The organism is uncultured Paraglaciecola sp., assembly GCF_937123705.1.
GTDB lineage: Bacteria > Pseudomonadota > Gammaproteobacteria > Enterobacterales > Alteromonadaceae > Paraglaciecola.
The window spans coordinates 1-115,343 of sequence record NZ_CAKZKO010000055.1; the positions used below are offsets into that span (position 1 = coordinate 1).

The following is a 115,343-nucleotide window of genomic DNA, read 5'->3' on the forward strand; positions in this document are numbered from 1 at the left end:
CGGAATACGATGAACTCAAAGAAGATATTGTCCGGCTTGGTGGCACAAAAAAAATTCGAGAAATGCTCGGCGCGGGAGAAGGCACAAACCGACAAGCCTTTGCTCAAAACAAACGCATCATGGCCACAACACCGGGTCGCATCTTAACTGATCCCCTCTTTCGAAAAGTTCCGTATGATCTCCTCATCGTGGATGACGCCCCCCGCATCCCTACCCCATTACTCCTTGCCACCAGCGGACTCATTCGGGAACGCATCATCTTAAGTGGCAATACAAATGATCTCCTCACCGAAGATGCCGCCGCGTCAGTCCGTTGGCCACATGCGTTTCTAAATACACTCCTCAGTATTGCCGCACAACCCACGAGTGCGGTCTCATAAATTACCACCTACTTCTACATCCCACAGATTGCCAAGCAGCTTTCATTACAGCTCCCCATACTCAAACAGACAAGCGCAATCAAACCCTCCCCGAAAACACCCTTAAGCCATTTCAAGCCCATATGAACAGCGTAAAACCTTGACCGTATTTCGGTAAAAGATCATAATCATTTCCACGTGCCGAAGTGGCGGAATGGCAGACGCACCAGATTCAGGTTCTGGCGCCCTCCGGGGTGTGCGGGTTCAACTCCCGCCTTCGGCACCATCTTTATTTTTCTTATCCACGAAACGCTGACACTTTCTCATTGACCCTTCCACTCTTTCGATCCTACCATGTCTACTGCGAATTGATTCCCATTGTTACCGATTCAGCGTTAGCAAAATACATAAAGTTAAGAATCCATGGATCGAAGATCAAACCCCTCTCAATACCTTTTTCTTGAGACAGGCAACACCATCAACATGCTTGACCATATGCCTCAATGCAAACCCACCAATGCACTGCATGGAGATTTCAACTCGAGCCACAAAACCTCTCCTTTCCTTGAGGCCCCCTCATTTTACCCGAATACCGACCCACTTGAAGCACAGCGCTGGAAGGTGGCCGACGCAACAGTTTCCAGCAGGAAACTTATCATATAAAAACAGACTTTCCCCCTATTTTTGACCCTTATTTCTTATTTGAATTCAAGCTACCCCCGAAGGATGTGAGGCTTTGTGTATTTAACTCATGTTGTTTTGGTTTACAACTTCACCCTCTTGCGATAGCGCCATAGTGTGATAGCTTAACAAAGCGAATAAACTAGCAAAAAGGAATAGAGTTTTTTTCATCGTTTGTTTCTTTTGTTGATTATTATTACCGTTGACCTTAGCTTAACAATTTTTATTGATAATCATAAAGCTAAATTAGCTTGGTAAGTTAGTACAGTATTTAACTTTAGTCTAAGTCGCCGACTTGGTATTATTCATTGTCACTAATTAATTATGTCGTAAATTTGAACTCTTCTTATACTTTTCCTGTCGGTATCCCATCACAGTGGGCCCATCCCGAGAAACTTTCCATCCCCAGTCCCCTTTTAAAAAACTGGTTGCTAGATACAGGATCTTTGACTGAAAGGTTACAATCACAATCCAAGTCATTCCATTTAACATTGCTAGGTCAACGGCAGGCCCCCATATCTCTTGAGGAGTTTCAGCGAGTCTGTACCCCAGATCAAAGCTTCGAGCAACAAGAATGGCAAGTAAGGGAGGTATTATTGTGGGGCGATAACCAACCTTGGGTCTTTGCTCGTTCAATTATCCCACAGCAATTGTGTGAAGGTGATTTTGTTAATCTCAATACACAACCTTTGGGACAGCTAATTTTTAACGATAAGCGTTTTAAACGTATGCCTTTTGAAGTGGCTAATATCTCCCCAAGCCAAGCGTTTCTAAATAAGCTGTATATATCCTCGAACAAGGATTTATGGGGGCGTTGTTCGGCATTTAGCTTTGAAGGGCTAAAAATGTCGGTCAGTGAGGTATTTTTACCCGATTCACCCGCTTATCAAGAGATGAATTAACGGCTTATGGAACATGTATCAAAAGCAAAATTACACGCCTATTGGCAGCTCATGCGGGCGGATAAACCTATTGGCATTTATTTGTTGTTATGGCCTTGTGTTTGGGCGTTATGGATTGCATCACAAGGTTTGCCAGAGTTTCACATTCTTATTGTGTTTGTATCTGGTGTAGTGGTGATGCGTTCGGCGGGATGTGTTATTAATGATTACGCAGACCGCAAGGTTGATGGTCAAGTTAACCGCACCTCAACACGTCCTTTGGTAACAGGGGCCGCCACAGAAAAAGAAGCATTGGGCTTATTTGTAGTACTGTTGTTGTGTGCTTTGGCTTTAGTCTTAACACTATCTTGGGCAACCATTTTGATGTCGATTGGCGGCTTAATACTTGCCACTATTTACCCCTTTATGAAACGCTATACGCATTTGCCTCAGGTCGTGCTTGGCGCTGCGTTTGGTTGGTCCATCCCTATGGTTTTTGTGGCCACAGGCCAGTCTTTAAGCTGGATAGTTTGGGCACTCTATTTTGCTAATTTGGCGTGGACAGTGGCCTACGATACTCAATATGCCATGGTCGACAAGCATGACGATATAAAGGTGGGTATTAAATCAACCGCCATATTATTTGGTCGGTTTGATAGATTGATTATTTTACTATTACAAATATTGTGTTTGTTATTGCTACTAGGCGTCGCCTTTGCGCTAACACTAAGTTGGCCGTTTTACTTGTCATTAGCCATTAGTTTGGGCTTATTTGTGTATCAACAACACTTGATAAAAAATCGTGAAACAAGCTTATGTTTCAAGGCTTTTTTGCACAACCATTATGTAGGTTTAGTGTTAGCTGCAGGCATTATTGGTCACTACAGCATGTAAGCCGAGTTACTCGGTAGGCTTTTCTAATTCCGCGAGGCGCGCCTCTAGGGCTGCGAGTTTTTCTCTAGTACGCATTAACACTTGGCTTTGAATATCAAATTCTTCGCGGCTCACAAAATCTAAACGGCTTATTTGTGACTGTAAAACTTGTTTTACTTTAGCTTCAGCGCCTTCGGCCATGGTTTTTACACCCGGTGGTACAGCATCAGTAATTTGCTTCGCGATTTCTTCTAGGGTTTTAGGGTTTAGCATGGGTTTTTGTTTACCTTTCTACTTGGACTCATCTGTGTATTCTCATACAATCATCGCCCCTTCATCATTGGTTGTTTAATTTAGCATGAAACTCAATCCCGGTCAGAACCAAGCTGTAAATTTTATTTCTGGGCCATGCTTGGTTTTAGCGGGGGCCGGTAGTGGTAAAACCCGTGTCATCACCAATAAAATTGCATATTTAGTACGAGAGTGCGAGTTACCGGCCAGATATATAGCCGCAGTGACCTTTACCAATAAAGCCGCAAGAGAAATGAAAGAGCGTGTGGCGCAAACCTTGGGCAAAAAAGAGGCGCGGGGCTTAAAAGTCTCTACTTTCCACACTCTGGGACTAAATATTATTAAGTCAGAAGTGAAAACCTTAGGCTTAAAACCTGGTTTTTCTTTGTTTGATGACAAAGACAGTATGTCATTGCTCAAAGATTTAACCGAGCTTGAGTTTGATGGCGACAAAGAATTACTTTCGGCGTTGCAGTCTTGTATTTCTAACTGGAAAAATGATCTTATTCTACCTGAGGATCTAAAAAATCAGACTTTGTCTCCCAGCGAGGTAGAACATGCTGAATTCTATCAGCGTTATTACAATCATTTACGGGCCTACAATGCGCTAGATTTTGATGATTTGATCTTACTACCCACTATATTGCTAAAAAATAATGAGACTGTCAGGCAGAAATGGCAAAACAAAATTCGTTATTTGCTGGTGGATGAGTATCAAGATACCAATACCAGCCAATATGAATTAGTAAGGCTATTGGTAGGTGAAAGAGCCAGATTTACTGTGGTAGGGGATGATGACCAGTCAATTTATTCGTGGCGTGGGGCTAGGCCGCAAAATTTAGTGTTGCTGCAAAGTGACTTTCCAAAATTAAAAGTCATTAAGTTGGAACAAAATTATCGCTCCTCAGAGCGTATCCTGCATTGCGCTAATATCCTTATTCAAAATAACCCTCATGTATTTGAAAAAAAACTGTTTTCGGAGTTGGGATATGGCGATCCATTACAAGTGATTGTTGCTAAAAACGAAGAGCATGAAGCCGAACGAGTAGTGGCTGAGTTAATGGCTCACAAATTTATGGGTGCGACTAGCTTCAAAGATTATGCGATTTTGTATCGCGGTAATTTCCAGTCGCGGGTGTTTGAAAAGGTACTCATGAGTAATCGTATTCCATACAAAATCAGTGGGGGAATGTCGTTTTTTGGGCGCACTGAAGTTAAAGACATTATGGCGTACTTACGACTACTGGTGAATCAAGATGATGATAATGCCTTGTTACGGGTGATAAACACGCCTACTCGCGGTATAGGCCGCGTAAGCTTGGAAAAACTTGGCAATTTGGCTAACCAAAATCGCACCTCCATGTTTGAAGCGGCCTTTGATCCTAATTTGCAAAATGTTCTATCGGGAAAAGCCTTAGTGTCGGTTGAGCAGTTTAGTCGCTGGATAGTTGAGTTATCTGATCGAGCCGTTAGAGGAGATGGCATAGCGACTATACGCGAGATGATCAAAGCCATGGGGTATGAAGAATGGTTGTATGAGTCAAGCACTAGCCCCAAAGCTGCGGAAATGGCCATGGCCAATATCAGTACCTTATTTGGCTGGATAAGCGACATGTTAGAAGGCAGCGAACTGGATCCTCCCATGACGTTGCAGGAGGTGGTTAATCGATTAATTCTACGAGATATGATGGAGCGAGGAGAAGACGATGAAGAGGCCGATCAAGTTCAGCTTATGACTTTACATGCGTCGAAAGGGTTGGAATTTCCCTATGTATTTATGGTGGGCATGGAAGAAGGATTACTCCCTCATCAAAGTAGTATTGACGAAGATAACATCGATGAAGAAAGGCGCTTAGCTTATGTGGGCATTACCCGAGCGCAAAAAAACTTGTTTATGACTTTAGTGAAAGAAAGGCGGCAATACGGTGAAGTGATTAATCCAGAACCAAGCCGGTTTTTACATGAGTTACCCCAGGACGACTTAGTGTGGGAGCATAAAAAGCCAAAAGTGTCGGCGCAGGAACGCCAGCAAAAATCTCAAGTGGGAATAGCTAATTTACGCAATATGATGAATAAGAATTAGGTAGCCTAGTAGTTATTTATTTGGCATGGCTCAGCTTTGTTGCTTTTTGCAATAATTCACCTTGCCCTAATACGCAGCCAACATCTAACAATGCCTGAAGCTGCTTTTCGGATTTGATGCCATCTACAATCAACTTAAATTTCAAGTGCTTTGAAATAGACAAAACAGACTGAACTAATTTCATATTTCGTTCGGATTTTGGCAGTGTTTTTACAAAATGATGGTCGATTTTTACATAATCAAAAGGGTAAGAATATAAATAGCTCAAAGAAGCTAAACCACTACCAAAGTTATCTAAAACTAAGGTGACTCCGGCTTTTTTCAAGACTTCAATGGCAGGCAAGAAAAACTGTGAACGGTGATTAAGGGCATTTTCGTCAAATTCTATCACTAACTGTTTAGGATCAACGCCCATCTCATTGACCTGTTCGATAAGTTGCTCTGCTAAAGATGTTTGCGTGAGGTGATGAATAGACAAATTAATTGCCATTTTTGGGTGATTATCAGCCTTCTTTGATTGCCTTTCTTTTATAATTTCGCAGGCGGTAGAAAGCATAAATTTATCCATCTCTACCGTAAGCCCAAATTGTTCGGCAATCTGCCAATACTGTTCTTGCTTGATTTCGCCTATGCTGGAATGTTGCCAAAGTATGAAACATTCTTCATATATTATTTCTCGATTAACTAAATCAAAAATTGGCTGTGAATATCTATCGAAAGCTTTCGCGTTAAGCGTCTTTCTAAATTCGCTCTCGATTTCTAATTCTTCAAGTAATTTTTCACGCATGGATTTGTCAAAAACAACAAATCGGCCACGGCCCAAAGATTTAGCTTGATACATAGCCGCATCAGCATCTCTCAAAACCTCTTCAGCTTTTTGGTAGCCATTTTCAATATAGGCTATACCGACACTGGCACCTGAATACACATCTTTATTTTCTATGTTAAAGGCGTTGGCAATAGAGGTGATAATACGCGCTGATATGTCTTCGACATCTTCAGGGGTGTCATAATTGTCGAACAGTACAACAAATTCATCTCCGCCTAAGCGAGCAAGTAAGTCATGCCCACGAATACAGGAGCTAATTCTACTGGCGACTTCTATTAAAAATAGATCGCCAGCCATATGTCCTAGGGAATCATTAACTTGCTTGAATCTGTCTAAATCTATAAAGATGACTGCAAAATTAGTTGTGGGATAACGTTGCTTGCTAGCTAAGGCCAATTCTAGTCGGCTATTGAATAAAACTCGATTTGCTAAACCTGTTAACGAATCGTGTTGTGCATCATGCTCCAATTGTCGTTGGGCTTGTAATCGTTCTTCAATTTGCTTTTGTAAAAATAAGTTGGTGCTATTGAGTTCTTCGGTTCGCTCTCTTACTTTTTCTTCTAGCCTTTGATTATATATTTTTATGGCATCAGACGACTGTTTGCGCTCTAAACCCACGGCTATGTGATGAGATACAAAACGTAAAAACTCTAAATCTTTAAGATTATATTGTTTAATGTTGCCATAACTTTGCACGGCAATAACACCACAGATAATGCCATCAATGATTAGCGGTGCACCAATCCATGAGTTCTTCTTCTTAGATATATTTTCAGCGACACTTTCGGATAGTTCCTTGGCTGCACTTAATTGCTCTACCCTTGAGCTATCAATTAATTCAGCGCTGCCGTGCCTTATTACATATTCTGTTGTACCTAAACTCATTGGGCGTGATTCAATGTGGGTTTGAAGTTCGTCTTTGTAATAGGGAAATGTGAGGGTTTGATTTTTTGTGTCTATCATGGCGATATAACAGTTAGGAGCGCCAATTAGTCGTGACAAAATATCATGAATAGCAGCATAAAAATCGTCCATATCTCCTTCTACAGTCGCTGAAAGTTCAGATATTTCAAATAGCGCTTGCTGTAAGGATTCTACTTTTTGTCTTTCACTGATTTCGTCTTGTAATTCGTCGTTTACCTGTCGTAATTGTTTAGTACGTTGACGAATGCTTTTTTCGGTCAACTCTCTATTTTTAACCCTATCAACACTGTTAACTATGTGCTGAGAAACAAATAGTAATATCTCTAGATCTTCTTGGCTGTAACGAATGGACTCGTTATAGCTCTGAACCACCATAGTACCTATAACCTGTGAGCCTCGCTTTAATGGAACGCCAATCCAGTCCACTGGATCTGAGCCTAAAACATTAGTAGGTATTTCGGCCGTTTGTTGTTGATAATTTTCTTTGGTAAGAAATAAGTGCTTGCCGGTGCGTAGTATATAGCCAGTAAGGCTATCTTTTAGATCCTCTGCCGACATCTGCGTGACTTTTTGTTCATCAAATTCGTCTACAAAGTAGACAAAGTCGATGATTTCCTTTTCTTCATCATAAAAGGCAACAAAGAAATTTTGCGCCGGCATAAAGCTACCGACTATGTCATGAATCGCAGGGTAAAGACTTGATAGTTCGCTGATTGAACTAGCTAATTCTGAGATCTTAAATAACGACGTCTGAATTAATTCAGAACGCTTATACTTTTGCGTTATCCGCTGCAATTGAGGAACAAGCTCGCGTAGTTCCTCTAAAGACAGTTGCTCGGCGTTATTTTTGGGGCTCATTAGCTACATCCATGGCTCTATTAATGTAAGTAATTTATTTGGCTAGAATGACCTTTTTAAAGTCAGTCAACTTTATATCAAAATTACCAACTTTTTTAGATGCCTTCAATCATATGTTCAATTGCAGCTTTTATTTCATCATCTGAACAATCACCACAAGTGCCCATTGGTGGCATACCACCTATACCATTAATAGCGTTTTGCCAAACGGTATCAAAACCTTTTTCTAAGCGTGGAGACCAATCGGCCGAATCTTGGAGTTTAGGTGCGTTTAATACACCAACGCTATGACATGCAACACAAGCTTTTGCATATACGTCTGCACCTGATCTGGGGCCAGATGAAGCGGTTGCAGCTTTAGCTCCCGCAACATGTACTTTGCCAACCGGCTGAATACGCGCCTTAATATCATCTTCACTCATATCCTGAGCTTGCACTGCCAACACACTAAAAATACCCATACAAATACATAAAAAGGCTTTAAATTTCACAAAATTCTCCAAACTAGGTCTTGCTTACCCAAAAAATCTGAAACAGATTATAACCACTAATGTTGTGTGAACAACTATTAAACACACAAATCTCGGGTAAAAAAAGATTTTTGTTTATTAAAAGGAGGGTTTTACTGTTTAATATTTGTTACGCAAGACATGGTTGATTTAATTTACCTATTCAGTGCTACTATCTCTATGAGTTAATAATGCTTATGTGGAGTTTATAATGATAAAAATAACATCTCTAGTAGGATTGGTGGTAAGTGTTGCTATGTTCACCTCTGCTTGTGCGCAACAGCCAAAAATCCCCTTATCTGAAAGTGTACAATCCTATAATTTAGAGTTAGTTACCAAAGATATTGATATTCCTTGGGGCATGGCTTGGATAGATGCAAATACTTTCTTAGTGTCTGATCGTAAAGGTGAACTTAGGTTAGTTAAAGACGGAAAATTGTTAACTCAGAAGATAGGTGGGTTACCTAAATTAAGGGCTCAAGGTCAAGGCGGGTTATTAGATGTAGCAATTGACCCTAACTTTTCGAAAAACAACCTTATATATTTTTCTTACTCTGGGTTAGAAGGTGAAAATGAAGGAGCGCATACATCTGTGATGCGAGCCAAATTACAAGATTTTGAGCTGACTGAGCAAAAAGTTGTTTTTGAAGGATCGCCCAACTCGACCAAAGGTCAGCATTATGGCAGTCGCCTTGCATTTGACAAACTAGGGTATCTATACATTTCAAGTGGAGATAGAGGCAATCGAGACGTTAATCCACAACGATTAGATCGCGATGCCGGTAAGATTCATCGTATTCACAGCGATGGTAGTATTCCCAAAGACAACCCTTTTGTTGGCCAACAAGGGGCTAATCCATCTATTTATTCATACGGACATCGTAATCCTCAAGGTATGGCGATGCATCCTCAAACCGGCGATATTTGGACGCATGAACATGGCCCCAAAGGCGGTGATGAAATTAACATCATTCAAAAAGGTGCCAATTACGGCTGGCCAGTGATTAGCTACGGCGTGAATTACAGTGGCACTTCTTTTACTGATTTAACCGAAAAACCGGGCATGCAACAACCAGCTTGGTATTGGGTACCTTCAATTGCACCCTCAGGCTTGACCTTTGTGACTAGTAGTCGCTACCCACAATGGCAAAACAAAATTATAGTAGGCTCATTAAAATTTGCTTATCTAGTGGCACTTGAATTAGACGGTGACAAAGTACTCAATCAAGAAACTTTGTTCCCCGGTGTGGGTCGAGTTCGTAATGTTAAACAAGGACTTGATGGTTATATTTATATAGCAACCGATGGTGCGGGAATATTTAAAATAGTGCCCAGCACCTAAGGTACTTAGGTACTAAAATCTTGAAATTGCGCTTTAGCATTAAGATCTGATTATTTACTGTAACTCACAGCATTGTTAGCCGCGAGTGACTCAACCACCTGCCCCTTTGAGAATTCATAAATGAAAAAAATAGATAGCAATATATCACCAAGGAATTTATCTGTACTCAGTCTTAGTCAGTGGATGTTCCTCACAATATTGCTTTGTCTGTCATTGGTGGCGAATGGTATGGAAGATTGGCGCAATCCCGAAGTTTTTAGGATCAACAAAGAGCCAGCCAAGAGCTTTTTCTATTCAGTAAACGATAAAAATGCTCAATTTATTGACGCTCCATGGCAACAGTCAAACTATCAACTGTTAAACGGAAATTGGAAGTTTAATTGGGTAGATAGCCCGGAAAAGCGCCCTGTAGATTTCTATAAAAATGACTTTGACGATTCGAAGTGGGGGAGTTTTCCGGTTCCTGCCAATTGGGAAATTAATGGCTTTGGAACGCCTTTTTATCATAGCCATGCTTGCTTTGATAACAGCTTAGAATTTTTAGATAAAAAGGTAACTTACAATCCTGTTGGCTCATATCGAAAGTCTTTTGAAATCCCCGTAGACTGGCAAGAACAAGCGGTATTTATTCACTTTGGCGCGGTAAAATCGGCGTTTTATATTTGGGTTAATGGTCAAAAGGTTGGCTATTCACAAGACTCTAAAACAGATGCAGCCTTTGATATCAGCTCCTACGTGAAAACCGGTAAAAACACCTTAGCGTTAGAAGTGTATCGTTATTCAGATGGCTCTTACTTTGAATGCCAAGATATGTGGCGATTAAGTGGTATCGAGCGAGATGTGTATCTTTACAGTACGCCAAAAACCGCCATACGTGACATTCATGCTTACACTACTTTAAGCAATGATTATCAAGATGGGGTACTCGAATTTTCTGCAAAAATTGATAATCGAGCCCTAACCAAATCTGGCAAGTTATCGGTGCAAGTGAATGTGTTTAAGGATGGCCATAAACCTATCATTTCAAAAAAGCTTACCTTAAAGGCGTTAGCACCAGGAAAAGAAACCGAGGTTTCTTTTAGGCAAGTTGTTTCTAAACCTCAATTATGGAGCGCCGAACTGCCTAACTTGTACCGTTTAAGTGTGAGTTTGACTCAAAAGGGTGAACCTGAGTCGCAATATATTGGCAGGCATATTGGCTTTCGTTCAACTGAATTAAAAAACGGTAACATTCTGGTCAACGGACAGCCGGTATTGTTCAAAGGAGTGAATCGCCATGAGCACGACCCGGTAAAGGGCCACGTTATTTCCAGAGAGTCGATGCTTGAAGACGTAAAGTTAATGAAGCAGTTCAATATAAACGCGGTAAGAATGTCTCATTATCCTAGCGACCCTTATTTCTATGATTTAGCAGACAAATATGGCCTGTACGTGATGGACGAAGCTAATCTTGAGTCCCACGGTTTAGGCGCCTCAAATCAAGGGGGCAGTTATGATCCTGAAAAACATATTGTCACTAAGCCCCAATGGCAAGCCGCCTACATAGACAGAATTTCTAATATGTATCAGCGCAGTAAAAATAACGCCTCTGTGGTGATGCGCTCTTTAGGCAATGAATCGGGAGATGGAGATAATCTTGAAGCCAGCTTTGATTGGCTGAAAGCGCAGCAGCCTGCACCAGTTGTCTCTGAGCAAGCACAGTTGCGACGCCACACCGACGCTTACGGCCAAATGTATGCGCCTATTGCCGACATCGAGCGATATGCGGCGATGCAGTTAGATGATAGGCCTGTTGTGTTGATTGAGTACGAGCATGCGATGGGCAATTCACTCGGTAATTTTCAAGAATACTGGGATGCCTTTGAAAAATATGATGCCTTGCAAGGTGGTTTTATTTGGGATTGGGTTGACCAAACATTTGCCAAAACCACCGAAGCAGGCGAGTTTTATTGGGCGTACGGCGGTGATTTAGAGCCAGAAGGTACGCCAAACAGCGATAGCTTTTGTGCTAATGGTTTGGTATTCGCTGATCGCAAACCCTACCCTTATCTATATGAAGTGAAAAAAGTGCAGCAAAATCTCGGTTTTAGTGACCTCGATTTGCTTGCGGGTACGGTAAAAGTCACCAATAAACACTTCTTTAAATCACTTGATGGATACCGTTTACATTGGTCGCTTTTAGCAGATGGTAAAGTGGTAAAAACGGGTAAAAGCGCTGATTTAAATACCGAACCACAGCAATCCCAACTGGTGAAAGTTGACCTTCCAAAACTTAATTCAACGTCAGAGTATTTTCTAAATATCGAAGTCACAGGAGTGGACCCAACAGGCTTATTAGCCAAAAATCATGTGGTGGCCCAAGAGCAATTACATATCGCTAACTCTTATCAGTCAGCTTCAGCAAAATCTGAACACACCCTAAAAGTTGCAAGCAACAGTGAAGCGTTCACTTTTAGTGGCCCTGCATTTTCGATGTCGATAGACAAAAGCAGCGGTTTAATTTCTTCCATTAAAAATAACGAGGTGGAATATTTAAAATCAGCGGCTCATCCTGAATTCTGGCGCGCGCCTGTTTACAACGATATGGAAAGTCGAAATTATGCGAAAACCTTCCCTGTTTGGCAATTTGCAGGTCGAAATATTCAATTGGTTTCTTTAGCAATTGAAAATACCACAGCTAATACGGCAGTCGTCAAAGCAGAATATTATCTTCCTGATGTAGAGAGCCGCTTTTTTAATACGTGGACGATCCACGCAAATGGACAAATTGATGCGGAAGTATGGTTTTATGCCGCGCCTCATAAGAAATTTAGTGAGCTTCCTCGAATAGGCACTTTGTTTCAGCTCGACTCGCAATTTGATCAAATTGAATACTACGGCAGAGGCCCTCACGAAAACTACGTTGACCGAAAATCCTCTGCTTTTGTTGGGTTATATAAAACAGATGTTGAAAAGATGTATGTGCCGTACATTCGCCCTTCAGAAAATGGTTATCGCAGCGATGTACGTTATGTAAACTTTTTAAATAAAAAGGGGCAGGGGATAGCCTTTATTAATCAGTCGAAAATGGGGTTTGGCGCACAGCGTTATTCAACAGACGATTACGATGCCGCTAAAAAAGACCAAGTCGAGCGCAATTTGCATCCTTATGAACTGCAAAAAACCGACAGAATTTTTGTCAACATCGACTATATGCAACGGGGAGTAGGTGGCACTGATTCTTGGGGCGCACCACCTTTAAGTAACTATATATTGCCGTGGTTAGACTATCGGTATAGCTATAGTTTTAAGGTGCTTTAAGTGAATTGAGGTGTCGGAGTAGCAATACTTCTAAAGGCACTAAAAACCAAAAAGCCTCAAAAGTTTCTGTTCAAGGCTTCTAGAATAATGGTGCCCAGACTCGGAATTGCAACTCACGGTTACCGGCAAGGACAAGAGGATTTTTATTCTTCACACTGTCAGAAACAAAAAAGCCCCGCAATTGCTTGCAGGGCTTCTAGAATAATGGTGCCCAGACTCGGAATCGAACCAAGGACACGAGGATTTTCAATCCTCTGCTCTACCGACTGAGCTATCTGGGCGTCAACTAACAAGTGTTTTTTCAAACTGCCTGCTTCGCTGTGGGTGCGTATTAAACGGATTTAGGGCATTTAAGTCAACACCTTTTTAGAGAAAAATGACTGTTTGTTCAAAATCTCTACTAAAACGCGTAAATTCAGCATAACTATCGCCGATTGACGGCTGATTTTAGCTTTTAGGCGGCACATAACCTTCGATATCCGGCTCTTTGCCTTCAAATAAATAGGCTTGCATTTGAGTTTCTAAAAATTGCCTTGCCGTGGGGTCCATCATGTTGAGCTTATTTTCGTTGATAAGCATGGTTTGTTTCTTTTGCCATTCGGCCCATGCTTCTTTACCAATATTGTCGAAAATCTTTTTACCTAGTTCGCCTGGGTAAAGTTGGAAATCTAGGCCGTCTGCTTCCTGTTGGAGGCGTTGACAAAATACTGTTCTGCTCATAATGCTCTAATTTAATGGTGAGGGCGTTATTAAGGTAAGCCCTAATTAAAATGATGTATTGATTGTACTAAATAGTTTCTTGGTTGGCGCGGCTAATCCGACATTTTGCGGTGCTGTTAAGTCGTACCACATTTGTGTGTCTTCCATAACCTGACCAACAGGTTGTTGTTTTAGGTGTAAAACAACGGGTTGAATGTCTAAGTGGAAATGGCTAAAGGTGTGACGAAATGGGCTAAGTGTTTGTTGTTGAATGTCATCAAACCCTAAGCTAGATGCCCGTTCAGCAATTTTGTCAGCATGTTCAACTTCATAAAATCCCCATAACCCGCCCCATAATCCTGCTGGTGGACGTTTGTATATTAAAAGTTGTTTCTGCCACATGGGGATGAGCATTATGGTGGATCTCACAGGGATAACCTTTTTTGGTTTTTTGTGAGGTAACTCTGTTTGTCTGCCTTGTACAAAGGCTAAGCAATCCTTATGTAGCGGGCAAATTTCGCATTTTGGTTTACTGCGCATGCACAGTGTTGCACCCATATCCATCATGGCTTGGGTGTAGTCGGCTGTTCTTTGTTTTGGGGTTAACTTATCTGCGTATTGCCATAAGTCTGTTTCAACTTTTTTATTACCTGGCCAGCCTTCAACAGCAAAATGGCGTGCTAACACCCGTTTCACATTGCCGTCTAGAATGCTGTGATGTTGACCACAAGCTAAAGACAAAATAGCCCCAGCGGTTGAGCGGCCTATACCCGGTAAGGCAATGAGCTGGTCTAACTGCTCTGGAAAATGTCCTTGATATTCATCCCTAATAAGTTGTGCCGATTTTTGCAAATTACGGGCACGAGCGTAATAGCCTAAGCCGGTCCAATGATGTAACACTTCATCTTGAGGGGCATTTGCCAAACTCAATACATCAGGGAATCGCTGCATAAACGCTTGGTAATAAGGAATAACCGTTTTTACTTGAGTTTGCTGCAACATGATTTCAGAGACCCAAACTGTGTACGGCGTTTTATCTAGCTGCCAAGGCAGGTTTTTTCTGCCATTGAGGTCAAACCAAGCTAAGACCTTGTCACTGAATGATGTATTTATGGGGTTTATATTTGTTGCCACGGAATGATGATCTGTTGTTTTTGAGGTATTTACCGGATAATACCCTATCAAACTTGAAATAGTTCACTTGAGAATCAATTGCCAAAAACAAACCCTACAACGTATCAAATTAGCCAGCCTGTGGTGTTTTTCCCCGGCACTTTATGTGATGAAAGGATATTTAGTGCCTGTTGGCAGCATGTAGATATACCCATGCGGGCTTTTGTGCCTTTGCAGTGGGCCGAAGATTTACCTCAAATGAAGATGTTAAGCGCCGATCGTCTGGCTTACTTTGACCAGCCAGTGCATTTAGTCGGGTATTCCATGGGTGGGTATATTGCCGCTTTAACAGCTTTAGACAATCCAAATAGAATTGCATCTGTCACCCTTATTGCCAGTGTATGCGACGAATTACCTGCTGAAGAGCTTCAGCAGCGCCAACATTTACTTACACTCATTAAAAAGAAACAATATAGCGGCATGCCAGAAAAGCGCTTAAAACGTTATTTTCATGACTGCCATCATCAGAATATTGACTACCTAAATACCGTTACACAAATGCAACAAGACTTAGGGACTGCTGTGTTAGTTGCACAAATTAATGCCACGCATCCCAGAAAAAATCTACTTCCTGAACTAGCTAAGTGCCGATTTCCTATTCATATTATAGGCGGCGAGCAGGATAATCTATTAAGTGCAACAAGCATGCTTGCCATGCATAAACGATTACCCAATAGTGATATGGCCCTCTTTAAAAACGCTGGGCATATGTTGCCGATTGAACAATCGCAAGGTTTAGCAGAATATTTAGCATCAAAAATGGCATAAATTGGCCACTGTGCCTTGCAATCAGTCTGTGTCGCCGGATAATGCGCCACATTATGTGTTGGTATATAAACCAGCCAAATTTTTGAGATGAGATCCCAATATGAGTCAGTTTAAATCTGAACAAGAAGCCGCCGAATCAGGTGTATATATTCGTAAAATTCAGAGCTTTGTAAAACGAGAAGGACGCCTAACCTCAGGTCAGGAAAAATCCATCGAACAATACTGGCCAACTATGGGCCTAGCGCACAAAAATGGTTTACAAAATTTCGCCGATACTTTTGGCCGCGTGGCCCCTGTTGTCTTGGAAATTGGCTTTGGCATGGGTAAATCTTTAGTAGAAATGGCGCTAAATGAGCCAGAGAAAGACTTTATAGGCATTGAAGTACATAAACCCGGAGTTGGGGCATGTTTAGGCGAAGCAGCCGAACACAAGGTAGACAACCTGCGAGTGTACGAGCACGATGCAGTGGCGGTATTCGCCGATTGTATTGCTGAAAATTCTTTGGCTAGAGTGCAGTTGTTTTTCCCCGATCCGTGGCATAAAAAACGCCATCACAAAAGGCGCATAGTGCAGCCTGATTTTGTGCAAAAACTAAGAAGTAAGCTGGCTATAGGTGGGGTATTTCATATGGCCACCGATTGGGAAAACTATGCAGAACACATGTTGGCCGTTATGTCAGTAGCTGAAGGCTTTAAAAATCAATCGGCCACAAATGATTATGTACCTAGACCCGAGCAACGCCCTTTGACTAAATTTGAACAGCGTGGCCATAAATTGGGCCACGGTGTCTGGGACTTAATGTTTGAGAGGGTATCTTAATGTTATCTGCTCCTAGTCAATTGTTAATGCGCAGTGCAGATACCTTTGCACAAGGTAAGTGGTTGTTGGTTAATCCAACCGATAGCCAGATTGCGGTGCAACTTAATAACCCTGCCATTAAAGTGTTTCATCAATATTTTGATATTTATCAGCAAAGTTGCGCGGCAGGTAATTCTGCTCAGCATAGTTTCACTGCGGCTTATCCTACTGACGAAAAATTTGATGGTGCGGTGATTTATATGCCGAAATCAAAAGATCAGGCAAAAATGTTGATGGCTAATGTAGCAGCTTGTCTTGGCGAAAATGGCAGTTTGTTGCTGGTGGGCGAAAACAAAGGTGGGGTAAAAAGCGCGGCTAAAATGCTCGAAACCATTAGTTCCCAAGTGAATAAAGTCGATTCGGCCCGTCATTGTGCGTTATTTGGCGCTCAAATAGATAAACCCGTTAAGCCCTTCGATTTGGCTAAATGGCAGAGTGAAATTAATATTTCAGTGGCGGGTTTAGATTATAAAATATGCTCGTTACCCGGTGTGTTTAACCATGGCGCCGTAGATTTAGGAACAAAGGTGTTATTGGAAAACCTGCCTGAAATCAAAACAGGCCGATTATTAGACTTTGGTTGTGGCGCTGGGGTGATCGGTTGTTATCTTGGGTTACAAAGTCCTGAAAGCGAAGTGCTGATGAGCGACGTTAGCGCATTGGCGGTGTACTGTTCAAAAGAAAGCGCCAGGCTTAATGGTGTGAATGCTAAGGTTGTTGCATCAAACGGGTTGATGGATGTGCAAGGTAAATTTTCAGCGGTGTACACTAACCCACCTTTTCACACAGGGATCCAGACTGATTATTCTGTTACTGAAGGTTTTATTGGCCAGCTTAAACAATACCTTACTAAAAGTGGCTCACTTACATTGGTGGCGAATAAATTTTTGCGTTATTCAGAGTTGCTTGAACAGCGGTTCGGTGCCGTGGGCCTTATTGCCCAAACCACTAAGTTCAGCCTTTACCAGTGTTCGCGAGTAAAGTAGAAAAAGTAAACCGCTAGAATGACAATCAAGGCTATTGTTTTTTGTCATTGACTGTATGTTGGACTGGCGGCAGTGGTTTAGGTGTTGCCATTCAAATGTGTATAGACTTCAGCAACATATTTTAATTTTTTCAAGTACTAAGCATACGAAAAAACCTAGTCAACTCAATCTACTAGTTTCAATTTGAAGGGTTTTGTATCAATATCCTAAATGGATAGTTGTTAGACCACGGAATACTTGCACGTATATGGCTTCATACACTAAATTTTTATCGATTAAACGCCTGATTATTTGGGTGGTGATGGCAATTACATCGTTGACATTAATTTTGTCTTCAGGTGTGCATTTATATAGTCAAATCAGCACGTATCAACAAACATTAGAACGTGTTGTTACCACCTTTGCAGAGATGACTGCCCTTGGTGCGCTAGAACCTATAATGCGAGATGATGGTTTGGATGAAGAGCACAACCTTGAGATGCTGGTTGCATCCAAGGTAATCGAAAATGTGCATATTTATAAGGTTATCGAGCAAAGCTCATTAGACTTTTTTGCCAGCTATAACAAAGCAGGTATCGCACCTGTTAAAGCCCAATTTGACCAAATAAATACACTGAGTCAACCTACAGTGAGCGCGAGTGCAATAGAAATTATTAGACCTATTCGCAATGGTGAGGACGTTGTAGGGTACGTATATTTACGTGCGTCAGCAGACATATTAGATAACCTCATTATTCAGTCAATTGTGTCCACTGTCAGCGTTGTGTTGATTTGTTTGCTGATATGTTTTTTCCTAACGTTAAGATTGCAAAGGGCGGTTACCGCTCCTATTAATGATTTGGTTAAATTGGTGCAACGGATTTCTCGGCAACGGGATTATTCTTCCCGCGCAGAATTGTACGGTATCAAGGAAATGGATGTTTTTGGTGCAGCGTTCAACAATATGTTGCAACGCACTCAAGCACACATGGAGCGGCAAACCGAAGCGGAAGCTCAACAAGTTCAGTTGAATTTGAGTTTGGAAGGAAAAGTACAGCAACGTACCATGGCCTTAAAAGAAGCCAATAACGAGTTGATCCAAACCCTAGAAAAACTTCATCAGTTTCAACGTCAAATGGTACAAAACGAAAAAATGGCATCATTGGGCGATATGGTTGCCGGTGTTGCCCATGAAGTTAATACCCCGATTGGTCTAGGTGTGACTGCCTCTACTATGATGCTAGATCGCTTGTCTGATGTGCGAAAATCTTTTGAAGATAAAACGCTCAAAGCCAGCTCTTTGGAAAAATTTATTGCTGAGGGCGAAGAAAATTTAAATATTATTTATCGAAATCTGAACCGTGCAGCAGAGCTGATTTCTAGCTTTAAGCAAGTCGCCGTTGACCAATCTTTGGAAAATAATCGTGTTTTCTCATTTTCTAGGTTGATGGACGAAATATTAATGTCGATGCGGCCCAAACTAAAAAAAATAAAACATCAAATCAATGTGCATTGCGCAGATAATGTAGTGATTGAATCAAAAGCTGGGCCGATTAATCAAATAATGATCAACTTAATCATGAACTCTATCATTCATGGTTTTGAATTCGTGGATAAAGGCGTAATAGATATTACGATTAAGTTTGTCGATGACGCTGAAATTTGCATTGAATTTACTGACAATGGCAAAGGCATATCAGAACAGATGCAGCCACGTATTTTTGACCCTTTTGTGACCACTAAACGTGGTCAAGGTGGTAGTGGGCTTGGTATGCATTTGGTTTATAATCTAGTGACACAAGCATTAAACGGCTCCATTTCTATTGTCAGCGAAGAGGGTAAAGGGGTGTTATTTAGAATTCTTTTCCCGATTAAAAAGGTAGATATTGATAAAGTAGATACTGATTCTTTTGGGTAAATACCTAAATTTGTTTTAGATATGCAATTTTAGTTAGATAAAACCCTGATTTTTAGATATTTTCTGATAAACTTTTACACAAATTCCTAACCAGGCGTGAAACATGCAGACTCCTAACGTATTAATTGTTGAAGATGAAGTGGTCACACGTACCACCCTTAAGAGCTTGTTTGAAGCCGAAGGCTATAATGTATTTGAAGCCGAAAAAGGCGAGCAGATGCACGACATCTTTGAAAGCAACACCATCAACCTGGTCATCATGGATATCAATTTACCCGGTAAAAATGGCTTGATATTGGCTCGTGAAGTGCGCGGCCGTAAAAATATTGGTTTGATATTTTTAACCGGCAGAGATAACGATGTAGACCGCATTTTAGGCCTAGAGATTGGTGCAGATGACTATCTTACTAAGCCTTTTAATCCTCGTGAACTGACGATACGCGCACGTAACTTATTAACACGTACCACCAATAGCAGTGAAGATGATGATTTGCCTAGTCGTGTAAGCTTTAATGGTTGGGCATTAGACAGCGATAGCCGCAGTTTGATTTCTCCTAGTACTAAAGAATTTCGTTTGCCACGCAGTGAGTTTCGAGCCTTACACTTGTTTTTAAACAATCCAGGTAAAATCTTAACCCGCGAACAGCTGATCATGGAAATGACAGGGCGTGAGTTGCGTCCTAATGACCGTACCGTTGATGTCACTATCCGTCGTATCCGTAAACACTTCGAATCAGAAGTAAACGCCGATGATTTGATTATGACTATTCACGGTGAAGGTTACCGTTTCTGTGGCTCTGTTGATTTATAAAACATTGCTTATACAATACATTTTTTAAAAAGCTCCTTCGGGGGCTTTTTTATTGCCTTAAGTTTTACTTAAGACTCAACTTCTAGAATGGCTGCATGTTATCGAACTCGGGTTATCGAGAAAACAAACATTGTTAAAAGGTAAATGTTTTGCGCCAACTCTACTTAAGTATGCTGTTTATTCTTCTTATCGGTTTTGCTCCGCTATCTTCAAGTTTTGCCCAGCAGATGGCCGCGCCAGACTTTGCTATCTCAGCTGACTCGTTGCCCAACCAACTATCTGGGTTAACTGGGCAGGTTGTGTATCTCGATTTTTGGGCAAGCTGGTGCAAACCCTGTCGTAAGTCTTTTCCGTGGATGAACCAAATGCAGCAAAAGTATGGGGCACAAGGTTTAAAAATTATTGCTGTCAATTTAGATACTGAAAGGGCTTTGGCACAAGAGTTTTTAACTAAAGTGCCAGCGAATATCCCCATCATTTATGATCCACAAGGCAATATTGCCAGTGACTATCAATTAGTGGGTATGCCCAGTAGTTATCTCATCGATAAAAGCGGAAAAATACGCTATTCACATAAGGGTTTTTTTACCCGAAGCCTACCTAAATATGAACAAGAAATAGTATTACTACTAAACGAATAGGAGCAGTAGGTTATGTTAAAAAAAGTACGTTTTACCCTTGCATTTTTAGTTGCTACTCAATTTGTTGGTTGTGCCAACCTTGGTGTAAAACCGTGGCAACGTGATCTACTTGCCAAAGAAGAAATGGCCTTAGGTTCTGAGGGCAACGACCTTGGTTTAGATGATCATATTTATTTCAGCAAAGAGGCGACGAGTGGTGGCCGTGCCTTTGCTGGTGGAGGTTGTGGATGCAATTAACAACAAAAAAACACTTAACTAACAGCGCCAAAAACGTAGCCAATGTCAACACTGCGCTTGCTGCTGCAACGTGTGCGCTGCTGGGCACAGTACCAAGCGTTCAAGCCGAAGAAGGTGTGTGGGAAATGGATGCTGCCCTGCTGTATTACGGTGAAACGGATAGGGTGACCGCCGTTGAAGGGGTCTTTTCCGCTAAAAAGGACTTAGGTGACGAACATATTTTCTCAGGAAAATTGGTGGTTGATACGCTGACAGGCGCGTCTGCTACGGGCGCGGTGGCACAGCCAAGTCCACAAACGTTTACGCGCCCATCAGGCAAAGGCCAATATGTTATTGGGGAGGGTGAAACACCTTTAGATGACACATTTAAAGATACCCGTGTACAACTTGAAGCACAGTGGACCCAACCTCTTTGGGACAATATGCGCGGCAGTACTGGGGTGCATCTTTCAAAAGAATACGATTACCTGTCAATATCAATTAATGGATCTCTGGCCAAAGACTTCAATCAAAAAAACACCACAGTTTCAGCGGGTTTATCTTTAGCTTTTGACACAATTGACCCCGAAGGTGGGCGACCTATTGCCTTTTCTGAGATGGTTATCGATCAAGGGCAATTCGCCACTGAACAAGCCTATCAAGCTGCTTTTGATGCCACAAGACAACAGGATAGCGACGACAAAAGCACCGTTGATTTGATGTTAGGTGTGACACAAATTATCAACCGTAACATGTTAATGCAGTTTAACTATGGTTATTCCATGTCTGATGGTTATCACACCGATCCTTTTAAGGTTTTGAGTGTGGTCAATGACCAAGGGCTGACTCAGTCCTTAGTACACGAAGACAGGCCAACAGAGCGCACCCGGCATAACTTCTATTGGCAAACTAAGTATGCCTTAGACACAGGTGTTGCCGATATATCCTATCGATACGCCACAGATGACTGGGATATTAATTCTCACACTATTGATTCTAGGTTGCGCTTTAATTTGAGTGACAATAGGTATATTCAGCCACACTTTAGGTATTACCAACAAAGCGCAGCTGAGTTTTACCAACCATTTTTGATAGAAGGTACAATGTTGCCTACTTTTGCCAGTGCTGATTATCGTTTAGGCGAAATGACCGCTTACACCATAGGGCTAAAATACGCCGTGAAAATGCAGAGTGGCAACGACTGGGCATTTAGATTGGAATATTATCAGCAAGATCCTACAAACACTGGTTTCGACGAGCCAGGTGCCTTGCAGCCGCTCGACCTGTATCCCAGTGTAAAGGCGGTGATTGCGCAAGTCAGTTATAGCTTTTAAAGTAGGGTTTTGATTGTAGAGGCTGTTTTTGACTACTAGTACTTTTACCTTAGAGCAAAAAAGCGACCATATAATGGGTCGCTTTTCTGCTATGGCCAGCCCTTGCGAGTTGTTGATAGAAACCCAAGACTCGATGTTGGCTAATCACCTCACATCTGTTGCCTACACAGAAACCCAACGTATTGAACAAAAATTTAGCCGCTATCAGCCGAACAACCTAATGGCTAATATCAATCACAGTCAGGGCAAACCCGTTGCCATTGATGACGAGGCTTTTCGCTTGTTGGAATTCGCCAATAGTTGTTATCAACTAAGTGACGGCATGTTTGATATTACCTCCGGTGTATTACGACAGGCATGGAAATTCGACGGTTCAGATAACTTGCCTGCATCCAACACAGTGAAAGCCTTAATGCCCTACATTGGCTGGCAAAAAGTACAGTATGACTCGTCTTCAATCATACTAGCCGAAGGTATGGAGCTAGACTTTGGTGGCATAGGTAAAGAGTATGCGGTGGATTGTGTGGCGAAACTTTGCGCCGAACATGCTGCAACCACATCAGTTGTGGTAAATTTTGGGGGTGATATTCAAGTAACACGCGCTCGACACAACCAGCAGCCATGGCATATTGGTATTGAAAGCCCTGGCGATGATAAACATTCCAGCAATATTCTCAAGATCGTCAGCGGCGGATTAGCCACCAGTGGTGATGCAAGGCGCTATTTATTAAAAGCAGGCAAACGTTACAGTCACATTCTTAATCCTGAAACGGGATACCCTATTGAAAATGCGCCCCGCTCAGTCACTATAGCCGCACCCCACTGTATTCAAGCAGGATTGTTAGCCACTTTGGCTTTGTTGCAGGGGGCTAACGCAGAAGCTTTTTTAGAACAGCAAAACGTCAAATATTGGTGTTATCGTTAGTTGCGATAAAGGGTCTTAATTAAATGAAACCCAAATTTTGTTTTGATGGGGCCGTGTACAGTGAGGATTTCCTTTTTAAACACCACATTGTCAAATGCTTTGACCATAGTGCCTGGGCTGAATTCGCCTAAATCACCGCCTTTTTTACCCGACGGGCAGGTGGAGTGTGTTTTTGCTAATTGATGAAAATTAGCCCCTTTGTCGAGTTCGACTTTGAGCTTTTCGGCTAGGTTTTTATCTTTGACTAAAATGTGGCAGGCGCAGGCTTTCATTTGTTTGACTCAATGAATTTTTAACAACTAATAAGTGGCATGAGGTTAACATTTAGCCGCGTTTATTTGAAGGTTGGTATTAGGTGCCTAAAATTCGTACTCTAGGGCGAATCTAAGGGTGTGATCTTTAGAATCGCCGTTTAAACCAGCAATAAAGGCGAGTTCCCATTTTAGTTGTTTTTGCCCGTGGTATCGATGCACCCCCATAAAACCAGGGCCAACACCTACAAAATCTTCGCCAGTGTAAATTTCAATAGAAGGTTGTAAAGACGCTAAATAGCGATAGCGATATTTAAGTCTGAACTCGGTTTCAAACTCGTTTTGGATGTCTTTACCCCACTCATAAACCAATAATGCGTTGATAGTTAGGCTGGTGTAAGTAAATTCTTTTTCAAATAACAGGCCGCTGGTAAATTCGTACCTGTCTTTTTTATGTTGTTTCTCAAGCTCAAACAATAGCCCCCAATCGGCCCATAATTCGCCTTGCTCGGTCAACATCCAGCGAGCTTCAATTTCATAGGCTTGCAGCCCAAAATCGCCGGTGTCGTCTCTTTCACCTACTATATAACCTTCAAACGTCAGGTATTGTGAAACGGCATGTCCGTACGCCAAACGTTGCGCCAACACATTGCCGTCGTCATTTTGCCTAGAAATAAAGCGCCATTCTAATTCCCGCTCATTTGCTAACACGTAAGGATGATAAACTTTGTCCACTGGGATACCGTCAGCCCAACTTATTGATATATAAACTAGTGAGTAGAAAAGCGCAGCAGATATGCGGTAAAAGGCTGTCATGGTGGATTACCTGTTTGAGGGGCTGAATTTGGCCTTAGCCAATATAAAGCAGCGATGGGGATCAATAGCGCAAAAATATACACTGTCACTTGAGCAATAGAGGGGGACGCATGATAGCCAAATAACACCCTAAATAAATGACCAAACTCCAACTCATTGCTCACGATATGTTGACTACTCCATGCTGTGGTAGATGCATCAATAACGTCGACCTGTACTAATAAAGGTAAGGCGTTGACGAGTTGCCCCGTTACGTAAATAAGGACTAATAACCAGGTTGCCAGTGGACCAAAACGTTGTTTTAACCAGTGCGCGGCTAAATACAGTAGTACCGCTAAGCTTAGGCAAATACCTAGCCCTAAAAACGTACCGAGCAACATGGGTTGCATTACATTGCTTTGGTTTAAATAACCCTCGAAATACACAATGAAATTACTCCCATTTGACACTAAGGTTAAGCTGACCATCAAGCCCGCTACGCAATACACACCATGTTTATTCGAAACGTGATAACGGCTTAATTGGTAGGCCAATATTAGGGTTAACAGGTAGACAAAAACGTGAGACATCCACAGGGATAATTCGATGCCTTTGTCATCAAACCACTGTCCAATGGCATGGATTTGATTGACGTACACCAAGCTCAAAAGCGCACCAGCAACAAAAGATAAGCCTAACCATAATTTGCTCTCTGGCAGATGCGCGTACAAATAAACCACCAACACAAAAATGGGTAGGGCATCACGCAGAAATAAAATAACCGTATTAATTAGCATGTGCCGCCTTATGTTCAACAATCACGCTGCCGCGGGCTGTATTGGGGTTATATTCGCCAAAAAAATCGTAGTCTCCAGGCTGCAATGGGCCAATAAATATACTGGCTTTGTGATTGGCAAAAATGACCTTCTCGCGGTTGAGTGAAAAACTATCAAACTCTTCCGGGGTATTGTCTTGGTTATGGATCACCAGTTTGACTTTTTGATAGGCCGGAATGTGGATCCTCGATGGAAAAAAAAGGTGATCTTTTAGCTGAACATGGTACTCAGTAACGGCTGCAGATAGTGGTTGGCAAAATAAGCTAATGAAAAATGCGCCGCAACCTAGAATTCTATTCACTGGATTGGCCTTGTAGTAATAACAGCTCCACCGACAAACCCGATAATTGTTCAGATCGGCCTAACGTTAGTGAAGCATTATGCAGTTGAGCGATATGTTTAGAGATGGCTAAACCCAGGCCACAGCCCGGTGTGTTACTGCTATGACGGTCACCGCCAATGCGGTAAAAACGTTCAAACACCCTTTGATATTCTGATTTATCAATGCCGGGACCAGAATCTTCTACGCGGATAACCGCTTGATTACCCTTGCTGCCTAATACCACTCTCACCAGTGACTCGTTAGGGGAATATTTACTGGCATTGGAGATTAAATTTTGTAGCAGTATGCCTAGAGAAAACTCATCGCCTTGAATGACTGCACCTTGGCCGAGCAACTCGATTTCTTGATTTTTGGCTTCAATTTGCGGAAACACACTGGCGATAACGGTTTGGCAAAGTGATCTAGTATGTATCGTGTTAAATTGCCCTTGGTACTGTTGGGGATTGGTGCGGTTTAGCAACAAAATTTGTTCTACCACGTGACCCATGCGTTCAATACCTTGCTGTAGGTATTGCATATTTGTGTTGTGTGCTCCGCTGCTGCTCAACTCTAAAGCTAAATTGTGGGCATTGATTTTTAACACACTTAGAGGCGTGCGCAACTCATGAGCTGCGTCTGAGGCAAAGCGCTTTTCTTGTAAAAAGGCCGCGTTTAATCGCTCAAATAGTTGATTTAACGTTTCTAATACTGGACTAAGCTCGTTACGCTGTTTTTGCGGTGTGATTGCTGTGAGATCGTCGGCTTTTTTGGCACGTAAGTTATCAGATAACAGCCGCAGTGGCCGCAATCCAGAACTGACTAATAAAAATATAATAACCGCTAACAATGGAATGCACAGTATGAGTGGTGTAACCGCAGCTAGAATCATTTGTTCTGCAAGCTCAAAACGACGGTTTACTGGTTGCGCCACTAACACCCATTTATTCTGTGATTCAAAAAAGTGCCCGTAGGTACGCCAACGTTGGGCTAAAAAATTGTGTTCGGCAAATTCATTTTTGAAGTCACTAATGGCGGTTTTAAGGGCCGGATGAGAGTTAACAATTAAGCTGTTGTGTTGCCATATTTGATAGACAAAAGCCGCATCAGGTTGTGACGCTAATGAGTGGGTACTTAGGTCGGTAATGTTGACCAGTACATGGGTTAAAGAACGTAATTCATTATCAAATACGCTGGTGGCCTTGGCCATACTGCCGCGATAACCTTGAATGGCGGCGGTAAACGTGACTAAGGTAATCACAGATAACAATATCAATGTTAAATAGCGGCGAATCGACAAATTTAGGACTCTATACTTGTGGCAGCTTTTACACTGTAGCCTACACCGCGGATTGTTTTGATAAAAGCCTTGGGAAGTTTTTTACGCAGATGGTGAATGTGTACCTCAACCGCGTTACTGGCAACCTCTTCACCCCATTCATACAATTTAGACTCAAGCTGCTCTCGCGATTGGATACGTCCAGCTTGTTCTAACAGCACCTTCAACAACATAAATTCTTTACGTGACAGTTCAACTTCCTGACCCGCCACACTTAACTGATGAGACGCGCTGTTTAGGCATACGTTACCAATCGTAATAGTTGAACTGGTGGCGGTACCTAATCGTCTTTCAATTACCCGCAAACGAGCGATCAATTCGTTCACGTCAAAAGGTTTACTGAGATAATCGTCTGCGCCTTGATCAAGCCCTTTAATTTTGTCCTCGATGGAATCTCTTGCGGTTAATATTAATACCGGAAGAGTGTTATTATTTTTTCTGATTTGTTTGAGTAACGTTAGGCCGTCCATGTCGGGTAAACCTAAATCGAGGATCAGCATGTCACATTCGTTGGTCGTAACTGTGAGCATTGCGGATTTGGCATCGGCAACATGGTTAGCTGTAAAACCCTCAGATCTCAGAGATTGATGCAAGGCTCGGGCGAGGGGTAAATCATCTTCAACTAGTAAAATACGCATAGCGGTGAGTCAGTCGTGTTGGTGTCCGGCTAGGTAATCCAAAGAAACAATAGTGAGTTTACTCAGGTTTTCTTAAGTCATCCTTAAGCGCTGGGTTTAATGGCTTATCTTTACGTTCAAATTCACCTTCGATGATATCGTCAGACTCCCCAGTTGTATGTGACTGTTGGTAACCTTGTTGCGTAAAGTTGCCATTAAAGGATGGATTGATGACCTTAAGAGATAAATGTTTCACTAACCCTTTGGCGATAAGTGGGCGAGTCACCGGTAAGCTCAATAAAAACCCAATACCGTCTGTCACAAAACCTGGGGTCACTAACAACACACCGGCAATCACTAGTAATAAGCCTTCTGCCATTTCTTGACCCGGCATAGTACCCGCTTGCATTTTTTGTTGCGCGTGCATCAAGGTGCTCAGCCCTTGTTGCCGAACTAAATGCGCGCCAGCAAAGGCGGTGAGAATAACAATAGCGACAGTATACCAACCTCCTATTTGTTCACCCACGTTGACTAATATGGAGATTTCGACGATAGGTAAAATGGCGAATAATAAAAATAATTTAAACAAAGATGCCTCGTTATTTGGTCTATACGCACTAACCGTTACGTATACCCTATTTATGCAGTTGTATTTGTTATGATACTGGGACTAAAAAATAAAAAGCCAAGTGAGCTATTGTTACAGAGTGTTGCTTGGTTTGTCTAATGAGTTGGTTATTGCGGTCTGTTTATCTTAAATTCAGATTATTTACTGAAGTGGTGAAATGTGACTGCCTAAGTTTGGGTCTCTAAACAAAGTCATGTTTGGTAAATATGCCGTCTTAATGATTTGTTAAGGTTTGTGCTTTAAAGTTTCGAAAATTTCCATGGGTGCATTGTTATAATGAACATAGTGCCAAGTAACCTTTGATATAAGAAGTGTTGTCGATGAATTTGCGTGTTAGATATTTTATTTTACTGTTTGCCGTTTGCTTTTTTCCATTTGTAAGTGTGGCGCAAACATCCGATCCTTTAGCTGATTTATTTGCAGACGAACCAGAGTTCCTACAAGTAGACGAAGCGTTTTACTTCGACTTCGTTCAGCAAGGTGACAAACTCATTTTGCGCTGGAAAATAGCAGATAACTACTACTTGTATAAAAAGCAGTTTAAAACAGTGGTTAAGCAAGCTGAATTAGGTGACCCTGTTTATCCCAAGTCCGAACAAATTGAAGATGAGTTTTTCGGATTATCAGACGTGTTTCGCGGACAACTCGATATTGCTTATCCCATAGTGTCCTCAGTACAAGATGGCATAGTCAAAATTCGTTATCAGGGCTGCGCCGATGCAGGTTTGTGTTATCCACCTACCACCAAAGAAGTGTATCTGAATCAAGTTGGGGATGTGTTAGTTACAACGTCTGAGCAAAACGTAAAAACATCCACCGCAGGATCAGCAACAGAAGTCCCTATTTCTGAACAGTTTGAGTTAGCCAGCATGTTGTCTGGCGAGCAGAGTTTACTTATTACCTTGTTACTATTTTTAGCCTTGGGCATTGGTTTAGCCTTTACTCCTTGTGTGTTTCCTATGTATCCAATTTTATCTGGCATAGTGATTGGTCAAGGCAAAACCATTAGTACCTCTCGGGCATTTACCTTGTCTTTTGTTTACGTGCAAGGCATGGCAATTACCTATTCGTTGTTAGGATTAATTGTGGCCTCTGCTGGCGTGCAGTTTCAGGCAGCGTTGCAACATCCCGCCATTCTAATTGTTTTGATTGTCATTTTTGTTTTGCTGGCCGTTGTGATGTTTGGCGCTTATGAATTGCAGCTACCTTCTTCTTGGCAAGAAAAACTCAATGCCTTAAGTAACCAACAAACCAGTGGCAGTTATATTGGTGTGCTTGCAATGGGTGCTATCTCTGGCTTAGTGGCATCGCCTTGTACTACAGCACCGCTGACCGGAATTTTGTTATATATCGCCCAAAGTGGCGATTTGGTTTTGGGTTTTAGCGCCTTGTATGTGTTGAGTTTGGGCATGGGTATCCCATTGATTTTGTTCGGCATAACCGGTGGTAAGTTATTACCTAAAGCGGGTAACTGGATGAATGTGGTGAAAGTTACCTTTGGTTTTATGATGTTAGCCGTGGCTATTATGTTTGTAGAGCGTTTAGTGACACATATGGCTACCGACATTGCTTGGGCATTGCTTGGTTTAAGCACTTTTAGCTATTTTTACGTGATGAACCAAAACAGTGCGACCACTTTTTATAAAGGTTTGCGGGCCTTGTTAATTTTTATTGGCTTGTTTGTGTCTGCGGGTTATGGCTATCAAACAATTACAGGCTTTAATCATAGTCAGGTGCAGAGTCAAGGGAATGCGCCCGCCACTGGCCATGTGGAATTTCTTAAGGTAAGTGACCTCGAAGATTTTAATCAGGCCTTAGCTACGGCTAATGCTCAAGGCCAAACAGTGATGTTAGACCTGTATGCCGATTGGTGTGTGGCCTGTAAAGAGTTTGAGAAATATACATTTTCAGATAGCCAGGTGATGGCAGCTTTAAGTGGTTCGGTGTTAATGCAAATTGATTTAACCGATAACTCTGCTAGCAATATCGCATTTCAGGAGCATTTTTCGGTGTTAGGTTTGCCGAGTATCTTGTTTTTTGATGCCCAAGGACAAGAAATCAGCAGTGCTAGAGTAACGGGCTTTATGGGCGCCGAGCCGTTTGCTAGGCACGTTAATCAGCTCTTTTCTAAGTAGCTAAAGGTCAAATAAAGCTGTGTGTTGTTTAACACACAGCCGCTGCGTTTAAGATAACTATCGAGTACCAAAAATTTTGTCGCCGGCATCACCTAAGCCCGGCAATATATAGCCCTGTTCATTAAGTCTTTCATCTATCGCCGCCGTATAAATATCAACATCTGGATGGGCTGCTTTAACTGCCGCTAACCCTTCAGGAGCCGCCACTAAAAATAGCCCCATAATATGTTTGCAGCCTTTTTGTTTGAGTAAATCAATAGTGGCTATAAGGGTGCCACCTGTTGCTAACATGGGGTCAACAATCAAAGCCGTACGCTTTTCTGCATCTTTTACGACCTTGTCGAAATAAGCCACAGGTTGCAGTGTTTCCTCATCGCGATATAAACCCACTACGCTAATTTTGGCGTTGGGGATTAATTTTAATACCCCGTCCAACATACCTAATCCAGCCCGCAAAATAGGCACTATGGTTATCTTTTTGCCTTTGATTTTTTTGGTGGTAATGGATTTGTCATTCCAAGCGGTGGTTTCTACCTCTTCAGTTTGTAACTCTCTGGTGGCCTCGTAGGTCAGTAAATTACCTACCTCACCAGCTAATTCCCGAAAGTCCTTGCTGCTGATGCCTTGCTTACGCATAAGGCCTATTTTGTGTTGGATCAAAGGGTGTTGAATTTCGTGAACGGCCATATTGTGTCTCGCTAATTTTTTGCTGAATAAGACTGTGTAAACTTCAGTCCATGATCAAGGCACTCAGGATAAAACTGTTGAAAGCTAGACTCAAGCGGTTCGGCATATTGCAGTAAAAAAGATTGGGCTTTTTTGGCAAACAGAACCTTATTTTTTAAGCGGCCCTCAATACTCAAAAATGCTCGGAAACAGGTTTCAATGTGAAGGTATTCATTTAACCATTGATGGGTTTTTAAGCGTTCGGCCTGTTGCCGAAAATGGAGATTGTCTGCTAGCGAAAAGTGCTCAAGTTGCTGATAAAATTTAGAAAATACAACATTGAAGTGGGTAGTAGAGTAACTGTCCCATGCGCGCATCAGCAGGTGGTCAAAATAGATATCGATGATCACCCCAGCCATCCTTCGAATATCACGCGGGAAACATTGCTTTAATTCAATGATGAGCGGATGTGAGTCAGTGAACACGTCAATACTGCGATGCAAGCGGATACCATGCTCAATCTCACAAGGTAAGTGCTGCAGCTGGCTGCCTTTGACAAAGTCACCAAGAAAATTCCCCAGTAAACTGGTCTGAGTATGTGAACCTATATGAATATGGGCAATATAATTCAAACTGAAAGTCGCTCCAATTGACTAAGAAAAACGTCCAACCAAAAGCAAAAAAATCGTTAACTTTGCAGCAATCTTCGCTGATAAGACCAGTATTTTGCTGCTAATTTCTATTTGCTCTCATATAATGGATGAATCATCCAAAATGTTGTGTGTTTACTGTACAACATCATTATTAATTAAAATGGCGAACCAGTGAAAGTATTAGTCATCAATGGCCCAAATCTGAATATGTTGGGCAAGCGCGAGCCCGAAACTTATGGCTCACAAAATTTACAGCAAATGGTCAGTGAGCTAAACACTTATGCTGATTCAATAGGGGTGAGCTTAACTCACGTGCAGTCAAATGCGGAGCATGAGTTGATTGATACAATCCATAATGCCTTTGAAAAAGTAGACTTTATTGTCATCAATCCCGGTGCATTTACCCATACCAGTGTGGCATTGAGAGATGCGCTGTTAAGCGTGTCTATTCCTTTTATCGAAGTGCATTTATCTAACGTACATGCCAGAGAGGCGTTTAGACAACATTCTTACCTATCCGATATTGCCCAAGGGGTCATTTGTGGACTAGGCGCACAAGGTTACGAATTCGCAATAGCAGCGGCCAAAAAGTATTTAAACAAATAACTGAATAACATCAGCAAGATTTACTTGTTGAACAACTGATTAGAGAGAAAAAATGGACATACGTAAAATTAAGAAGTTAATAGAGCTAGTGGAAGAGTCAGGTATATCTGAGCTAGAAATTACCGAAGGCGAAGAGTCTGTGCGTATCCACCGTGGTGGCGTGGCGGCTCAGATAGCTGCACCTATCCAATATGCGCCACAACCTCAATTGGCCCCAGCACCTGTTGCTCAGGCTGCGCCTGCGGCGGCAACAGAAGCGGCACCTGTTATTAGTGGTCACACTATGTGTTCACCTATGGTGGGTACTTTCTATCGTTCTGCTTCTCCAGGTAGTAAAGCTTTTGTTGAAGTCGGCCAAAAAGTCAATGTCGGCGACACGCTTTGTATCATCGAAGCGATGAAAATGATGAATCAAATTGAGTCTGATAAATCGGGTGTTGTTAAGCAAATTTTAGTTGAAAATCAAGAGCCTGTAGAATTCGACCAACCTATGTTTGTGATTGAATAAAAGGTCTATGCCCATGTTAAAAAAAGTCCTTATTGCAAATCGCGGTGAAATTGCCCTGCGTATTTTGCGTGCCTGTAAAGAGTTAGGCATTAAGACTGTGGCAGTGCATTCCACTGCCGACGAGTCACTCAAACATGTGTTATTGGCCGACGAAACCATTTGTATCGGTAAAGCATCGGCTACAGAGAGTTATCTTAATATTCCACGAATTATTGCTGCGGCTGAAGTCACAGACGCAGATGCCATTCATCCCGGTTATGGATTTTTAGCTGAAAGCGCAGACTTTGCTGAAGCCGTTGAAAAAAGTGGTTTTACCTTTATTGGGCCAACAGCCGACACCATTAATTTAATGGGCGACAAAGTATCGGCCATTAAATCCATGAAAAGTGCAGGTGTGCCTTGTGTTCCTGGATCTGACGGGCCCTTAGGTACTAACGAAGTGCGCAACAAAGAGCTGGCCAGAGGTATCGGTTATCCGATTATTGTTAAAGCAGCTGGTGGCGGCGGTGGTCGTGGTATGCGTGTGGTACGCAGTGAAGACGAACTCATTAACTCTATTGCGATGACAAAAAGTGAAGCCGGCGCGGCATTTAACAACGATGTGGTGTACATGGAGAAATTCCTCGAAAACCCTCGCCATGTAGAAATTCAAGTGCTGGCAGACGGTCAAGGTAGCGCTATACACTTAGGTGAGCGTGATTGCTCGATGCAACGCCGCCATCAAAAAGTAGTCGAAGAAGCGCCAGCACCGGGCATCACTCCAGAAATGCGCGCAGCCATTGGCGCAAGATGTTGCCAAGCCTGTATTGATATCAACTACCGCGGTGCAGGAACCTTCGAATTTTTGTTTGAAAACGGCGAGTTTTATTTTATTGAAATGAATACCCGTATTCAGGTTGAACACCCAGTTTCGGAAATGATCACAGGTGTGGATCTCATTAAAGAGCAGTTAAGAATTGCTGCGGGGCAAACTCTATCTATCACCCAACAGCATATACAGGTGAAAGGTCATGCCATTGAGTGTCGAATTAATGCAGAGGACTCAAACACCTTTATTCCAAGTCCGGGTAAAATTACGAAATTCCATTCACCGGGTGGCTTAGGGGTAAGATGGGATTCCCATATATACACCGATTATGTGGTCCCTCCGTATTATGACTCAATGATTGGCAAGTTAATTACTTATGGTGAGACCAGAGCGGTGGCTATTGCTCGTATGCGCCACGCACTAGATGAATTAGTCATTGGTGGTATCAAAACCAATGTCGACTTGCAAAAAAGTATTATGGCTGATGAAGCTTTCGCAGCGGGTGGAGCTAACATTCACTACCTAGAGAAAAAACTAGGTTTGGGCGGGCATTAGTTGCGTTACTAATCCACTCAAACGATTTAAAAAGAGCGATGTGTCGCTCTTTTTTTTGCTCTATAATGCGACAAATTTCAAGTAAGACCTGTAACCATGCCTTGGATCCAACTCAAAATTAATCATCAAGCTGAATACGCCGAACAAATCGGCGAAATGTTATCGGCTAACGGTGCGCAAGCTGTGACTTTTGTCGACGCCAAAGACACCCCTATGTACGAGCCAAAACCCGGCGAAGTGATGTTATGGCCAGATACCCAAATAATTGGACTATATGACGCACAACACGATATGTCTCGTGTGATCAGTCAACTTAGTAAGTCCAAGCTGTTAGGTAAAAACTTCAATCACAAACTAGACCAACTTGAAGATAAAGATTGGGAAAGAGAGTGGATGGAAAATTTTCATCCGATGCAGTTTGGCGAGCGCTTATGGATCTGCCCCAGCTGGCGTGATGTGCCTGACCCTAGTGCAGTCAATGTCATGCTTGACCCTGGGCTCGCTTTTGGTACTGGCACTCACCCCACTACAAGTTTGTGTCTGAGATGGTTGGACAGTTTAGAGTTATCACAGGCCACAGTGGTCGATTTTGGCTGCGGCTCAGGCGTATTGGGTATAGCAGCTCTTAAACTGGGTGCTAAGCGGGTTGTAGGCGTTGATATCGACCCTCAAGCATTGCTGGCGAGTCAAGACAATGCAAATCGAAATGAGATAGGCGATAAAATCGAGTTATACCTGCCAGAGCACCAACCAGAATTGCTTGCAGATGTCGTTTTGGCGAATATCTTAGCGGCCCCACTTCGTGAATTAAGAGCCGTGATCACCGCGTATTGCAAAACCGGAGGAAAGTTAGTGCTATCAGGTATTTTGGATACCCAAGCTCAAGAAATTAATGATTTATATAGCCGAGATTTTGAGATGGAGCCTATCGAGATAGACGGCGAGTGGGCGAGGGTGTCTGGTGTGAGAAAATAAAAAGAGTGTACGCGAATAGTGAACCAATACTCACTAAACGTATAGGTTATAAGCATGCCCTATCGAGTTCATCATCCATGATAAATACGACTTGGGTTGGTTTCTAAGTTAATCATGTTTTTTCTGAGTTCTTTGGTGTTGGTTTATTTTACAGTTTGATTTTTCTTACAATCAAATATCCTCTTAAGAGTTTGATATTTAATGGTATTTTATATTGGCATGCTTGTTGCTTTGTCGTGATTGAAATTTCTAGTATTACCCGCTAGTTTGGGATTAAAAGGAACAAGAAATGAAGTATAAATCTTTAAAAACAACACTGACTGCATTATTAATGGGCTTTATGTCGATTGGCTCGGCTACTGCTAACATCATGAGCTTTGATATTTCAATGGTCGTAGACAACGACTTTGCGGTATTTAGCGGTAATAGTACAAGTATCAACAATCTAATGTACCAAAACAATGAAGTCTGGATGGATCAGATTGATAACTTATCCACTCTAGATTTTACACTTGCTGCCGGTGATGACCGATTCTATGTATTGGCAATGGGGGGCGGTGGTCCAGAAGAGAATATTAGTGGTTTAGTAAATGGTGTGAATATTACTTCATTATCTGTTTCAATGAGCTCTGATCTTGTGCAATTTCTTTCGGGCTATAATTTAGGTGGTGTTGCAGCCGGCACATATAATGCGTCGCTAGCAGATGTTCAAACAGCATTCTCCGCCGCGACGTGGGGATCCCCTACACTTGATTCATCACAAACAGTGATTGTACGTTCCGGATTTGGCTCTGGATTTAATTTTGGAACTGGTACGGCCCACTTGTTTAGTTTCGATGCCGCAGACGTAGGGGTAGATGTAACTGATGTGCCAGAACCATCTACACTTGCTATTTTCGCATTAGGAATAATAGGCTTAACAACACGTCGATTTAAGAAATAACCTTATAATAGTTTTTTAAATACGATCCTAGAAAACATCAACTGTAATGGTTGATGTTTTTTTTATGGTTATTGGTAATTTTTTACTGTGAATGTTTCTCATAACCGCAGTCGCTTTTTGCAATTTTTAAAATGTGATCACATGATTTAACATCACATTTGACTCTAGGTTACTCAACCATCCGATTTCTACCGGATTTTTTGCCGTCGTATAATTTTTGGTCGGCTTGCTGTAAACAGGCATCAAAACTTTGGCCTTGATGGTCACAAATGCCTGCGGTTATGCTTACATTTAAGTTTTCTGAACTTAATTCCATAACAGTTTTACCTATTACTTTTTGGAATTGTTGAGCTCGCAATTTCAAGCTTTCAAAGGAAGTAATAGGATCGTCTCGGAGTAGAATTAGAAACTCTTCACCACCCCATCGAGCAATTAAATCATGATCGCCAGCCTGACTCTTTAAACGTTGTGCACAAGTCACTAATACTTCATCTCCGAGCTGGTGGCCATATTGATCATTTACTTGTTTGAAGAAGTCGATATCGGCAATCATTAGCGCCACCTTACCTTTCCATTGGGTCCAATTAGGATCGCATAAATTACGGAATCCTCGTCGATTCAATAGTCCGGTTAATGCATCCTGATTAGCGGCTTGTTGCAACATATTATTGGCTTGTTTTAATTCAGCTGTTCGCTCTTCAACTCTTTCTTTTAACCATAAGTTGCTCTGCTTAAGTCGTCTAGTTCGGGCAACAATAATTGCTAGAACACTTGCTGCCGCAGCAAATAAGGTTAGAGCTTTAGCCCACCAGGTTAAGTACCAGGGTGGTAATATCTCAATTTGAAAAGTCGCTGACGGTAACCCTTCAAAAGCTAGAGCTTTTGCTTCAAAAAGATAATTGCCAGGAGGGAGTCTGGTATAACTGGCTTTTGCTTCGTTTTCAGCTGTTTTTAGCCACTTTTTGTCGAAAGGTAATAGTCGATATTCAAAATTTTGTATGGGCTTGTGATGATAACCCGGCATCGCAAATTCAAAAGTGATCAAGTCTTGATCATAATTCAACTGCAATTGTCCCTGATAAATATCTGGACTGCTAATGGGCGGTAGCGCTTTTGATGCTGTGTGGGTTATTTCCCATGTTTTATTGAACACTCGTATTCCGCTAATCAAAGGTGCGGAAGCGGGTGTCTCGTGAACGGGAATATCTAATTTTTGGCGATACAAGCCTTGATTGGTTGCGATGACAAGTTCCTTTCCAATGACAGATGCTCGTCTAATGATGGCAGTATCTTTGATTGGAAGTCGTTGCTGTTGCCAAATTAATTGACCGTTCTTGTCGAGTGCAAACACGCTATTCTCTGACAACAGAAATAACTGTTCATTATTAAGCCCGTTCTCCTCAGATGATGGGAAAATGCTCAGTATCGGATCAGTTGTAGGCAACACAATATTTTCCCACAAACTATCTTTCAAACGCCATAAACTTTTATGCTGACACAATGCCCATAATTGCCCTGAGGGGTCAGTATTTATATGCTCTATGTCAGCGCAACTATTTTGGGGATTGTTTAAATTCGAACTGACAAATTTATCTTGTTCACTGTCGTAACGAAACAGCCCAGCTTGGTTTAATGCAAATATCTGATTTTCAGCCGTGCTTGTTATTGCTACTGATGTATTTTGTTGTAAACCATCATTGCGCGACCATTGACCAATCATTTCTCCATTTTGGTCTAATCTTGCAATACCCCCTTCCCATAGACTCAACCATAGGGTTTTATCTGGGGCTTCAGTGAGGCTATAAACATCTGCACTTGCAAACTGACTTACATGGCCAAAAACGCTCCAATCTAGGGTGTTAGGGTTTAAACGAATAACGCCATTGCTAGTTCCTAATAACAAGTCACCGCGCTGAGAGGGGGTGATTTGCCATACGGATTTGGTTGGCAAATCCAATGGTGAAGGAGAGCTTGGCGATAAATGCTGGATCTCATTGTCAAAATGCCCAATGCTATATAATCCACCAGAGCTGGTGCCAGCTATCCAGCTGCTTTTATGATAATAAAGACTGTACACATTATTGTGACTAAAGCCAGCTTGGAAGTTGTTCGCAAGGCCGATCCAGCCTTGTTGATTGTATGCTGGCAAAATGATGCTTACACCATTTTCATGTCCAACATAAAAAGTACCATTGCTACTTTTCAGCAAAGCACGCACATGTTTGCCACCAATCGATGATGTGTCGGGAGCATAAAACTGACTACTTGATATTTTGTTGCCTGATTTGGTATCAAACTGTTGCAATCCGCCTGCCCATAAACCGGCCCAAATTGACTGTTCTGTTGGCAGTAATGCCATCACTCCATTAACTGGCAATACAAAGTTTTCTGACTCATTTACCGCATTTTTATGCCAGTGACGCTGTACTTTCCCCTGATTATTTAACCAATAAAACCCATGTTTGTGTGTCCCTACGTATAAGACACTATTAAAAACTACCATTTCTCTGACACGAGTATCAACCAAATCTGGTGCAAATGCTTGAACCTTGATGCATTCTTCAGAGCATTGAAATAACCCATGACCGCGCACCGCCAGAATTAAACGCTTATCGTACATAACGAGGCGTTCTACGCGTGAACTTTCGGGTAATCCATCAAAGGACAATTTACGACAGGTTTTATTTTCAGTCAGTTGGTATACTCCAGAGTGCGCTAATGCAACTAAGCCCAATCTTGGGTGCTCAATGAGTTGGCCAAAAGACTGTTCAGATTGACAAGTTAGTGGTGTAAAGTTATTGGTTTGAGCTTGCCAATGCCACACCCCGTCATCTGTAGCTAACCAGATACTAGCTGTTCCAGATTTTAAAAAATGTTCAATAGCCGATTGAGGGCCATGACTAATTTTCTGAATTTCATTGTTATAAATGCGATACAATCCGCTATCTGCACCTACCCAGATTTGCCCTAAAGAGTCTTCATATAAGGTATTCACATTGCTAGGCGCAGGCACTTCTATATTGGTAAATTGGTATCGAGTCCACAACTCACTTGCGCTAACAGACAGGCTAAAAAAGCTAAATAAGATCAACAAACGATAATAATTTCTGAGAAAAAACCGAGTTTTGTATAAACGTTTAAGGTGCATGAACAAATAATAGGATGGTTATAACTATTTATGGTAACTGGGTTTATGCTGTAAATCCAGTTACTACGCTATAGAGATTTATTAGCTAGAGTTCTACTTAGTCAGATAGAATATGAAAAAAGTACAAAGGTGTGACTTTTTATGACGTGTAGATATACGTGGATTTTGCCACTCAAAAATATGCGTCAGATAATTAATTGAAGAGTAACTATTTACCTAAAAGTATTGTCGGCTACTGAGTTCGAACTGCTATGAGGCTTAGCTGCTGATTACAAGTCAGTTTGAATTATTTGTGTAGAAAATGGTGCCGACTACCGGAGTCGAACTGCTATGAGGCTTAGCTGTTGATTACAAGTCAGTTTGAATTATTTGTGTAGAAAATGGTGCCGACTATCGGAGTCGAACTGCTATGAGGCTTAGCTACTGATTACAAATCACGAAAGAATAGAGGATATAAAAATGGTGCCCACCACCAGAGTCGAACTGCTATGAGACTTAGCTGCTGATTACAAGTCAGTTTGGATTATTTGTGTAGAAAATGGTGCCGACTACCGGAGTCGAACTGGTGACCTACTGATTACAAGTCAGTTGCTCTACCAACTGAGCTAAGTCGGCACACTAGGGTGACGCTACTTTTGGGGTGTTGGTAAACTGTTTAGAAGCAGCTAATCCCGAAAGCGAGCGCCATTGTATGCATAATTTATTTGTTGTCAATCAAATAAAGATTATTTTGCTTTGAATGTTTAAAGTTTGAGCAATTTCGTCGCTTCATCTTTTAGCATTGGGAAATATTCGTCAGGCACATACTCAGCCAAAGCTTGCATAGTTTTTCCTAGTTCAGGGTAATTATCAGCACATAAATTAAAATGGCCCATCTTGCGTTTGTTGCGCGGTGTTTTGCCGTACCAATGTAAATGGCAGCCAGGAATACTCAGCATATCCCGTGCGAAAGCTTTGCAACCTATGATGTTGATCATGGCTGTGGGTGAGGTGACTTTGGTGGAACCTAAGGGTAATCCTCTCACTGCTCTAAGGTGGTTTTCGAACTGGCAGGTGTCTGCACCTTGCATGGTCCAGTGCCCTGAATTATGTACTCTTGGGGCAATTTCATTGACTAATAACTGCGGTCCGATTTGGAAAAATTCAACTGCTAATACGCCTACATAATCTAGCATACTTGCTAGTTTATTAAATATGGCTTGAGCTTGTTGCTCGAGTGCCTTGTCAACTTGTGGGGCAGGTGCAATAGAGACATGTAATTGCCCTTGATAGTGTAAGTTTTCAGCAAGTGGGTAATAGGCTATATCACCATCGCTACTACGTACTGCTACCAATGAAAGCTCACGGTCAAAATTCAGCATCTTTTCAGCAATAAGCGGCACTTTATGTAGGTCTAGTTGGGATAATTGTTGTTTAAGCTCGGGCAATTCGTTTTTGCTTTGTAAGCGCCATTGGCCATAGCCATCGTAGCCATCTCTGCTGGCTTTGATAATGAGTTTTTCACCCAACTTTGCCACTGCGGCATCTAATTGATCAACTTCGGTGATGATCTCAAAAGGGCAGTTGGCGATACTCAATTTTTCGAGAAGTTTTTTCTCTCGTACTCTATCTGCGCCCGTTAGAATGGCCTCAACGCTAGGTTTAAGTTTGCCACTGCTGTGGGTGAGTGCGAGTAAGTCTTCGGGAATGTGTTCAAACTCAACAGTGATGGCGTTAACTTCTTCAATCATGCTCTCGAGGGAGTTGCTGATTTTTTGCTTGCTGACAGGATCGACTACTTTATTGTCAGCTACGTCAACTGCCTGAACACTTATGCCAAGTGGCGAGCCAGCTAAAGCCATCATTCTAGCCAGTTGGCCTGATCCAAGCACTAATACACTCATTTACATACTCTCATGGTCACTGTGATTATAAAGAGGGAAGGACTAATTCGTCTTGTGCCAGCACCGTAGCGGTTTGTTCGGCGCGAAAATCTTTAATCGCTTGTTGCACATCTGGGTTTTGCAATGCGACTATTTGCGCCGCTAACAAGCCAGCATTAGCGGCTCCGGCTTCGCCAATGGCAAGGGTGCCTACAGCCACGCCTTTTGGCATTTGTACAATTGAAAGCAAAGAGTCGATACCGTTTAGCTGGCTAGAGCGAACCGGCACACCAAACACGGGTAGGTGAGTATGTGCGGCTATCATTCCAGGTAAATGTGCCGCGCCACCTGCACCACCAATAATGACTTGGTAGCCTAGATCGGCCGCTTGTTCGGCAAAATCTGTGAGTAAGTTGGGTGTACGGTGCGCAGAAACCACCTTGGCGGTATAGCTTACGCCTAGCCTTTCAAGCATGAGTGCCGCATTTTGCATGGTGGGCCAATCAGATTTTGAACCCATTACTATTGCCACTTTTGGCATATATTTCTCTCTTAAATCACATTTTCAATTGGGAGGAAATCGATTCCTCTAAATTTTAGGACGCGTATTGTAGCCTATCGCGATCCGCATAGAAACCACCCCAATTAGTGATTTTACTGACACCTAGCTTAATGTAAGTGCATGTAATCTAGGGTTAAGTGGGTAAGCAGCTTAACGCCGGTTTTCATGCCAGAGTCGTCCACATAAAACTCTGGGGTGTGATGAGCGGGTGCTTGGTCTTCGCTTACATCAAGAGGTTTTCCACCTACCCACATGTATAGTCCGGGTACTTTTTCTTGAAAAAATGAAAAATCTTCAGCGCCCGTTACCGGTTTACTATATATAACATTGTCGCGCCCCGCGCTTTTCATTAGGGTGGGTAACATCTTCTCGGTAAGTGCAATATCGTTAAAAGTGATGGGGTAGCTTTGACCTAAAGGCAAGGTAACTTCGGCTTGAGCGCGCATACTGTCGGCAATTCCATGCACCTTTCTTGGTATCGCTTCATACATATGTTTACGAGAAGCGGCATTTAAGGTGCGTATAGTGCCCACCAACTCGACTTCGCTAGGAATGATATTTGAGCGATTGCCACCATGAATAGAGCCAATTGTTACCACCGCTGCTTCATCAATTAATTTGATTTCGCGGCTGACTATGGTTTGTAGGCTCATAATAATTTGCGCTGCAGTGGTGATAGGATCAACACTCGACCAAGGGTAAGCGCCATGGGCTTGCTTGCCTTTTATGACAATTTTAAAAGGATCAACTGCTGCCATAGTGCCGCCTTCTTTGTAGCGCACTTTTCCTACGTCTGTAGAGGAGCTAATATGCAATCCAAAGATCACATCCACATCAGGATTTTTTAATACCCCTTCTTTCACCATCACTTCTGCGCCGCCTGTTTCGCCTCTTGGTGCGCCTTCTTCAGCAGGTTGAAAAATAAACTTCACTTTGCCCTTTAATTGCCCTTTTAGATCCACCAAAATTTTGGCCGCGCCCATTAGCATAGCAATATGGGTGTCGTGTCCACAGGCATGCATCACGGGTACATCATTACCGTCTAGCTCACCTCGCTGCACAGACTTCCAAGCTAACTCGCTTTGCTCTAACACAGGTAAACCGTCCATGTCTGCTCGTAAAGCAACAACAGGCCCAGCAACGCCACTATCTAAAATGGCGACTACGCCTGTTTTGGCTACCCCAGTTTGCACTTCTAAGCCTAAGCTGGTGAGGTATTTAGCAATATATTTTGCCGTTGCAAACTCGCGGTTAGACAATTCAGGGAATTGATGAAAATGATGACGCCATTCCACAACTTTAGGATGAATTTTGTCAACCTTTTTCCCTATGTTTGGCGCAGCATTGAGGGCTGAAAATTGGCTTGTTATTAATAAAGAGGCAAAAGTGAGAAGTTTCATAATGAGCTTAGAATGATGAGTCAACTTCTAATATGTTGAAAGCGATACAGCTTGTCAAATACTGCTGCTAATTTAAGCAAAAAAAATCCGCTGCAGTGAACTGAGCGGATTTTTAGGATAATCGCTTAATTAGCTTTTTTGTCTGCGCATGGCAGTAAAGAATTCATTGTTGGTTTTAGTCATAGACAATTTACCAATTAAAAATTCCATGGCGTCGATTTCAGACATCTCATGGACTATCTTGCGCAATATCCACATTTTTTGTAATTCGTCTTGGGTGGTCAGCAACTCTTCACGTCTAGTACCCGAACGGTTGTAATCAATAGCAGGGAATACACGTTTTTCAGCAATTTTACGGTTCAGGTGCAATTCCATATTACCCGTACCTTTAAACTCTTCGTATATTACTTCATCCATCTTAGAGCCGGTATCAATCAAGGCTGTAGCAATAATGGTTAAACTGCCACCTTCTTCGATGTTACGTGCAGCACCAAAGAAACGCTTAGGTTTGTGCAATGCGTTAGCATCCACACCACCGGTTAATACTTTACCTGATGAAGGGATAACGGTGTTGTAAGCACGGGCTAAACGAGTAATAGAGTCGAGCAAAATAACCACGTCTTTTTTGTGTTCAACTAAACGTTTGGCTTTTTCGATCACCATTTCTGCCACTTGTACGTGGCGGCTGGCTGGCTCGTCAAAGGTAGAGGCCACCACTTCGCCGCGTACCAAACGCTGCATTTCGGTGACTTCTTCTGGACGTTCGTCAATCAATAACACCATCAATAAACATTCTGGATGATTGGCGGCGATTGATTGAGCGATGTTTTGTAACAACAAGGTTTTACCGGCTTTAGGCGGCGCCACTATTAAACCACGTTGACCACGGCCGATAGGTGAGGCTAAATCTAATACCCTAGCAGTGATATCTTCACTACTGCCATTACCGCGCTCCATGACTAAGCGTTCGTTAGCGTGCAGTGGCGTTAAGTTTTCGAATAAAATTTTATTACGGGCGTTTTCAGGACGGTCATAATTTACTTCGCTAATTTTTAGTAATGCAAAGTAACGTTCGCTGTCTTTTGGTGGGCGAATTTTACCTGAAATAGTATCACCAGTACGCAAGTTGAAGCGCCTGATTTGACTAGGAGAAACATAAATGTCGTCTGGCCCTGCCAAGTATGAAGAGTCATTGGAACGCAAAAATCCAAAGCCATCTTGAAGAATTTCTAATACGCCATTTCCAAAAATGTCTTCTCCGCTTTTAGCGTGAGATTTTAGGATAGAAAAAATGATGTCTTGTTTGCGAGCGCGAGCCATGTTTTCTAGCTTCATTTCTTCTGCTAGTTTAACCAGTTCACTGATAGGTTTATTCTTGAGTTCCGTTAGGTTCATAATAGGTGGGTCTTTATTCTAGAAGCTTATTTTACAAGCCAGTTTGATTGAGTGGTTCAAAGGTTTTTACTTATTTACATCTCTGATTTGAGCGAAGTGTGGGCGGTTCATGTGTGAACAACACAAAAGTTAGCACCAAATAATTGCCGCGTCCAGTGAATTGTCTACTGGTTTGCTGATTTCCTTGTATAGGGTAGTGCAAATTTAAAATAACAATAGCAAAGTGGAAATACCTTAAATATCATTAGGTGCGCTACTTATGGGCGCTGCAGCCTTATTGTTGGCCCAGGTAGACATAAAAAAGCCCAGCAACAGCTGAGCCTATTTATTTTATTTTGTCATAACAAAAACTAGATGTTTTCGTTTAAAAACTCAATAAGTTGGGTTTTTGATAAAGCGCCGACTTTTGTTGCCGCTACATTGCCTTCTTTGAATAGTAACAATGTAGGGATACCTCTGATGCCATACTTAGGTGCCGTTTCGTTATTTTCATCGACATTTAGCTTGCCAACTGTTACTTTGCCGTCAAATTCGTCAGCCACTTCATGCAGTATCGGTGCGATCATTTTACATGGACCACACCATTCTGCCCAAAAATCAACTAACACAGGACCAGCAGCATTGATAACATCGGCCTCGAAACTATCATCAGATAACTGGATAATTTTGTCGCTCATTTTTTTCTCCGTAATTAATTCTGTCGCTGATATGATTCAGCGCGGTTGTGATTGTTATATAGAAACTGGTTTTTAATGCAAGCAATGATAAGCTATAAGCTATGCCAACTACACACTTAACCGAAACAAAGTTTTCAGATTTACCTATCCATCCACAGGTTGTAGAGGCGCTAACAGCGGCTAAATTCAACCATTGCACACCTATTCAGGCGCTGAGTTTTCCACCTTTACTTGATGGTAATGATCTTGCCGGACAAGCGCAAACAGGAACAGGTAAAACCATTGCATTTTTAGTGGCCACTTTCCACCATTTATTGACTAACCCGCAAAACTCAAAGCGTCAGCCTAGAGCAATCATTATGGCGCCAACCCGTGAGTTAGCAGTGCAAATTTTTAATGATGCAGAACTGCTTAGTCAACACACAGGCTTAAGCCTTGGTTTGATTTATGGGGGCGAGGGTTATCAAAGTCAACGGGAAAAGTTACAACAAGGCGTCGATATTATTATCGGTACCACAGGTCGCATCATTGATTATTATAAACAAAACATTTTTTCGCTAGCTGCTATTCAGGTGGCGGTGTTAGATGAAGCCGATCGCATGTTTGATTTGGGCTTTATTAAAGATATCCGCTTTTTGTTTAACCGCATGCCTAAACCATCTGAACGTTTGAGCATGTTGTTTTCTGCTACTTTGTCTTACCGGGTGCAAGAGTTGGCTTACGATCATATGGATAACCCCATTCATGTGCAAATTGAGCCAGAAAGAAAAACTGCAGAACGGGTAAAGGAAGAGTTGTTTTATCCATCTGACGAAGACAAACCCTACCTATTACTGACCTTAATGGAAGAGGAGTGGCCAGAGAAGGCCATTGTTTTTGCCAATACTAAACACGGATGTGAACGAGTATCAGACTGGTTAGAAGCAGATAATCATAGAGTTGGCTTATTAAGTGGCGATGTACCGCAAAATAAACGTCTCAAAATTTTAGAGCGTTTCACCTCAGGAGCTATTGATGTGTTAGTAGCCACAGATGTAGCAGCCCGTGGTTTGCATATTCCTATGGTTAGTCATGTGTTTAATTACGACTTACCAGACGACGCAGAAGATTACGTACACCGTATCGGAAGAACCGGACGTGCTGGTGAAAGCGGAATTTCTATTAGTTTTGCATGTGAAAAATACGCGTTGAATTTGCCAGCGATTGAGGAATATGTCGAACATTCTATTCCAGTAACTGAATACAATCCTAATGATTTAATGCGTGAAGTTTCGCCGCCCAAACCTCGCTTTAAAAAGCGTCTGCAAAGTGGCAAAAGTCACCAAAAACGCTCATCAGGTCCACGCCCTAATCGCAATAGATGAATAGTAACCCAGAAATCATCACGCCACTTTCTCAGCCAGAGCAGCTGTATGCCGCGGTAGATTTAGGCTCAAATAGCTTTCATATGGTGATAGTGCGCGTGGTGGCGGGCAGTGTGCAAATCATCGGCAAGATCAAACAAAAAGTGCGTCTTGCTGCTGGATTAGATGACAATATGTTACTTGATCAGGCAAGCCTTGAGAGAGGATGGGGCTGCTTAGAAACCTTCGCCGAACGTTTGCAGGATATTCCCCGTTCAAATATTAAAATTGTTGGCACAGCTACATTACGATTAGCTAGTAATGCAGAGCTGTTTATCAGTAAAGCCGAACAAATTCTCCACAATAAGCTGAATGTTATCGATGGCGAGGAAGAGGCTCGGCAAATATATTTAGGTGTGGCTTACACCTCGGCTAATCAAGGCAATTCTTTGGTTATCGATATAGGCGGTGCAAGTACAGAAGTGATAGTGGGCAATGATATGACCCCCATTCATTTAGTCAGCTTGAATATGGGGTGTGTGACTTTCAAGGAGCGTTTTTTTGCCGATGGTAATATAGCAGAGCAGCAATTTGACAACGCCATAGAAGCAGCAAAGTCCTTGTTAAACCCTATAATTGATGATTTTATTCATTTTGACTGGGCGCAATGTTTGGGAGCATCGGGTACACCTCAAGCCATTACTGAAATTTTGGTGACCCAAGGGATTAGCGACTCTATACGTATCGATTATCTGCATAATTTAAAACAGCAATGTATCGATTGTACTACCATAGATTTATTGCAAATAGAGGGATTAACCGAAGCCAGACGTGCAATTTTCCCCAGCGGTTTAGCTATATTGATTGCATTGTTTGAACAGCTAAATATTCAAGAAATGCAGATTTCGGGAGGCGCACTACGGGAAGGGCTTATCTATGGCATGTTAGATAACATGCAACAGAATGACCGCAGGCTACAAACCCTTGAACAGTGGGTTGAACGTTTTCATATAGAATCACAACACGCTAATCGCGTTAAGGATGTTGCCCTTAGTTTGCTTGGGCAGCTGCAAAATCAGAGTCTATTGCACAACATAGACAGCGAAGCGGTGTTGATGGCAGCCGCTATGTTGCATGAGATTGGCTTACACATCGAGTATAAATTACACCATCAACATGGTGCCTACATTCTCACACATTTACCTATGGTGGGATATACAGATCAACAAAGGGCTGGTATTAAAGCGTTAGTGCAAAATCATAGGCAGGAAATAAGGTTAGAGTTGTTCGTTGCATTTCATCCAGAGGTTCGCCAAGCACTTTTGATATTATTAAGAATATTACGCCTATCCTGCTTGCTTTCTATTCGTCGTAAAGACAATGTGTTAGCTGATATTACTATGGTTACACATGACGAGAAGTGGACGCTCACTTTCCCTGAAGGCTGGTTAAAATCGCACCCACTAATAGATGCAGAGCTGGCGAACGAGAAATGGCAGCAGCATAAAGTGGGCTGGATATTGGAGTGCTTTTAACTTTGCTTTAGCAGTATGGCTGCTTGTTTGGCAAAGTAAGTTAAAATACCGTCAGCCCCTGCCCGTTTAAATGCCATAAGCGACTCTAAAATAACCTCGTCTTCATTTAACCAACCTTTGGCAAAGGCCGCTTTGTGCATGGCATATTCACCACTTACTTGATAGGCAAAAGTAGGCACTTTGAACTGGTCTTTACAACGCCTCACAATATCTAAATACGGCATTCCGGGTTTGACCATCACCATGTCTGCGCCTTCTTGTAAATCTAATGCAATTTCACGCAATGCTTCATCTGAATTGGCTGGGTCCATTTGGTAGGTCTTTTTGTTACCACCTTTAATATTCCCAGCTGAGCCGACTGCGTCTCTAAACGGTCCATAATAGCTAGACGCATACTTAGCCGAATATGCCATGATACAAGTGTTACTAAATCCTTTGCTTTCAAGGGCTTGGCGTAATGTACCGACTCGGCCGTCCATCATATCTGAAGGAGCGACTATGTCGGCACCCGCTTCGGCATGGGATAATGCTTGTTTAACTAATACCGCAATAGTTTCATCATTTAAGACATAGCCTTGTTCGTCAATTAAGCCATCCTGACCGTGAGAAGTGAAAGGGTCGAGCGCAATGTCTGTAATTATTGCAATATCTGGTACTGCTTGTTTAATAGCGCGTACCGCTTTTTGTGCTAATCCGTTGGGATTAAAGGCTTCGCTTGCACACAAAGACTTGGCTTGCAGTGGCGTGACAGGAAACAGTGCTATGGCTGGAATACCTAGCGCCACTAATTCAAGGGCTTCCTTAACTATTAAGTCAACGGATAAGCGTTCAACACCAGGCATTGAGGGTACGGCTTCTCTTTGGTTCTCACCTTCTAGCACAAACATAGGATAAATTAAATCACTGGCCGTTAGGGTGTTTTCTGCCACTAAACTGCGCGTGAATGCTTGTTTGCGTAATCTACGCATTCGTGTATTGGGAAAATGTTCTGTCATGGTTAATCCTGCTGTTTAAAAACGTCTAAACTACTGCTTTGCACATTGTTGCGCCCCGCATTTTTAGCTGCATAGAGTTGCTTGTCGGCTAACGACAAAATACTATCTTCTGGTTGCTCAAAACTTAGGGTGGCGGTGCCAATCCCCGCACTAATTGTAATATTTATCGATACCTCCTCAGCCTGAATAGAAGTGTTTTCTATTTCAGCTCTAAGTTGTTCAACTAGTATTTGTGCGCCTACTAAATCGGTACTGGGAAGAATTAATGCAAATTCTTCACCACCATATCGGCAAGCAACATCACTGGGTCTTTTTAAGGCGCTTTGAAGTATCTTTGCCACTGTCTTAATACATTCATCGCCAACCAAGTGTCCATATTGATCATTAACCTTTTTAAAGTGGTCTATATCAATCATTACAATAGACAGTTGGCTTTGTTCCCTGCGACTTCGGCGTACTTCTGCAAGGTGTTTTTTGTCAAAGAAACTGCGATTACGGATCCCTGTTAAGGCGTCTAAGGTATTTTTTTCTTGCAGCTCTTGGTTGGTTTCAGATAGCTCTCTTAAGGCAATTTCTAACTCTAAGGTGCGTTCTTGAACCTTGTACTCAAGTTCTTCAGTGGCATTTTCTTGGGTAACCAATAAGTCCCTTTGTGCTTGTTGCGTCTGTCTTTCTTTATCTATTAATGCTTCTTGAGTACTCAGTAATGCCCGTCGTTGTTGATTGTGATTTATAGCTAAAATAAGCGCCAGTAACACTGTTTCAATCACAGCACCCAGCATAAATAAGTAAAAGGATGGAAAATTAACATTGATGACATCTAGTGTATCTAAGCTAACCGTAAAGCCACTCACAAACAATACTATCCAGGCGATAGTATAATAACGAGCGATTATTTGCCCCTTGAACCACAACCAAATGGACACGCTAAGGATGATTATCCCACTGGTTAAAACCACCACAAAAAAGGGTTTGATAATGGTCTGCAACGGGATAATGAAACTGGCGACAAAGCCAAATAAAAACAGAGCAGAGTTAGCATTAAGTAGCTTATTGAGGCGTTTACTGTGAGCTTTTATATTGAGCAACAGATTGCAAAATAAAATAGACATACAAAAGGCTAAATTTACAAATATTCCTACAGCGTGTTGCTGTAACCAAGGGGAATTAGGCCAGAGATAACGATAACCTAAGCCTTGCAAAGCGGCTAAAGTTAAGGTCAAAAATAGAACATAGCCGGCATAGACTAAAAAGGTTGAAGCACGAGTGGTGATATAAAAAAATAGATTACTTAATCCCATCGCTAACATAAGGCCAAAAAAACCACCCATTATTAGCACGCTTTTACTTGAATATTCTAAATAGTCTTTTTGCTGCCAGACATTAATAGGCAGGCGTTGTGCACCTTTGGAGTGTGTACTTATATACACCTGTATTTGTTGCTGGTGAAGGGGTACTGGAATGAGAAAGTTTTCGTGTTCAATCACTCTTTGGGAGAACTTCAATGAGTCACCGAGATGGTATTCCTGAATTATTTTTTTATTATGAATAAACCAAAGGCTGATATTGTCGAGTAGCGCATTGTTAATTACTAATAACATTGGCTTTGCTTGATTAATGTCATTCAAAGTAAACCTAAACCAGTGTTTTTGATTTGATGTACCTATAGATGTCTGGGTTTGAGTCCTTTGTTGCCACGTATCTGTTGTGTTAATAAGTATGCTAGCAATAGAATGTCGTTTTTTTGAGTCCACTAAGTATTCAACATCTTGTACCTCAGTATGACTAGGTAGAATATCAGTGGAAAAATTTGTGGTGGTAAAAATGGCGATGATAGAAAAAACAATGATGCTAAATAGCAACCAATCTTTTTTGGTGAAGAGATTGAATTGACTATTTGGCATCATTCACATTTATATGTGTAAACCCAAATAATGCTTGAGTATTAGCAAGGCTTGCTAGCTGCAACGAGTTGATATCAGTTGTCATTAGGCTGGCAACTTCTGCTGCTATGTAGGGAAGATAAGCAGGTTCGTTATTACCTTTATCAAGTTTTCGGTTATTGGCTAAACCCTTGGGACGTAGATAAGGGGCATCGGTTTCTAGCAAAACCCTTTCTAGGGGCAGTGATGCAACCGCATCCCGTAGTGACTGTCCCCGCTTGGGATCGCAAACCCAGCCGGTCACGCCTATATACAAGTCGAGATCAAGATAGCGATTCATTTGCTCAGTATTACCGGTAAAACAATGCACCACGCCACCTTTTAAGTGGTGCCGATATTTTGCTAATAACTCAATTTGAGCCTCAAAGGCATCGCGTTCATGCAAGAAGACCGGCAATTCCAGTTCACAGGCCAACTTAAGCTGTTGTTCGAAGGCAAAACGTTGGTTCTCGGGAGTGGAAAAATTGCGATTAAAATCAAGGCCACATTCACCAATAGCCACAACGCTTGTAGATTGGGCTAAGGTACGTAATTTATCTATTGTTTGATCAGTAAACTGGTTGGCATCGTGAGGGTGAACGCCTACCGTGGCCGATAGGTGGTCAGGGTGCTGCTTGGCCAAATCTACTGCTTGCTGGCTTTTGTCTTCACTGGTGCCGGTTATAATAAGATGCGAAACACCAGCAGCTAGAGCTCGCTCTAATACAGTTTCAAAATTCAATCGTTTATCAGTGAAGTTGACCCCAATATCACACCAAGACATGTACTTTACTCGCTTAATTTGCTCACAGATTATCCTGTTGTTCTTGCTCTACTTTTTTACGAGAATAAATACTACCTACGACTATACCAAACTCGTATAGAACCCACATTGGCACGGCCAGTAAAGTTTGCGAAATAATATCGGGTGGTGTCAGCAACATGCCTATTACAAATGCCCCAACTATGACATAAGGACGTTTTGCACGAAGGGAATCTGGGGTGGTAACGCCGGTCCAGCACATTAATACTACGGCTACTGGGATTTCAAAGGCCAAACCAAAGGCAAAAAATATTTTTAAAACAAAATTTAGATAACTGCTGATATCGGTATTAATGGCCACGCCTTCAGGGGCCACGCTAGTAAAAAATGCAAAGGCTAAAGGAAATACCACAAAATAGGCAAAGGCCATGCCCAGGTAAAATAACAAGGTGCTCGAAAACAATAAAGGGGCAACTAAGCGTTTTTCGTTTTTGTATAGCCCAGGCGCCACAAATCCCCAAATTTGATACAGCACCACAGGAATCGCAATAAAAAATGACAGCACCATAGTGAGCTTAAAGGGCGCAAAAAAAGGAGAAGCCACATCGGTGGCAATCATTTGTGCATTTTCTGGCAGGGTATCTAATAAAGGTGTCGCTAACCAGTGGTATAAATCCTGAGCAAAGTATACTAAGCACAAAAATACCACAAACACACTCACAACAGCTTTTAGTATACGGCTTCTAAGTTCAATTAAATGAGCAATTAAGCTATTGGGTTCAACCATATTTACTCTTTAGAATAAGGTTTTTGCACAGACTTGGCGGCATCGCGAAGTTCATCGACTGTTTGTTGCAACTCAGGAGATAAGTTCTCTAAATTTTGATTCTCGGCTTTTTTTAGGTTTTCATGTAACTCATGAATTTTGAACTGCTGTTCAACTTCTTGCCTAAACCCTGTGGCCATGCCTTTAACACTGCGTACAGTTTTTAGGGTCGAGCGAATGGCACCGGGTAACCTTTCTGGTCCCAGTACCACTAGGCCTACAACGCCAATGATAAGCAGTTCAAAAAAACCAATATCAAACATTATTGCTGCTCTTTTTGTTCGCTCTTGGTTTGCTTAATGGTATTTTCAGCGTCTTCTGTGGACTTATCTGTAACCTTCTCATTAGCAGCAAAATCAGCATCTTTTTCTTTGTCATCGTCGCTCATCGCTTTTTTAAAGCCTTTAAGTGCTCCACCTAAATCTCCACCTAAACCGCGTAGTTTTTTGGTACCAAAAAGTAACACCACAATAACTAAAATAATTAACAACTGCATGGGGCTTATGCCAAACATAACCTAACTCCTAGAAACGTAATAAAATCATTATACTTAGCTTATCTAAAAGGTCACTGGATTTGATCGGCAAATCTGGTCTGTTTGACTTTTTAATCTCTAATTGCGTTAATCTTAGGTATGAAAACGAGACTTGCTCGTCTACTAAATGTCGATTTAGATAGTAGGAATAGTGTGAATAGAGGCTTTTTAATATTCTTTCTCAGCATCATTTTTAGCACTCATTCCCATGCTGAAGAAAAGAAACCGGAATACCCATGGCTAGATTCCATGCACCAGAGTATTGCTTCTTCGGTAAACTCTAGTGCTTTGTGGTTTGATGATTTTTTTGATTTAGAGGAAGTCGAAACCAGTGAGCAAGCCTACGGCTCCGCAAGGATACGATTAGGTTGGGAGCCACGAAGCCGAGATTTAAATGAGTTTGAAACGCGCTTTAAAGTAAAGGTTAAGTTGCCCAAGCTGAAAAATCGCGCCGATTTGGTGTTATCTGATTATGACGACGACAGGCCAGATAACGAAATTCAAGCGTCGGGTAATAATGACTTTGTTGAACAAAATCGTTTTAGCTTGGCACTACGCTGGCGCAGTAGCCGAGCGAGTGGTTTGTCTCATCGTATTGGGGTTGGACGTCGCTTACAGGCTTTTGCAAAGAGTCGTTATCGAAATTCCCATGTGTTAAACGAAAAACTAATTCTAAGATGGGAAACCTCTGCCTACTTGTATAGCAAAGATGGCTTAGGCGCAGATTTTTCTTGGCAGTTAGGTTACAACGACACCGAGCACTCTATTTTTAGATGGAGTAATCATTTTTACTTCAGAGATAAAAGCAATGATTGGTTATGGCAACATAGCGTGCAGAAACTCAGGCAATTTGACGAAAAAAATGCCTTGATTGCGGGGTTTTATATAGAAGGACTAAGCCGTCCAAATTATCGAATAGAGGAATATTTGGTCAGTATAAGGTGGCGGAAAAACACCCTGCGTAAGTGGTTGTTTTATGAGGTAGAGCCTTTTGTTTTATGGCGTCGTGATGAAGGCTTCGCAACATCCCATGGTATCGCTTTACGAGTCGAAGGGCATTTTGGTGATAATTAGCACCGCAAACTTTATTTTATGCGCCATGCCGCCATCCAGCTGCATAAGCCTAATGTAATGCAAGCCGCACTTGGCCACCAATGTGGCTGATAAACCGGCAATATTACTGCGGTAATGACAAAAGTCGCCCCCATTATTAATAATTGCGAGCTGCGGTGTTGCCGCTGCATTTGTTGTTGCTGCAATTCAAACTGTCTTTTGTGTTGTTCGGGTAGCTTCTTAACCTGTTTTAAGGTGTCGTATACTAGGTCTGGTATTTCGGGTAATTTTTCAGACCAAAAAGGTAGATTGGCTGATATTTTTTGATACATGGCTTTAAAGCCAATTTGCTGTTTCATCCAATTCTCTAAAAATGGTTTAGCGGTTTGCCATAAGTCAAGTTGTGGGTAAAGCTGTCGACCTAAGCCTTCAATGTACAGCAAGGTTTTTTGCAGTAAAACCAATTGCGGTTGGATCACCATATTGAAACGTCTGGCGGTATTAAACAGCTGCAGCAACACATTACTAAATTCGATTTCGTCTAAAGGTTTTTGAAAAATTGGCTCGCATACCTTGCGAATGGAGGCTTCAAAATCGTCTATGTCGGTATCTGCAGGAACCCAACCAGAGTCCACATGCAATTGTGCAACCTTGCGATAATCACTATTAAAAAAGGCGATGAAATTTTCAGCTAAATACCGTTTGTCCTCACTATTGAGGGTGCCCACTATACCAAAATCGATAGTGATATATTGAGGATCGTTGGGATTTACCGTGGAGACAAAAATGTTGCCAGGATGCATATCGGCGTGAAAAAAACTATCGCGGAACACTTGGGTAAAAAATACTTCTACGCCACGTTCTGCTAATCTTTTCATATTGGTATTGCGGGCCACGAGTTGTTCTATATCTGCTATAGGTGTGCCATAAATCCGCTCCATAACCATCACATTTCTATGACTGTATTGGCTATAGATTTTTGGCACATACAAAGCGGTGGAGTGTTCAAAATTTTGTCTAAATTGGATGCCGTTCGCGGCTTCGTGGGTTAGGTCTAATTCATCTATTATGGTGCGTTCGTATTCTTCCACTACCTCAACAGGGCGTAAACGCTCGCCATCTGGCAGTAGCTTTTGCAGCGCGCCTGCCGCAGTACGCATTAATTCAATATCGGATTGTATAGTGTGTTGAATATTGGGCCTGATAACTTTAACAATCACATCTTGCTTGCCGTCTTTTAATTTTGCGGCATGTACTTGAGCGATCGAGGCCGAGGCTAAAGGTTTAGGCTCAAATTCACTAAATAAGTCGCTAAGTGCACTTAATCCAAGTGTTTTTAGAATAATTTGTTGGGCTTGTTCTGTATCAAAGGGGGCTACTTGATCTTGTAATATCGATAACTCGATGGCTACATCTGGCGGCAGTAAATCTTTGCGGGTAGACAACATCTGGCCAAATTTGATAAACACTGGCCCTAAAGTTTGCAGTGCCAATCGAATGCGCGCACCTTGGGATTTATCGGGATGCTTATTGCGCAGCCAAAACAATCCTAATCGGCCTAATTTCGCATACCAAGGTAGCCATTTGCTTGGAATTAGTTCGTCTAGTCCGTGTTGCAACATCACCTTATTAATCTGGTAAAAGCGTAAAATTCTCACCTTAGTTCTGGGATCCTGTGTTAACTTTATGGGCTTGTTCTAATAACCCTATTCTGGCGGATAAGCGTTCTGTGTCACTGCGTAGTTCACTGACACTTTGACTAAAACTTAACATTTCACTCGGTTTAACGGCAATTGAATCACTTTGAGTTAAGTGCTCGCTGAGCGCCGCAGCACCTTGTTCAATTTGGGTTTTAGCTGTATCAAACAAGGTTCGCATGCTGCTAAAGGTTTGATGAGCCACCACGTCGCCAGTGTATTGCGAAAGTAACTCTTCCCAGTCAATGTCTAGATCTTTGAGCAAGGTACTAAAGGTTTGTGCCACATAAATATCACCTATCAAACTTAGTTGTTGTTGTTGAATAAGTTGGGTGAGTTGGCTGCTGTCTTTAAGTTTAGGTAAGGTTTCGAGATTTAATTCAATTAAACAGTCTACGGACTCACTTGATGTTTCGCTAGTCGCCATAACAGCGCGCACATCCACTTGCTCTGAAAAACTAAAAAGTAGCGGCCAAGGCAATTCTTTAATTGTTACTTGCAAGGATCTACCCGATAGTTTTTTCAATCGCAATTGGCTTTCTTCATCGAGCTTAAGCAATTTATTTATGGTCAACTCAATGCCGGAGGTTACTAATTGAGCAAATGGCATATTAAAATTTAAAGCCTCGGTGCAGCGCGACTATGCCGCCGGTTAAGTTATGGTAAGTGGTTTGTTCAAATCCTGCGGTTTCCATCATGCTTTTAAGCACCTCTTGTTCGGGGTGCATACGAATAGACTCAGCTAAATATTGATAGCTGTCGGCGTCATTTGCTACCACTTGGCCAATTTTGGGTAATAAATGAAATGAATACATATCGTAAGCTTTGCTGAGCATTTCGTTAGTTGGCTTAGAAAACTCTAACACTAACAAACGGCCACCGGGTTTTAGTACGCGGTACATAGAGGCCAAGGCTTTGTCTTTATCGGTGACGTTTCTAAGGCCAAAAGCAATAGTAATAATATCAAAGCTGTTATCAGGAAACGGCAAGGCTTCGGCATTGGCTTGAACATACTCTACATTGCCCACTATGCCTTTGTTACGTAGTTTATCGCGGCCCACTTTCAACATGGCATCGTTAATATCGGCTAACACCACTTGGCCAGACTCGCCAACAATACGAGAAAACTTAGCCGTTAAATCACCTGTGCCACCGGCCAAATCCAATACTTTATGGCCTGCACGTACCCCGCTACAATCTATGGTGTAGCGCTTCCATAAACGGTGCACACCCATAGACATTAAGTCATTCATAATATCGTATTTGGCCGCAACTGATTGAAACACTTCTTTTACCATATTCACTTTTTGGCTGGACTCAACCTGCTTAAAGCCAAAATGAGTGGTGTTTTCAGTTGTTTGAGTATCATTTGTGTCAGGGGTGTTCATGGAAAATCCTAGATAGTCATATATCACTAGTTTACCGAATAAAAGCCAAGGCCAACAGATAAGAATGCAGGAATACCTGTTACGGCTAAAATGCGGCCGTTATTGATAATTATCGCCCACACTATTGGCTATAATCATACTCAATTCTTGCAAAGATAATCCGCTTTGTTGTTGCAGTTCGTTAAAACCCTGCTGTATGGCAGTAAGACTACGTTTGGACTGGGCCGAGCCTGAAATAATATCGCGTTGGGTGAAATAACCCACCACATCATTGGTCAATAAAAAGGTATCTTTACCCAAAGCGCGCAAGCCATAGGGGCCGGTATTGCCACCTAGTCTGGCTCCATGCTTTTTTAGATAGGCCCACAATCCTGTGATATCTTCGCTAGGCCAATCAGCCACAAATTTGGCAAAACTGTCATGCTCCCTTGCGACGTTATCGATCATGATGGCGTTATCACGAATGGTTTTTACCTTAGTATAATTGCGAATAATGCTAGGATCTGTGGCTTTTTGTTCGAGCATTTCATCGGGCATTAGGAGTACTTTTTCGATGTTAAAGCTAAAAAATACTCGCTCAAAATCAGGCCATTTATTGGTCACCACCCGCCATACAAAGCCCGATTGGAATACTTTTTTAGTGAATTCGGCTAAAAATCGATCCGCGCCAATCTTGCTAAGAGCTTGAACTGATAAAGGCTGGGTGAGTATTGTCTGTATTGCTTGTGGCCCACCTTTACGCTCGCAAGCCCGCTGGTAAATGGCGCTAAATTTTTCTAGATTTTGCATACATCTCTAATCATTCATTTAAAAACTGGATTTTAATAACATTTAGCAACACACTAGAATTTCTAGGGTTTACCTCATAACAAAAATTATAACAGAGGGCAGGATGAAAAAGTTTTTTACTAGAACCATCTATCTATTACTTATCATAGGTGTAGGCGTATTTGCTTATACCCAATACCAAAATTGGCAAGGTAGGATTGATTTGGCCGAGCAACAAGCCTCGCCGCAAGGGCAATTACCCCAGTGGTTAACGCCAAAACATTATCATTTAGAGTTGCGTGTTAATCCTGATGAAGAGCGTTTTAGCGGCCAAGTTAAAATTCAAGTTGCGCTATCACAAGCTAGCCAAGAGTTATGGCTGCACGGCCAAGATTTAAGCGCCAGCAAAGCTGAGTTTATCGGTGCCGATGGTAATGTGGTGGCCCTTGATTATCACGAAATGGGACATTCTGGCGTGGTTCGACTCAGCGCCGCCCAGCCCATTGCCGCGCAACAGGGCAGTATCAACATAAATTTCACTGGCAATATGGCTAAAGATTTGACTGGTTTGTATCTCGTTAAAGAAGGCGACGAAAATTATGCCTTCACCCAATTTGAGTCTATCTTTGCTCGGTTTGCTTTTCCTAGTTTTGACGAGCCACGTTTTAAGACACCCTTTGATATCACCTTAGAAGTTAAAAATCAGCACAAAGGGCTGGCCAATACCCCGCAAATTCAACATCAACAATTAGACGATGGCTTTCAGCGTTTAACCTTTCAAACCACTAAACCTTTGCCCACTTACCTTGTGGCTATTGCGGTGGGTGATTTGGATGTTGTTGAATATGCAGCTATTCCAAAATCTGCGGTAAGAGATCGCGAGATCCCTTTGCGTGGCATCGCCACCAAAGGCAAAGGCGCACAAATGAATTATGCGCTGGAAAATACCGCTGCTATTTTAGATGCCCTAGAACGCTATTTTGATATGCCATACCCTTACGAAAAATTGGATTTAGTGGCGGTCCCTGATTTTGCCGCAGGTGCCATGGAAAATGCCGGTTTAATTACCTATCGCGAGCAATTATTGCTATTGGGAGACAACCCTTCTATCGATGAAATACGCAGTTATGCCAGCACCCATGCCCATGAGTTAGCCCACCAATGGTTTGGCAATTTGGTGACTATGCCTTGGTGGAACGACATTTGGTTAAATGAGTCTTTTGCCACTTGGATGGCCGATATCACCATGAATGAATGGAACCCAGCACTAGGCTTTGAGCGGGCCATGGTGCGCAGCGGCCATAGGGTGATGGCGAGTGATATCTATTTGGATACGCGGCAAATTCGCGAGCCCATTACCGATAATGGCGAAATAAAAAATGCCTTTGATGGTATCACCTATCAAAAAGGGGGCGCCGTATTACAAATGATGGAAGACTTTGTGGGAGAAGAAGCCTTCAGAGACGGGGTTAGATACCACATGAAAAAATACGCATTTGGCCATGCCGATGCGTTGCAATTTATTGAGTCCATCGAACGCTTTGCGCAAAAAGCTAAAATTAAACCGGCCTTTGAGAGCTTTCTTAATCAAAAAGGTGTGCCTTTGGTAAGCCTCGATTACCAATGCTCAGAGCTAGGCAATACAGTGACATTAAAGCAGTCTCGCTACTTACCTTTAGGCGCCCGTTCATCATCAGAGCAGCAATGGACATTGCCGGTTTGTATGACCCTTATCAATGATGAGCAACAGCAACAAGCGTGCTTTTTGCTTGATAAGGCCCAACATGAAATGACCCTAGAGAGTGACTTTTGCCCTACTGCGGTTATGCCCAATGCGGGTGGCAAGGGCTACTATCGTTGGTCAATGGCCAAAGACAAGCAACAACGTTTAATCGCAAATTTAGATAAGTTCAGCGGCGCAGAGAAATACTCTATTGCCAGTAATTTAGCTGCCGAGTATCGCGCCGGACGTATGGAGATATCTGATTACCTGCAAAATATTCGCCCACTAGTCGCGGATAAAGATTGGGATCTGATAAGCCAACCCATCAGTGAAATTAAATTTATCGCCAACGAAATTGCTAACGAACAAGAGAATCAGCAAATATCTGAGTTTTTATCTACTTTGTATCAACCTAAGTTGGACAACCTTGGGCTACACCCTACCAGTGAGTTAGATAAATCGAATCCCGTTGAAGCCAAGATGTTACGCAAACAAATGATTAACTTATTGGCGTTAACCTTAAAGCAGCCAGAGGCACTCAATGAACTGGCCGACATGGGCGTACAACTAATAGGTTATCAAAGCGATAGTCAGCTACGGGTTGACAGTATTGAACCCGAATTAATCTTACCGGCCCTAAGCAGTGCCGTAGAAGTGCATGGTAAACCCTTTGCCGATGCCATGGTAGCCCAGCTAGAAAATACCGACGACGGCACGTTGCGCCAACAGATATTAACGGCAGTAGGGCGTTCAACCCACCCAGAAATAGGCGAGATGGTGCTAGATATGATGACCTCATTGTCTTTGCGGGTAAATGAACGGATCACCTTGCTGGTTTCACAAATGAGCGTGAAACAAAATCGTGGTCGAGTATATCAATGGTTTAAAGAAAACTTTTCGTTAATGTCTATGGTTATCCCCAAGAAATACATGGGCATGACGCCACTAATTGGAGCAGGATTTTGCAGTGAAGCCATGCATCAAGATGTGAAAACTTTCTTTACCGAAGAACTCGCTGAAATTGAAGGTGCAGAACGTCATTTGTCCACAACCTTAGAAAAGATATCAATGTGTGTCACTTTGGCTAAAGCAAAAGGCAACATTACTATCTAATTGACAAGGCTAACCAGCTAACCAAAAAAAATCGAACCCCAAGAGCCGTTAATTCTAATGCTTTTGGGGTGAACGGCAGGGTTGCAATAATCCTGCCGTGGGTCTCAGTAAATTTATGCTGCAATACCCGAATGGCGTAGCAAAGCGTTCACCTCTGGTTCGCGACCCCTAAAGGCCACAAACAGCTCCATGGGTTCTTTACTGCCACCCATTTCGAGGATGTTAGCCATAAAGTCTTGGCCAGTTTGTTGATTAAAAATACCTTCTTCTTCAAAGCGGCTAAAGGCGTCTGACGATAACACTTCTGCCCATTTGTAGCTGTAATAGCCTGCCGCATAACCACCCGCAAATATATGTCCAAAGCTATTTTGAAAACGATTAAAGCTAGGGGGAATGAGCACCGCCACTTGCGCACGCACTTCGTCTAAAAATTGCTGTACATTGGTTTGCCCTGCAACAAAATTTTGGTGCAAGCTAAAGTCGAATAGGCTGAATTCTAACTGCCTTAACATTTGCATGGCTGATTGGAAGTTACGGGCAGCGAGCATGTTGTCTAACAAGTTTTGCGGCAGCGATTCGCCTGTTTCAAAGTGCCCAGAAATAAAGCTAAGTGCCTCTGGTTGCCAGCACCAGTTTTCTAAAAATTGACTAGGTAATTCCACTGCATCCCAAGCTACACCGTTGATGCCTGATACCCCTCCAACGTTTATTTTGGTCAACATATGATGTAAACCATGGCCAAATTCGTGGAACAAGGTCACGACTTCATCGTGAGTAAACAAAGCCGGTTTGTCGCCTACTGGCCCATTAAAGTTACAGGTTAGATAAGCCACTGGGTATTGTTGGCTGTTGTCGGTTTTTTGTCTGCGTACCTGGCATTCGTCCATCCAAGCACCACCGCGTTTTTTCTCGCGGGCGTATAAATCGAGGTAAAAACTGCCACGAAGTTCGCCGGTTTGGTCGTGAATATCGTAAAAACCCACGTCTTTGTGCCAAGTATCGATATCGTCACGGGCGCTGATGCTTAAGTTGTATAAACGGGATACTACTTCAAACAGACCTGTGACCACTTTGTCTTCGGGGAAATAAGGGCGCAATTGTTCATCAGAAATTTTATAGGTTTGTTCTTTGAGTTTTTCACTGAAATAAGCAAAATCCCAGGCTTGTAACTTATCAACTTGATAATGTTCGTTGGCGAAGGCCGTTAGCGTATCAATATCTTGCTGGGCTTGTGGTTTAGAGCGTTTGGCTAGGTCTTGTAAAAAGCCATTGACCTGCTCGCCAGAGTTGGCCATTTTGCTGGCCAATGAATAATCTGCAAAATTTGCAAAGCCTAATAGTTGTGCTAATTCTTGACGCAAAGCTAAGGTTTCGTTGATGATCTCGGTGTTATCCCATTTCCCAGCGTTGGGCCCTTGGTCAGAGGCACGGGAAGTATAAGCGCGATACATTTCTTCACGTAATTGACTATTATCGGCATGGGTCATTATGGGTAAATAGCTGGGAATATCTAAAGTGAATAACCAACCTTCTAACTCTTTACTTTCAGCTAACTGTTTAGCGGCAGCTAAAGCGGACTCAGGTAAACCGGCTAATTCAGCTTGGTCGATAATATGTTTTTGCCAACCTAAAGTGGCATCCATCACATTATTACTAAAGCTTGAGCCTAAGTCAGATAAACGGCTAGATATTTCGGCATAACGGGCTTTTTTCTCGTCGTCTAAGGCCACGCCTGATAGTTTAAAATCGCGAATGGCATGGGTCACAACTTGTTGCTGTGCCTGTGACAAATTCGCAAATTCGGCACTTGCTTCGATTTGGCAATAAGCTTGGTAAAAATCAGCATTTTGACCGACCCAAGTGCCGTAATCTGATAACGCAGGTAAGCAGGCGTCGTGGGCTTCGCGTAATGCGTCATTGCTAACGACAGAGTTCATATGGGAAACCGGCGACCACTTGCGACTCAATTGGTCGTCAATTTCTTCAATAGGTGCAATAAGGTTATCCCAAGAATAGTCATCTTGACTCAGCAACTCAGTAATTTTAGTTTTGCAGGCTTCAATGGCTTGTTCGATAGCAGGTTGAATATGCTCAGGTTTAATGGCCGAAAATTGCGGTAGCCCAGCTAAATTAGAAAGTGGATTGGTCATTTTTAGTATTCTTCTCGATTAAGATACTTAAAGAAATTGGGTTGCACCCCGTAAATCTCAAGAGCTAATAGTTAATTTTACAACGGCTGTAATTTAATTGTTGTTACAAGGTTCTTTTGCAAGAACGTCATTATCGATTAGTTAGATTAGATCAATTGATAAATTGCAGTGTTATTTTTGTAAGATAAGCATTATCTTCATTCAAATTTTTTAATTAGGCAGGCTCATGGCAGATTTTGATTATATATGTATAGGTGGTGGCAGTGGTGGCATTGCATCGGCAAATCGCGCGGCTAAACACGGTAAAAAAGTAGCGATAGTAGAGGCAAACGCCATTGGTGGTACTTGCGTTAATGTGGGCTGTGTACCCAAAAAAGTCATGTGGTTTGGTGCTCACGTTGCCGAAGCCATTAACTTATATGCCCCTGATTATGGCTTTGATGTCACTGTGAATAACTTCAATTGGCAAACCTTAGTGGATAGTCGCGAAGCTTACATAAAGCGAATACACGGCAGTTATGGCAGTGGTTTTGCAAAAAATGGGGTGACCCTAATCAATGGTTTTGCAACTTTTGTGGATAAAAATACTATAGAAGTTGCTGGCCAACACTACACCGCGGATCACATATTAATTGCCACAGGTGGTCGCCCTACATTGCCTAACATTCCAGGGGCAGAGCTTGGTATCGATTCAAACGGCTTTTTTGAGTTAAGCGAACAGCCTAAACGCGCGGTGGTAGTTGGCGCTGGTTATATAGCTGTTGAACTTGCCGGTGTGATGCATGCATTAGGCACAAAAACCGATTTGGTAGTGCGTAAACATGCGCCACTGCGTAGTTTTGATACTATGTTGTCAGAAACCTTGGTTGAGCTAATGGCTCAAGATGGGCCAACTTTGCATACCCACGCCACACCAACTCAAGTGACGAAAAATGTCGATGGTTCATTAACCATTGAATTTGAAAATGGCGAGGCAATCGAGACTGACTGTGTGGTCTGGGCTATCGGCCGAGAACCTGCCAACGATAAGATTGCTATAGAAAACACCGGTGTTGAGATAAACGAACGTGGCTATATCAAAGTCGATAAGTTTCAAAATACTAACGTAGAGGGCATTTACGCAGTAGGCGATAATATTGGCTATGTTGAACTGACTCCAGTGGCGGTTAAATCAGGGCGTTTATTATCAGAGCGTTTATTTAATGGTCAAACTAATGCCCATATGGATTATTCGTTGATCCCAACAGTGGTGTTTAGCCATCCACCCATTGGCACTATTGGTTTAACCGAAGAGCAGGCCAAGCAAGAATACGGTGCCGATAACATTACAGTGTATAACTCAGGTTTTGCGGCTATGTACACAGCGGTCACTAAGCATAGGCAAATGACGCGTATGAAGTTAATTTGTGCCGGTGACACGCAAAAAGTAGTAGGTTTACACGGCATTGGCGCTGGCATGGACGAAATTCTGCAAGGTTTTGGTGTGGCCATGAAAATGGGCGCAACAAAAGCCGATTTTGATTCATGTGTGGCCATCCACCCAACCAGTGGCGAAGAGTTTGTTACCATGTAGAAATTACTGAGCCTCAACACATTTTTGTTCAAACAATAATGTGTTGAGGCTGCTATAGTCTTGATAATTAAACGTAGCAATACTCAAATTGATTAGGAATGACTATGTCAGACGAAGCAAGTACCGCACATCAAGACATTGCCACTGATTCAACCCAAACCGTTAGCCCTCCGACATTAACCCCAGTTTCCCTCGATCAAAGAATCAACGCTTTAGATATTTTGCGCGGTTTTGCCTTGATGGGCATTTTACTGATGAATATAGAATGGTTTGGCCGGCCTATAGGTGAAATTAGTACCTTCAATTTGGAATTAACTGGCCTTGACCATGCCGCTGGATGGTTAATTCGCTGCTTTGTCGAAGGCAAGTTTTATAAACTTTTTGCGCTGTTGTTTGGCATGGGCTTTGCGGTGATGTTAACCCAAGCTATGCGTAAAGACAGGCCATTTGGAGCCTGGTTTACTCGCAGAATGTTGGTGTTGTTTGTGTTTGGCTTAGCGCATATGTTTTTTCTATGGCAAGGGGATATTCTGCACGACTACGCATTAGCAGGCTTATTATTGTTGGGCTTAATTTATTTACTCCGTAAAAAACGCTTTGAAAAATACAACAATCCCAATTCGATATTAAAGTTAGCCTTGTGGTGGTTATGTGTTCCTATGCTAATGGCGACTTTAGCTGGTGTAGGATTTGGCGCTTTTGTTGACCGTCAATCGTTAACCGAACAATGGCAAAAAAGCCAAGTTGTAAGAGGATTAGTGTCGCAACTTGAGACAGACGCGGCTGAAAATAAAGCCTCTCCAGAAGGACCTCAAGATGAGCTTCTGGCAGATTCAGCTGATGTTTTATTAGAGGCAGGCGAGGCAGACGAAGCAGAAGAGGCAGAAACCACCCCAGACCTTGCCCAAGACAATACAGATGCCGCTGAACAACAAGACGAGCCCAAAGCTGAAGAAGAACAAACGCCTCAAGAGCAAGCACAAGAGATATTCGAATATGAGCAAGAGCTGGCTCAAAATTCGGCTAATGAAATAGCGGCCCTTAAAGACGGCACTTATTGGCAAGCAACTGTGTTTAGAACAAAAGCATCGATAGAGTGGTTGGCTTTTTCACCTTTTTTCGCACTGACTATGTTAATGCCAATATTTTTATTGGGCTATTGGTTGGTGATATCGGGCGCCATCAAAAATCATGTACAACACCCTAAATTATTTGGTTATATGGCCCGTATTGGGCTAGGAGTGGGTTTGTTTATCACAGTAGGCGGCTTGTCGATTATGGGGCATCCAGCGGTGAAGCAGGTTATGCCGCTGCAAGGTGTAGGTAATGTGCTGTTTATGGGCGGGCAGTTTTTTATGGCCGCCGGTTATCTTGGGATGGTGATCAGGTTACTCGACTCACCTAAGTGGTATAACTGGTTAGTGAAACTTGCCCCCATGGGGCGTATGGCGTTAACGAATTACATTATGCACTCGGTTATCGCGACCAGCATATTTTATGGCTATGCAGGCGGTTTGTACGGTGACATATCCCGTGCGCCGCAAATGCTGATTGTGCTGGCGATACTGGCAATACAAATTCCCTTGTCTAGCTGGTGGTTAACCCATTTTCAATTTGGCCCGTTGGAATGGTTATGGCGTTCTTTAACCTATAAAAAGTGGCAGGCTTTTAGAGTGGCACCCCACTAGGCGCTCAACTTTACATCGAGCTTATGTTTTAGGCGTTGCTGCATAAAGTTATTCGCGGCCCAAACATCTGTTAAAGGTTGTTGGGTTTGCGGATGCACATGAGCGTAAGGAAAGGGGCCGAATTCTGGGGTGATGGTGAAGCGCTTTTGGCCTCTCTGCGCTGCGATATCAAACACTTTTTGCCAAAGCCCTAGATGATTTTCTAAATGTTCTGCCCATAATTCATCTTGAGGATCGGTGACCTGTGGTCCTTCTTCAAAGCCTACTCGCGCATGAATATGCTGCACATGAGGGAAAATAGCGTCTAAGCGAGCTTGTTGGTCTCTTAAATCTGACTCATGCACCACCATCCAGTGGCTGATATCTAAATTCAATTTTAATTCGGGTAAGGCTTGTATGATTTTTTCGGTATCGAAGGTACTAAATGTTGGCCTAAATCTATGGGTTTCGTGAGTGATAGCGATGCCGTATTTTTGCTCCAATTTTAGGGCGTGCTCAAAGAGTGTTAGGTTTTCTTCTAGGGTAAAAATATCGCGCCCAGTATGGGAGTTAATCAATACAGGCGAGAACTCAACGGCCTGTGCTATTTGAGCGGTCATACTTTTTAGATGGGCCGCTATATCGTCACCTTGTGTGGCAATACCGGTAATAATATTGAGGCCATGTTCGCCATGGACTTTTAGGGTGGTATCGATATCAATGCCATAAAAAGGCAAGAACAACTCGCTACCTTGATAACCATCGTTTTTGGTGCGTGTGAGTAACTCACTCAGTTCTTGCGGGTTATTGCAGCTGGCTTCCCAAAATGACTTATGAAAATGTAATTCCATTGGCTTGTTTTCCTAAATTATCGCGCGGATATAAAAATGCCGCTCATACTTGAACGGCATTTTAAATAAAACTTGGTCGGTTATAAGATAAAACGGCTTAAATCTTCATCATCCACCAACATTTCTAAATGGTCGTTAACGTATTTGGCATCGACGACTAATGCTTCGCCGCTTTTTTCAGAGGCATCGTAAGAGATCTCTTCCATGAGTTTTTCCATCACAGTGTGCAAACGTCTGGCACCGATGTTTTCAGTACGTTCGTTGACTTGCCATGCCGCCTGAGCGATACGCTCAATGCCTTCTTCGGTAAAAGACACCTCTACACCTTCGGTTTTAAGCAAGGCAACATATTGCTCGGTAAGTGAGGCGTTTGGCTCGGTTAAAATACGTACAAAGTCATGCGCCGTGAGTGCGGCTAGTTCAACTCTAATTGGTAATCGGCCTTGTAATTCTGGGATCAAATCAGACGGTTTGCTCATTTGAAACGCGCCAGAGGCAATAAACAAGATATGGTCGGTTTTCACCATGCCATGTTTAGTCGACACAGTTGAGCCTTCAACTAGTGGTAATAAGTCGCGCTGCACACCTTCACGGGATACATCACCACCGCTATTAGAGCCTTCGCGCTTACAGATTTTGTCGATTTCATCTATAAACACAATGCCGTTTTGTTCAAGTGATTCGATAGCTGTTTGTTTTAAGTCTTCTTGATTCACTAATTTTGCGGCTTCTTCTTCAACCAATATTTTAAAGGCTTCTTTTACCTTGAGTTTTTTCTTCTTCTTTTCTTTGCCAGACAGGTTTTGAAACATGCCCTGAAGTTGGTTGGTCATTTCTTCCATACCAGGAGGCGCCATAATTTCTACGCCTACTTGGGGAGCGGCGACATCGAGTTCGATTTCTTTGTCGTCGAGCTGGCCTTCACGGAATTTTTTACGGAACACTTGTCTGGTGCCTTTGTCCTGCGGCTCTTCTTTTTCACCAAAAGCATTTTCTGGCGGGGGCAACAAGGCATCTAAAATACGCTCTTCGGCGGCTTCTTCAGCGCGGAATTTCACTTTGCCTGTGGCTTGTTCTTTGGTCATTTTTACTGCGATATCGGCTAAGTCGCGAATAATGGTTTCGACTTCTTTGCCTACATAGCCCACTTCGGTAAATTTGGTGGCTTCCACTTTAATAAAAGGTGCATTGGCGAGTTTAGCCAAACGGCGGGCGATTTCGGTTTTACCTACACCTGTTGGGCCAATCATCAGGATATTTTTAGGGGTCACTTCTTGGCGCAGCTCTAGTTCAAGCTGCATTCTACGCCAGCGATTTCTAAGGGCGATAGACACCGCGCGTTTGGCATCTTGTTGGCCAATAATATGACTGTCCAATTCGTGGACGATTTCTCTTGGGGTCATTTCTGACATAAATAAGACCTTATAATTCGGGGTAGTTGACCAGCGAACATTATGAACTGCGCCAGTCATAAAAATTGGTTAATAATCAATTGTTTCAATAGTTTGACTATGGTTGGTAAACACACAAATGTCACCGGCTATGGTCAAGCTTTTCTCGGCAATCTCTTGAGCCGACAATTCAGTATTGGCGAGTAAGGCCATGGCTGATGCTTGAGCAAAGTTGCCTCCTGAGCCAATCGCAATTAAGTCATTTTCTGGCTGTACTACATCGCCGTTACCGGTAATGATAAAAGAGGCGGTTTCGTCAGCTACGGCTAATAAGGCTTCAAGTTTGCGTAACATGCGATCGGTACGCCAATCTTTGGCGAGTTCAACGGCAGCGCGGGTTAGGTTGCCTTGATGAATCTCAAGTTTAGACTCAAAACGTTCAAACAAGGTGAATGCGTCGGCCGTGCCGCCAGCAAATCCTGCCAGTACTTTGTTGTTATATAAACGCCGCACTTTTTTGGCGTTGCCTTTCATAACAGTGTTGCCAAGTGAGACTTGGCCATCACCGGCTATTACGACTTGATTGTTGCGGCGTACAGATACAATGGTAGTCACGAAAATTCCTTCAATATCCAAAGACAAACAATGGTGTGGTGCCAAATGCTGTCAAAGCTAAGAGTGGGCGGTTGTTACTAAATATAAAGTAACCATGCCAGATGCATTAGATGTGGGGAGGGATCTTTTTTTTTCAAGCCGTAAGTGGGGGGCTCACGGCTTGATATGTGTTGTGGAATGTAAAATAGTGTTGCTACAGATTCCAGTTCCAAATTTTACAACCATTAACTTTTGCACGTTGTAAGGTGTGGCGGTCTTTTTCAGCGCCTCGTTTACTATCATAAGGCCCAAGAATAACGCGGTACCAAATACCTGAAGAGCCTTTGCTTGACCTCACTTGGGCCTCTAAGCCTTGAAACGCGATCCTTGCTTTAAGTTCTTGTGCTTGGTGATTTTTTCTAAAAGATCCACATTGAATTAAGCGGCGCACTGTGGGTTGATCTTGCTCTTTATGCTCAATCTCTACAGTGAATTCTGGCAAACTTTTGATAAATTCCCATTCTTCCTCGGGGATCTCTGGCAGTGAGTTTTCTTCATTGCTGGTTTGCGCACCACTTGTAGATTTCACTGTAGTTTGTTCGTTTGATTGGTTTTCAGGGGCTGAACCCTTAATACTCCATAAAAAATAGCCAAACCCTGCCACTAAGGTAAGGGTGATAATAATCCGTAACCAAGGTAGAGATATTTTCGCTGGAGGAGGAGCGGGTTTTTTACTGCGGCCCCGAGCCACGTAATCTTTGTGTGCCATGCTATCAAATGTACTACTTAGAAAACTAGAGGCGTGATTCTACATTGCTTGAGCAATTCATCAATTAGAATATCAAACCGAAAATTTAGTGCTGATGATTATTAATATACAAGGCTATAAATTTTTATAGTGTTTAGTTTGCTTGTAGATAGTGGGCAAATCGTTTTTGCCCACTATCTACAGAAAACTAATCATCAAGTTTAAACTCTATAATGGCTTGTATATCAAATTGTTTAAGTGGTTGGCCATCGATAACTAAAGGTTTGAATTTCCATTTTCCTAACGCCCTTCTTGCTTCTCTATCGAAAACTCTTTTCGGGCTAGCGTCAATCACTGCGACGTCTTCAACGCCACCCACTTCATTAATTGTGAAACCTAACTTAACCCAGCCCTCTGTTCCATCTCGAGCAGCTTGAGCTGGGTATTGGGGAGCTATTTTTACAAGTGGCTGGGGGCCACCGACTAGATACTCTGCGTAAAATGATCCTCCCGTTTCAGGCACATCAAAACTAAATGCTAGGTTTAACTGCTCTGTGGAAACCATTGCCTCTAAATGGAAAATAACCTCAGTTCCAGCAGCCAACTGATAACCTTCTTCAATGCCAGTGAAATACGCCGAAGAAATAGCGTTGTTATCTATTGCGGTTAGATTTGAAATGGTGACATCTTGCCCAAATGCACTGAGTTTATAACTACCTAACCTAGCTTTGGTAGGCGTATCTGTGCCAACTAAATTGATTTGCCTAACAATAGCGGAAGTAAGCGGGATTTCGTTATAGAATTTCCCTTTGTTTTTTATAAATAACTTTAACGCTCCATCGGCAGCAGTTATTTGAACACTGTCTGGTAAACTGGCAAGTGTACTGTCACCTACAATAAGTGATATGACGTACTGTCCGCTTATATCGGCGACGAAACTTGGATTATTGGTTTGAGGACTATCCAAGGTGGCATTGCTGCCTTCAGGCTTGGAAGTAAATGACCAAGCAAAAGATAACATGTCACCATTAGCATCTGTACTGGCATTGCCTTCTAACGTCACACGTGAATCTAAGGCGACATGTTGATCGTTACCTGCGTTTGCAATAGGTGCAACGTTAAAAGAAGATGCAACAATTTGAACATGATATGGGTCACTATCTTGGGTACCATCGTTTACAATAAGTTGCACTATGTATAGGCCGATCATATCTGCAACAAATGTAGGTGTTGGTGACGAAGCAGAATCAAGTGTGGCACTGCTGTTTAAGGGACGGTCAGTCAGTACCCAATGATAGGTTAGTCCATCGCCATCTGCATCTGAACTTGCTATACCATTTAAAGTAACGGTTGCACCAGTAGAAACAGGTTGATCATCACCAGCATTGGCAACAGGTTTGGAATTGTTGGAAACGGCAATAATAGTTAATAAGTCTGGACTGCTATTACTTATCCCATCATTAACAATCAGTTGCGCTGTATAGGTACCGTCTATATCTGCTGTAAATTTTGCTGATACTAGGGTTGAGTCATCGAATGTTGCTTGGCTGTTTGTGGGTGATGAAGTCAATGACCATTGGTAGGTAAGTGAATCTCCATCAGCATCGGAACTTGCATCGCCATTTAAAGTAACCAGTGTGCCAGTAGACACATTTTGGTCGTTACCTGCCTCGGCAATAGGTGCCTCATTAGCTGTTGTGACAATGATTGAGACTGTATCAGCATTACTGTCGAGCTTTTGGTCGTTAACAATTAGTTGGAGAGTATAAGTACCTTCTACATCTGCTGTAAAAGTGGGGGACGCTGTTGTTGCGTTGTTCAGCTCCGCGCTACTATTAGTGGGCATTGAAGTGAATGCCCACTGGTAACTTAAGGTATCACCATTAGCATCCGAGCTAGTGCTTCCATTTAACGTTACCACTATTCCGGTGGATATATTTTGTTGTTCACCAGCCTTGGCTATAGGTTTAGCATTTGCCGTCTCATTTGGGGGAGGATCTTGTTCTGAAGAGCCACCGCATCCAAGCAATAAAAATAGCACTAAGGTGTAAAAAATAATTTGTTGTAAATGAAGAGTTTTCATTCAATCTTTCCTTGTTGAACTTTCTATGAACTTGATATTATGGATAAAATTTATACTGATTCAACTAGTTTGGGATTTATTTTGTTTTGTGTACTTCAAGTCTGAAAATAAGGAGGAATACCTATTTAAATAGTATAGAAAAGCCAATTAACTGAAATCCTGCGGATCAATATCTAACGACCAGCGGATTTTATTCGCTAAGTTCAACCCTTCAATCTGTCTTATATGTTGGCCAATGGCTTTTTGTAAGGTGCTGCGATGAGCACTTTGTAATAACAACTGCATGCGAAATTGACCTTGACGCTTTTCCATTAGGGCAGGGATAGGGCCGATACAATCTAGGTTGTCTACACCATTAAATAGTTGAGCTACTTGTTGTAAAAAGTCAAATGCGTCGCGGGCGCTGATGGCTTGTGCTTTGAATAGTGCCTGAAAAGTAAAGGGTGGTAACTGCGCATGTTGTCTTTCCAATAAGGCGTATTGAGCAAAATGAGCATAGCCGTTATTGATCAAGTCTTGTAATAATGGGTGACCTGGATCGTGAGTTTGTAACCACATTTCTCCAGGTTTTTCTGCTCTACCAGCTCGTCCAGCGAGTTGAGTAATAAGTTGAGCTAGATGCTCGGCGGCACGATAGTCAGCGCTAAACAATGCACCATCAACATCTAAAATAAGCACTAGTGTGACATTAGGAAAGTGGTGTCCTTTAGATAAAATTTGGGTACCAATAAGGATTTGATGTTCGTTATTGTTGATACTGGTGAGCATGTTATCCAGCTTGTTTTTTCCTCTGGCACTATCGCTGTCAATACGAATACTGCTGTATTGTGGAAAATAATTGGCCAGCCCTTGCTCTAACTGTTCAGTGCCCACACCCATAGAAACCAACTCGTTGGAATGACATTGTTGGCAAGCTTTAGGAATGGCCTTAGCACTACCACAATGATGACACTGTAATTTATATAACTGTTTATGCAGGGTAAAAGGTTTGTCGCAGTGTTTACAATGCTCTACAAAACCACATTGATGGCACATTAACGCAGGAGCGTAACCTCGACGGTTAATAAACAACATCACCTGGCTGCCTTGTTGTAGATGCTGATTCATACGATCTAACATGCCTTGAGCTACACCAAACTTTAAGGGTTGCTGACGAATGTCGAAAACATGCTGAGTGGCTAGCGAGGCGTTTCCTGCGCGTTGAGCTAACTTAAGATGTTGATATTTACCGGTTAGTGCATTATTTAAGGTTTCTAAAGCGGGAGTGGCAGAGCCTAATACCAGTGGTATATTCTCTTCACGGGCGCGCATAACGGCTAAGTCTCGAGCGTGATAACGTAAACCGTCTTGTTGTTTATAAGACGCATCATGTTCTTCATCTACTATCAATAAGCCAGGTTTAAGCATGGGGGTAAAAATGGCTGAGCGAGTGCCGATAATAATACCTAACTGAGCATTGGCACTTTGTTGCCAAACTTGCAGGCGTTCAGTGTTATTTAAACCTGAGTGGAGTACTCCTACGTCGATTCCAAAACGATACTTAAATCTATGTACTGTTTGTGGTGTGAGGCCAATTTCGGGTACTAAAATCAATACTTGTTTGCCTTGTTTTAGCACCTGCTCTATGGCTTGCAGGTAGACTTCTGTTTTGCCACTGCCGGTAATGCCATCTAATAAAAAGCAGCCATATTGGTCGAGTTTAGCTTCTATACTACTAATGGCGACAGCTTGCTCAACATTGGCGAAGGGTTTGTCTTGGATCACTAAGTTTTGTTGCCAAGTAGGCGTTTTAGAAGGTGTTTTTTCTATTGCTTCGATTAACGCTTTTTCACTCAATGCTTTAATAGCCGCTGGGCCAAAATCAGACTTGGCTTTGGACTTAAGCAAATCTTCTTTGTGTAATGCCTCTAACGCAGTACGCTGCTTAGGTGCACGAGCTAAACCAGTTAAATCTGTATGCTTACCTTCATCGCTTAATGTCCAGTATTCTAAGGGTTTTACCTGGCTGGATTGACCTTTGCGAAGTGCTACTGGCATGGCTGTTTGAACCACGTCTCCAATAGAGTGTTTGTAATATTGAGCGAGCCAACTGCATAGCTTTATTAGTACTGGGTCAAATATTGGCGAATCGTCTAATACCTTTTCAATGGATTTTAGTTTGCTGATATCCCATTCTGATTTGTCGCTGGTTTCCCACACTACACCTACCATTTCTCGCGGGCCAAAAGGTACAGCAACCCGTATACCGGCAGCCAAGGCTTTTCCCTCATATTGATAATCGAATAGCTGACGCTTAGGAATAGGCAATGCAACACGAATTATGATCATTTAAATCCAACAAGCCCTTAATGAAATATGATTGATACTCTGTTCCTTAGAACACGCATTTTGACATGATAAAGCGATATATGACGGTGGTTTGGGTATAAATTCAACAAAAACCTTGATCGCTTAAGCCTGTTACATTAATATGCGCGCCACTTTGCGGCAAGCCACAAAGCTTTTTAATTTAATTTTCGTATGGTGTTCAACTTCGGGTTGAATAGCGATGCGGCCTGACGAAGAGGTAACCCATGAAACAAGATATCCATCCTGATTATCAAGAAATGACTGCAAACTGTTCTTGCGGAAATGTAATCAAAGTACGTTCTACTTTGAAAAAAGACCTAAACCTAGACGTATGTTCAGCTTGTCACCCTTTCTACACGGGTAAGCAACGTAACGTTGATACTGGTGGTCGTGTTGATAAATTTAACAAACGTTTTGCTGGTCTTAAGAAAAGCTAAAACTGTTTGTGGTCTGAAAAGACATCAAGAAGGCGCTAATATTAGCGCCTTTTTTGTGTCTAAAATTTGCCACAATAATTTGCTGAATGTAATTCTAAGTATGTATTAATTGTATTTATAATGGGAATACAAAAATAGCCCTACTAACTGATGTATCCGGCTAGCAATGCTATGTTACAGTGGTTTTATACATAGTATGGTGAATGATTCTAGTCACGAATCCAACTTGCCTTCGCCACATATAATTTCTAAAAGGACTGACAACATCATGTCTGATTTTCGCCAACAAGCCCTTGATTACCATTCTTCACCCGTACCCGGAAAAATCAGTATTGAGCTCACTAAGCCTGCCGAAAGTGTGACTGATTTGGCCTTAGCATACAGTCCTGGTGTGGCTGAGCCGGTACGCGAAATAGCCAAGGATCCCGATGCAGCTTATCAATATACTGGTAAAGGCAATTTAGTGGCCGTTATTTCTAACGGCACTGCCATTCTGGGTTTAGGCAATTTAGGGCCACTTGCCTCAAAACCTGTCATGGAAGGCAAGGCTTTATTATTTAAGCGCTTCGCGAATATCGATTCAATCGACATTGAAGTGAAACACACTACAAGTGAAGAATTTATCAACACAGTGGCAAATATCGCCGATACATTTGGCGGCATTAATTTAGAAGACATTAAGGCGCCTGAGTGTTTTGAAATTGAACAAGCTCTGATTCAACGTTGTTCTGTGCCAGTTTTTCATGATGATCAACATGGCACCGCCATTGTTACCGCCGCCGGCATGTTGAATGCACTAGAAATCCAAGATAAGAAGATTAGTGAAGCTACTATTGTGTGTTTGGGGGCAGGTGCAGCAGCTACGGCTTGCATGGAGTTGTTGGTAAAATGCGGCGCTAAACGAGAGCGTATTTATATGCTTGATCGTAATGGCGTTATCCATACTCGCCGCGAAGATCTTACGACTCATAAAAAATTATTTGCCAACAATACCGATAAACGAACCCTAGAAGATGCTCTAGAAGGCGCAGATGTATTTGTTGGGGTTTCTGGCCCCAACTTATTGCCGCCCGAAGCACTTAAACTAATGGCCCCTAAGCCCGTTATTTTTGCATGCTCTAACCCTGATCCTGAAATTAAGCCAGAGCTAGCCCATCAAGTACGAGATGACATCATTATGGCGACTGGGCGTTCGGATTATCCTAATCAAGTCAATAACGTGTTGTGTTTCCCGTTTATTTTTCGTGGCGCTTTGGATGTTCGCGCGTCAAAAATCAATGACGAAATGAAAATTGCCGCAGTAGATGCCATTCGTAATATTGCTAAAGAAGAAGTATCTAAAGAAACATTGGCGGCCAGTAATATTGCCAGTCTTAGCTTTGGTAAGGATTATATTATTCCTAAACCTATGGATCCTCGCCTCTTAAAACGCGTAGCCTTAGCGGTGGCTCAAGCAGCGATAGATTCGGGTGTGGCTGCCATAAATGCTCTTCCTACTGGTTATATGCAAGAGTAAATTAGTAGAACAGACAGGTGCTGTGGGCGCTAAATGTAACAAATATTTATAAATGTCGACCAAATGCAGATAATTAAGGTCGATTAATCGCTGCTTTTCTGAATTTTAACGCTTCATCGCATTTCACCGTATATAAGCGGTTTTACTCATTAAATATCAATGTTTCTCTCTATTCTATTGTGGAAATCAGAAATTAAATACCACCACAAAATAGAGAGAAATTTACCATGAAAAAACTAATTATTAGTACAATCATCACTACGGGTATTATTTTAGCAGGAAATGCACAAGCAGGTTTTATAGACCCCGTAAAAGAACAGAAATTGGTAAAAGTATGTGAAGCTATAAAAAGTGACAGTTTAATAAGTTTACATGTGGCAGTAAAAGATAGTGGTGTTGGTTTGACACAACTTGCGAACGGTCTGAAGTGTAACGGCTCAGATCCAGTAAGCTTTGCTATGCAATATGACGCAGCAAGTACGGCGAAATTTATGGCTAAAAAAAGTCGTAAAAATCATCAAGAACTTTTAGCAAAGTTGTAGCTTGAAGTGGGATAATCTACAGATAATGTGAGCTAAGATATTGTCTTTGCTCACATTATATTTTTTACGGAATAAAAACTTCAACATTCCCCGCTGTAAGGTTGACTAACTCCTCTTTAAATTGACTCAATTCGTAGCTTGCAATGGCAATCTCTAGCCTGATTTTTTGCCCATAGCTCACATCTATATTTTCAACATTAAAACGCGCAAGTAAACGAGATATGCCACCATCATAGGTATAGTCATAACTTAAATGCATTTCTGTACGGGATACTTTAGGCTTAGTCGGCAAGTCATCTAGCACCAAAGACACAGCGTCAGAATACGCCCGTTGCAAGCCACCAGTACCTAGTTTAGTGCCGCCAAAGTAACGCACCACCGCCACCACAATATCGCCGTAACCACTGTATTCGAGCACTTTAAGCATAGGCATACCCGCGGTTCCGCTTGGTTCGCCATCATCGCTCATGGAACGAATAGTGGTATTGGGTGCACCTGCAATATAGGCCCAGCATACATGATTGGCTTGTGGGTGTTGGTCCCGGAGTTTGCGAATAAAAGCTTCAGCGTGATCTCTATCGGCGGCATGGCCAGCAAAGCTTAAAAACTTACTACGTTTAACTTCAAGTTCTACTTGCCAATCTTTCGCTGGTACTTGATAACTTTGGGTCATATTTACGCCCACATCACTAATATGGCTGCTATTGCAATCATTAACAAACCTACAATTTCATGGCGTTTTACTTTATTTTTAAGCCAGAAAGTGGCAATTAATATGGTCAGCAACACTTCTACCTGACCTAAGGTTTTAACATAAGCAACTTGTTGCAATGCCATTGCGCTAAACCAACAAATTGAACCAAAACAACTGGTGGCGCTGGTGGCCAACGTCATTTTTCCATGGTGTTTAAGTGCCGTAAAGGTCTCTTGGTTTTTTAGAGCAATATAACTCGTCAGCAATACAGTTTGAATACACAACACCCACAGCAACACCCAAGCTGCACTGTGAGGAAAAGGCACATTTAACAACAGACTTGCTTCGCGCACAAACAAAGAGGTCAACGCAAATGAGGTGCCACAAGCAAAGCCAACCATCACTGTTTTAACACTCAATTGCCCTTTACGACCGCCACCCGACAACACAAAAATAGCCAAAGCGCCAAGCAAAATACCCAGCCAACCTAAACCCGTTAAGTGACTACCAAAAAATATGGTACCCAATACCCCAGCAGCCAAGGCTTCACTTTTAGCCAGCCCTGCACCCACAGCAAAATTTTTCTGCTTAAACAAAATCACCATGAGTGAGGTCGCCACAATCTGCATCACTGCGGCCAGCAACACTAAACAAACAAAAACACCCGAGAAAGTAGGAATAACCTGATTTGAAAAACCATAAAGCAACGCCAAATAAGCCAAAGCAATAGGCGGCGCAAAAATAAAACGCGCTAAGGTCACACCCGAAGTACTCACATGGGCACTCAACTTGCTCTGCAATGCATTGCGAAAGGTCTGCATCACCACCGCGCCCAAAGTAAAGAAAATCCAGCCCACAGCCATACCCTATAGATAAGAAAACCCAATCATACAGCAAAGATCGACAGGCCCTAGTATTAACAAAAAATTCCCCATAGATGACAAAAGGCACACCTACTGCTAATCTTAATTTATGAAACAGATCAATTGGAGTGCAGAGAAAAATCAAACTTTGATGAATGAGAGAGGTATCTCATTTGAAGACATTGTTTTTTCAGTGCAACAACAAGATTTGTTAGATGACTTATGTCATCCAAATAAAGATAAATACCCCAATCAAAGAATGTTTGTTGTAAACGTAGAAGGTTATGTTCATTTAGTGCCATACGTTGAAAACGAACAGGAAATTTTTCTTAAAACGATTATTCCCAGTCGTAACGCGACCAAGAAGTACCTAGGAGGTGAAGCATGAGTAAATTAGAATTAAGTCAAGAAGAGCATGAATTACTTGCTGCGTTTGAGGCTGATGAATTTAACTCTGAATTAACCAAAAAACGTAAATCATATCTGTCAAATGTGGCCGAACAAACCACCAAAAAAGATAAACGCATTAACATCAGAATTTCAACCAGAGATTTAACTGCTTTGCAACGACGCGCCCTAGAAGAAGGCCTACCTTACCAAACCTTGGTTTCTAGTATATTGCACAAATATGTATCAGGTGGTTTACAAGATGTTACTGCTAACAAGTTGGGGAATTCACAGACTCAATAAATGAGTGCTTTATCACCAATGAAAGCCGAAAATCCTATGTTGTGGTTCATTAAGTAGAAAGTATGCGCTGGTGCTTAACTGCGCCCAGCTAGTTTTTGGACTGGCATCTTTACCAAATGACTTGCTTTTTCGCTACAGCACCAAAAAGCACCACTCGAATGAGCGTAGAATTAGATAAATTTGGCTAATCTCCCTTGAAGATAACCTTGCCAACCCGCTCTATGTGTTCAAGCAGTGAGGTGTTTTCGATTTGTGAATAAAGAGACAAGTCAATCTCATAGGGAAGGTCGAGTTGTTCTAATTGCTCCATTATTTTAAATAGTGAAGCCATTTTGAGTGACCTACCTTTTAGGGTGATATCAATATCTGAACCTGGGCGAAAAGTGCCTTTTGCTCTGGAGCCATAAAGAATAGCTTGTTCAACATCTTGATTTTGGGTAAAGATTTCAAGGATGTCATGTAGATTTTTTGCGGTAAGGCCATAACACACAGTTATACCTTCTCAGCTTGTTTATCTAAGGCATTTTTCAATTGGGTAAACTGCGGATGATAATGCTGACATACGTCATTGAAAACGGCTTCAGCGATTTCTAGGTTGTAGGCGTGTGTACTTAATTGTCGGCTTTTTATCATTTGCATCCATATTTCGCCCTGTTCGATCAAACCACGTCCAAAGGCTGTTCGAAACGCGTCACGACTGCCTTGGATATTGTCTTCACCTTGATAGTGATAAAAATCTTTAATCACATTCCACGCGAGTTCATAGGTAAATTCAAAAGCTTGGATTAAACCTAATTTTTCAAGATCAGTAAGAGAACGAGAAGCGGCCAATTCAACTGCATAGGTGAGCCTTGATAATGCTAAGGTGTAATTTTGCAATCGTTGCAACCAACGAATATCTTGATCAACCATTTCAATCTTCACGTTAATAACTAGATATGCGGTTTAGGTTGGATAGGCTTGAGAATCAAACCACCTGCCCAGCCACCCAACCGCTACTCCAAGCCCACTGGAAGTTGAAGCCTCCTAACCAACCCGTTACGTCTACTACTTCACCAATAAAATACAGGCCTTTTACGTCTTTTGCTTCCATGGTTTTGGATGAAAGCTGGTTGGTGTCTACGCCGCCTAATGTGACTTCGGCGGTGCGATAGCCTTCGGTGCCGTTGGGTTTGAGTTGCCATTGGTGAAAGGCAAGGGCGGCTTGTTGTAGTTGTTTGCCTTGGTATTGTTTGAGTGGTTTGTTTTCTATGCCTAAGTAGGGCAGTGCCGCTTGCACATAACGTTTGGGGTAGTGGTTGGCTAGTGCGGTGCTTAGCAAGGCGTCGGGTTGTTTTTGTAGGGCATTTTGTAGTTCGGCGTCTAGGTCGCCATGCGGGAATAGGTCAAATTCTACCCCTTGGCCGGGCTCCCAGAATGAGGAGATTTGTAGCACTGCGGGGCCACTTAAACCTCTGTGGGTAAATAGGATATTTTCGTTAAAGCTAGTGTTATTGCAGCTGGCACTGGCGTCTAGGGATATGCCGCTTAGTTCGGATAACACTTTTTTGTCTTCATCATGCAGAGTAAAAGGCACAAGCCCTGCGCGGGTTGGTTTTACCTGTAGGCCAAATTGTTCGGCCACTTTATAGCCAAACGGGCTGGCGCCGAGTTTTGGCATAGACAAGCCACCTGTCGCTATCACTAAAGACTCACATTGAAAATCACCTTTTGCAGTGTTGAGTGTGTAGCCGTTTTCAATTTTTTCGATAGATAACACTTCGCATTGATTGGTAACGGTAACGCCAGCTTTATTGCATTCTGATAACAGCATTTGAAGGATATCCTTAGCACTGTCGTCGCAGAACAATTGGCCTAGGGTTTTTTCGTGGTAGGCAATGCCGTATTCGGCCACTAAACCAATAAAGTCCCATTGGGTGTAGCGACTTAAGGCTGATTTACAGAAATGGGGATTATCAGATAAAAAGTTTTCATGACTGGCGTACATGTTGGTGAAGTTACAACGACCGCCGCCCGACATCAAAATTTTACCGCCCAAGCGTTTGGCATGATCCAGTACTAAAACATTGCGCCCGCGTTTGCCTGCCTGAGCCGCACAAAATAACCCTGCCGCGCCTGCACCAATAACAATTACATCTAGTTTTTTCAAAGGCATTCCTACTGGCTTGTTCAGGGATATTTTAGCGCTGAATTATAGGGCATAACGCGCTGCTAAATAAGTGTTAATCTGCAATTCGTTGTACTTAACGTTTGCATTGAAATTTATGTCATTACCTAACCCCTTTTGGCTGGTATTTATGCGGTTTGGTATTATCTATTGGCAAGGCAAAAGATTTGTCACACTTTTTTAGGTCGCCGTGTCTTAGTGATGTTGGTTAAAACAATCACTTTAAGAGGCACACAAATATGTTAGTTAAATTTAAATCTCATTCTTTACGTAAAGCGTTATCGATGCTGGTGTTGGTAGGCGGTATTGCTTTTCAAATAGTAAGTAACAGTGCTTTTTCAGAGGAAAAGGCGCTAAATCAAAATCAATTTATAACGCAAGTTTTTGGTTCGGGTAAGCCGGTAATGTTGATCCCAGGATTGATGTCAGATGGGAGTGTGTGGCAGCAACTTGTTAGCGCACTATCTAATAAATACCAAGTACATACTGTCAGTGTGGTAGGTTTTGCTGGCACTCCTTCTATCGACAATCCTTCAATGGACGAGCTTAAACAGCAACTCATAGATTATATTGAAGTCAACAATTTACAGAAGCCAGCCGTTATTGGGCATAGTTTAGGGGGCTTTTTAGGGTTTTGGTTGGCTGCCAGCCACCCCAGCAAGATTGGACCGGTTATTTCAGTCGATGGGCTACCTTTTGTTGGCCCAGTGTTTACCGGTAGCAACGCCAGCACAGTCGAAAGTATGGCAGCACAAGCGCAACAAATGAAAACTATGTATAGCCGCATGTCTCAACAACAACTTGTGGAGCAAGCTAAATATGGGTTATCTATTCAAGCAAGTAGTGATGCAGCCAAGGCCAAAGTTATGAGTATGGTACAAACATCCGATGTAAATACTGTAGGCCAAGCCATTTATCATTTAATGAGTCATGACTTAAGAGCAGATATTGCTAAGATTAAATCTCCGGTTTTATTGTTAGGCGCATCGGGTGGTTTTAGCACAGATACTCAAAAATCAGCGATGCAACAGTTGTACAAACAGCAATTAGCAGCGTTACCTAAGGCACAATTAATAATGAATACTCAATCTCGACATTTCATTATGTTCGACGACCCTTTATGGCTGAACCAGCAAGTGACCAGCTTTTTGAGTGAAAACCTGTGAATACCTTGAATCAAGACGCTCATTTGGCTAACCAACAGCTTCTATTTAAAGACATAGTGTTAGCACAAAATGGCGATCATCAAGCTTTTGCTCGGATAATCGATCAGACTAGAAATCTGGTTTCAAGCATTGCGCTGTCTATAGTGAAAGATCTTGATAGCAGTGAAGACGTCGCCCAACAGGTTTTTATTGGGGCGTGGAACAACCTGTCTGAATTAAAAAAAACCAGCAGTTTTTTGCCTTGGTTAAGACAGATGACACGTTATAAAGCATTGAATTTTTTACGAGATAACAAAGTCTCAAAAAAACTTGAGGGTGAAGAAGCAGACTTAATCCTGTCACAGTTCTGTGATCCAACGCTTGATATGGATAGCCATTTACAGCGTGAACAATCCAATGTTATTTTGCAGAATTTTATCAATCAATTACCCGACGAAAGTCGCGAGATCGTGCTGTTATATTATCGTGAAGAGCAATCTAGCCAACACGTTGCCCATTTGTTAGAGCAAAGCGAAACTAATATTCGCAAAAAGCTGTCTCGGGTCAGGCAATTATTACAGACTCAGATTTTGCAAAAACATGGCCGACTGTTATTAAGTACCGCACCCGCCTTAGGTTTTAGTAGTTTGATATTAGCGGCCATTACCACTAGTACGCCTGCAGCGGCTGCGGCAATAAGTTCAGCAGCCGGAAGTGCAAAATCTGGGTTGATGCATAAGTTAGGTTTGTTGCTCAGTGGTTCATTTATTGGTGCTTTAGTCGCTGTTTTTGCGGTTAGATTGAGTACCATCCCTCTTTTAAAGAAGCTTACTAACCAGCAGTCCATTCAGCAGGTTTTAAATTATCGAAAAACCATGACCTTTTGGATTATCTTTGGCGGAGTGTTATTAGCAATTGGCTATGAATTTACCCAAGGTTGGTGGGGGCCAGTTAGTGCTTATGGCATATTTGCTGCTGGCATCATGTATCAAATGAATACTATGCAAAAACTTATTGCCCGAGAATTTTATTCCCAAGATGACATGGCAAAAAATAAAAGAACCAATCAAAAACTTCAATATTTCTGCGGCTGGTTTGGCAGTGTTTTAGGTGTAGCAACAGGGTTTGCTTGTTTGGTTTTTGACCTTATCTCTGACGGGCGAATGTAAGTATTAATAAACTGAGGGTCGTCTTTAAAATATAGCTAATTGTTTTGAATTAAATACACGTCAAAACGATTGGCTTTGCCTGCCATTTCTATCTGTGGTTTAACACCAGCCAAAAATGGTGCACCGGCAGGGCGTTTTACAACCACACGTTTTTTAGCCAGTGCTAGGGCAGGTTCAAGCAATAAGTCGGCGTCTTCATCTGGGCCGAGTAGTTGTTGAAATAGCCGCATTTCTTTTTTCACGGCGGAGCTTTTTTTACGGTGTGGAAACATAGGGTCGAGATAGACCACATCGGGAATGTGATATTGCCAGTCGGCTAATAGATCTTTGGCTATACCGTGAAATAATTGTAGTTGTTTAGGTAACCATAAAGCGAGATCAGGGTTATTGGCTGCCCGCGTTAGGCCATCTTGAAGTAGCGCGGCGACCACTGCCGAGCGTTCAATCATGTCAACTTTGCAGCCTAAGCTTGCCAATACAAAGGCATCTCGGCCCAGCCCTGCGGTGGCGTCTAATACCTTCAATTTGCTATTGCCTTTTAAGCCAATGGCTTTGGCTATGGCTTCTTTCTTACCGCCACCATGTAAACGTCTAAACGTAAGAGCGTCGGATGCAAAGTCTACCAACACTGCGCCCACTTTGGGTTCGTCTAGTTGGCGAAGTTCAAGATGAGATCTTTGCTGTATCAAAGCCAAGCCAGAATTAATATTCTCTTTATAAGTTAACCCCCATTGAGCCGCGGTTTGTTGAGCCAAGCTTATGAGTTCTTCTGACGCGTCTGGTGCAGCTATCACAGGGATAGGTTGTTTGAGTACCTCAAGCATGGCCAAAGTGCTCTTTGTTGCCTAACCAACGATTAACTATGGCTTGGGCGTTGGCTGGATATTGCTGCCAAAGATGATTAGCAATATTTTGCACTTGAGGAATAAGCTCTGCATCACGAATAAGATCGGCAATTTTTAAGTCGGCTAAACCTGTTTGTTTGGTGCCTAATAATTCCCCTGGTCCGCGAATTTCTAAGTCTTGTTGGGCTATATAAAAACCGTCGTTGGACTCTCTTAGTACCGCCAGTCGTTTGTTAGCGGTTTTAGATAACGGGCTTTGGTACATCAATACGCAGTGACTTTCCACCGAGCCACGACCTACACGGCCCCGCAACTGGTGTAACTGTGCTAACCCTAAACGTTCGGGGTTTTCGATAATCATTAAACTGGCATTAGGCACATCTACGCCTACTTCAATCACAGTGGTGGCCACCAATAAATCTAGCGAGCCCGCTTTAAAGTCGGCCATGATCTGTTGTTTTTCATCTGATTTTAGCCTGCCATGGACTAAACCAACTTTTAGCTCGGGCAATGCGGTGCGTAATAAAATGGCAGTATCTTCCGCCGCTTGGCTTTGCAAAAACTCTGATTCGTCAATTAAGGTGCACACCCAGTAGGTTTGCCGTCCTTGTTCAACACTCACATCGCGCACCCGCGTAATCACTTCATCACGGCGAGAGTCGGGTAATACTACTGTTTTGACGGGAGTTCTGCCTGGCGGTAGCTCATCGATAATTGAGGTATCTAAATCCGCATAGGCAGTCATGGCTAAGGTGCGTGGTATCGGGGTGGCGGTCATCACCAATTGGTGGGGAAATGCCCCTTGGGATTGGCCTTTTTCACGTAGGGCCAAACGTTGATGTACCCCAAAGCGATGTTGTTCGTCCACTATCACTAATGCCAGTGATGAAAACGCTACGGTTTCTTGAAAAATAGCGTGAGTGCCCACCAATATTTTCACTTGATTATTGGCCAATTGATCCAGTACTTCTGCTCTGGCTTTGCCTTTGAGTTTACCTGCCAGCCAACCCACTTTAATGCCAAGTGGTTCAAACCATTGGCGAAAATTGTCGGCGTGTTGTTCGGCCAAAAGCTCGGTAGGTGCCATAAAACCCACTTGATAACCGGCACCAATAGTAGATAACGCCGCCATAGCCGCCACTAAGGTTTTACCCGACCCCACATCGCCTTGAACCAAGCGCATCATGGGTTTATTTTGCTGCATATCCTCTTGAATATCAGCTACCACACGTTGCTGCGCACCCGTGGGTTTAAAAGGCAAATTTTGCAGATACTGATTAAGTAAATCAGCACTAGGTTTGATGGGAAAACTAGCTTGTTGCTGGCTCTGTTGCCGCACTTTTAATACGCTTAAATGATGGGCTAACAGCTCTTCCATAATTAAGCGTTGCTGCGCCGGATATTTGCCTTCTTCAAATAGCGATAACGCTACATTTGGCGGCGGGCGATGCACTAAATGTAAGGCATCCACTAAGGCAATTTGCTGTTGATATAAACCTTCAGGTAGCAGTTCAGCTAGGCCGCCTTTGTTCAATAATTTTAGGGCTTGCTCGGTTAAACTGCGTAAGGTGAGCTGTTTAATGCCTTCTGTGGCAGGATAAACCGGCGTTAGCGATTCTTGCATGGCTTGCGGATTATCGAGATCAACCGACTTATATTCGGGATGCATGATCTCAAAACCATATTTGCCCGCTTTGACTTCACCAAAACAGCGCAGTGTGCTGCCCACTTCTAGATGACTTTTTTGCGCCGCCGAAAAATGGAAAAAACGCAAAGTCACAGTGCCGGTGCCGTCACTGAGCCTGACAACCAACATCCTTTTGCGCCCAAATTGAATGTCGCAAGACATGACTTCGCCTTGAATACTGCTATGTAAGTGGGGCTGCAAATCGGCGATAGGGTAAATGCGGGTGCGATCTTCGTACCTGTGAGGTAGGTGAAATAATAAGTCTTGCACCGACACAATGGCCAGCTTGGCAAGTTTTTCTGCGGCTTTAGCCCCCACGCCTTTTAGTTCTGTGATGGGCATCTGAGCTAAGCCGCGCATAATGCTCTGCACATTTTATTTGGTTGGCTTTTTCGGCTGTGACTGCCAATAGGTGCTGCTAGATGCCAAGAGTTGTTCACAGCGCATTCCGAAGTTGAGAAATTAATTGCGCCTATAATCGAAGAATTGTTTAGCTGAATCAAGTGATTGCTGTTGTATTGGTATCGAAACTAGTAAAGTTTGCCAATTACCTTCGATATTTTGGAAATTTAACATGTTACAACGCTGTAATTGCCTAATTCTCGCTATGCTGCTGCAGTTTTCTGCTTATGCAAGTGACACCCAAAACCTAATTACATCGGTATTGGATAGTTTTCATCAAGCGGCAAGTGATGCTGATCAAAAACAATACTTTGATTTGTTAACAGATAACGCGGTTTTTATTGGTACAGATGCATCTGAACGCTGGGATAAAAAGGCCTTTAAAGCCTTTGCCAAGCCCTATTTTGATAAAGGCCAAGGTTGGACTTATGTGCCTTATAATCGCCACATTACACTTGCTGACTCAGGTGACTTGGCGTGGTTTGATGAAATGCTTGATAGCCAAAGTTACGGTGAGTGCCGAGGAACAGGCGTATTAGTGCTAACTAAAAATGGCTGGAAAATTAGTCAGTATCATTTAACTATCCCCGTGCCAAATGCACTAGCAAAAGACCTAGTGCAACAAATTAAACAACTGTCTAAAAAGTGAATAAACAATAGTGCGAGTCGAAAAATGTCGACTCGCTACGTGTTCTTGCTATAAAGACAACTTGGCAGCTTGATATAACAATTCGGGCGAAATGCGGGTTTTAATATCTGGATTGACATAACTAAACTCAATTTTGCCTTGGGTATTGACGATAAATACCGCGGGAGCGGGCAAAACGGCTTTGCCAGAGGTTTTATCGTTGGTTAAGTTGATGTCCCATTTGGATTTGTACTTACTTCGCGTTTCATCTGCCACATAAAATCCAATACCAAAACCGCTGATGGCCTCTAGATCTGGATCGGCAAGTAAACGCACCGAAAATTTAGTTTGTAACTTTTGAGCTTGTAATTGAGCAGGGGTTTCAGGGGATATGGCTATTATTTGATAGCCTAATTGGTCGAGCTTCCCTTCAATATCCTTTAAACCAGCAAGTTGACGATTACAATAAGGGCACCAACCGCCACGATAGAAGATCAATACTGTTGGTTTTTCCAAGGTCAGGGCTTTTAAGCTAACGGGATCGCCGTCAACGGTTTGCAATTTACTATTGGGAGCCCCTTGCCCAATTAACAAGGGTGTGACGTTTTCTGCCGAGCCCGCTATTTGGGTTCTATCAAGAGCCTTAACGGGTAAAACCGCAAGCAAAACAAAAAGTGCGAATAAAACTTTAAAATGAGTCATAGTTTTCTCAGATGGATGAATACCTAAATTCATAGACCAAAACAATAAAAGTAAACTTTCATCTAACAATAATTTTTGTGCCAATGGGCCGTTGTATTAGCAAGCCATTTTTATTCTGGCAACTCCATAACGCCATCAATTTCAATCTGTACCCCTTTAGGTAAAGCGCTGACTTGTACTGCCGCTCTGGCCGGATAAGGTTGTTTAAAATACTGACTCATGACTTCATTTACTGTGGCAAAATTAGACAAGTCGGTCAGAAAAATATTCACTTTTACCAGATCGTTGGTGGTGCCGCCTGCTGCGTCGCATACTGCTTGGATATTTTTGAAAACTTGTTGCGCTTGTTCCGCAAAACTTTCTGATATAACTAGCATTGTCTCTGGAACTAAAGGAATTTGCCCTGAAAGATAGACAGTAGTACCGCTTTTAATGGCTTGGCTATAGGTGCCAATAGCTTGTGGTGCGTTGTCAGTTTGAATAACAGACTTAGACATATTTAATACCTTTTTTATATACAACAGATGGGTGAATTAAGTTAAACCCTAATTTTGTTTAGCTTGGCTATGCCTAGAAACTCGTTGTACTTCTGGCATGATGCGGATTTTGCGCATCACATTAGCCAGTTGTAGGCGGTTCTTAATGGTCAGCTCAATATCAATAAAGTAAATGTTACTTTCTTTTTCTTCGGTTTGTAATCCAACAATATTTGAACCACAACTTGCCACTGTGTTAGTTAATGTGGCTAAGGTACCTTGATGGTTTACTAACTCAATACGCACAGCTGCGTGAAAGTCGCCATTTACATCGTCACCCCATTGCATTACTAACACGCGGTGGGGTTCTTCTTTACTAAGTTTACGTATATTGCTGCAGCCAGTTTGATGAATAAGCATGCCGCGACCAGGGCTAAGTACCGCCACTATTTCGTCATCAGGAATAGGGTGACAGCAACGTGAATAAGACACCAACAAACCTTCGGTACCACGAATGGCTACTTTGCTTTGCTTATCAGATAGCTGGGTATTTTCACCCAATATTCGTCTGGCTACTATGGCGCTTAACTCGTTGCCTAAGCCAATGTCTGCCAGTAACTCAGTAAAATTTTTGTGTTTGGTTTCTAGCACTACGCGATCGAGATCTTGCTGAGGTATTTCGTCAAGTTTTACGCTGCCTAAGGCATGTCTTAGTAATCGATTGCCCATCATCACTGCTTCTTCTGAGCGTTGCTGCTTTAAATAATGACGAATATGGGATCTTGCTTTAGCGCTTACCACAAAATTTAGCCAGTTAGCATTAGGTTTGGCTCGTGGAGAAGTAATAATTTCAACGGTTTGTCCGTTATCTAAGGGTTTGCTTAGGGAGAACGTACGTCTTTCTATTTTTACCCCAACACAAGAGTTACCCACATCTGTATGTACCGCATAAGCAAAATCTACTGCCGTGGCACCTAAAGGTAATTCAATAATGCGGCCATTGGGGGTGAATACGTATATTTCGTCGGGGAATAAATCGGTTTTTACGTTTTCAACAAATTCTGAGGACGAACTGGCGCTTTGTTGCAATTCTATAAGTGATTGCATCCACTTACGTGCTCGTACTTGTGCTGTGGTGTCGTTTGTCTCATTTGAATCTTTGTACAACCAATGAGCAGCGACTCCTTTGTCGGCCATTTGGTCCATTGCCTGAGTGCGGATCTGAATTTCTACAGGAATGCCGTGAGGGCCAATTAGTGAGGTATGTAGTGACTGATAGCCGTTAGTTCGAGGTATGGCGATATAATCTTTGAAACGGCTCTCGATAGGTTTATACAAACCATGCATAGCCCCTAATGCACGATAGCAATGATCAACTGAGTCGACTATTACTCTAAAGGCATAAATATCCATGACTTCATTGAACATCAACTCTTTGTTTTTCATTTTACGATAAATAGAATACAGGTGTTTTTCTCTGCCTGTGGTTTCGGCATTTATCCCTACTGAGGCTAGACGAGTTTCGACTTCTTTGCGGGTGTTTTCGATTACTTCCTTGCGGTTACCACGAGCTTGTTTAACTGCGGCAGCTAACGCCCGAGAACGCATTGGATACATCGCCTGAAAGCCCAATTCCTCGAGTTCATTTTTAATATCATGAATACCCAAACGATGAGCAATTGGGGCATATATCTCCAGAGTTTCCCGTGCAATTCGGCGACGTTTATCAGGGCGAAGTGCACCTAATGTACGCATATTATGGGTGCGATCAGCTAACTTAATCAAAATGACTCGGATATCTTGCACCATGGCCATCATCATTTTTCTGAGGTTTTCTACTTGGGCTTCTTGGCTATTGCTGAAGTGAATTTTCTCAAGCTTACTCACGCCTTCGACAAGCTCACCTACGGTTTCACCAAAGTGTTCTGTTAAGTCTTCCTTGCTGTAATGCGTGTCTTCTATTACGTCATGTAATAAGGCGGCCATTATGGTTTCATAATCAAGGCGCATGTCGGCCAAAATAGCGGCTACAGCTACGGGGTGAGTAATATAGGGATCGCCGCTGGAACGCATTTGTCCACTGTGGGCGTCTAGGGCCAAAATAAAGGCGCGCTGAGTATCCGCTACTTTGTCAGACGGTAAATAGGCTTCAAGCTTCTGTTTTAAACCCTCAAAAAGATACACACTAAACACTTATGCAAAGAATAATATAGATTAAGAATACGGGGAAATTGGCGGGAAGCCAACGGCTAAACAGTAGATTACTGCTTAGCCGCTAAAAATAGTGCTATTTATTGCTCTTGTAGAATGTTTGCTACAGAAGCAAATTCTGCTTGATCTTGAGCTTGCTGATCACGCAGGTTTTCAGCTTCTAGTGTATCAGAGGTAACTAAACCTTCTTCGATTTCACGTAGCGCAACTACGGTAGGCTTATCTGTGCCAGCTTCTACTAAAGGGTTTTTACCTTCAATAGCAATTTGGCGCGCACGACGAGCAGCCACTAAAACCAAATCAAATCGGTTGCCAATTTTATCTACAGCATCTTCAACTGTTACGCGGGCCATGATGATCTCCGTCGGGTGGTAATATGAAAAAAAAGGTCGCATAGTGTACTGGCTAATGGGCAAGTTTAAAAGCTATTTGAGACATTAATGATCAATTATGATCCTAATAAATTTTCAAACAGCTGCTGGTGGCGAATAATTTGCTTTTCTTTACGTAAACGGCGAGTGGTGACTATGGCATCAAGCTCAGACAAAGCCGCGTCAAAATTATCGTTCACCACAATAAAATCAAACTCGTGGTAATGAGAAATCTCAGACACCGCCTTGACCATACGCTTGGCTATAACCTCGGCCGAATCCTGACCACGCTCATTTAAACGCCTTTCTAATTCAGCTTTTGAGGGGGGCGCAACAAATATGGTTGCGGTATCGGGTATTTGCGCTTTAACCTGCCGCGCACCTTGCCAATCGATATCTAGAAATACATCTATGCCCTGTTGCAAAGTGTGCTCTATGACCACCCGCGAAGTCCCGTAATAATGACCAAATACTTCGGCGTGTTCAAAAAAGGCACCTTGTTCAATCAGTGACTCAAATTCAGCGTGGTCAACAAAATGATAATGCACCCCGTCAGTTTCGCCGGGTCTTGGAGCTCGGGTGGTATGTGACACCGAAACCTGCATCGCATTATTATGTTCATCTGTTGCAGGATGCTTTTCTAATAAGGCGTTGATTAAACTCGACTTACCGGCTCCAGATGGCGCTGCTAAAATAAATAGATTTCCAAGAGTTTGAGGCATTTTTTAGTCTTATACTGATTAATTATGTGTGGTGAGTGAATTGCAATGTTAGCATATTCTCAATCTATGAAATATGCCGTTGTGGAATTCTAACAAAACCGTTACTAAATTCTGCCAAAAACCAATAAAATAGGTAAACAACATGAATGATAGCCTATATCATCAAATGACCGACGACTTGCTAATCGATATTGAAGAAATGTTAGACCAGTGTGAGGTGGATATCGATTATGAGTCTGCCAGCAGTATCTTGACCATGACATTTTTAAACGGTAGCAAAATCATCATCAATAAACAGCCGCCATTACATCAATTGTGGGTAGCCACCAAATATAATGGTCATCATTTTAATTTTCAGAATGAACTATGGATTGATGAACGTACCGATGTCGAGTTTTGGTCATTTTTAGATGAAGCAGTATCTAAACAAGCCGAACAACCAGTCAAACTTAGAAAATAAATCCAACGAGAAACTATCCAATGAGTTCATCAGCGCTACCCTATGTTGAAGTTAACCCAAAAAGTAACATTAAAGCCACGGTCATTTGGCTGCATGGGTTAGGAGACTCCGGCAACGGATTTGCGCCTATAGTGCCTGAATTAAAGCTACCCGAAGAATTGGGGATTCGATTTGTGTTCCCCCATGCGCCTATACGCCCAGTGACAATTAATAATGGCATGACAATGCGCGCTTGGTACGATATCACTAGCCTAGATTTTAACCACAGAGCCGACAGCCAGGGTGTCAATGAATCTTCAACTTTCGTCAAAGCGCTCATTGAGCAGGAAGTCGCCAACGGTGTGCCTGCTAATAAAATCGTTCTTGCTGGGTTTTCACAAGGTGGCGTCATAGCGTTAAATTTGGGCACGCGTTTAGAGCATTCTTTAGCGGGAATTATGTCAATGTCTAGCTACATGAGTGAACCGGAAAAACTCGGTGAAGCTGCCCATGATGCCAATAAACACACACCTATTTTTATTGCTCATGGTACTCATGATGACGTGGTGCCAATTTTTATGGGTAATGCTGCATTTAAAGTGTTAGAGAGTAATAGTTACCAAGTAACTTGGCATGAATACCCTATGCAGCATAATGTGTGTAATCAACAGTTAAACGATATTTCAGCTTGGTTACAGGATAAATTAAGCTAGTTGTTCCGAATTCAGTTCAGGGTAATTTTTAGCTATAGGGCAATCTATTATGCAGGAAGACGGTTTTCTAAGTATCGAAAATGCCTTAAAGAAGTTTATTGCCCAAACTAAGGCACAGCAGTTGGCTGTGTTGGTAAAGATGGTCGGTTTGGCAGAAGCCGAGGAAATCTTGCAAGAAGCCTACCTGAAAATTTATTTATTGGTAAATAAAAATCCTGATAAGTCGCACCCGTTAGCGCAATTTATGGCTTTGCAACCTTTGCTATATTCTATGGTTAAAAACTTAGCCATAACCAGTCTTAGACATCACAAAGTCGTTAAGCTGCATTGCCAAAAAAGCGGTGACTTAATGGCCGAGAATGGGTCTGCAATGACGCAAAGCTCAGAGTTTGAACTGATGAAGAAGGATCAAGAAGCGTTATTACTGAGTGCGATCAATCATCTCCCGCCTGTATGTCGACAGGTTTTTGTGCAACGAAAAATACATGCAAAAAGCCACAGTGAAATCGCTGCTATACTGGGTATTTCAACCAAAACAGTTGAAAGCCATTTGGCGAAAGGACTGATTTTATGCAGGAATTTTGTGAACAAAGCGAATCAAAACGATGCCAAGATATTGTCAGGTAAAGCTGTATGAATATTGAAGAATGGTCAGGCCATGAAGTGTCTGAGCTTGTGCTTGAGCAGGCTGCAAATTGGTTGGCGAAACTCGATTCAAATGACTTGCCTGAAAGCCAACACATCGCTTTTTATGTATGGCTACAAGCCGAACCTGCACATCAACATGCCTATATGGAGCTGTCGGAGTTATGGGCAAAAAGCGCCTGTATAAAAGGCATGGAGCATATGTTAGAAAAATCCAAAGTAGTGCCTTTTCCAGTGCAATTGCCTAGGGTTGTTTCTCGGCCTGATATGCCGCAATCGTTAGCTAGCCCCGCGTGGGCTTATTCTTTAACTATCGGGCTTATTTTTGTAGGCTTAAGCCTACCTATTATTCAGCATTTTGTTTAACAAATATTCTTGTACCATTTATTTTTGTAAACGGCAGTAGGGGTTTTTTGTTTATCGCGCGTTTACAATGAAAGAAAAACAATTCACGCACCGAGGTAAACATATGACACCCATAGCTAAGCAAAATAAGAACCATCGATTTACCCCCACCCTACTATCAATTACTTTAGCTTCCATTTTTTCCATGTCTTCTTTTGCTCAAGACGCTGCTACTGAGAATGCCGACGAGAAAGAAGTCGAAAAAATTCAAGTTGTAGGGACGCAAATTCGCGGTGGGCAAATGAGTGAGGCGTTGGCAGTTTCTGTCATCAGTGCTCAGGATATTGCTGAATTGGGTGTGGATTCAGGTGACCAACTGTTGGACTTAATCCCAGAAAATGGTCAAAACTTTTTAAGTGAAGCGGAGAATATTAGTGGTGGCGTGAATTCAGCGCGAGGTGATATTGGAGCCTTTAACTTACGCAACTTGGGTACAGGCAATACCTTAGTGCTGCTTAATGGCAGGCGATTGGTAAATGCGGCGTCTTACCAGACTGAAGAAGTGGGAGGCAGTTTTGTCCCTGTTAATTCGGTTAACTCCAATACCATCCCAGTGGCGGGATTGGAAAGGGTCGAAGTGCTTAGAGATGGTGCCTCCGCTATTTATGGGGCTGATGCGGTGGCCGGTGTGGTCAATCACGTATTAAAAACCGATTTTGAAGGTTTTAATGTACGGATTAAACGCGGTGAATATCAACACCTTCCTGCGGCAAACAATACTATTACCTTTGAAATGGGTAAAAACTTTAACGATGGCAGAACCAATGTTAGTGCCTTTTTCAATTTTTACGACAGAGACAGGGTCAGCTCTTTAGATGATGAACGTTGGGCAAATTCAGATTTTCGTGGCCGTTTACCTGAAGGTTCCCCTTGGGCCGATGAGACAGATTTTAGAAATGACACGGCCAACGCCTTATTTGGCAAATTTGACATCATCCCCGGCAATGAAGGTGATCTAGACAACAATAACCTGGTGGACTCGGGCGGTGAATTTCATGTTTACCCTCTTAGCGATCCACGCTGCTCCCAAGGTTATCAGTTAAATGAGTACACTTGCGGCATAAAAGATGACCCAGGAGCTGGTAACGGTTTTTATCGCCTTAACTACAATTCACATAATGGGATTGGGCGTGACTTGCGCTCGGACTTGCAGCGCAACAACTTATTTGTGTTTATGAATCATGAGTTTGAAAATGGGGTGGAATCCTTTACTGAGTTTTCCTATTATCAGTCAAAAACCTCTATGGTGCGTCATGCTTCTGCGGCACTGGGTTCATCGGAGCTGGTAGTAGGGGCTGAAAATTATTACAACCCCTTTGGTGCTTTAGGTTCAGTGAATCGATTACCCGCAGAACTGACCGGCGATTTTCCTGAAGCAGGCTTTGATATCGTATTAGATAACTACCGCTTTGCTGAATTTCCACGCATAGTCGACAACGACGGCGATTCCTATCGATTCCTACAAGGCTTTCGAGGTGATTGGGGCGATTGGTACTGGGATACCGCCTTGTTACATTCAGAGGCAGAAAAGACCGACATCACGCGCAATAGAGTATCCAATACCTTGATGCAAGAGGCCTTGAACGATCCTACTCCAGATGCGTACAACGCCTTTAGCGGCGGTATTGGCTCCAATATCGAGCGGGCGCTTATTGATGTGACTCGAGTCAGCAAGACCGAAATCACCTTATTTGACTTTAAAGCGTCCAATACCGATTTATTTGAATTGCCCGGCGGCACTGCCGCTCTATTACTAGGTTTTGAATGGCGTGATGAATCCTTTGTCGATGACAGGGACCCTCGATTGGATGGCACTATTGTGTTTACCGATAAAGAAGGGGATACCTACCCCTTTGTGTCCGATGTGGTCAACTCCAGTCCTACGCCAGACAACGCCGGCGATCGTCAAGTCACTTCTTTGTTTACCGAGTTACAACTGCCAGTTTTGGATAACCTAGATGTGCAACTGGCAATACGTTATGAAGATTTTTCCGATGTGGGCAATACCACAGTAGGAAAAGTCGCTTTTGGTTATCGCCCCGCAGAGTGGGCGCTTGTTCGAGGCTCTTGGTCCGAGGCGTTCAGAGCACCTAATCTCGTCACCGTTAACGAAGATATAGTAGCAAGAAACAATACCCGAACTGACTGGACCTGCGTCTATGCAGCTGAAAATGGCGGTGATCCAGATCAGGATACTATTGATTGTGTTAATTCTACGCAGCGTATTGCCGAAGGCAGTGAGTTCCTTAAGCCAGAGGAATCGGAAAACACTTCATTTGGACTGGTGCTCACGCCCACAGATGATCTGACTATCACAGTGGATTACTGGTCAATAGACAAAGAAAACACTATTGGTTTGTTTGGTGAAGAAAACCATACCTTGATAGATCTTGTTAGACGTCTGCAAAGCGGTGCCAGCTGTGATGTTAATCCTCAGGTGGTACGTAGTGACATAGAAGCTGGAAGTGACGAAGAGGCCATCTATTTGGCTGCAGGCCTTTGCCCGGCTGGCGACATTGAATTTATTAATGATAAATATGCAAATTTGGATCGCAGAATTGTCAAAGGCCATGATATTGGTGTTTATTATGATTTAGCCACTGATTTGGGTAATTTCAAATTTAAGTTTAACGGATCTTTTCTTGATAAGTTTGAACAAGAAGCCGGCGGCGATGCGGCCATTTTGGTTGAAGCCGCTGAATCCGGACTCATTCCTCCCAGTTTTCCGATTGACGGATTTGCCGATCTCGTAGGACGAGATGGTAATCAAGATACTCGCTACAACTTTAAAATAAACTGGCGTGAAGGAGATTGGAGTGCTTCATTTGGTGGTAACTACATTGGCAGTTTTTACCAAAGCTCGTTAACACTTGATGACGGCACAATGTACATCATTCCGTCTATGACCACCTATAGCGCAACATTATCATACCGTTTCGATCTTATGGATACTCGCACTAGAGTCCGCTTTGGGGTGAGAAACTTAACTGATGAAAGAGCGCCACTGGCTGATCGTTACTTCGGCTATTTCGCCGACGCCCACCGAGATTACGGTAGAAGTTACTATCTAGATCTGAAAGCCTACTTCTAGGCGTATCCACAATGAGACCAGATTGTTTAGTTGCATCTGGTCTCAGTTAAAATTTTCAATAAGGCAGTAAAATGAGTAATAACTTACCAGATATTACCGATCAAGAGCGTGGGCGCTACCAAGACATAGGTCTAGTCATGGGGCCGGCAATCTTTGTTTTGATGATGTTATTCGGCGGCTCGCAAACCACTATGGATCCAGCAGCATGGCGAGTAGCGGCTGTAGGTTTATGGATGGCCATTTGGTGGGCAACCGAAGCGGTACCTGTTCCAGTAACCGCATTTTTACCCATAGTGACCTTCCCGTTTTTAGGGATCAACACCCTAGCCGAAGCCACGGCTTCGTATGCTAATCCCATCATATATTTGTTTTTAGGCGCATTTATACTCGCCTTAGCGGTCGAAAGATGGGATTTGCACAAGCGCATCGCCCTAGGCATTTTGGCTTACACAGGCACCGACGGCAGTCGTTTAATTGGTGGTTTTATGTTGGTTGCGGCACTGTTATCCATGTGGATGACCAATACCTCTACCACTATGATGCTAATGCCTATTGCGCTATCGGTTGCCAGAGTGATTGCAGACAACAATACCCATTTGAGTCATGAACAAACCAAGTCTTTTCAGGTCGCTATGCTACTTGGTTTGGCCTATGCCGCTACCATTGGTGGGTTAGCCACCTTAGTCGGTACACCGCCTAATGCCCTTTTAGCTGCGTTTTTAAATGAAAACTATGATATTAAAATTACCTTTGCTAGTTGGATGCTGGTGGGTGTACCTGTGATGTTAGTAATGTTGCCTTTGGCCTGGTTATCGCTAACCCGTTGGACATTTAAAATAGATATTCCCGCTAATGTAGAAGTAAATAAACATTTGGCAGAATTAAAAGATAGCCTAGGTAAAATGACTTCAGCCGAAAAACGGGTGGCGGTGATTTTTGTATTAGTGGTTATATTCTGGATCATAAGAAGACCGATTTCTAAGATGCTAGAAATAGACTTTTTAAGTGATACAGGCATAGTGATGTCAGCGGCTTTGTTGTTATTTTTATTGCCCAGCGGCGATAAAAAACAACCGCAAATTATGATTTGGCATGACGTTAACCGCTTGCCTTGGGGCGTATTGATATTATTTGGTGGTGGCCTGAGTTTAGCCGCTGCTGTGTCGTCTTCTGGTCTTGCAGCATGGTTAGGTAGTAGCTTAACGCCCCTTGGTGCATTGGGGATTTTTACCTTAGTGATTGCGGCTACCGGTTTAGTGATATTTCTCACTGAACTGACCAGTAACGTTGCCACCGCAGCGACATTCCTACCTGTGGTCGCCGCAGTTGCCTTAGAACTAGGCGTCTCACCTTTGCTATTGTGTATTCCTATCACCTTGGCGGCCAGTTGTGCATTTATGTTACCAGTTGCTACGCCTCCCAATGCCATTGTTTTTGCATCGGGTCTGATTAATATTCCGCAGATGGTTAAAGCCGGTGCGGTTTTAAACTTAACTGGCATGTTATTACTATCAATCGTCTCAATTTGGTTAGCGCCCATGGTGTTTTTGTAATGAATATTTGCAAAAAAATAATCCTTATTCCGTTCGGTTTTTTATTTGGATGGACTTTAGTTGCGAACGCCGCTGTTGATGCAAAACAATCTCTGGCAGATCCAAAACCCACTTTTAGTAATGTTGTGATGCCGATAGTACCCCCTACAACAAAACCAACTAGGTTACTGTTTATCGGTAATAGTTTTAGTTTTTATAACAATGGTATTCATAATCATTTAGGGGGGTTGATCCGCTCTTCGGGTGACTGGAAAATTAAGAAAAATAAACTACGTTTATCAACCTTATCTGGAGGACATATTTATCAACACAGTGCGGACCTAACCTACTTGATAAATAGCCCGTCGGACAATTGGCAAGCTGTGGTTTTACAAGGCCATAGCAATGAGTCGATTCACCCCAAGAAGATGAGTCGATTCATAGGTTCAACGACTCACGCAGTACAACAAATTTTAGCTAAGGGCATGCAACCTATACTGTTTATGACATGGGGCTATAAAGGACAGCCTAAAATGAGCGAAAATATTGCCAATGCCTACACCAAATTGGCGAATAAATTAAAGATACTAGTCGTACCTGTTGGTTTGGCGTTTGCTCAAGCTGAAGAGCAGCTTGGTAACATTGAACTGTTTGTTCCAGATGTACTGGGAATTGACGATACTCAAAGTCTCACTTATCGCAAAGATTGGAAACACCCAAGTGCAGCCGGTACCTATTTGGCAGCCAGTGTTTTTTACTCGGTCTTATATCAACGCTCTCCTGAGGGGCTCATTTATCACGCTACCCTTGATAAAGAAACGGCTTTAGCGCTACAAAAACTTAGCTGGCAGGTAACTCAAAGCTTTTATAGTCAAATTTTGTAATACCAAACCACATAACTAAGTGACCACTCAGAATGCCCCAGCGGATTTTGCGTAAGCGTCTCTATGTAGTTGCTCTGTGAGCGAGTTGATTCAGGTTTCCTATGCCACCCAATTCGCGCTTCTTTTTTCTTCAAAAAAGTGCAAAATAGCTTTTTAAAATCCATTCTTGGGGCGCGTGATGAAAAAGATTGTGTTTATTCTAATGGTGATGATAAGTGGATTTAGCCAGTTTGCTAGTGCACAGGTTGAGCGCAGTCAGCTGACTAGTGCTATTGAAAATCGAGAACCTACCGATAACCTTGAGGGCATAGTAGAGATCCAACAGGATCAAGTTAAATCTGTGTATTTTTTCACCCAAGTTACGGGCTTGACTAATCAACAGATTACCCATAGATGGTTGCATGAAGGTGAAGAAAAAGCGGCAGTGACTTTGAATGTTGGTGGCGATAGCTGGCGCACTTATTCGAGTAAAAGAGTGCCGAGTTACTGGCAAGGTAAATGGCAAGTACAAGTGTGGCAAGGAGATTTAATGTTAATTACTCATCATTTTGAAGTGAGCCTCTCTGAATAACCTTTAGGCATTAGAATAAAAAAAAGAAAAAGGTTAAGATCGCTTAAACTTGCAAAGGTCACATTTTTAGATACAGCTATGGGGATTAATTCAAATCCTTATTCGACAGGGTAGTATTGGTATTGAAAATTAATAACGTCATTTTACGTAGTATTTACTGTTGTATTGTTTGTTGTAGCCTGAGTAAGGCTGCTCAAGCCGATACTTTTGTAATAGGTGTAGAAGACGTAAGTTATTATCCTTATTTCGATTTTTCATCTGGTAATACTAGCTTCTCAAAAGCTCTGTTTGACCAGTTCGCTAAGGACAGTGGACACCAAATAAGCTACCTACCATTACCTATAAAGCAATTTCCTAAATGGTTGCACCAAGAAAATATTGATTTTAAGTTTCCCGACAATGTTAGGTGGCAGGCTCCTAATACTCCTCAAAAACAAAAAGTACATTTTAGTGAAGGTATAGTTGCTTTGACTGCGGGCACTTTGGTTTTAGCTAAAAATCAGCATAAAAATGAAGCGTTTTTTCGCAACATTGGCACTATCACCGGCTTTTACCCTACGCTTTGGATAAACCAAATTGAACAAGGTAAGGTCTCTATCTATGAAGATGCCAGCTCTAAAATATTGGTAAAACATCTCGTTAATGGTTTAGTTGATGGCTTAGATCTTGATCTTGCAGTAGCACACGACGGGTTAAAAAAGTTAGGTATCAACGAGAAACTTGTAATTAATCAAAATGTTGCAACAGAAAATTATTATTACCATCTTTCCACTTTAAGGCATCCCAAAGTCATCAAACAATTTAATCAATGGCTAGTGAAACGCCGAAAGTTTATTGATTCTCTGAAAGCCGAGTTTGGCATATTGGCGGTTGAACCTAGCAAAGTTGCAGTTCTTTAGTAGGAAATTTAATTATCGCCGCTATTATTCGTAATGCCAAATCTGAAGAAGCGCCAATTCTTAGTGATCTAGCATTACGCTCTAAAGGATATTGGGGGTATGACTCAGAATTTTTGGCGAATTGTAAAGCTGAATTAACTTACAGTAAAAGTCAGATTCAATCATCAAATTATTGTTTTATGGTTGCAGTGCAAGACCACAGAATTGCTGGTTTTTGTGCTCTTCACTTTTTACGCCATGCTAAGGTTGAGCTCGAAGCTCTGTTTGTAGATCCAGATTTTATTGGTCAAGGATTGGGTAAGTTTTTACTAAACTTTGCTAAAGCGACAGCAAAAGAGCATGGTGCGATAAGTATGAGGCTGCATAGTGATCCTTATGCAGAGGATTTTTATAGTGCTAACGGTGCAGAAAAAGTGGGAGAAATTAAATCAGGTAGCATTCCTGGACGCTTTTTACCTGTACTCGAAATTAGTCTTTAGCCGAGCTGCTGCGACTCTGGTAATATCTATAGTCTATATTTTGTTTTGGAAACTTCATGTCTACACGCATTATCCGTATCGCCACGCGCAAGAGTGCCTTAGCCTTATGGCAAGCCGAATACGTTAAAGCGGCGTTACTTAACGCCCACCCTCATATACAAGTAGAATTAGTGCCTATGAGCACTCAAGGTGACAAAATTCTCGATACGCCTTTAGCAAAAATTGGCGGTAAGGGTTTGTTTATCAAAGAGCTAGAAGTGGCCATGGCCGAGAACCGCGCTGATATTGCGGTGCATTCTATGAAAGATGTGCCTGTCGCTTTTCCTGATGGCTTTGGGTTACATGCTATTTGTGAGCGTGAAAATCCTTTTGATGCCTTTGTGTCTAATCATTTCAAATCTATCGAAGAGTTACCGCAAAACGCTGTGGTAGGCACATCCAGCTTGAGGCGTCAGTGTCAAATACGCAAAGCCAGACCCGACTTAGTGATCAAAGATTTGCGTGGTAATGTCAATACTCGTTTGGCTAAGTTAGATGCTGGCGACTACGATGCCATTATACTTGCTGCAGCAGGGTTAATTCGTTTGGGTATGCAACAGCGGATCCAAACCGAGATCCCAGCAGAATTATCGCTACCAGCAGTCGGACAGGGCGCTGTGGGTATTGAGTGTCGCAATGACGATACCGATTTAATCAATTTGTTAGCGCCACTTAATCATCTCGAAACTGCCACTAGAGTGACGGCAGAGCGAGCAATGAATGCTAAGCTAAATGGCGGTTGCCAAGTGCCTATTGGTAGTTTTGCAGAGTTAAATGGTCAGCAGCTGACTTTACGGGGTTTGGTAGGCTCAGTTGACGGAAAAGTCATGTTGCATGCCGCGCATTCAGATAAGGTAGAAAATGCCGTACAACTAGGTGAACAGGTTGCTGATGCATTGCTTGCTCAAGGGGCACAGCAGATCCTTAGCGCGTTGCAAAACAGTTAATCTCGTGACATTTTTACTGCTTAGGCCGCAATCCAAATGCCAAAAGAGCGCAGCAGCCTTTAAACAGGCAGGATTGCCTGTAGTGGCTTGCGGTTTGATTGATACCGTTGTGGATGATGACGCTATTGGTCAACTCACATCAAAAATAGCCAAGTTGCATAGCTCTATAGCCAAAAGTCACTACGTTATTGTGACCAGTACAGTTGCAGCCAAACAATGTGTCTTGATGAAAAATCAATGGCCGCAAAATGTGTGCTTTTTTGCCGTAGGTAACAGTACCGCAGATATATTAATAGATGCGGGAGTTAATGTGATTGTGCCACAGCAGCCCAGAACCGAGGGATTATTGGCCCTTACAATGCTGAAGCAAGTTAAACAGCAAAGTATTGTCATTATGAAAGGGTACGGGGGCAGGGAGTTATTAAGAGATAGCTTAGTATCTCGAGGCGCACATGTGGCAGAGTGGGAGGTGTATAAACGAGTTAGAGTAGCGCACCCGGTGTCTACACAAGACTGGCAAGCGAAGCAAATTCGTTGCATTATTGCCACTAGTGGTGAGGTTATTCAGGCCGCCTTTGATTATTTTGATACAAGCTGGCTTAAAACGCTAAACTGGATAGTAGTGAGTGAGCGGACCGCCGAAATCGCATCTAAGCAAGGGGCGACGCAAATAGAGATTAGCCGTGATGCCAGTGATCTGGCCCTTATTCAATGCGCGCAGCAATGGCTTAGCGGCGCAAGACATTCTTCGGAGCAATAAATGGCAGATAATCAGGACAAATTAACCCCATCAGATGAAAAAAAGCTGGAGGAGTTGGAAAAACAAATAGCTAAAGATAAAGCTCAAAAGCCAGTGGCAAAGCCAAAACAGACCGCTGAGTCTGAGGACAAAGGTATCAAGAAGCAGCCGGTAAAACCTAGCGCCACAGCGGCGAACAAGTCCAGTAATAAAAGTACAGGATTTACCTCATCTAATAAGCCAGCTCCTGATCCCAACACTAAAACCGGGCTGCTATGGTTTTTCACTATTATTAATTGTTTGGTTTTAGGGGCTCTTATTGCAGCGGGTTATTGGGCTTGGTTGCAATGGCAAACCCAAAACCAAAAGCATGCTGAAGCGATAGCTGCCCAACAAATCAACATTGATCGGCAAAAAAACAATGTTGATTTATCAATAGCGTCTAATCAACTAACAAAAAATAATCTAGAAGCACAAAACCAAGCGCTACAAACCAGCCTGCAAAACTTGAATGCACAAGTGCAAGCTAACCAACAAAATTTAGCCGATGTGTCGGGGCGAAGGCCCGCTGACTGGTTACTCGCTGAAGCAGATTATTTAGTGCGTATGGCAGGTCGTAAGTTGTGGTTAGAGCATGACGTAAAAACGGCTATTATGATGTTGCAATCAGCCGATAGTCGAATTGAAGATTTAGGCGATCCAAGTTTACTGCCAATTCGCAGTAGTGTGGCAGATGACATCCAAGCATTACAACAAGTTAATCAAGTGTCTATTAGCTCTATTGCGTTATCTTTAGGGGCGATGTTTAAGCAGGTCGATACCTTACCGCTGGCCTTTTATAAAAAACCACCAGCCCCAGAAAAAGATGAAGGGGTGACAGGCTCTATAGACGACTGGCGCTCAAATTTGGCCCGTAATTGGCAAAACTTCACTAAGAATTTCTTTAGTGTTTCCAGAGTGACCACCGAAATACAACCTTTTATGTCACAGCAACAACAGTGGTTGTCTAAACAACAACTCAAATTTGCCTTGCAGCAAGCCCAAGCCTCAGTGTTGCAAGAAAATGCAACCCTGTACCAACAGTCATTGCAATCCGCCTTGGCTTTGTTAATTGAGTATTTTGATACGAATAATGACAGAGTGATCCAATTCACCGCAAGCTTAGGAAATTTACAACAAACGAATTTTGAACGGGCTTATCCTCAGCAGCTTAATGCCGCTCCGTTACTACAAGATGTCATCGAACAACGCTTAGATGCTCGTTTTGTAAATGGGAATCACTAGTTATGAGCCAGGTAATTAGAATTTTTGTAGTCTTAGTTATCTTGTTAATTACTGTAGTCGTTGCGGCCATGGTGTTTGATAACAGTGGTTACGTGCTGGTGGAATTTAATGGCTGGGTAGTTGAGATGAATGTCTGGTCACTTAGCTTATCCTTAATCGCTATTTTTGTTGGCTTAATGTTTTTCAATTTAGGCGTAAAAGCTACTTTAGCCGCAGCTTCGGGCTCAAAGAACTGGATTGGTAATTGGGGTAACCGTAAGAAACAAAAAGCTTTTACCGCAGGGTTAATTGCCTTGGCTGAAACCCAGTATCTAGTAGCCAGAGATCACTTCAAAAAAATTGAGAATGAAGACTTCGATGGGATTAATCTGTTAGCCGCTGCTGAAGCAGAATTGCACCTAGGTCAACCGCAACAAGCCAGAGGTTATTGGCGTATGGCAACAACCTACGACAAAGCAGCACTGGCCGCAAATTTGTGCTTAATTAGGGATGCCCTACAGCAGCATCAAGCAAGTGAAGCCCTAGTGTTGATTCAAGCATTAAGCGAAAAGCAACAAGGACAAGCTCCCGTAGTGAAACTCTGGGCCCAAGCGCTAGGTCAAGCAGGTAAATGGCAAGAGCTAAAGGATAAATTAAAAGGTTGGAAAAAAGTATTAGGTGATGATTATGCCGCCATAATGCAGCAAGCCTCAAAGGGCAGTTTTTCTGAAATTGCCAGTAAAGAAGGCGCCACCCAGCTGAAACAAAATTGGCAAACCTTGCCAAGATCTACACGTAAAGATCCCGCGCAACAAGCTGCTTATATTCAGCAGCTTATTGAGCAAGGTATGCATGCCGATGCCGAGCATGCGTTAGTAGAATATCAGTCGTCAGCCCCTCATCCCCTGCTTGTACCTTTGTTTAAGCAAATTAAACTGCCCAACCCAGCTGCCGCAATCAAAAAGCTCGAGACGTGGTTGAAGAAAGACGACTTAAATGTGGAACTGTTATCCGCTTTGGGTCATATTGCGAACAATGCTAACGATAAAGTATTAGCTGAGAAAGCGCTGAGTAAAGCGATCAAACTTGGTAATCGCCAGGAAGACTTAAGGTTAATGGCAAGTATCAAAGAATCTCAAGACGATCAAAGTCAGGCATTACAATTGTATAAAAAAAGTATAGAAAAATATGCTAGTTCATAACTATTGTATTACACTGCTTGGTGCTAGGAAATCAACGAATTAGCTAGCATTTCTTTATTTTGAGGCTTTAAAATGATTAGTTATATGGATCGTAATTTAATAATTTCGGCAACCTTTTTGACTGTTGGGTTGCTAGTATCGGGATGCGCTGTAGATAATGGAAAATCCGTTGAAAACAATACGCCACTAAAGGTCAGCAAACAAAAATTCACGGCCGAGCCAGGTTTAGTTCCTAAGCAGCGTTTTAGAAAGGCGATTGAAAAGCTCGAAAACGGTGAAGAAGGGCAGGCTTTGGCCGAATTGAAAGCCTACTTGGTGGCCATACCTAGAAGTAAAAGCGCAAAAAAACTGATTGCACAAATTTCTACTGATTCTGAGCAATACTTTCCTGCCGATTATTTTACGGTCAATTTAACCTCTGGTACCAGTCTATCTACGCTCGCTAAAACATACTTAGGCTCAGCGTTAAAATTTTACGCATTGGCTAAGTACAATGATATTACTAATCCGAGTCGTGTAAATATTGGGCAAGAGATTAAGGTGCCTTTGACAGCGAGTGCCCAAGCGCAACTTGATAAAGAAAATGCCTTAGAAACAGCAAAATTAAACCCAGCGCCCATTGATGTGCCAGTTGTTGCAGAGGTAACAACTGAATTAGCAGAACAGACGGACGAGTCGGAACTCCCTGAAGTGGTTATAGAAGCCCCAGTAGAAACGGCGGAATCAGTGCTAGGAATGCTTCAAGATACAATGAATAATAAAGATTACGCCACAGCGGTTGAAAAGGTCATTGCCCTTGAGGCATTTGGAAATTTTGATAAAGATACAACTGTTTTGGCTATCGCTGCTTACGTTAATCGTGCACAAGAAATTGCCGAAACAGATAACATTCTGGCTGCCTCATATTTCGCCGCAGCGGGCCATTTAAACTTACACATTGAATCACAGCTTGAAGCCTTTGAGAGCTTTAGGTTGGCGTACGACTTAGATGAATCTAATGAAGCGGTGATGGAAGAAATGCTGGTTCTACAGAAAGAAATTTCCGACCAATATCATAGAGAAGCCTCTTCTGCTTATCGCCGTCAAGAGTTGGATTTTGCGATTGAAAAATGGGACAAGGTTTTGGAGGTCAATCCAGATCATTCAAGCGCTCAACTGTATAGAGCACAAGCCTTGGAACTCAAAGAAAAATTAAAAAATATTAATCAAGATTAACTTTAATCCCTCTAATTCTATTAAGATTCTTTTTAACTATTAAGGCCCGTTTCATAAATGTACGGGCCTTAACATTGTTAGGTTGATACTTTAAAGAAAGCGCGGCATTTTCGATGGCTGCATCTAAATCTGTTTTAAGCAGCGAATTGGCTATTTTTAGGTACTTGTTTGCTGTTGACTTTGAGAGACTATCCCTACTTTTTTGAGCATTTGGTAATGATTTACCTTGAAGAGCAGCGATATCTAAAGCCTTTTGGTAATATTCTATCGCCTTTTCATGGCTTTTTTGTTTTTGATAACGCTCAGCTAACTGAAAAAATGCAAAAGTTCGATAATTGTTTGGGTGCTGCTGTGCAGGAAAGTCTTTTTCAAATTTATCCGCAAGCTGCAACAGTTCTTGATAGTTTTTCTGATGTGTAAACTGCTTACCCTGCTCAAGGTACCTCGATAGCAAAATTGAATCGTTAGCTTCTTGTTGCGACTTAACAAAATACTTCTTGATGTTAGCCGTTTTTGAACTGGCCTGTTTAATGACATCTTGCCATTCAAACTTTCTCAACTCTTGCATGGCTATTTTATTGTTCGGTTCTAAGGCTAAGATTTTCAAATATAGCTGGTGTTGTAATTTTTTATTGTTGGCCCCTTGGGCTTTTTTTAATACCCTAAATTGCTTAGATACTCGGGCAGAAATTAAAGATTCGAGCCGTTTAACATGAGAGTTTACTGCCTCGTCTTCAGGATAAGTTAACGCCAATATTTTCCATTGTGTTAACGCGTCGGCGTATCGTTGTTGCTCTTCTAAAGAGATGGCAACGGGACTTCGTTGCTCTAAAAATGTGTTGGTTACCACAAAGCTAGTGCTACAAGAACAACAAATTAACAATGAAGCATAGATTATTGGTTTTATCATTTAAGAGCCATTGAACTAAAAGTATTAAGACTTTTTTTGAAAGTATTAAGGCTATCACCACCGTATATCATGGTTCTGTGTAGTAATAGGGGGGCGGAAAATGCTGGGTTGCTGCCTTTGTGCACAGTGACGGCTAATTGGTAATCATTCTTTTCGAGTAACTCAATGACTTGCAAACTACTGTTTCCATATGGGTAGGCAAAATGATGGATAGTATGATTTGTCCTTTTAGATATAATTTTGTCTGCATCCTCAACTTCAAACTTCAAACGCTGTAAATAATCTTCACTCGACTCTCCACTAGGCAATGGTGACAAACTGTCATGAGTGTTGGAATGAGACTGAATATCAACTAAAGGTGCTTGGCTTAGATCTTTCACATCTCGCCATTTTAGAGCCGAGGGAGCGCCTATAAATTCGGGGTAAATGAACATTGTGGAATGAAACTTATGCTTTTTCAAAATGGGATAGGCAATGTCCAAATAGCTTTTGTAACCATCGTCTATGGTAATCACCACAGACTTTATGGGCACCTCTTTTTCGCCTTTAATGAAACTGCCTAACTCATCTAAAGAAATCACTTGATAACCATTTGATGCTAGGTAGTTCATTTGCCTCTCAAATTCTGCTCGAGTCACTACCATCTTGTTTTTACTGGTAGAGTGGGTAGTAAACTGGTGATAACAAAGAACAGGAATTTGTTGATAGCCGTTACTATACACACCCGACTGATTTATCACTTGGCGAGGAATAGCCACATAACGGCCTGCTAGTTGGGATGTTTGCGGGTTATATCGCTGCAGAACCTCCGCATACTTTTTACTGCCTAGATATTGTTGCGCCAGTGATGCGTAGGTGTCGCTACTTCCTGCTTGTACAATTACAAAGTCGTCATTGCTTGCAAGCTCATGGCGTTGACTTGATGCGCAACCTGTTATTATAAGCACTGCTAAAATCATTAAAGATAAAGCTTTCAATGTTTTGCGCTCTTAGTTTTGCTTGAATTTTTTACATCATCTGACTGTGCTTTTTTACTTTTTTGACTGACAACAAGAATCGTTTCATCTGTATTGATATCCTGTTGTTCTGTTGCTGGTTTTTTGGGAGTATTTGCTTTGCTTTTGGATTGAGACTTAGCTGCAGCTTGACTAACAGGCTCTATTTGCGTATTTGCAATGATAGTTTCATCAGTATCAGTTAATGCAGCTCCGTTATCTGGGGGTATAACATTGCTGATATTGGTTTGAACTGTCACTTTGGTTTTATTGATCCCAGTTTGGGCGAGTTCATCGGAAACCTTGGTATATCTGTCCTGAATTTCCGCAGCCATATTGTTAAAACCATCAAATACGCTGCCTATTTCGTCGTTACGAGTAAGGGATATCCGCGTATCGTAATTTCCCGCTGCAAAGCTCGATAACGATTGATTAAGAACTTTAAATGGACGGGCAATCATGCCACCAAAAATAAACATAACCACAGCAACGGCAGAGGTGGTAATTAATGCAAGTATAAACATCAACCAACCTGTGATGCTTTTAACTTCATCTAAACCATCTTGAGATAAGCCTAATATTATCTGTCCCACTTCGGTTTTTTGAAATAGCACGGGGGTTTTAATATTAAATACTTTCCTATCTTCAGCAGTGTTAGAGCTAGTGGTGTACACGTCATTAGTTTTACTTATTAACTCAGCATTTTCATCTGGCTGATACATTTTTCCTACCAAGCTGTTGTCACTGGCTCCCCGTACCACTCCTTCTCTATCCGTCACAATAAGGTAGGAGAAAGTATCCCTGTTGGCGGCATCGCCTATAAAGGAATCCAAGGTGATCCAGTCTTCACTTAGGATAGGAATGGCCGTTTCTGTGGAGATGAATTTTGCAAAAGCGGCACCTGAGTCCACGGCTTGTTTAGTCATTGCTTTGGATTGCATATTAAATACAATGTTGATACTGATAAAAGAAACCAAGCCAACTATAGCGCCAACAGATAAGGTCCAACGGATTTTTAGTGGGATATATTTTTGCTTTTTTTGTTCTAATTGTTGATCATTTAAAGTACTCAATTCTTTGGTCAAGGCTTCGGCTAATTTACTCCCAGTTTGAAATCTTTTATCGGGAGATTTTTGCAGCAATTTTTGAATGATCTGACGTACCCCTGCTGGTACTTCTGGGCACAAAGATTTTAGTGGCTCGGGTTGTTGTTGCGCTATTTGGATCATAAGGTTGGCCATGTTTGCCGCATCAAATGCTTTTTTACCACTGAGCATTTCGTACATAATACTACCCACTGAAAAAAGATCTGAGCGGCCATCAACCGCTTTTCCCAATGCCTGTTCAGGTGACATATAGCGCGGTGTTCCTAATACCGAGCCCACCTGAGTTTTTTGTGCTTCTTCATTTTCATTCATCCTTGCAATACCAAAGTCTGCGACTTTAATGGACTCTCCATCTGGCATTACGATAATGTTGTCAGGTTTAATATCGCGATGCACAATGCCAGTTTTATGGGCATAATCTAATGATTTAGCTAATTGTAAAGCGATAATAAGTGTTTGTTTTAGAGTAAGTTTGTGATTGTTTTTAAGTACTTCACCTAAATCACTTCCTTCCAAAAGTTCCATCATTATATAGGGAGCATTATCTAACTTACCCACATCAAAAACGGTCACAATGCCAGAATGAGAAAGCGCACCTGCCGCTTTTGCTTCTCTTAAAAACCTAGATAGGTACTCTTCATCAACACAATGATCTTCTTTAAGTACTTTAAATGCCAATGAGCGGTTAATTTCGGGATCGTAAGCGCGATATACCTTTGACATTGCGCCCTCGCCAATCATTTCCTTTATTTCATATCGGCCAATAGTTTTATTTAACATGTCTTGTTCCATCAAACTTCCTTTGATTTTGAGATTTACTGCAATAATGGCTTCAATAAAGCTTGATGTTAGTGCAATATTTAGTCACCAGTCTACTCAGATAGTTAGCAGCAATCAAAAACATTTATACTTATACTGATGTTGGGTAATCTATATAAAGTGATCGAACAACAGGCCAACTTTATGTGGCAATGTGATTGATAAACTTGAGGTAATGGAAAAATAATTATGTTTGAACGTACTTGGGATTCAGTAGCTAAAACAGACATTGGAACCATTCGCAAAGTAAACGAAGATGATTTTTTGAACGCACCTGAAGTAGGCTTGTGGTGTGTCGCCGATGGCATGGGCGGGCACGAAAAAGGCGACCTAGCAAGTAGAACCATAGTAAACAGTTTACAAGCGCTGGCAAAGAGTAACCCCTATCCAATAAACCCCCAGCAAATCAAACAGGCAATGCAACAGGTCAATAGCGATCTCGTCGATTTGGCAAGTGAGAAACAAGCCGTTATCGGCAGTACAGTGGTAGTGCTGGTTTTTGAGCAACAGTATGCCCATTGTATTTGGGCAGGCGATAGTCGGGTTTACCGGGTGCGAAATAATCAGCTTAAACGACTCACCCAAGATCACAGTCAAGTCGAAGAAATGGTACAACAAGGGTTATTGACCCCAGAAGCCGCCGAGCGGCACCCTAATGCCAATGTTATCACCCGAGCAGTGGGTGGGGCCGAAACGTTAGAACTAGATTTAGTCACTGACGTTAGACGAGAAGATGATACATATCTGCTTTGTAGTGATGGTTTGAATAAAGTCATTGATGATGCAGAGATTGAACAATTGTTGATGACAACACCACTAAAATCTATCGCTGAAACTTTAATTCAAACCTCATTAGTACGTAAAGCACGGGACAATGTCACTGTAGTTGTTGTGAATAATCAAAATTGTTCAATTAAGTCAGACAAAAATCAGACGCCCATAGTAGACCATTCACACCTAGATGATACTTTACCTTTAACTTAAGGCTTGTCTTCCTACAACCAAGATAGATTAATCGTTGCATAGAAAGTTGACTTTTCCATTGCTTGTGAAGGTCTATTTGTCAATAATTAGTCACACAAACACTTTACAAAGATAGCTATCCACAAGGTTGTATATGCACCCAGCACAACAAAGTAATAACGAAGAAATCCAGATGTTTCGCGATATGGTGTTGCGTTTTTTAGAGCAAGAAGTGCTACCTCATTATGAGTCATGGGAAAAAAACCACAAAATGCCACGGGAAATGTGGAATGTAATGGGCAGTGCCGGCATGTTGCTGGTAGATTTTCCTGAAAAATACGGCGCCGCAGAAGCCAGTTTTGACGTGTGCCAGATGATCCAAGAAGAAATGTGCCGCCTGAATCTGCATGGTTTAGGTACGGGTTATAATATTCATGCGAATATTGTGGCTCCTTATATTTTGCATATAGGCAATCAACAACAACAAGACCACTGGTTACCGAAAATGGTTTCAGGTGAAGTATTAACTGCGATAGCCATGACCGAACCTGGCGCGGGAAGCGATTTAGCGGGTATCCGCACTAGCGCCATTAAAGACGGTGATGATTATATTTTAAATGGCTCAAAAACCTTTATTACTAACGGCAACCAAGCCGATATGGTCATTGTTTGTGCCAAAACCGATCCTCAAGCAGGCGCTAAAGGGATTTCGTTGTTTTTGGTAGATACTAGCCTAGCTGGGTACTCAACCGGCAAACCCATAGAAAAAATTGGCCAGCATAGTAGTGATACCGCCGAACTCTTTTTCGAAAATATGCGCATCCCAAAAGAGGCTTTGTTAGGCGAAGAAGGCAAAGGTTTTGTGTATTTAATGCAAGAACTTCCTCGCGAGCGTCTAGGTTGTGCGGTGCAAGCCATTGGTCACGCGCAAGGCGCGCTCGATGTGACTTGTGACTACGTGCAAGAGCGTAAAGCCTTTGGCCAGTCGATATCACAATTTCAAAATACCCGTTTTAAACTAGCCGAATGTAAAACCGAATTGGAAATGTGCCGTGCGCTTTTAGAAAAACACATGGTTAAGTTTAGCCGAGGTGAAATGACGGTAACTGATGCCGCCATGCTCAAACTCGCCGCCACCGAAATGCAACTGACTATGGTAAATGAATGTTTGCAGTTGTTTGGTGGTTACGGTTATACCGAAGAATATCCCATCTCACGTTTTTACCGTGATGCCCGTATTCAAACGATTTACGCGGGTACCTCAGAAATCATGAAAGAAGTCATTGCCCGAGATATTGTGGGTAGGTAAGCACTTACAAACTATTGTGATCATGGCGTGTTAGCTTTTAACATGCCCACTTATTTATTGGAATTGGTATTATATGTCTACAACAGTATCCGGTCATTGCGATGGCAAATTTGCAGAATTAAAGTCAGAATTTGAACGTAACTTTTCAGAGCGAGGCGAGTCGGGTGCTTCGGTTTGCCTCAGTGTAAACGGCGAAACCTTAGTGGACTTATGGGGCGGCGTCGCTAACCAAGAAACTGGCGCACCTTGGGAGCGCGACACCCTGTCTATAGTGTTTTCCTGCACCAAAGCTGCCACGGCGCTTTGCGCTCACATTTTGATTGACCGAGGGCAGCTCGATTTAAACGCCTTGGTCATCGATTATTGGCCAGAATACGGACAACACGGCAAAGAGCACACTACAGTCGCGATGATGCTAAACCATGAAAGTGGCTTACCCGCGTTTCGTGAACCCATCAAACCCGGTGGTTTCTACGATTGGGACTACATGATTGCCCGATTAGAAAACGAAGTGCCCTTTTGGGAGCCGGGTACCCGCAATGGTTATCATATGGTGAGTTTTGGTTGGACTGTTGGTGAGTTGGTGCGCAGAGTGTCGGGTAAATCGCTAGGCAGGTTTTTTGCAGATGAAGTCGCGGGTCCCACCGGGGCCGATTTTTGGATTGGCATTCCAGACGAGTTCGACCGCCAAATCGCGCCGATGATCCCCTATACACCCCAAAGCGGAGATGTGTTTTCGGACTTTTCCAAAAAATTGTTCACCGATCCCAAATCAGCGCAAGCCTTATCTTTTATGAATAACGGTGGCTGGAAGCCAGATGATCCCAAGGCATATCGCGCAGAAATTGGCGGCGCCGGTGGCATTGCTAACGCGCGTGGGCAAGTGGCTATGTACACACCTCTGGCTACCAATGACAGCAGTTTAGTATCGCCCGAGCGTCTCAAACATATGAGTATGGTTACAACCGCTACCCAACAAGATTTTACGTTATTAGTACCATCGCGCTTTGGTCCGGGCTTTATGAAGTCTGTGGATAATCGTCATTTGTTATCTGAGGGTAATCGTCAATCAGCCATTCTTGGGGATCAAGCTTTTGGCCATGTGGGTGCAGGCGGTTCAATTGGTTTTGCCGACCCAGAATGTGGACTGGCTTTTAGCTATACCATGACCCAAATGGGCAATGGCATTTTGCTAAACGAGCGCGGGCAGAGTTTAGTAGATGCTGCCTACCGCAGCTTAGGCTATAAAACGAACCAATCTGGCGTGTGGATGAAATAACGCAGCAGCAATTTTCAAGACTTGAGTAGCTTAAAGGCAGCGTTAACACCACCTTTAAGCTACTTCTTGGAGTTATTTGGCAGTCAAAGGAAACGCAGCACAACCACCGGATACTTTGCTGGCATATTCCGATTCTGGCCAGTGGTCGTCACTGCCGTTAACCAGTACCTTAAATACACGGCATTTGTCTTCCACAGCAGTTAGACGGGTATCTTCCAATAAATCCTTTTCAATAGATGCAAGGGTGACCACTTGCTTATCCATGCGTATGCCACCATCCGCTTTGCTATCGAGTACTAGATACTTTTCTTCGCTTGCATCTGCGCCGCTTGTAGTATGGTTCCACGCATTCCATTGAACGCCTTGTCCATCTAAGCCTTTATTAGGTTCGCCGCTATAAGCAAAGGCTGCCCAGTAATTGCGCATGCGCTTGGATAGGTTTTCTCGGCTTTGCTGATTTTCGTCATTGTACATTTGTTGCCAGATGTCACTTTTGTCGGTGAACCCAAATACAAAGGGAATTTCCATACCGTGTCCCGCGCCTATCATTTTGTCAATTTTAACCCCTAATGGCCGCGCTTGTTCATCCCAGTCGAATCGATAGGCCCATACTTTTCCGGGCATTGACTGGCTTAATGCCGCCGCGTAATTATCTACACCGTTAAACTTCCACATACGCGACGGGTAATCGGCAAAAGCATCGTATTTGGTTTGATCTTTAACTATGGCATAGACGCCAAAGTAGGTATCGACTAAGTCTGGGTTTTGAAATAGGTAAAGTTTGAATTCGTCTCGGTTAGTTCCGGCAATCAAAGGCACATTGTTAAACTTAGTGGCGTCAGCAAAATACTCGGCAGGATCACCCTTGGGTAATACCACACCATCGGAAATAATATTCGGATTACGCCCAGGTGTTGACTCCCCAGATTGTTGATAAGCGTTAAACAATGCTTTGCTGCTAAGCCCCCTTAAAAATTCCTCTCTTTGTTGAGGCGATTGGTCAACTAATACGGTTTTAATCTCAGATAAATCTTTGTCAGGACTTTGTTGGCCAAGTGCATACAATTCTGCCTGCTGTGACGAAAACTTATGGCCTTGTTCTTCTATAAAATTACTGGCGGTTTCAGCTTTAGTTAAAGACAAACCTCCACTTTGAGAAATGGCTTTATGAAACAAACCTTTCGCCATAGGGCTTAACATTAGGCTGTAAATATTAAAACCACCGGCAGATTCACCAAATAGTGTGACGTTGTTAACATCTCCACCAAAACCAGAGATATTGTCTTGCACCCATTTTAGCGATTGCACTATATCTAAAGTGCCATAGTTACCACTTTTATCGGCGTCAGAACCTTGTTGATTCAAAGCAGGGTGTAAAAACCATCCTAGTGGGCCTAGACGATAATTAATACTCACAACAATCACATTTTGCTCGGCTGCCAAGCGCGAACCATCATACATAGAGCCCGCACCATCACGGTTGGCACCACCGTGAACCCATACCATGACAGGTAATTTTTTGTCAGCCTGAGCGACTTCGGTTGCAGCAAGTTTTGGTGCATACACCGACAAATACAAGCAGTCTTCACTGCCACTAATGGTGCCCGCTTCACCTGCTACGCCACCAAGGCCACCGGCCAATTGGGTA

Annotated in this window: 105 protein-coding genes, 3 tRNA genes and 2 pseudogenes (1 of these 110 running past the window's edge); 54 read left to right on the forward strand and 56 right to left on the reverse strand. The window is 42.4% G+C overall.

Annotation, left to right across the window (positions count from 1 at the left end; translation table 11 throughout):
- The 4 genes from Q0688_RS08765 to ubiA form a co-directional block, all read left to right on the forward strand.
- The coding region (locus Q0688_RS08765) for a hypothetical protein (protein ID WP_299074975.1) at nt 1–380 on the forward strand (380 nt) is incomplete at its 5' end.
- A gap of 179 nt (nt 381–559) precedes the next feature.
- Nucleotides 560–645: transfer RNA gene (locus tag Q0688_RS08770), tRNA-Leu, on the forward strand.
- Between the two features lie 730 nt (nt 646–1,375).
- Nucleotides 1,376–1,942 (forward strand): chorismate lyase, encoded by a 567-nt coding sequence (locus tag Q0688_RS08775; RefSeq protein WP_299075121.1) that lies wholly within the window; start codon nt 1,376–1,378, stop codon nt 1,940–1,942.
- Between the two features lie 6 nt (nt 1,943–1,948).
- Nucleotides 1,949–2,815, forward strand: a complete 867-nt coding sequence (gene ubiA, locus Q0688_RS08780) for a 4-hydroxybenzoate octaprenyltransferase (RefSeq protein ID WP_299074976.1) — start codon at nt 1,949–1,951, stop codon at nt 2,813–2,815.
- A gap of 6 nt (nt 2,816–2,821) precedes the next feature.
- Here the strand turns inward: ubiA and Q0688_RS08785 are convergent, their stop codons facing one another.
- On the reverse strand, nt 2,822–3,067 hold the full coding sequence (locus Q0688_RS08785; protein ID WP_299074977.1) for an accessory factor UbiK family protein: 246 nt from the start codon (nt 3,065–3,067) through the stop codon (nt 2,822–2,824).
- Between the two features lie 85 nt (nt 3,068–3,152).
- Here Q0688_RS08785 and rep point away from each other — a divergent pair, with 85 nt between their 5' ends.
- Complete coding sequence (gene rep, locus Q0688_RS08790) at nt 3,153–5,168, forward strand: DNA helicase Rep (protein WP_299074978.1); 2,016 nt, start codon at nt 3,153–3,155, stop codon at nt 5,166–5,168.
- Nucleotides 5,169–5,184: 16 nt separating this feature from the next.
- On the opposite strand, the gene Q0688_RS08795 is transcribed toward rep, so the two are convergent.
- Together Q0688_RS08795 and Q0688_RS08800 are read right to left on the reverse strand one after the other, a co-directional pair.
- On the reverse strand, nt 5,185–7,779 hold the full coding sequence (locus tag Q0688_RS08795; RefSeq protein ID WP_299074979.1) for an EAL domain-containing protein: 2,595 nt from the start codon (nt 7,777–7,779) through the stop codon (nt 5,185–5,187).
- 95 nt (nt 7,780–7,874) lie between these two features.
- Nucleotides 7,875–8,270 carry a cytochrome c5 family protein gene (locus Q0688_RS08800; protein ID WP_367179784.1) on the reverse strand — a complete coding sequence of 132 codons (396 nt, stop codon included), beginning with the start codon at nt 8,268–8,270 and terminating at the stop codon, nt 7,875–7,877.
- Nucleotides 8,271–8,499: 229 nt separating this feature from the next.
- Between Q0688_RS08800 and Q0688_RS08805 the strand changes: the two genes are divergently transcribed.
- The gene (locus Q0688_RS08805) at nt 8,500–9,630 is read left to right on the forward strand and encodes a PQQ-dependent sugar dehydrogenase (RefSeq protein WP_299074980.1); all 1,131 of its coding nucleotides are present in this window, start codon (nt 8,500–8,502) and stop codon (nt 9,628–9,630) included.
- A 120-nt stretch (nt 9,631–9,750) separates the two neighbouring features.
- Entirely contained in the window at nt 9,751–12,930 is a 3,180-nt protein-coding gene (locus Q0688_RS08810; RefSeq protein ID WP_299074981.1) for a glycoside hydrolase family 2 TIM barrel-domain containing protein, read from the forward strand.
- Between the two features lie 205 nt (nt 12,931–13,135).
- Here Q0688_RS08810 and Q0688_RS08815 read toward each other — a convergent pair.
- From Q0688_RS08815 to mutY, 3 genes are all read right to left on the reverse strand, one after another.
- Nucleotides 13,136–13,211: transfer RNA gene (locus tag Q0688_RS08815), tRNA-Phe, on the reverse strand.
- A gap of 166 nt (nt 13,212–13,377) precedes the next feature.
- Nucleotides 13,378–13,650, reverse strand: a complete 273-nt coding sequence (locus tag Q0688_RS08820) for an oxidative damage protection protein (RefSeq protein ID WP_299074982.1) — start codon at nt 13,648–13,650, stop codon at nt 13,378–13,380.
- A gap of 45 nt (nt 13,651–13,695) precedes the next feature.
- On the reverse strand, nt 13,696–14,763 hold the full coding sequence (mutY, locus tag Q0688_RS08825; protein ID WP_299074983.1) for an A/G-specific adenine glycosylase: 1,068 nt from the start codon (nt 14,761–14,763) through the stop codon (nt 13,696–13,698).
- A gap of 78 nt (nt 14,764–14,841) precedes the next feature.
- Between mutY and Q0688_RS08830 the strand changes: the two genes are divergently transcribed.
- From Q0688_RS08830 to Q0688_RS08870, 9 genes are all read left to right on the forward strand, one after another.
- Nucleotides 14,842–15,570, forward strand: a complete 729-nt coding sequence (locus tag Q0688_RS08830; protein WP_299074984.1) for an alpha/beta hydrolase — start codon at nt 14,842–14,844, stop codon at nt 15,568–15,570.
- Nucleotides 15,571–15,670: 100 nt separating this feature from the next.
- Nucleotides 15,671–16,390 carry a tRNA (guanosine(46)-N7)-methyltransferase TrmB gene (gene trmB / locus Q0688_RS08835; RefSeq protein ID WP_299074985.1) on the forward strand — a complete coding sequence of 240 codons (720 nt, stop codon included), beginning with the start codon at nt 15,671–15,673 and terminating at the stop codon, nt 16,388–16,390.
- Entirely contained in the window at nt 16,390–17,415 is a 1,026-nt protein-coding gene (locus tag Q0688_RS08840; protein WP_299074986.1) for a class I SAM-dependent methyltransferase, read from the forward strand. The genes trmB and Q0688_RS08840 overlap by 1 nt, the downstream gene beginning before the upstream one ends.
- Before the next feature lie 247 nt (nt 17,416–17,662).
- Nucleotides 17,663–19,312, forward strand: a complete 1,650-nt coding sequence (locus Q0688_RS08845) for a HAMP domain-containing sensor histidine kinase (protein WP_299074987.1) — start codon at nt 17,663–17,665, stop codon at nt 19,310–19,312.
- A 103-nt stretch (nt 19,313–19,415) separates the two neighbouring features.
- Nucleotides 19,416–20,123 (forward strand): two-component system response regulator ArcA, encoded by a 708-nt coding sequence (arcA, locus tag Q0688_RS08850; protein ID WP_299074988.1) that lies wholly within the window; start codon nt 19,416–19,418, stop codon nt 20,121–20,123.
- A gap of 227 nt (nt 20,124–20,350) precedes the next feature.
- Nucleotides 20,351–20,764 carry a TlpA disulfide reductase family protein gene (locus Q0688_RS08855; RefSeq protein WP_299075125.1) on the forward strand — a complete coding sequence of 138 codons (414 nt, stop codon included), beginning with the start codon at nt 20,351–20,353 and terminating at the stop codon, nt 20,762–20,764.
- 12 nt (nt 20,765–20,776) lie between these two features.
- The gene (locus Q0688_RS08860; RefSeq protein WP_299074989.1) at nt 20,777–21,001 is read left to right on the forward strand and encodes a DUF4266 domain-containing protein; all 225 of its coding nucleotides are present in this window, start codon (nt 20,777–20,779) and stop codon (nt 20,999–21,001) included.
- Nucleotides 20,992–22,314, forward strand: coding sequence for a DUF3570 domain-containing protein (locus Q0688_RS08865; protein ID WP_299074990.1), 1,323 nt, complete (start codon nt 20,992–20,994; stop codon nt 22,312–22,314). Before Q0688_RS08860 ends, Q0688_RS08865 begins: the two co-directional genes overlap by 10 nt.
- Before the next feature lie 91 nt (nt 22,315–22,405).
- Complete coding sequence (locus tag Q0688_RS08870) at nt 22,406–23,239, forward strand: FAD:protein FMN transferase (RefSeq protein WP_299075127.1); 834 nt, start codon at nt 22,406–22,408, stop codon at nt 23,237–23,239.
- Here the strand turns inward: Q0688_RS08870 and Q0688_RS08875 are convergent.
- The 7 genes from Q0688_RS08875 to Q0688_RS08905 form a co-directional block, all read right to left on the reverse strand.
- A complete protein-coding gene (locus tag Q0688_RS08875; protein WP_299074991.1) occupies nt 23,236–23,511 on the reverse strand; it encodes a peptidylprolyl isomerase in 276 nt (91 codons plus the stop codon). The two genes, Q0688_RS08870 and Q0688_RS08875, sit on opposite strands and share 4 nt — an antisense overlap.
- An 87-nt stretch (nt 23,512–23,598) precedes the next feature.
- A complete protein-coding gene (locus Q0688_RS08880; protein WP_299074992.1) occupies nt 23,599–24,306 on the reverse strand; it encodes a hypothetical protein in 708 nt (235 codons plus the stop codon).
- Nucleotides 24,303–25,082, reverse strand: coding sequence for a hypothetical protein (locus Q0688_RS08885; RefSeq protein ID WP_299074993.1), 780 nt, complete (start codon nt 25,080–25,082; stop codon nt 24,303–24,305). Before Q0688_RS08885 ends, Q0688_RS08880 begins: the two co-directional genes overlap by 4 nt.
- Nucleotides 25,072–25,389, reverse strand: coding sequence for a cupredoxin domain-containing protein (locus tag Q0688_RS08890; protein WP_299075129.1), 318 nt, complete (start codon nt 25,387–25,389; stop codon nt 25,072–25,074). Before Q0688_RS08890 ends, Q0688_RS08885 begins: the two co-directional genes overlap by 11 nt.
- A 25-nt stretch (nt 25,390–25,414) precedes the next feature.
- Nucleotides 25,415–26,740, reverse strand: coding sequence for an ATP-binding protein (locus Q0688_RS08895; protein WP_299074994.1), 1,326 nt, complete (start codon nt 26,738–26,740; stop codon nt 25,415–25,417).
- A 2-nt stretch (nt 26,741–26,742) separates the two neighbouring features.
- Entirely contained in the window at nt 26,743–27,417 is a 675-nt protein-coding gene (locus Q0688_RS08900; protein WP_299074995.1) for a response regulator, read from the reverse strand.
- A gap of 58 nt (nt 27,418–27,475) precedes the next feature.
- Complete coding sequence (locus Q0688_RS08905; RefSeq protein ID WP_299074996.1) at nt 27,476–27,985, reverse strand: FxsA family protein; 510 nt, start codon at nt 27,983–27,985, stop codon at nt 27,476–27,478.
- 359 nt (nt 27,986–28,344) lie between these two features.
- Between Q0688_RS08905 and Q0688_RS08910 the strand changes: the two genes are divergently transcribed.
- Nucleotides 28,345–30,159 (forward strand): protein-disulfide reductase DsbD, encoded by a 1,815-nt coding sequence (locus tag Q0688_RS08910; protein ID WP_299074997.1) that lies wholly within the window; start codon nt 28,345–28,347, stop codon nt 30,157–30,159.
- A 57-nt stretch (nt 30,160–30,216) separates the two neighbouring features.
- Here Q0688_RS08910 and upp read toward each other — a convergent pair whose 3' ends face one another.
- Both upp and Q0688_RS08920 read right to left on the reverse strand, forming a co-directional pair.
- A complete protein-coding gene (gene upp, locus Q0688_RS08915) occupies nt 30,217–30,846 on the reverse strand; it encodes a uracil phosphoribosyltransferase (protein WP_299074998.1) in 630 nt (209 codons plus the stop codon).
- Nucleotides 30,847–30,857: 11 nt separating this feature from the next.
- Nucleotides 30,858–31,457, reverse strand: coding sequence for an ACP phosphodiesterase (locus Q0688_RS08920; protein ID WP_299074999.1), 600 nt, complete (start codon nt 31,455–31,457; stop codon nt 30,858–30,860).
- Between the two features lie 192 nt (nt 31,458–31,649).
- Here Q0688_RS08920 and aroQ point away from each other — a divergent pair, with 192 nt between their 5' ends.
- From aroQ to Q0688_RS08945, 5 genes are all read left to right on the forward strand, one after another.
- The gene (gene aroQ, locus Q0688_RS08925) at nt 31,650–32,084 is read left to right on the forward strand and encodes a type II 3-dehydroquinate dehydratase (RefSeq protein ID WP_299075000.1); all 435 of its coding nucleotides are present in this window, start codon (nt 31,650–31,652) and stop codon (nt 32,082–32,084) included.
- Nucleotides 32,085–32,136: 52 nt separating this feature from the next.
- Complete coding sequence (gene accB / locus Q0688_RS08930; protein ID WP_299075001.1) at nt 32,137–32,592, forward strand: acetyl-CoA carboxylase biotin carboxyl carrier protein; 456 nt, start codon at nt 32,137–32,139, stop codon at nt 32,590–32,592.
- 13 nt (nt 32,593–32,605) lie between these two features.
- The gene (gene accC / locus Q0688_RS08935) at nt 32,606–33,955 is read left to right on the forward strand and encodes an acetyl-CoA carboxylase biotin carboxylase subunit (RefSeq protein ID WP_299075002.1); all 1,350 of its coding nucleotides are present in this window, start codon (nt 32,606–32,608) and stop codon (nt 33,953–33,955) included.
- A gap of 96 nt (nt 33,956–34,051) precedes the next feature.
- A complete protein-coding gene (prmA, locus tag Q0688_RS08940; RefSeq protein WP_299075003.1) occupies nt 34,052–34,930 on the forward strand; it encodes a 50S ribosomal protein L11 methyltransferase in 879 nt (292 codons plus the stop codon).
- Nucleotides 34,931–35,219: 289 nt separating this feature from the next.
- Complete coding sequence (locus Q0688_RS08945) at nt 35,220–35,873, forward strand: PEP-CTERM sorting domain-containing protein (protein ID WP_299075004.1); 654 nt, start codon at nt 35,220–35,222, stop codon at nt 35,871–35,873.
- A gap of 169 nt (nt 35,874–36,042) precedes the next feature.
- Here Q0688_RS08945 and Q0688_RS08950 read toward each other — a convergent pair whose 3' ends face one another.
- From Q0688_RS08950 to trxA, 7 genes are all read right to left on the reverse strand, one after another.
- Complete coding sequence (locus Q0688_RS08950; protein WP_299075005.1) at nt 36,043–38,967, reverse strand: diguanylate cyclase; 2,925 nt, start codon at nt 38,965–38,967, stop codon at nt 36,043–36,045.
- Nucleotides 38,968–39,560: 593 nt separating this feature from the next.
- Nucleotides 39,561–39,636, reverse strand: a tRNA-Thr gene (locus Q0688_RS08955).
- Nucleotides 39,637–39,764: 128 nt separating this feature from the next.
- Nucleotides 39,765–40,904, reverse strand: a complete 1,140-nt coding sequence (locus Q0688_RS08960; RefSeq protein WP_299075006.1) for a 5-(carboxyamino)imidazole ribonucleotide synthase — start codon at nt 40,902–40,904, stop codon at nt 39,765–39,767.
- A gap of 25 nt (nt 40,905–40,929) precedes the next feature.
- Nucleotides 40,930–41,424, reverse strand: coding sequence for a 5-(carboxyamino)imidazole ribonucleotide mutase (purE, locus tag Q0688_RS08965; protein ID WP_299075007.1), 495 nt, complete (start codon nt 41,422–41,424; stop codon nt 40,930–40,932).
- 128 nt (nt 41,425–41,552) lie between these two features.
- Complete coding sequence (locus tag Q0688_RS08970) at nt 41,553–42,845, reverse strand: amidohydrolase (RefSeq protein WP_299075008.1); 1,293 nt, start codon at nt 42,843–42,845, stop codon at nt 41,553–41,555.
- A 129-nt stretch (nt 42,846–42,974) separates the two neighbouring features.
- Complete coding sequence (rho, locus tag Q0688_RS08975; protein ID WP_299075009.1) at nt 42,975–44,240, reverse strand: transcription termination factor Rho; 1,266 nt, start codon at nt 44,238–44,240, stop codon at nt 42,975–42,977.
- A 350-nt stretch (nt 44,241–44,590) separates the two neighbouring features.
- Nucleotides 44,591–44,917, reverse strand: a complete 327-nt coding sequence (gene trxA / locus Q0688_RS08980) for a thioredoxin TrxA (protein WP_299075010.1) — start codon at nt 44,915–44,917, stop codon at nt 44,591–44,593.
- A gap of 101 nt (nt 44,918–45,018) precedes the next feature.
- Here trxA and rhlB point away from each other — a divergent pair, with 101 nt between their 5' ends.
- Nucleotides 45,019–46,281 carry an ATP-dependent RNA helicase RhlB gene (rhlB, locus tag Q0688_RS08985; RefSeq protein ID WP_299075011.1) on the forward strand — a complete coding sequence of 421 codons (1,263 nt, stop codon included), beginning with the start codon at nt 45,019–45,021 and terminating at the stop codon, nt 46,279–46,281.
- Complete coding sequence (locus tag Q0688_RS08990) at nt 46,278–47,795, forward strand: guanosine-5'-triphosphate,3'-diphosphate pyrophosphatase (protein WP_299075012.1); 1,518 nt, start codon at nt 46,278–46,280, stop codon at nt 47,793–47,795. The genes rhlB and Q0688_RS08990 overlap by 4 nt, the downstream gene beginning before the upstream one ends.
- Here Q0688_RS08990 and hemB read toward each other — a convergent pair.
- The 6 genes from hemB to tatA are packed head-to-tail and all read right to left on the reverse strand — an operon-like array spanning nt 47,792 to nt 52,815.
- A complete protein-coding gene (gene hemB / locus Q0688_RS08995) occupies nt 47,792–48,790 on the reverse strand; it encodes a porphobilinogen synthase (protein WP_299075013.1) in 999 nt (332 codons plus the stop codon). The two genes, Q0688_RS08990 and hemB, sit on opposite strands and share 4 nt — an antisense overlap.
- 2 nt (nt 48,791–48,792) lie before the next feature.
- Nucleotides 48,793–50,697: a diguanylate cyclase gene (locus tag Q0688_RS09000; RefSeq protein WP_299075014.1), complete on the reverse strand. Its 1,905-nt coding sequence runs from the start codon at nt 50,695–50,697 to the stop codon at nt 48,793–48,795.
- On the reverse strand, nt 50,684–51,496 hold the full coding sequence (locus Q0688_RS09005; RefSeq protein WP_299075015.1) for a TatD family hydrolase: 813 nt from the start codon (nt 51,494–51,496) through the stop codon (nt 50,684–50,686). Before Q0688_RS09005 ends, Q0688_RS09000 begins: the two co-directional genes overlap by 14 nt.
- 22 nt (nt 51,497–51,518) lie before the next feature.
- Nucleotides 51,519–52,262: a twin-arginine translocase subunit TatC gene (tatC, locus tag Q0688_RS09010; RefSeq protein ID WP_299075016.1), complete on the reverse strand. Its 744-nt coding sequence runs from the start codon at nt 52,260–52,262 to the stop codon at nt 51,519–51,521.
- 2 nt (nt 52,263–52,264) lie between these two features.
- Nucleotides 52,265–52,564 carry a Sec-independent protein translocase protein TatB gene (gene tatB, locus Q0688_RS09015; protein ID WP_299075017.1) on the reverse strand — a complete coding sequence of 100 codons (300 nt, stop codon included), beginning with the start codon at nt 52,562–52,564 and terminating at the stop codon, nt 52,265–52,267.
- Nucleotides 52,564–52,815: a twin-arginine translocase TatA/TatE family subunit gene (gene tatA / locus Q0688_RS09020; protein WP_299075018.1), complete on the reverse strand. Its 252-nt coding sequence runs from the start codon at nt 52,813–52,815 to the stop codon at nt 52,564–52,566. The genes tatB and tatA overlap by 1 nt, the downstream gene beginning before the upstream one ends.
- Nucleotides 52,816–52,989: 174 nt before the next feature.
- Here tatA and Q0688_RS09025 point away from each other — a divergent pair, with 174 nt between their 5' ends.
- Entirely contained in the window at nt 52,990–53,910 is a 921-nt protein-coding gene (locus Q0688_RS09025; RefSeq protein WP_299075019.1) for a hypothetical protein, read from the forward strand.
- 11 nt (nt 53,911–53,921) lie between these two features.
- On the opposite strand, the gene ubiB is transcribed toward Q0688_RS09025, so the two are convergent.
- The 4 genes from ubiB to Q0688_RS09045 form a co-directional block, all read right to left on the reverse strand.
- Complete coding sequence (gene ubiB / locus Q0688_RS09030; protein WP_299075020.1) at nt 53,922–55,547, reverse strand: ubiquinone biosynthesis regulatory protein kinase UbiB; 1,626 nt, start codon at nt 55,545–55,547, stop codon at nt 53,922–53,924.
- A 1-nt stretch (nt 55,548) separates the two neighbouring features.
- On the reverse strand, nt 55,549–56,196 hold the full coding sequence (locus Q0688_RS09035) for an SCP2 sterol-binding domain-containing protein (protein WP_299075021.1): 648 nt from the start codon (nt 56,194–56,196) through the stop codon (nt 55,549–55,551).
- Nucleotide 56,197: 1 nt separating this feature from the next.
- Entirely contained in the window at nt 56,198–56,974 is a 777-nt protein-coding gene (gene ubiE, locus Q0688_RS09040; protein ID WP_299075022.1) for a bifunctional demethylmenaquinone methyltransferase/2-methoxy-6-polyprenyl-1,4-benzoquinol methylase UbiE, read from the reverse strand.
- A 99-nt stretch (nt 56,975–57,073) separates the two neighbouring features.
- On the reverse strand, nt 57,074–57,763 hold the full coding sequence (locus Q0688_RS09045; RefSeq protein ID WP_299075023.1) for a DNA-3-methyladenine glycosylase I: 690 nt from the start codon (nt 57,761–57,763) through the stop codon (nt 57,074–57,076).
- A 103-nt stretch (nt 57,764–57,866) separates the two neighbouring features.
- Here Q0688_RS09045 and Q0688_RS09050 point away from each other — a divergent pair, with 103 nt between their 5' ends.
- A complete protein-coding gene (locus Q0688_RS09050) occupies nt 57,867–60,578 on the forward strand; it encodes a M1 family metallopeptidase (RefSeq protein WP_299075024.1) in 2,712 nt (903 codons plus the stop codon).
- 113 nt (nt 60,579–60,691) lie between these two features.
- Here the strand turns inward: Q0688_RS09050 and prlC are convergent, their stop codons facing one another.
- Entirely contained in the window at nt 60,692–62,728 is a 2,037-nt protein-coding gene (prlC, locus tag Q0688_RS09055; RefSeq protein WP_299075025.1) for an oligopeptidase A, read from the reverse strand.
- Between the two features lie 226 nt (nt 62,729–62,954).
- Here prlC and gorA point away from each other — a divergent pair, with 226 nt between their 5' ends.
- Nucleotides 62,955–64,301, forward strand: a complete 1,347-nt coding sequence (gene gorA / locus Q0688_RS09060; protein ID WP_299075026.1) for a glutathione-disulfide reductase — start codon at nt 62,955–62,957, stop codon at nt 64,299–64,301.
- A gap of 104 nt (nt 64,302–64,405) precedes the next feature.
- The gene (locus tag Q0688_RS09065; protein WP_299075027.1) at nt 64,406–65,989 is read left to right on the forward strand and encodes a DUF418 domain-containing protein; all 1,584 of its coding nucleotides are present in this window, start codon (nt 64,406–64,408) and stop codon (nt 65,987–65,989) included.
- Here Q0688_RS09065 and Q0688_RS09070 read toward each other — a convergent pair.
- The 7 genes and pseudogenes from Q0688_RS09070 to priA form a co-directional block, all read right to left on the reverse strand.
- A complete protein-coding gene (locus tag Q0688_RS09070; protein WP_299075028.1) occupies nt 65,986–66,819 on the reverse strand; it encodes a TIM barrel protein in 834 nt (277 codons plus the stop codon). The genes Q0688_RS09065 and Q0688_RS09070 overlap by 4 nt on opposite strands.
- Nucleotides 66,820–66,899: 80 nt before the next feature.
- Nucleotides 66,900–68,231 (reverse strand): HslU--HslV peptidase ATPase subunit, encoded by a 1,332-nt coding sequence (gene hslU, locus Q0688_RS09075; protein ID WP_299075029.1) that lies wholly within the window; start codon nt 68,229–68,231, stop codon nt 66,900–66,902.
- A 69-nt stretch (nt 68,232–68,300) separates the two neighbouring features.
- The gene (gene hslV, locus Q0688_RS09080; RefSeq protein WP_299075030.1) at nt 68,301–68,825 is read right to left on the reverse strand and encodes an ATP-dependent protease subunit HslV; all 525 of its coding nucleotides are present in this window, start codon (nt 68,823–68,825) and stop codon (nt 68,301–68,303) included.
- 193 nt (nt 68,826–69,018) lie between these two features.
- A complete protein-coding gene (locus tag Q0688_RS09085) occupies nt 69,019–69,573 on the reverse strand; it encodes an SPOR domain-containing protein (protein WP_299075031.1) in 555 nt (184 codons plus the stop codon).
- Nucleotides 69,574–69,760: 187 nt separating this feature from the next.
- Nucleotides 69,761–70,021: pseudogene (locus Q0688_RS09090) on the reverse strand (energy transducer TonB); the annotation flags it as partial.
- A 423-nt stretch (nt 70,022–70,444) separates the two neighbouring features.
- Nucleotides 70,445–71,635 (reverse strand): annotated as a pseudogene (locus Q0688_RS09095) (PKD domain-containing protein); the annotation flags it as partial.
- Between the two features lie 147 nt (nt 71,636–71,782).
- Nucleotides 71,783–73,963, reverse strand: a complete 2,181-nt coding sequence (gene priA / locus Q0688_RS09100) for a primosomal protein N' (protein WP_299075032.1) — start codon at nt 73,961–73,963, stop codon at nt 71,783–71,785.
- A 245-nt stretch (nt 73,964–74,208) separates the two neighbouring features.
- Between priA and rpmE the strand changes: the two genes are divergently transcribed.
- The 3 genes from rpmE to Q0688_RS09115 all read left to right on the forward strand — a co-directional run bounded on the left by rpmE (nt 74,209) and on the right by Q0688_RS09115 (nt 76,479).
- The gene (gene rpmE / locus Q0688_RS09105; protein WP_299075033.1) at nt 74,209–74,421 is read left to right on the forward strand and encodes a 50S ribosomal protein L31; all 213 of its coding nucleotides are present in this window, start codon (nt 74,209–74,211) and stop codon (nt 74,419–74,421) included.
- A gap of 268 nt (nt 74,422–74,689) precedes the next feature.
- Nucleotides 74,690–75,937, forward strand: a complete 1,248-nt coding sequence (locus Q0688_RS09110; protein ID WP_299075034.1) for a malic enzyme-like NAD(P)-binding protein — start codon at nt 74,690–74,692, stop codon at nt 75,935–75,937.
- A 227-nt stretch (nt 75,938–76,164) separates the two neighbouring features.
- Complete coding sequence (locus Q0688_RS09115; RefSeq protein ID WP_299075035.1) at nt 76,165–76,479, forward strand: DUF3718 domain-containing protein; 315 nt, start codon at nt 76,165–76,167, stop codon at nt 76,477–76,479.
- Between the two features lie 64 nt (nt 76,480–76,543).
- On the opposite strand, the gene Q0688_RS09120 is transcribed toward Q0688_RS09115, so the two are convergent.
- Together Q0688_RS09120 and Q0688_RS09125 are read right to left on the reverse strand one after the other, a co-directional pair.
- Nucleotides 76,544–77,152: a YigZ family protein gene (locus Q0688_RS09120; RefSeq protein ID WP_299075036.1), complete on the reverse strand. Its 609-nt coding sequence runs from the start codon at nt 77,150–77,152 to the stop codon at nt 76,544–76,546.
- A gap of 2 nt (nt 77,153–77,154) precedes the next feature.
- Nucleotides 77,155–78,030, reverse strand: coding sequence for a multidrug transporter (locus Q0688_RS09125; RefSeq protein WP_299075037.1), 876 nt, complete (start codon nt 78,028–78,030; stop codon nt 77,155–77,157).
- A gap of 157 nt (nt 78,031–78,187) precedes the next feature.
- Between Q0688_RS09125 and Q0688_RS09130 the strand changes: the two genes are divergently transcribed.
- Nucleotides 78,188–78,424 carry a toxin gene (locus tag Q0688_RS09130; RefSeq protein WP_299075038.1) on the forward strand — a complete coding sequence of 79 codons (237 nt, stop codon included), beginning with the start codon at nt 78,188–78,190 and terminating at the stop codon, nt 78,422–78,424.
- Entirely contained in the window at nt 78,421–78,726 is a 306-nt protein-coding gene (locus Q0688_RS09135; protein WP_299075039.1) for a hypothetical protein, read from the forward strand. Before Q0688_RS09130 ends, Q0688_RS09135 begins: the two co-directional genes overlap by 4 nt.
- A gap of 184 nt (nt 78,727–78,910) precedes the next feature.
- On the opposite strand, the gene Q0688_RS09140 is transcribed toward Q0688_RS09135, so the two are convergent.
- From Q0688_RS09140 to Q0688_RS09150, 3 genes are read right to left on the reverse strand one after another with little or no spacing between them, the layout of a single operon-like run.
- Nucleotides 78,911–79,216 carry a nucleotidyltransferase domain-containing protein gene (locus Q0688_RS09140; RefSeq protein ID WP_299075040.1) on the reverse strand — a complete coding sequence of 102 codons (306 nt, stop codon included), beginning with the start codon at nt 79,214–79,216 and terminating at the stop codon, nt 78,911–78,913.
- 2 nt (nt 79,217–79,218) lie between these two features.
- The gene (locus Q0688_RS09145; protein WP_299075041.1) at nt 79,219–79,638 is read right to left on the reverse strand and encodes a nucleotidyltransferase substrate binding protein; all 420 of its coding nucleotides are present in this window, start codon (nt 79,636–79,638) and stop codon (nt 79,219–79,221) included.
- A gap of 55 nt (nt 79,639–79,693) precedes the next feature.
- Nucleotides 79,694–80,875 carry an NAD(P)/FAD-dependent oxidoreductase gene (locus tag Q0688_RS09150; RefSeq protein WP_299075042.1) on the reverse strand — a complete coding sequence of 394 codons (1,182 nt, stop codon included), beginning with the start codon at nt 80,873–80,875 and terminating at the stop codon, nt 79,694–79,696.
- Between the two features lie 257 nt (nt 80,876–81,132).
- Here Q0688_RS09150 and Q0688_RS09155 point away from each other — a divergent pair, with 257 nt between their 5' ends.
- Together Q0688_RS09155 and Q0688_RS09160 are read left to right on the forward strand one after the other, a co-directional pair.
- Complete coding sequence (locus Q0688_RS09155) at nt 81,133–82,059, forward strand: alpha/beta hydrolase (RefSeq protein ID WP_299075043.1); 927 nt, start codon at nt 81,133–81,135, stop codon at nt 82,057–82,059.
- Nucleotides 82,056–83,207 carry a sigma-70 family RNA polymerase sigma factor gene (locus Q0688_RS09160; RefSeq protein WP_299075044.1) on the forward strand — a complete coding sequence of 384 codons (1,152 nt, stop codon included), beginning with the start codon at nt 82,056–82,058 and terminating at the stop codon, nt 83,205–83,207. Before Q0688_RS09155 ends, Q0688_RS09160 begins: the two co-directional genes overlap by 4 nt.
- Before the next feature lie 35 nt (nt 83,208–83,242).
- On the opposite strand, the gene Q0688_RS09165 is transcribed toward Q0688_RS09160, so the two are convergent.
- A complete protein-coding gene (locus tag Q0688_RS09165) occupies nt 83,243–84,031 on the reverse strand; it encodes a class I SAM-dependent methyltransferase (protein WP_299075045.1) in 789 nt (262 codons plus the stop codon).
- A complete protein-coding gene (gene recG / locus Q0688_RS09170; protein ID WP_299075046.1) occupies nt 84,024–86,099 on the reverse strand; it encodes an ATP-dependent DNA helicase RecG in 2,076 nt (691 codons plus the stop codon). The genes Q0688_RS09165 and recG overlap by 8 nt, the downstream gene beginning before the upstream one ends.
- A gap of 214 nt (nt 86,100–86,313) precedes the next feature.
- On the opposite strand from recG, the gene Q0688_RS09175 reads away from it, so the two are divergent.
- Nucleotides 86,314–86,790, forward strand: a complete 477-nt coding sequence (locus Q0688_RS09175) for a nuclear transport factor 2 family protein (RefSeq protein WP_299075047.1) — start codon at nt 86,314–86,316, stop codon at nt 86,788–86,790.
- A 48-nt stretch (nt 86,791–86,838) separates the two neighbouring features.
- Here Q0688_RS09175 and Q0688_RS09180 read toward each other — a convergent pair whose 3' ends face one another.
- From Q0688_RS09180 to gmk, 5 genes are all read right to left on the reverse strand, one after another.
- Nucleotides 86,839–87,471 carry a peroxiredoxin-like family protein gene (locus Q0688_RS09180; protein WP_299075048.1) on the reverse strand — a complete coding sequence of 211 codons (633 nt, stop codon included), beginning with the start codon at nt 87,469–87,471 and terminating at the stop codon, nt 86,839–86,841.
- 110 nt (nt 87,472–87,581) lie between these two features.
- Nucleotides 87,582–87,968, reverse strand: a complete 387-nt coding sequence (locus Q0688_RS09185; RefSeq protein WP_299075049.1) for a RidA family protein — start codon at nt 87,966–87,968, stop codon at nt 87,582–87,584.
- A 48-nt stretch (nt 87,969–88,016) separates the two neighbouring features.
- Nucleotides 88,017–90,131: a bifunctional GTP diphosphokinase/guanosine-3',5'-bis pyrophosphate 3'-pyrophosphohydrolase gene (gene spoT / locus Q0688_RS09190; protein ID WP_299075050.1), complete on the reverse strand. Its 2,115-nt coding sequence runs from the start codon at nt 90,129–90,131 to the stop codon at nt 88,017–88,019.
- 107 nt (nt 90,132–90,238) lie between these two features.
- Complete coding sequence (gene rpoZ / locus Q0688_RS09195; protein WP_299075051.1) at nt 90,239–90,511, reverse strand: DNA-directed RNA polymerase subunit omega; 273 nt, start codon at nt 90,509–90,511, stop codon at nt 90,239–90,241.
- A gap of 95 nt (nt 90,512–90,606) precedes the next feature.
- Nucleotides 90,607–91,251, reverse strand: coding sequence for a guanylate kinase (gmk, locus tag Q0688_RS09200; RefSeq protein WP_299075052.1), 645 nt, complete (start codon nt 91,249–91,251; stop codon nt 90,607–90,609).
- 142 nt (nt 91,252–91,393) lie between these two features.
- Between gmk and cyaY the strand changes: the two genes are divergently transcribed.
- From cyaY to Q0688_RS09275, 15 genes are all read left to right on the forward strand, one after another.
- Nucleotides 91,394–91,711, forward strand: a complete 318-nt coding sequence (gene cyaY / locus Q0688_RS09205; RefSeq protein ID WP_299075053.1) for an iron donor protein CyaY — start codon at nt 91,394–91,396, stop codon at nt 91,709–91,711.
- 20 nt (nt 91,712–91,731) lie between these two features.
- Nucleotides 91,732–92,403, forward strand: a complete 672-nt coding sequence (locus Q0688_RS09210) for an alpha/beta hydrolase-fold protein (protein ID WP_299075054.1) — start codon at nt 91,732–91,734, stop codon at nt 92,401–92,403.
- A gap of 49 nt (nt 92,404–92,452) precedes the next feature.
- On the forward strand, nt 92,453–93,040 hold the full coding sequence (locus Q0688_RS09215; RefSeq protein ID WP_299075055.1) for a sigma-70 family RNA polymerase sigma factor: 588 nt from the start codon (nt 92,453–92,455) through the stop codon (nt 93,038–93,040).
- Nucleotides 93,037–93,414: a DUF4880 domain-containing protein gene (locus Q0688_RS09220; RefSeq protein ID WP_299075056.1), complete on the forward strand. Its 378-nt coding sequence runs from the start codon at nt 93,037–93,039 to the stop codon at nt 93,412–93,414. Before Q0688_RS09215 ends, Q0688_RS09220 begins: the two co-directional genes overlap by 4 nt.
- A 67-nt stretch (nt 93,415–93,481) precedes the next feature.
- Complete coding sequence (locus tag Q0688_RS09225; RefSeq protein WP_299075057.1) at nt 93,482–96,544, forward strand: TonB-dependent receptor; 3,063 nt, start codon at nt 93,482–93,484, stop codon at nt 96,542–96,544.
- A gap of 71 nt (nt 96,545–96,615) precedes the next feature.
- Nucleotides 96,616–98,097: a DASS family sodium-coupled anion symporter gene (locus tag Q0688_RS09230; RefSeq protein WP_299075058.1), complete on the forward strand. Its 1,482-nt coding sequence runs from the start codon at nt 96,616–96,618 to the stop codon at nt 98,095–98,097.
- Nucleotides 98,097–98,960 (forward strand): hypothetical protein, encoded by an 864-nt coding sequence (locus Q0688_RS09235; protein ID WP_299075059.1) that lies wholly within the window; start codon nt 98,097–98,099, stop codon nt 98,958–98,960. The genes Q0688_RS09230 and Q0688_RS09235 overlap by 1 nt, the downstream gene beginning before the upstream one ends.
- Before the next feature lie 178 nt (nt 98,961–99,138).
- Nucleotides 99,139–99,531, forward strand: coding sequence for a DUF2914 domain-containing protein (locus Q0688_RS09240; protein ID WP_299075060.1), 393 nt, complete (start codon nt 99,139–99,141; stop codon nt 99,529–99,531).
- Between the two features lie 122 nt (nt 99,532–99,653).
- Nucleotides 99,654–100,430, forward strand: a complete 777-nt coding sequence (locus tag Q0688_RS09245; protein WP_299075061.1) for a hypothetical protein — start codon at nt 99,654–99,656, stop codon at nt 100,428–100,430.
- A gap of 113 nt (nt 100,431–100,543) precedes the next feature.
- Entirely contained in the window at nt 100,544–100,909 is a 366-nt protein-coding gene (locus Q0688_RS09250; protein WP_299075062.1) for a GNAT family N-acetyltransferase, read from the forward strand.
- Nucleotides 100,910–100,965: 56 nt separating this feature from the next.
- On the forward strand, nt 100,966–101,895 hold the full coding sequence (gene hemC / locus Q0688_RS09255) for a hydroxymethylbilane synthase (RefSeq protein ID WP_299075063.1): 930 nt from the start codon (nt 100,966–100,968) through the stop codon (nt 101,893–101,895).
- 4 nt (nt 101,896–101,899) lie between these two features.
- Complete coding sequence (locus Q0688_RS09260) at nt 101,900–102,655, forward strand: uroporphyrinogen-III synthase (RefSeq protein WP_299075064.1); 756 nt, start codon at nt 101,900–101,902, stop codon at nt 102,653–102,655.
- A complete protein-coding gene (locus Q0688_RS09265; RefSeq protein WP_299075065.1) occupies nt 102,656–103,918 on the forward strand; it encodes a uroporphyrinogen-III C-methyltransferase in 1,263 nt (420 codons plus the stop codon).
- Between the two features lie 2 nt (nt 103,919–103,920).
- Nucleotides 103,921–105,099 (forward strand): heme biosynthesis HemY N-terminal domain-containing protein, encoded by a 1,179-nt coding sequence (locus Q0688_RS09270; protein WP_299075067.1) that lies wholly within the window; start codon nt 103,921–103,923, stop codon nt 105,097–105,099.
- Nucleotides 105,100–105,183: 84 nt separating this feature from the next.
- Nucleotides 105,184–106,314, forward strand: a complete 1,131-nt coding sequence (locus Q0688_RS09275) for a hypothetical protein (protein ID WP_299075069.1) — start codon at nt 105,184–105,186, stop codon at nt 106,312–106,314.
- On the opposite strand, the gene Q0688_RS09280 is transcribed toward Q0688_RS09275, so the two are convergent.
- Genes Q0688_RS09280 through Q0688_RS09290 form a run of 3 tightly spaced genes read right to left on the reverse strand, consistent with a single transcriptional unit; the run spans nt 106,301 to nt 110,105 of the window.
- Nucleotides 106,301–107,224, reverse strand: coding sequence for a hypothetical protein (locus tag Q0688_RS09280; protein WP_299075071.1), 924 nt, complete (start codon nt 107,222–107,224; stop codon nt 106,301–106,303). The two genes, Q0688_RS09275 and Q0688_RS09280, sit on opposite strands and share 14 nt — an antisense overlap.
- Nucleotides 107,221–108,201, reverse strand: coding sequence for a polysaccharide deacetylase family protein (locus Q0688_RS09285; protein ID WP_299075073.1), 981 nt, complete (start codon nt 108,199–108,201; stop codon nt 107,221–107,223). The genes Q0688_RS09280 and Q0688_RS09285 overlap by 4 nt, the downstream gene beginning before the upstream one ends.
- Complete coding sequence (locus tag Q0688_RS09290; RefSeq protein ID WP_299075075.1) at nt 108,198–110,105, reverse strand: protein kinase; 1,908 nt, start codon at nt 110,103–110,105, stop codon at nt 108,198–108,200. The genes Q0688_RS09285 and Q0688_RS09290 overlap by 4 nt, the downstream gene beginning before the upstream one ends.
- Before the next feature lie 228 nt (nt 110,106–110,333).
- Between Q0688_RS09290 and Q0688_RS09295 the strand changes: the two genes are divergently transcribed.
- The 3 genes from Q0688_RS09295 to Q0688_RS09305 all read left to right on the forward strand — a co-directional run bounded on the left by Q0688_RS09295 (nt 110,334) and on the right by Q0688_RS09305 (nt 113,695).
- Entirely contained in the window at nt 110,334–111,128 is a 795-nt protein-coding gene (locus Q0688_RS09295; protein ID WP_299075077.1) for a protein phosphatase 2C domain-containing protein, read from the forward strand.
- A 133-nt stretch (nt 111,129–111,261) separates the two neighbouring features.
- Entirely contained in the window at nt 111,262–112,416 is a 1,155-nt protein-coding gene (locus Q0688_RS09300) for an acyl-CoA dehydrogenase family protein (RefSeq protein ID WP_299075079.1), read from the forward strand.
- Between the two features lie 73 nt (nt 112,417–112,489).
- A complete protein-coding gene (locus tag Q0688_RS09305; protein WP_299075081.1) occupies nt 112,490–113,695 on the forward strand; it encodes a serine hydrolase domain-containing protein in 1,206 nt (401 codons plus the stop codon).
- Between the two features lie 72 nt (nt 113,696–113,767).
- Here Q0688_RS09305 and Q0688_RS09310 read toward each other — a convergent pair whose 3' ends face one another.
- Nucleotides 113,768–115,343, reverse strand: partial view of a carboxylesterase family protein gene (locus tag Q0688_RS09310; RefSeq protein ID WP_299075083.1) — the 3' portion only. The gene runs 278 nt beyond the window's last position; only the last 1,576 of its 1,854 coding nucleotides appear in the window; its start codon lies beyond the right edge, outside the window; it ends in the stop codon at nt 113,768–113,770.

What these genes read in the sequence shown, in the direction of transcription:
- Q0688_RS09295 (WP_299075077.1), top strand. Translation starts at nt 110,334, where the DNA reads ATGTTTGAACGTACTTGGGATTCAGTAGCTAAAACAGACATTGGAACC.
- Q0688_RS09290 (WP_299075075.1), bottom strand. Translation starts at nt 110,105, where the DNA reads ATGTTAAATAAAACTATTGGCCGATATGAAATAAAGGAAATGATTGGC.
- Q0688_RS09120 (WP_299075036.1), bottom strand. Translation starts at nt 77,152, where the DNA reads ATGACCCAAAGTTATCAAGTACCAGCGAAAGATTGGCAAGTAGAACTT.
- gorA (WP_299075026.1), top strand. Translation starts at nt 62,955, where the DNA reads ATGGCAGATTTTGATTATATATGTATAGGTGGTGGCAGTGGTGGCATT.
- Q0688_RS09185 (WP_299075049.1), bottom strand. Translation starts at nt 87,968, where the DNA reads ATGTCTAAGTCTGTTATTCAAACTGACAACGCACCACAAGCTATTGGC.
- Q0688_RS08860 (WP_299074989.1), top strand. Translation starts at nt 20,777, where the DNA reads ATGTTAAAAAAAGTACGTTTTACCCTTGCATTTTTAGTTGCTACTCAA.
- Q0688_RS08945 (WP_299075004.1), top strand. Translation starts at nt 35,220, where the DNA reads ATGAAGTATAAATCTTTAAAAACAACACTGACTGCATTATTAATGGGC.
- Q0688_RS09035 (WP_299075021.1), bottom strand. Translation starts at nt 56,196, where the DNA reads ATGCCATTTGCTCAATTAGTAACCTCCGGCATTGAGTTGACCATAAAT.
- Q0688_RS09045 (WP_299075023.1), bottom strand. Translation starts at nt 57,763, where the DNA reads ATGCAAAATCTAGAAAAATTTAGCGCCATTTACCAGCGGGCTTGCGAG.
- rho (WP_299075009.1), bottom strand. Translation starts at nt 44,240, where the DNA reads ATGAACCTAACGGAACTCAAGAATAAACCTATCAGTGAACTGGTTAAA.
- Q0688_RS08900 (WP_299074995.1), bottom strand. Translation starts at nt 27,417, where the DNA reads ATGCGTATTTTACTAGTTGAAGATGATTTACCCCTCGCCCGAGCCTTG.
- Q0688_RS09235 (WP_299075059.1), top strand. Translation starts at nt 98,097, where the DNA reads ATGAATATTTGCAAAAAAATAATCCTTATTCCGTTCGGTTTTTTATTT.
- Q0688_RS09175 (WP_299075047.1), top strand. Translation starts at nt 86,314, where the DNA reads ATGTTACAACGCTGTAATTGCCTAATTCTCGCTATGCTGCTGCAGTTT.
- Q0688_RS09280 (WP_299075071.1), bottom strand. Translation starts at nt 107,224, where the DNA reads ATGATAAAACCAATAATCTATGCTTCATTGTTAATTTGTTGTTCTTGT.
- accC (WP_299075002.1), top strand. Translation starts at nt 32,606, where the DNA reads ATGTTAAAAAAAGTCCTTATTGCAAATCGCGGTGAAATTGCCCTGCGT.
- Q0688_RS09305 (WP_299075081.1), top strand. Translation starts at nt 112,490, where the DNA reads ATGTCTACAACAGTATCCGGTCATTGCGATGGCAAATTTGCAGAATTA.
- ubiA (WP_299074976.1), top strand. Translation starts at nt 1,949, where the DNA reads ATGGAACATGTATCAAAAGCAAAATTACACGCCTATTGGCAGCTCATG.
- Q0688_RS08910 (WP_299074997.1), top strand. Translation starts at nt 28,345, where the DNA reads ATGAATTTGCGTGTTAGATATTTTATTTTACTGTTTGCCGTTTGCTTT.
- recG (WP_299075046.1), bottom strand. Translation starts at nt 86,099, where the DNA reads ATGCGCGGCTTAGCTCAGATGCCCATCACAGAACTAAAAGGCGTGGGG.
- Q0688_RS08960 (WP_299075006.1), bottom strand. Translation starts at nt 40,904, where the DNA reads ATGAGTGTATTAGTGCTTGGATCAGGCCAACTGGCTAGAATGATGGCT.
- gmk (WP_299075052.1), bottom strand. Translation starts at nt 91,251, where the DNA reads ATGCCTCAAACTCTTGGAAATCTATTTATTTTAGCAGCGCCATCTGGA.
- upp (WP_299074998.1), bottom strand. Translation starts at nt 30,846, where the DNA reads ATGGCCGTTCACGAAATTCAACACCCTTTGATCCAACACAAAATAGGC.
- Q0688_RS09240 (WP_299075060.1), top strand. Translation starts at nt 99,139, where the DNA reads ATGAAAAAGATTGTGTTTATTCTAATGGTGATGATAAGTGGATTTAGC.
- Q0688_RS09005 (WP_299075015.1), bottom strand. Translation starts at nt 51,496, where the DNA reads ATGTCTTGGTGTGATATTGGGGTCAACTTCACTGATAAACGATTGAAT.
- Q0688_RS08845 (WP_299074987.1), top strand. Translation starts at nt 17,663, where the DNA reads ATGGCTTCATACACTAAATTTTTATCGATTAAACGCCTGATTATTTGG.
- trmB (WP_299074985.1), top strand. Translation starts at nt 15,671, where the DNA reads ATGAGTCAGTTTAAATCTGAACAAGAAGCCGCCGAATCAGGTGTATAT.
- Q0688_RS09050 (WP_299075024.1), top strand. Translation starts at nt 57,867, where the DNA reads ATGAAAAAGTTTTTTACTAGAACCATCTATCTATTACTTATCATAGGT.
- Q0688_RS09115 (WP_299075035.1), top strand. Translation starts at nt 76,165, where the DNA reads ATGAAAAAACTAATTATTAGTACAATCATCACTACGGGTATTATTTTA.
- tatA (WP_299075018.1), bottom strand. Translation starts at nt 52,815, where the DNA reads ATGTTTGGCATAAGCCCCATGCAGTTGTTAATTATTTTAGTTATTGTG.
- rhlB (WP_299075011.1), top strand. Translation starts at nt 45,019, where the DNA reads ATGCCAACTACACACTTAACCGAAACAAAGTTTTCAGATTTACCTATC.
- Q0688_RS09300 (WP_299075079.1), top strand. Translation starts at nt 111,262, where the DNA reads ATGCACCCAGCACAACAAAGTAATAACGAAGAAATCCAGATGTTTCGC.
- Q0688_RS09215 (WP_299075055.1), top strand. Translation starts at nt 92,453, where the DNA reads ATGCAGGAAGACGGTTTTCTAAGTATCGAAAATGCCTTAAAGAAGTTT.
- Q0688_RS08990 (WP_299075012.1), top strand. Translation starts at nt 46,278, where the DNA reads ATGAATAGTAACCCAGAAATCATCACGCCACTTTCTCAGCCAGAGCAG.
- Q0688_RS08840 (WP_299074986.1), top strand. Translation starts at nt 16,390, where the DNA reads ATGTTATCTGCTCCTAGTCAATTGTTAATGCGCAGTGCAGATACCTTT.
- arcA (WP_299074988.1), top strand. Translation starts at nt 19,416, where the DNA reads ATGCAGACTCCTAACGTATTAATTGTTGAAGATGAAGTGGTCACACGT.
- Q0688_RS08785 (WP_299074977.1), bottom strand. Translation starts at nt 3,067, where the DNA reads ATGCTAAACCCTAAAACCCTAGAAGAAATCGCGAAGCAAATTACTGAT.
- priA (WP_299075032.1), bottom strand. Translation starts at nt 73,963, where the DNA reads ATGATCATAATTCGTGTTGCATTGCCTATTCCTAAGCGTCAGCTATTC.
- Q0688_RS08805 (WP_299074980.1), top strand. Translation starts at nt 8,500, where the DNA reads ATGATAAAAATAACATCTCTAGTAGGATTGGTGGTAAGTGTTGCTATG.
- Q0688_RS09130 (WP_299075038.1), top strand. Translation starts at nt 78,188, where the DNA reads ATGAATGAGAGAGGTATCTCATTTGAAGACATTGTTTTTTCAGTGCAA.
- Q0688_RS09065 (WP_299075027.1), top strand. Translation starts at nt 64,406, where the DNA reads ATGTCAGACGAAGCAAGTACCGCACATCAAGACATTGCCACTGATTCA.
- Q0688_RS09210 (WP_299075054.1), top strand. Translation starts at nt 91,732, where the DNA reads ATGAGTTCATCAGCGCTACCCTATGTTGAAGTTAACCCAAAAAGTAAC.
- Q0688_RS09180 (WP_299075048.1), bottom strand. Translation starts at nt 87,471, where the DNA reads ATGACTCATTTTAAAGTTTTATTCGCACTTTTTGTTTTGCTTGCGGTT.
- hslU (WP_299075029.1), bottom strand. Translation starts at nt 68,231, where the DNA reads ATGTCAGAAATGACCCCAAGAGAAATCGTCCACGAATTGGACAGTCAT.
- ubiE (WP_299075022.1), bottom strand. Translation starts at nt 56,974, where the DNA reads ATGAACACCCCTGACACAAATGATACTCAAACAACTGAAAACACCACT.
- Q0688_RS08880 (WP_299074992.1), bottom strand. Translation starts at nt 24,306, where the DNA reads ATGACAGCCTTTTACCGCATATCTGCTGCGCTTTTCTACTCACTAGTT.
- Q0688_RS09265 (WP_299075065.1), top strand. Translation starts at nt 102,656, where the DNA reads ATGGCAGATAATCAGGACAAATTAACCCCATCAGATGAAAAAAAGCTG.
- tatB (WP_299075017.1), bottom strand. Translation starts at nt 52,564, where the DNA reads ATGTTTGATATTGGTTTTTTTGAACTGCTTATCATTGGCGTTGTAGGC.
- purE (WP_299075007.1), bottom strand. Translation starts at nt 41,424, where the DNA reads ATGCCAAAAGTGGCAATAGTAATGGGTTCAAAATCTGATTGGCCCACC.
- Q0688_RS08870 (WP_299075127.1), top strand. Translation starts at nt 22,406, where the DNA reads ATGGCCAGCCCTTGCGAGTTGTTGATAGAAACCCAAGACTCGATGTTG.
- cyaY (WP_299075053.1), top strand. Translation starts at nt 91,394, where the DNA reads ATGAATGATAGCCTATATCATCAAATGACCGACGACTTGCTAATCGAT.
- Q0688_RS09110 (WP_299075034.1), top strand. Translation starts at nt 74,690, where the DNA reads ATGTCTGATTTTCGCCAACAAGCCCTTGATTACCATTCTTCACCCGTA.
- rep (WP_299074978.1), top strand. Translation starts at nt 3,153, where the DNA reads ATGAAACTCAATCCCGGTCAGAACCAAGCTGTAAATTTTATTTCTGGG.
- Q0688_RS08795 (WP_299074979.1), bottom strand. Translation starts at nt 7,779, where the DNA reads ATGAGCCCCAAAAATAACGCCGAGCAACTGTCTTTAGAGGAACTACGC.
- prlC (WP_299075025.1), bottom strand. Translation starts at nt 62,728, where the DNA reads ATGACCAATCCACTTTCTAATTTAGCTGGGCTACCGCAATTTTCGGCC.
- hemC (WP_299075063.1), top strand. Translation starts at nt 100,966, where the DNA reads ATGTCTACACGCATTATCCGTATCGCCACGCGCAAGAGTGCCTTAGCC.
- Q0688_RS09070 (WP_299075028.1), bottom strand. Translation starts at nt 66,819, where the DNA reads ATGGAATTACATTTTCATAAGTCATTTTGGGAAGCCAGCTGCAATAAC.
- Q0688_RS08810 (WP_299074981.1), top strand. Translation starts at nt 9,751, where the DNA reads ATGAAAAAAATAGATAGCAATATATCACCAAGGAATTTATCTGTACTC.
- tatC (WP_299075016.1), bottom strand. Translation starts at nt 52,262, where the DNA reads ATGGTTGAACCCAATAGCTTAATTGCTCATTTAATTGAACTTAGAAGC.
- Q0688_RS09275 (WP_299075069.1), top strand. Translation starts at nt 105,184, where the DNA reads ATGGATCGTAATTTAATAATTTCGGCAACCTTTTTGACTGTTGGGTTG.
- Q0688_RS08875 (WP_299074991.1), bottom strand. Translation starts at nt 23,511, where the DNA reads ATGAAAGCCTGCGCCTGCCACATTTTAGTCAAAGATAAAAACCTAGCC.
- hemB (WP_299075013.1), bottom strand. Translation starts at nt 48,790, where the DNA reads ATGACAGAACATTTTCCCAATACACGAATGCGTAGATTACGCAAACAA.
- Q0688_RS08865 (WP_299074990.1), top strand. Translation starts at nt 20,992, where the DNA reads ATGCAATTAACAACAAAAAAACACTTAACTAACAGCGCCAAAAACGTA.
- rpoZ (WP_299075051.1), bottom strand. Translation starts at nt 90,511, where the DNA reads ATGGCCCGCGTAACAGTTGAAGATGCTGTAGATAAAATTGGCAACCGA.
- accB (WP_299075001.1), top strand. Translation starts at nt 32,137, where the DNA reads ATGGACATACGTAAAATTAAGAAGTTAATAGAGCTAGTGGAAGAGTCA.
- Q0688_RS08820 (WP_299074982.1), bottom strand. Translation starts at nt 13,650, where the DNA reads ATGAGCAGAACAGTATTTTGTCAACGCCTCCAACAGGAAGCAGACGGC.
- trxA (WP_299075010.1), bottom strand. Translation starts at nt 44,917, where the DNA reads ATGAGCGACAAAATTATCCAGTTATCTGATGATAGTTTCGAGGCCGAT.
- Q0688_RS09135 (WP_299075039.1), top strand. Translation starts at nt 78,421, where the DNA reads ATGAGTAAATTAGAATTAAGTCAAGAAGAGCATGAATTACTTGCTGCG.
- Q0688_RS09085 (WP_299075031.1), bottom strand. Translation starts at nt 69,573, where the DNA reads ATGGCACACAAAGATTACGTGGCTCGGGGCCGCAGTAAAAAACCCGCT.
- Q0688_RS09165 (WP_299075045.1), bottom strand. Translation starts at nt 84,031, where the DNA reads ATGCTTGAGGTACTCAAACAACCTATCCCTGTGATAGCTGCACCAGAC.
- Q0688_RS09220 (WP_299075056.1), top strand. Translation starts at nt 93,037, where the DNA reads ATGAATATTGAAGAATGGTCAGGCCATGAAGTGTCTGAGCTTGTGCTT.
- Q0688_RS09230 (WP_299075058.1), top strand. Translation starts at nt 96,616, where the DNA reads ATGAGTAATAACTTACCAGATATTACCGATCAAGAGCGTGGGCGCTAC.
- Q0688_RS09225 (WP_299075057.1), top strand. Translation starts at nt 93,482, where the DNA reads ATGAAAGAAAAACAATTCACGCACCGAGGTAAACATATGACACCCATA.
- rpmE (WP_299075033.1), top strand. Translation starts at nt 74,209, where the DNA reads ATGAAACAAGATATCCATCCTGATTATCAAGAAATGACTGCAAACTGT.
- Q0688_RS09145 (WP_299075041.1), bottom strand. Translation starts at nt 79,638, where the DNA reads ATGGTTGATCAAGATATTCGTTGGTTGCAACGATTGCAAAATTACACC.
- Q0688_RS08855 (WP_299075125.1), top strand. Translation starts at nt 20,351, where the DNA reads ATGGCCGCGCCAGACTTTGCTATCTCAGCTGACTCGTTGCCCAACCAA.
- Q0688_RS09155 (WP_299075043.1), top strand. Translation starts at nt 81,133, where the DNA reads ATGTTAGTTAAATTTAAATCTCATTCTTTACGTAAAGCGTTATCGATG.
- Q0688_RS08970 (WP_299075008.1), bottom strand. Translation starts at nt 42,845, where the DNA reads ATGAAACTTCTCACTTTTGCCTCTTTATTAATAACAAGCCAATTTTCA.
- Q0688_RS08885 (WP_299074993.1), bottom strand. Translation starts at nt 25,082, where the DNA reads ATGCTAATTAATACGGTTATTTTATTTCTGCGTGATGCCCTACCCATT.
- prmA (WP_299075003.1), top strand. Translation starts at nt 34,052, where the DNA reads ATGCCTTGGATCCAACTCAAAATTAATCATCAAGCTGAATACGCCGAA.
- Q0688_RS09000 (WP_299075014.1), bottom strand. Translation starts at nt 50,697, where the DNA reads ATGATGCCAAATAGTCAATTCAATCTCTTCACCAAAAAAGATTGGTTG.
- Q0688_RS09270 (WP_299075067.1), top strand. Translation starts at nt 103,921, where the DNA reads ATGAGCCAGGTAATTAGAATTTTTGTAGTCTTAGTTATCTTGTTAATT.